Source organism: Catellatospora sp. KI3, from assembly GCF_029948125.1.
GTDB lineage: Bacteria > Actinomycetota > Actinomycetes > Mycobacteriales > Micromonosporaceae > Catellatospora.
In genome coordinates this window covers 1-114134 of record NZ_JASAMB010000017.1, presented here as the reverse complement: position 1 = coordinate 114134, position 114134 = coordinate 1, and the positions used below count along the sequence as shown (strand labels likewise).

Sequence of the window (114134 nt, the reverse complement as noted above, 5' to 3'; positions counted from 1 at the left end):
TGTGCAGCCACGTGGCGGTGATGGCCGCGGGCCGCATCCGCACCGTGGGCACGCTCGACGAGGTGCGCGGCGAGCGCACGCTCGAGGAGGCCTTCGTCGAGATCGTCGGCGGGCGTACGGCGACCGGCTCGGAGCTGTCATGGCTCTGACCTTCGCCAAGCTCAAGCTGCGTACGCTGCGCAACGGCTTCCGCGGCCGACCCGCGAAGATCCTCATGTTCGTGCTCGGCCTGCTCGGTGCCCTGTTCTACGGCGCGCTGGCGTTCCTGCTGTTCCTGGCCGCGATGACGGCCGGGCACGACGGCCTGGCGCTGGCGCCCGCGTACGGCGGGACGCTGCTGGCGCTGGCCTGGCTGCTCATGCCGCTGGTGTGGTTCGGCGTCGACGAGACCCTGGACCCGGCCCGGTTCGCGCTGCTGCCGATCCCGAAGCTGGTGCTGCTGCGCGGGCTGCTGGTCGGCGCGCTCATCGGCGTGCCCGCCGCCGCGACGCTGCTGGCCACCTCCGGCCTGGCGGTCGGCGCGGCGATCGAGGGCGGCCCGGCGGCCGGTGCGGTCGGTGCCGTCGGCGTGCTGCTCGGGCTGGTGCTGTGCGTGCTGATGAGCCGCGCGGTGACCAGCGGCTTCGCCCGGGCCCTGCGTGCCCGGCGCACCCGTGACCTGGCTGCGGTGGTGCTGGCCGTGCTGGCCGCCTCGCTCGGCCCGATCCAGTACGCGATCAACTCCGGGGCCCAGTCCGTCGGCATGGACCGCCTGGAGTCGATCGCGCGGGTGCTCGGCTGGACGCCCTTCGGCGCGCCGTACGTGGTCGGCCAGGACGCGGTGGCGGGCGACTGGGCCGCGGTCGCGGGGCGGCTGGCGCTGACGGCCGCCGTGATCGTGCTGCTGGCGTGGTGGTGGAGCACGTCGCTGGAGTCGGCCATGGTCGGTTCGGCCGGCGACGGCGGCGGCAGCGGCACCGGTCCGGCACGCGCGGGCAGCCCGACGGCCAGGTTCTTCCGGCGCAGCCGCGCACCGCGCACCGCGTACGGCGCGATGCTGGTGCGGGAACTGCGGTACTGGCTGCGCGACGCGCGCCGCCGGGCCAGCCTGATCACCTTCGCGGTGGTCGGCATCTTCCTGCCGGTGATGCTCAACGTCGGCCCCGCCGCCGGAGACAAGCAGCTGCCGATGGCCGTGCAGCTGCTGACCATGGTCGGCGTCGGCACGCTCGCCTCCGTCGGCATCGCCAACCAGTTCGGGTACGACGGCAGCGCGTACGCGGCGCAGGTGGTCGCCGGCATCCCGGGGCGGCTGGAGCTGCGCGCGCGGGCCATGGCGTATTCGTGGCTGGTGCTGCCGGTGCTGCTCAGCGTCGTCGCGCTGACGGTGGTGCTGCGCGGGCACCCGGCCGAGCTGCCCGCGGTGCTCGGGGTGCCGCTGGCCGCGTACGGCACCGGCCTGGCCTGCTGCCTGCACCTGTCGGTGTGGGGCGCCTACGCGCTGCCGGAGACGCAGAACCCGTTCGCCATCAACACCGGCACCGGCGTGGCCAAGAGCCTGCTCGCCATGGCCGCGATGATCGCCGGTCCGGTGCTGGCCGCGCCGGTGTTCCTGCTGGCGGCGTTCGGCGGCCCGGTCGGCTCGGCGCTGGCGCTGCCCGTCGGGCTGGCGTACGGCCTGGGCGCGGCCTGGCTCGGTGCGCTCACCGCCGGTGACGCCCTGGACCGGCGGCAGCCGGAGCTGCTCGCCATGGTGACCCCGAAACGGTGACCGACCGTGCAGCGGTGACTGACGGTAAGTGGTGGATGAGCGAAGCTCTGTCGGGCAGTTGACTTTAGATTCTTCGGAATGTGTCTGAGCACACCGAATAATCGGTGGAACTGATGGGGACGATGCGATGTAATAGTCGGCATGAGCATCATGGACAAGATGCGGAAGACCCGCAGCGCCGAGCAGATCCACCTCGAGCGCGCCCACCGCGAGCGTGCGCAGCGCAGCCGCGCCGCCGGTGCGATGCGCGACCCCATCACCAGCGTCTTCATGCGCTGAGCGACTTTCTCCTCCTCCAAAACCGTTGCAGCCCCGCCGGCCCCGAGCCGCGCGGGGCTGCAGCGCGTTCGGGGCCCGTCCATACCGGTAGCGGGCGATCGGCCATAGGGACCGGTCACATCGGCGGCGGGGCCACCCGTATTCCGGTCGGGCGGCGGGACCGGTACGGTGGGCACGGCCGCCACCCCTCGGCCGCGTGACGCTGCGCAACTCCCGCGCTGTCGCCTGGAGGGGTGGCATCGGAGAGGGAGGCGTGCGCATATGACGTCCGAGGGATCGCAGCAGTCCGGCTGGCCGCCGGCTGACGCGAACGAACGGCAGGGTGGATACGGGCTGTTCGAGGCGCCGCCGGCACCCGAGGAGTTCCCGGTCTTCACCCCGTACGGCAGCCAGGCCCAGTCGGACTTCCCGCCGGACTCGGCCGCCCCGTCCTCGTTCGCCGGATTCCCGGCCGACCCGGCCGCCTCCGCGCCCGCCGCCGAGGAGCCCCAGCCGTACGTGCCCGCCCCGGCCGTGGTCCCGATCCCCGGCGTACGCCACGAGATGTCCTCGGCGTTCGCCGCACACGAGCCGTTCGTGGCGCCCCCGGCCGAACCCGCGGAGCCGTCCTGGCAGTCCGCGCCCGCCGAGCCGCAGTGGACCCCGGCCCCGGCCGAGCCCGCGTGGCAGACCCCGCAGGCCGAGCAGCCGTCCTGGCAGACCCCGGCAGCCGAGCAGTCGTGGCAGACGCCCGCCGAGACCCCGTCCTGGCAGACCCCGGCCGAGCCCGCGTGGAACGCCGCCCCCGCCGAGCCGCAGTGGGCCCCCGCCCCGGCCGAGCCGCAGTGGACGCCCGCTCCGGCCGAGCCCGCCTGGAACGCCGCCCCCGCGGAACCGGCCTGGAACGCCGCCCCGGCCGCGCCCGCCGCCGAGCCCGCCTGGCAGGCCCCGGCCGAGCCGTCGTGGCAGACGCCGTCGGCCGACCAGTGGCAGGCCGCCGCCGCACCCGCCGAACCCGCGTGGAACGCCGCGCCCGCCGAGCGGCCGTGGAGCGCGCCGCCGGCCGAGCCCGCCCGCGCCGAGCAGCAGTGGCCCGACTACTCCGACTTCTCGCAGCCCGAGCCGAGCGCCGTCGCGCAGCCCGAGCCGGCGGCACCGGAGCCGACGGGCTCGGCCTCGTGGGCCGCGTTCGCGGCCGGGGACAGCCCGAAGCCCGCCGCGCCGAGCGGCCCGTGGACCCCGCCGCCCGCGGTCGCCGCGCTGATGGACCCCGAGCCCGCGTACGAGGCCCGCCCGGCGAGCACCCCGCCCGCGTACGAGGCCCGCCCCGCCAGCACCCCGCCCGCCTACGAGTCGCGGCCAGCCAGTGCTCCGCCGTCGTACGAGGCCCGTCCGGCGAGCACCCCGCCCGCGTACTCGACGCCGGTGAGCACCCCGCCCGCCGCGTCCACTCCGGTCAGCACGCCGCCGGCGGCCGCCATCCCGGTCACGCCGCCCCCGTCGGTGGCCCGGGCCAGCGTCGGCACGGCCAGCGTCGGCTCCGCGAGTGTCGGCTCCGCGAGTGTCGGCTCCGCGAGTGTCGGTTCGGCCGGCGTCGGTTCGGCCAGCGTGGGGACCGCGAGCGCCGCGGTGCCCGTGAGCAGCCGCATCGCGCCCGAGGAGAACGTGTCGCTGCCCAAGCCGCCGCCGCGCGTGTACGGCTCGGCTTCGGTGACGCCGCCCGTCGAGGCCGAACCGGCTCCGGCTCCGGCCGCAGCACCCCCGACCGCGGCCGCCCCGGTGCCGCCACAGGCCGCGAGCGGTGCCGCCGCCGTGCCCGCGCAGGGCGCCGCCCGGGCCACCGCCCGCGCGTCGGTCTCCGCCCCCCAGGTCGCCCCGGCCGAGCCGCACGCGGCACCGCCGATCGCGCGCTCCTCCACCGTCTACGGCGCCCGTCCGGCGCAGCCCGCCGAGCAGGCGCCGCCCGTGCAGACCGCGCCGCAGTCGCCGCCGCCGCCCGCCCCGGTGCCGCCGCAGGCCGCTGAGGCCGCGCCGGTCGCACCGGCCCGCGGCGGACGTCAGCCCGCCTACGGCGACCTGCTGCAGCCGCCGGTGGCCGCGCCGCCCGCGCCGCCGCCGGGTCCGCAGTACTACCCCGGTGGTCCGGCCCCCGCCCAGACGTCCGCGCCGGTCGCCCAGGCCAAGCCGCAGCAGCAGTGGCCGCAGCCCAGCAACCAGGGCCCGGTCGGCCTGGTGCCCGGGCAGCGCCCGCCGGTGGACTCGCCGCCGCCGCCCGGTGGCGACCAGGCCAAGTTCGACAAGTTCAAGCCGGACGAGACCGGGGCGATCGAGCCGAAGCCGGTGCGCAGCGGCCGACTGATCATCGGTGTCGTCATCGGCTGCGTACTGCTGCTGACTGTCGCGTTCGGGCTGCTCATCGGCGTACAGAAGCTGATGTCGGACGACGGCTCGGACACCTTCGGCGTCGGCGACTGCCTCAAGCAGAGCGGCAACGCCGCGGTCGCCGCCGCGTGCGGGGACGAGGGCGCGTTCTCGGTGGTGTCGGTGACCGACGCCGTCGACCAGTGCCCCGACAAGCAGCAGCCGCACGTGACCGTGGGTAGCAAGGTCCTCTGCCTCGCACCCGGCACGGCGGGCACCGGCACCGCGCCCTCCGCCGCCCCGTCGACGGAGCCCACGCCCTAGTCACAGCACTGCTTCGTAAGCACCGAAACGGCCCAGTGATCCTGACCACTGGGCCGTTTTTATCGGTCGCGCAACGTCACACCGGGCGACCAGACTGGCCCCATGTTGCGCGATGCCCTGCCAGCCCGCCCGGAGGCCCGGCGCCAGCTCGTCGGCACCCTCTTCTCCTCGCTCGGCCGAGGGCTGACGCTGCCGTTCCTCTACATCTACCTGACCGAGGTACGGCACCTGCCCGGCGCCACCGCCGGCCTTGCCATCGGCTGGTTCGGACTGCTCACCCTGCTGCTGGCGCCGCTGGGCGGCACCCTGATCGACCGGTACGGCGCCCGCCGCGTGGTGCTGCCCGCGCTGGCCCTGTCCTCCCTCGGCTCCGGTTCGCTGGCCCTGGTCGGCACCGTCTGGCAGGCATTCGCCTCGCTTACGGTGTGCGGCCTCGGCGGCGCCGCCATCTGGGCCGGACAGAACACGATCATGACCACGCTGACCGGCGACCAGGAGCGCCAGCGGGTCTTCGGGCTGCAGTTCGCGCTGCTCAACCTGGGCATCGGCATCGGCTCGGCGGTGGCCGGCACGGTCGTGGACGTGACCCGGCCGGGCACGTTCCAGTTCATCTACGTCGCCGACATGCTCTGCTACGCGGGCCCGTTCCTGATCCTGCTGACCATGCCCAAGGTCGGGCGGCGCCTGGTCGCGACCGAACGCGCGGCCACGGGGCCCAAGGAGCGCCGGGGGTACGCCGAAGTGCTGCGGCACCGCCCGTTCCGCCGCCTGATGCTGTTCAGCGTGCTGCTGACGGTCTCCGGATACGCGCAGCTGGAGGTGGGCTTCACCGGCTTCGCGACCAAGGTCGCCGGGGCCAGTACGCAGATCGTCGGCTACTCGTTCACCGCCAACACCATCGTGATCGTGGTGGCCCAGCTGCTGGTCATCCGGCTGCTGCAGGGCCGCAGCCGGACCCGGGCGCTGATGACCGTCGGCGCCCTGTTCGCCACCGCCTGGCTGGTCCTCGGCATCGCCGGGTACGTCGACGGCCGCAGCACCGTCGTCAGCGCCGTCGGTGTGATCGCGTTCGGCGGCATCTTCGCCCTCGGCGAGACGCTCCTGTCACCGATCAACCCGGCCCTGGTCAACGAGCTGGCCAGCGACGAACTGCGCGGGCGCTACAACGCGCTGTCGTCGATGGTGTGGGGTGTCTCGGCCGTCATCGCCCCGGTCAGCGCCGGACCGCTGCTGGCGGCTGGGCTGGGCGGGCTGTGGATCATTCTGGTCGCGACCGGCTGCCTGGCCGCCTCCGCCGTCGCCTACTCCCTCCGCACCCTCATCACCCCCGCCCAGGACGGCCTCCCCACCCCCACCCCCGTCCCCGTCCTCTCCCCCGCCTGACGAGACTGCAGTTTCGGGGAAAGTGCTCTAATCGGGTCGCGCATTCCAGCACTTTCCCCGAAACTGCAGCCAGGTCCCCGCGGGGAGAGGACGGGCGGGGGGCTGGCTAGGCTTGCGGTCATGGCGACGATCTCGCGGGTACGCGCACCTGAACTGCGTGGACGGGGCTGGCTGAACACCGGCGGCCGGGAACTCACCCTCAAGGACCTACGCGGCAAGATCGTCTTGATGGATTTCTGGACATTTTGCTGTATCAATTGCCTGCACGTCCTGGACGAGCTGCGTCCGCTGGAGCAGAAGTACGCTGACGTGCTCGTCGTCATCGGGGTGCACTCGCCCAAGTTCGAGCACGAGCGCGACCCGCAGGCCCTCGCCGCCGCCGTCGAGCGCTACGGCGTGGACCACCCGGTCCTCGACGACCCCGAGCTGATCACCTGGCAGCACTACGCCGCCAAGGCCTGGCCGACCCTGGCCGTGGTCGACCCCGAGGGTTACGTGGTCGCCTCGATGGCCGGCGAGGGCCACGCCGAGGGCCTGGTGCGGCTGCTCGACCAGCTCATCGCCGAGCACGAGGCCAAGGGCACGCTGCACCGGGGCGACGGCCCGTTCGTCCCGCCGCCGCCGTCCGACACCCTGCTCCGCTTCCCGGGCAAGGCGCTGCCGCTGCCCGACGGCCGGGTGCTGGTGTCCGACTCCGCCCGGCACAGCCTGGCCCTGCTCGACCCGACCCTGGCGCAGGTCACCCAGCGGATCGGCACCGGCAGCCGGGGCCGCGCCGACGGCACCGCCGACCGGGCCTCGTTCTCCGAGCCGCAGGGCATGTGCGCGCTGCCGCAGTCCGTCGCCGAACTCGTCGGGTACGACATCGTCGTCGCCGACACGGTCAACCACCTGCTGCGCGGGGTGAAGCTCGCCGACTGGAGCGTGACCACGGTCGCGGGCACCGGGCGGCAGCGGCGGTCCAGCGTGGACGACCACGCCCACGACGCCCGCGCCACGGACCTCTCCTCACCCTGGGACGTCGCGTACTACGACGGCAAGGTCATCGTCGCGATGGCGGGCACCCATACCCTGTGGTGGTTCGACCCGGTCAAGCGGACCATCGGGGTGTACGCGGGCACCACGGTCGAGGCCCTGCGCGACGGCCCGCTGCCCGACGTGTGGCTGGCCCAGCCCTCCGGGCTGTCCGTCTCGCCCGACGGCCGCAGACTGTGGCTGGCCGACTCGGAGACCAGCGCGCTGCGCTGGATCGAGGACGGCGTGCTGCACACCGCCGTCGGCCAGGGGCTGTTCGACTTCGGCCACGTCGACGGCTCGGCCGACGAGGCGCTGCTGCAGCACCCGCTCGGCGTGTGCGCGCTGGCGGACGGCTCCGTGCTGATCGCCGACACGTACAACGGGGCGGTCCGGCGGTATGCCGACGGCGTGGTCTCCACGGTCGAGCGGAACCTGGCCGAACCGAGCGACATCGTGGCGACCGCCGACGGGAACGTGCTCGTGGTCGAGTCGGCCGCGCACCGGCTGGTCGCGCTGGCCCAGACCCTCACCGCGTACGTCGACGGCGTCCGGCACAAGGTCGAGCGCCCGCCGGCGCTGCTGGCCCCCGGCGAGGTGACCCTGGACGTCATCTTCACGCCCGCGCCGGGCCAGAAGCTCGACAACAGCTTCGGTGACCCGACCCGGCTGGAGGTGTCCGCGTCCCCGGCCGAGCTGCTGCTCGACGGCGGCGGCGTCACGACCGGCCTGAGCCGGCGGCTGGTGCTGAACCCGGCGGTGTCGCGCGGGGTGCTGCAGGTCGTGGCTCAGGCGGCGACGTGCGACGCCGACGCCGAGCACGCGGCGTGCCACCTCACCCGGCAGGACTGGGGCGTCCCGATCGTGATCGACGCTGAGGGCACCACCCGCCTCCCCCTGATCCTCCGCGGCCTCGACACCGACTGACCGCACCTCTGCGCTGTTCGCGCCCCGCTTAGCACCTGTTCGCGCCCCGCTTAGCATTGACGCTGGCCTATCTAGAGCACGGTTTCCCCGAAAGCGTCCTCTGGATAGGCCAGCGTCGATTCAAGGCGAGGCGGGGGCCACCGCTCCGGAGTCGGGTCAGCGGATGAACGGGGTCAGCGGGACGTCCGCCTCCTCCAGCGCCGCGCGGACGGCGCGGGCCAGCACCACCGCCCCCGGCGTGTCCCCGTGCAGGCAGATCGAGTCGACCGCGTGCGGCAGCACGGTACCGTCCAGCGCGATCACCCGCTGGTCGACCACCATCAGCAGCGCTCGGGCCACCACCTCCTCCTGGTCCACGATCACCGCCCCCGCCTTGTCCCGCGGCAGCAGCGTCCCGTCGGCCCGGTATGCCCGATCCGCGAACCCCTCGGCGTATGTCGGCACGAGGGCGTCGCCGGCGGCGGTGGCCAGCGGCGAGCCCGGGGCGCACAGCACCGGCAGGCCGGTGGCCTGGGCGGCCTCGACGATCGCGTCGACGTGCGCGACAGCGTGGTACAGCGCGCCGTGCGGCTTGAGGTAGCGGACGCGGGCGCCTTCGGCGTCGGCCAGCGCCCGCAGCGCGCCGACCTGGTAGATGAGCTCGTCCCGCAGCTGGTTCAGGTCGTACTCGATGAAGCGGCGCCCGAATCCGGCCAGGTCGCGGTAGCCGACCTGGGCACCGACGGCGACGTCCCGCCGGGCGGCGAGCGCGCAGCTGCGCCGCATCGTCTCGGCGTCCCCGGCGTGGAAGCCGCATGCGACGTTGGCACTGGTCACGACGTCGAGGAGGGCCTCGTCGTCGCCGAGCTGCCAGCGGCCGAAGCCTTCCCCGAGATCAGCGTTGAGATCCATGGAAGGTCACGATAGTGCTTAGCCGGGCGGGGCGGCGGTTTCAGTCGGTCCAGTGCGCCGGGCGGTCGAGCGTGGCGGGGAGCCGGGTGGCCCGGTCGCCGCGCGCCGCGTTGACCTGGAACTGGGTGAGGTAGACGGCCTCGCTGAGGTCGGCGCCGCGCAGGTCGGCGCCGCGCAGGTCCGCCCCGATCAGCTCGGCCCGGCGCAGGTCGGCGCCGCGCAGGTCGGCGCCGATGAGGTAGGCGCCGCGCAGGTTCACCCCGCGCAGGTCCGCGTCGCGCAGGCGGGCGCCGATCAGATCCGCGCCGCGGCGGTCCTTAGGCTTCGGGCGTACGGCCGCACGGGCGAGTTCCCCGGCCCGGGTCAGCAGCACGTTGACCTTCGCCCGGTGGGCTGCGACGTCCAGCGCCCGCAGCGCCGGGGCGTCCAGCCCGGTCAGCGCCTCGGTCTCGGCGTAGGCCTGGGCGAGTTCGGTACGCAGCGGCTCGCCGACGGCCGGCGTCTGCGCGTCGGCGAGGTACCACAGCAGCTCGTGCAGCTGGCGCTGGACGGGGAAGGCGGCGAACATGGCGCTGGCGGTGGCCGGATCGGCGCGCCAGTCCCGCCCGCCGAAGGTGACCTGGGAGGTCTTCTGCCCGGCGCCGAAGCAGTCGTACACGGTGCAGCCGGTGAAGCCGCGCTCGCGCAGCCGCGAGTGGATGCCGCAGCGGAAGTCCTGGCTCAGGTTGGGGCAGGGCTGGCCGGCGTCCTTGGTCAGTGCGAAGTCGGACGAGGCGGCGAACGGCAGCGCGACGCAGCACAGGCCGAAGCAGTTCGCGCAGTCGGCGCGCAGGTCCGCCCGCTCCATCCTGGGTCCCTTCGTCCGGTCCGGCAGCGCGTCAAGTCTAGGTGTCATGGAGTTCACGCCCTTACTTACTGATTAGTAACCTACGGTGTCGTAACCTGAGACCATGAACGGCACCGCCGAACGCGCCCCCCGTCTGCGCCCCGTCGACATCGGCAAGCCCCGCATGCGCGGCTGGCTCCACGCGTACGCCTTCTTCGTCGCCCTGGTCTGCGGCGTCGTCCTGGTGGCCATCGCCGCGTTCCGGCCCGGCGCCGGGCCGGTGACCAGCGTCGCGATCTACAGCCTGACCGTGTGCGGGCTGTTCGGCATCAGCGGGCTCTACCACCGCCGGGTGTGGAGCGAGCGCGGCTACCAGACGATGCGGCGGCTCGACCACGCGATGATCTTCATCTTCATCGCCGGCACGTACACCCCGTTCTGCGTGCTCCTGCTCGACCACGACAAGGCGGTGCTGCTGCTGGCCCTGGTCTGGGGCGGCGCGGTCGGCGGCGCGGCGGTGTCGCTGATCTGGCCGCACGCGCCTCGCTGGGTCTCCGCCCCGCTCTACCTGGCGCTGGGCTGGGTCGCGGTCGCCGTGCTGCCCGACATCCTGCACCGTGGCGGCGTCACCGCCCTGGTCCTGCTGCTGGTCGGCGGCGCCGCGTACAGCGTCGGCGCGGTCTTCTACGCGCTGCGGCGACCCAACCCGTGGCCGGAGGTCTTCGGCCACCACGAGTTCTTCCACGCCTGCACCCTGGTCGCGGCGATCTGCCACCACATCGCCATCTACTTCGCCCTCTTCGCCTGACCCCGCACCCTTCCGGGCGCCCCGCGCCCCCCGCGCACGCTCCAAGATCGCAGCAGTTTCGGGGAAACTGCGCGAATCTTGGTGTCCTTTCCTGCAGTTTCCCCGAAACTGCACCAACCGCGGCGCGGGTCAGGCGCGAGGGGTGTGGGCGACGGCCAGTTTCGCGGTGGTCAACGCGGCCCAGTCGGAGTCGACCACGTGTACGGCCACCCCGCAGGTGCGCAGCCCGTCGGAGTCCTCGCCCCCGCCCGCGTCGAGCTGGGCGGACAGTTGGGAGATCGACGGGTTGTGGCCGATCAGCAGGACGGTCCGGCACTCGGGGCCGGTGGCGCGGACGACGTCGAGCAGCTCCTCGGGCGACCCTTCGTAGAGCGGCCGCTCGTAGCGGACCGTGGGCGAGCCCGCCCCGGACAGCGCCACGGCGACGGAGTGCCAGGTCTGGCGGGTGCGCCGGGACGGGGAGCAGAGGACCAGGTCGGGCACGTACTCCTGGCTCACCAGCCAGGCGCCGGCGGCCGCCGCGTCGGCGTGCCCCCGGTCGGTCAGCGGCCGGTCGGTGTCGGGGATCCCGACGGGCCGGTCGGCTTTGGCATGGCGCAGAAGCACCAGGGTGCGCGGGCGCTCGGCGGCGCCGGACAGCGGAGCCATGTGCTCAGCTTGCCGCACCGGGCCGCCGCGCGCATCCCAACCACTGCGAACCCGAGCGCGGCAGGCCCCTGAACGGGGGAAGCGCGGGCGGCGTCGGAGGACGCCGCCCGCGCTCTGCGGGATGGGTGAAGCGGGTCAGAAGGCGGCTTCGTCCAGGTCCATCGGGTCGAGCGTGGCCAGTTCGACGATGCGGCGGTCGGAGCCCAGGCGCGGCAGCACCTCGCGGGAGAAGAACCGCGCGGTGGCCACCACGCCGCTGTAGAACGCGGTGTCGGCCGTGTTCGGCTCGGCGGACAGGGCCGCCAGCGCCACGTCGGCGCGGCGCAGCAGCAGCCAGCCGACGACCAGGTCGCCGAGGGCGAGCAGCAGGCGGCGGGAGTGCAGGCCGACCTTGTACAGCGAGCGCGGGTCGTCGCTCTGCGACTCGGCGAGCCAGCCGGTGAACGTGCCGAGCATCGCCTGTACGTCGCCGAGCGCGGCGGCCAGGCTGGCGCGCTCCTCCTTGAGCTGGCCGTTGCCGGTCTCGTTGCTCAGGAACTCCTGGATCTCGCCGGCGACGGCCATCAGCGAGCGGCCGTTGTCCCGCACGATCTTGCGGAAGACCAGGTCGAGGCTCTGGATCGCGGTGGTGCCCTCGTACAGCGAGTCGATCTTCGCGTCGCGGACGTACTGCTCCAGCGGGTAGTCCTGGAGGAAGCCGGAGCCGCCGTAGGTCTGCAGCGACTCGCTGCCCAGGATCTCGAACGCCCGCTCGGAGCCGCAGCCCTTGACCAGCGGCAGCAGCAGGTCGTTGATCTTCGCGGCGCGGCCGGCGGCCTTCTCGTCCCCGGCGAACTCGGCCAGCTTCACCCGGTCCTGCCAGTACGCGGTGTAGGCGACCAGCGCGCGCAGGCCCTCGGCGTACGCCTTCTGCAGCAGCAGCGAGCGGCGCACGTCCGGGTGGTGCGTGATGGTGACGCGCGGGGCGGACTTGTCGGCCATCTGCAGCAGGTCGGCGCCCTGCACCCGCTCCTTGGCGTACGACAGCGCGTTCAGGTAGCCGGTCGACAGGGTGGCGATGGCCTTGGTGCCGACCATCATGCGGGCGTTCTCGATGATGAGGAACATCTGCCGGATGCCCTCGTGCACCTCGCCGACGAGCCAGCCCTTGGCCGGTACGCCGTGCCCGCCGAAGGTGGTCTCGCAGGTGGTGGAGACCTTGATGCCCATCTTGTGCTCGACGTTGGTGACGAAGACGCCGTTGCGCTCGCCCAGCTCACCGGTCTGCGCGTCGAAGTGGAACTTCGGCACGACGAACAGCGACAGGCCCTTGGTGCCGACCGCGTGGCCCTCCGGCCGCGCCAGCACGTAGTGGATGATGTTGTCGGACATGTCGTGCTCACCCGAGGTGATGAAGCGCTTCACGCCCTCGATGTGCCAGGAGCCGTCCTCCTGCTTGACCGCCTTGGTCCGGCCGGCGCCGACGTCGGAGCCCGCGTCGGGCTCGGTCAGCACCATGGTGGAGCCCCACTTCTTCTCGACGAAGAGCTTGGCCCACTCCTTCTGCTCCTCGGTGCCCTCGACGAACAGCACGTGAGCGAAGGACGGGCCGGAGCCGAACATCCAGACGGGCGCGTTCGAACCGAGCACCAGCTCGGCGAAGGCCCAGGTCAGGGTGCGGGGGGCGTTGCTGCCGCCGAGGTCGCCGGGCATGTCCAGGCGCCAGAACTCCGCGTCCATCCAGGTCTTGAACGAGCGCTTGAAGCTCTCCGGCATCTGCACGGTGAACGTGGCCGGGTCGTACACCGGCGGGTTACGGTCGGCGTCGGCGTAGCTGGCGGCCAGGTCGACGCGCGCCATGCGGTCGATCTCGCTCAGCACGCTGCGCGCGGTGTCGCTGTCGACCTCCGCGAACGGCCCTTCGCCGAACGGCGTCTTGAACACCTCGAACAGGTTGAACTCAAGATCCCGCAGGTTGCTCTGGTAGTGGCTCATTCTTACCGCCCTCAGCGCATTCGTTACCGACCAGTAAGGACGACTCTATTACTCGCGGGTAACAACCGGCAACCCGAATCGTGCGCCTGTCACGTCACATCTGCGTGAACTTCGGCGGGGTAGACCAGGCGGGCGATGTACATAGAGTGTCAAAACGGACAAATGCAAGGCGCCACGCCGGGCCGCGTCACCGGAACCGAGCGGGGTCGTTCATCCGGGTGACGCGGGCGCCCCCGCCCGCCGGACCAGGGGAGTCAACCATGATCGAGACGCTGCAGAAGATGCTGTTCGAGCCGCGCTACCCGGTGCGCTACGTCGGCCGCCACCGCATGGCCGCGCAGCCGTTCTCGCTGCCCCAGCTCTCGATCTCGCTGCGCCGCTCGCGCTCGACCGCGGCCTGACGCTCAGTTCGCCGCGCCCAGCTCCCAGCTGGGCACCGGTGCCGGCGCCTGCATCGGTCCGCTGTACTCCATCAGGATCAGCGCGATGTCGTCGTCGAGGCGGTCCTGCACCCACTCCATCAGCGCGGACTCCACCGAGGCCAGCCCGTCGGCGACGGTGCCGTGGCCGAGCAGCTTCCAGGCGCGGTCGGTGATCGGGAAGAACTCGCCGTCGCGCCGGGCCTCGGCCAGCCCGTCGGTGAGCATCAGCAGCCGGTCCCCCGGCTCCAGCCGCTCCACCCGGCTGCGCACCACCGGCATGAACCCCAGCGGCGGCGCGGGTGCGGGCGGATCCAGGGTGATGACCTCGCCGCGCCGGATCAGGATCGGCGCCGGGTGGCCGCAGTTGACGATCGTCAGCGTGCCACCGCGCTCCTCGACCAGGCACGCGGTCACGAAGTCCTCGTCGCCGACGCTGCGGGCCACGGCCCGGTCCAGGTCCGCGACGATCGCGCGCAGGTCGGCCCGCTCAAAGGCAACATGGCGGTACGAGCCGAGCACGATGCTCGCCGTGCGCACCGCGTCCAGGCCCTTCCCGCGCACATCTCCGATGATCATGCGGACGCCGTACGGCGTGTCCAGGGCTTCGTAGAGGTCGCCGCCGATGTCGGCGGCCGCGGTGGCGGAGATGTAGCGGCCGGCCACGGCCAGCGTGCCGACCTTCGGGCCGAGCGTACGCAGCACCGCCTGCTGCGCGATGGTCGCGAGCTTGGCCAGCTCGGCGATGCGCTCGGCCTGCCGCTGCCGCACCACCGCCACCACGGCGGCGATCCCGGTGGCCAGGCCGACCCCGATGACGTTGATGAACGACGGGACGTCGTCCACATCGCTGAAGAACGCGAACACCATGCCCACCGCGGTGGCCACGCCACCCGCGAACAGCACCGCCTGCCAGGGCGCGAACACCGCCGCCAGGAAGGGGACGGTCGCCATCAGGCCCACGTACCGCGCGGCGCTGCCGTCGGCGAGCTCCACCGCGCAGATCAATATGAGCAGCACGAAGGCCGCGCCGAGACCGGCGCGGAAACCGGGACTGAACGGGCGTCCGCCCGACAGGGCAACTGGTATGCGTACGGCAACCAGCATGCCTGATCAACTCCGCGCCAACGCTCAGATTGTCCCCTCGGTGGATCACATTCTGTCCGGTCGGACAGGTTTTCCAAGGGACATAGTCGAGTAAGGCAAACCGTCATCACCAGCACTGCGGCCGGGATGACGGGTGGATTGAGCCTTATTGGTGGCGAAATGTCGGAAGGAGTTACTCCGCCGCGCCGGAGTCGGTCGGCCAGGTGCGCCAGTTGAGCCAGGAGCGGGACGCGGTCGGGCCGCGCTGCCCCTGGTAGCGCGAACCGTTCACGCTCGACCCGTACGGGTGCTCCGCCTCCGAGGACAGGCGCAGCACGCACAGCTGCCCGATCTTCATGCCCGGCCAGAGCCGGATCGGGAGGGTGGCCACGTTCGACAGCTCCAGCGTCACGTGCCCGGAGAAGCCCGGGTCGATGAAGCCCGCGGTCGAGTGGGTCAGCAGGCCGAGGCGGCCCAGGCTGGACTTGCCCTCCAGGCGCGCCGCGAGCTGGTTGCCCAGGGTCACGACCTCCAGCGTCGAGGCGAGCACGAACTCGCCCGGGTGCAGCACGAACGGCTCCCCGTCGCGCACCTCGACCAGCGTGGTCAGGTCGTCCTGGCGCTCGGCCGGGTCGATGTGCGTGTACAGGTGGTTGTTGAAGACCCGGAACAGGCCGTCCAGCCGCACGTCGATGCTCGACGGCTGGATCAGGCTCGGCTCGAACGGATCGAGCTGGAGTTGGCCCGACTTGATCTCCGCAACCAGATCGCGGTCCGAAAGCAGCACGACCGCCAGCCTAGTGCCAGCTGCCCTTATCGCCGCCATTCAGCAGGTCAGCCGGGTGGTTTAGGCCCGTGTGGGGCGGGGTATCCGATCACTGTCCGACCCCCGGGCACGGCCCCGGACCCCGAACACGGGGTCCGGGGCCAAGATGTGCGTCGGCCCGGGTGCCAAGATCACCGCTTGTGGTCGTACCCCCATGTTGGAGTTGACGTTGCGCCACGAAGTCGCGATCTCCGCATCCGACTATCCCCACAAATCACCCGATGGGGGACGGCAGGCGTGTCTCGATGGCGCAGTCGAACATTTGTTCGATAAAGTCCCGGGCATGGCTACCTGGTCCGAGTTCGCCGCCGCCACACCGTGGCTGGCCTCGTCGATCCGCGCCCTGCTGCACCAGTACGGGCCCGGCGCGGGCTACCTGGCGACCGTCCGCGCGGACGGCAGTCCGCGCCTGCACCCGGTGTCCCCGATCGTCACCGACGAGGGGCTCTACTGCTTCATCCTCGACACCCCCAAGCGTCGCGACCTCGATCGCGACGGCCGCTACGCGCTGCACGCCTACCCTGCCGAGGACAGCGACGTCGAAGCCTGCCTCACCGGGCGCGCCCACCCCGTGACCAGCCCCGTCACCGTGGACCACCTCGCCCGCACGCACCGGGCCGCCCCGCTCGCCGACTGGCGGCTGTACGAGTTCGCCATCGAGACCGCGCTGCTGCACCGGCACGAGCCGGACACGCTGCCGGTGCTGTGGCGGGACCGGCGCGCGGTGCGCCCCGAACCCGCACCGGCCGTGGAACGCCGCGCACTGCGGCCCTACCTGCAGTTACTCGCGGCCTGACCGGCGGGCACCGACTTGCGGCAGTTACCTGCGTGCGTTGCGGCTGTGGCGTCAGGTACAGTGGGACCGCTCGCGGGTGTAGTTCAATGGCAGAACATCAGCTTCCCAAGCTGACAGTGAGGGTTCGATTCCCTTCACCCGCTCCACAACGAAAAGCCTGGTAGGACGTGAGTCCTGACCAGGCTTCTCTTTTCCCGCGATCCCTCCGGCCGTCGTGCCCGTCGCGTGCCCGTCGTCGCCCGGCAGTTTCGGGGAAAGTGCTGGAATCGGGGCCAAGATTCGCGCAGTTTCCCCGAAACTGTGCGTCAGGCCCGCTCGGCGGGCGGCGGGGGCGGGGCGGGCAGGGCGGCTGACACCGTGGCGGCGCTGACCGGGATCGGCCCGGCGGTCGTGGTCGGGCAGTCGTTGGGCTGCCATACCGCGATGCTGACGGCGGCGGCCCGACCCGACCTGGTGACCAGGCTGGTGCTGGTGGAGGCTGGCCCGCAGGGCGGCGACGGCACGGCCGACTCGATCGACCGGTGGTTGGCCTCCTGGCCGGTCCCGTTCCCGGACCTGGCGGCGGCGGCCGAGTTCCTCGGCGGCGGGCTGGTCGGCCCAGCCTGGGCGGGCGGCCTGCGGGAGCACCCGGACGGCTGGCGCCCGGTGTTCGAGCACGACGTCATGGTCGCCACGGTCGCGGGTGTGCACGCGCCGCGGTGGGCCGAGTTCACCCGGATCGACAGAGACATTCTGCTGGTACGCGGCACGGCCGGTTTCATGGCCGCCGACGAGTTCGCCCGGATGGCCGAGCATCCGAGGCTCACCGCGGTCGAGGTCGAGGGTGCGGGCCACGACGTGCACCTGGACAGCCCGCAGCAGTGGCGTGACGCGTTGACGCGGTTCCTGAGCCGCTGAGCCTCAGCTGCTCAGCACGGTGGCGGCCACGGCCGCGAACCCGGCGCCGGAGACGAGCCCGAGCGCGATCGTGCAGACCCGGGGCAGCGTGCGTACCTCGCCGACGGTTCGCTCGGCGCGGACGACGTCCAGCAGCGCCCGTACGTGTGCCGCCGCGCGCAGCTGGGCCGGCCGCCGGTTGAGCGCGTGGCGCCACACGGCCCCGGCGCCCATCGGCATGGTCAGGTGGCGCTGTCCGGCGACGGCGACCCGGATGTGGTCGTCGTCGGCCAGGTCGACGCCGCCGACCAGGTGCCGGGGCACGTGGCGGACGGTGAAGGCGGTGTGCAGGCTGAGCCGCCGGGGCGTGATGACGATCTTGCCAGCCGGTCCGAGCAGGTAGAACGCGACGGCGACCGGGACATGCACGCCGACGATGATCAGTGCGGTTCCGGGCGGGTTGGTGAGGATCGCAAACGGCAGCGCTGCCGTGACGATACCGATCATGATCCAGGCGATGGTGTCCTGGCGGCGGACGACGCCGCGTCGGCGGCGGCCCTTGAGGGGGGTCGACGGCAGGTCGTCCAGGCGCGCCTCGGTCCAGCGGCGGCGGCGCAGGGTGCTGACGCGCCCGCTGATCGCGACGAACGCGGTGACCGCGGCGACCAGTGCCAGCACCGGCGGCAGCCAGTGCCCGGGGCGGCTGGCGAGCCCGTCGGCGGTGACCACCAGGTCCGGATCGGCGGGATCCAGGTAGACCGTCGGGTGCTCGCCGACCGACAGGGTCGTGCCGATGGGGCCGGTGAGCTCGGCGGTGTAGGTGCGGCCCTGGTAGTCGTACTGGACGACAAAGGTGTCGATCTTGCCGTCGCGTACCGAGAACACGGTGGCGCGCGCCGGCACGCCCTCGTCGACCAGGTGTTCGACCTCGGCCCGGCCGGTCAGGTAGGACACCAGCGCGGCCAGCCCGAACAGCAGCGCCAGCGCCAGCCCCAGGCCGGTCGCCCGGCGGCTCCACCCCATGCCGTACGACGCCGAATCGGCCACGCGAACCTCCCCGTCCCCACTGGGCTGCCTGGTCGTGGCGCCCACCCTAGCGATCGACGGCAACCTCAGCGAACCAGCAGCTCAGCCGGGGTGCCCGCCGCGCGGACGCTTCGGACGAGGCTGCAGTTTCAGGGAAAGTGCGGCAATCCGGCGTCGTGAAGGGACAGTTTCCCTGAAACTGCAGCCACCGAGCGGGCGGAGTGCGCGGCGCGGCGGCACCGCCGTCAGCGGAGAAGGGCGGCGGCGATGGTGCGGGCCTCGGGGGACCAGGGGGCGGGGCGGCCCTTGGCGTCCATCTTGACCATGACGCGGCGGCCGTCGGCGTACACGGTGGCGCCGTCCTCGGACAGGAAGCGGAAGCCGTAGACGGCGCTGGTCTCCCCCATGCTGTCCAGCCAGAACTGCACGCTGACGGGGCCGGTGCCGCGGATCGGCGCGTGGTAGGTGATGGTGAACTCGCGTACGGCCGCGATCAGGTCGGGGCTGCTCGGCCTGCCGTCACGGAAGCCGTAGCCGTGCTCGCCCCAGAACTCCGACATCGCGCGCTCCAGCACCAGCGCGTACCGGGCGTTGTGCATGATGCCGACGATGTCCAGGTCGTCGATGTGGATCATCGCGGTGCGGATGGTGCCCGTGGACGTGTCGAGCAGTGCGGTGGTCATATCCAGGGCCTCTCAGCTTGCGGGTAGCAGGTCGGGGTCGGGGGTCAGTTCGCGCAGCCGGCCGAGCACGGCCATCCGCGCGTCGTCGCAGCTGCGGGTGAGCAGCCGGGAGTGCAGCAGGGCGGCGACGCCGGCCGCGTCGACCTCGAAGGCGAGGCGGCGGACGTCCGTGGCGGGTGGCAGCTCACCCAGTTCGACGGCTTCGGCGACGAGCCGCTCCAGCAGCTCGATCCACTCGCCCAGGATCACGACGAGCCGGTCGGGTATGGCACCCGCGCGGCCGGTGAACTCGAACTCGGCGTTGGCGAAGAAGCAGCCTCCGGGCAGGGTACGCGCGGTGTAGAAGGCGAGCCGGGCCTCGTGCAGGGCGAACAGGCGGCGTACGCCGCGGGGCTGCTCCAGCGCGGGCAGCACGATCAGGCGGCGCCACTGCTCGCGGGCGTGCTCGATCGCAGCGAGCTGCAGCTCCTCCTTGGAGGCCCAGTGCGCGAACAGGCCGGACTTGCTGACGTGCAGCCGTTCGGCGAGCTGGCCGAGCGAGAGCCCGTCCAGGCCCGCCTCGCTGGCCAGCGCCACGGCGGTGTCCAGCACCGCGGTGCGGGTGCGCTCACCGCGGGCCAGGCGTCCGTCTACCTCGGTCACCTGGCCACCATACAAAACGACCGAACGGTCGTTCGCTTACCGGTGAGCGAACTCACCCGCCCCGGCGGCCGGAACGCGACGGTTTCCGGGAAATCGAGGGGTGCCCGGTCACCAGGTGGAGGTGGCGCGGGGAGGGGCCGATGTCGACGCGCTGCCCCCAGGTGAGCACCAGGTGGTCGGACTCGACGCCGTCGGCGAAGACCACCAGGCGCTCGCTCTCGCTGGTCAGCGACAGGTGCTGCCCGGGGGCGATCCGGCCGGCCGTGAACCGTACCCCCGTGGCCTGGGACGGCCAGGCCTCCCGGACGAACCAGCAGAGCTCGCCGGCCTCCGGGCCGGGCAGGGTCTCGTTCATGCCGCGCTCCAGCGCGACCGAGGCGCACCAGCCGGTGGCCCCGGTGCCGGTGCCGACCAGCACCCCGGAGGACGAGTGCCGCTCGCGCCCGCCCTCCGGCGTGGTCACCAGGTACCGCGACGACTGGTGCGACTGGTGCCCGACGTAGACCTCGTTCAACCCGGCGAGCTGCTGCCCGTCGTCGAGGGTCGCCACCACCATGGCCCGCCGCCGCACCTCAACCCGGCCGTCCGGGACGTCGCGCAGCAGGACGGCGGCCTGCTCGGCGGAGAAGCGGGCCAGCACCCCGGGGAACCGCGCGGGCTCCGGGTTGACCCCGACCACCGGCTGCCCGTCGAGGTACTTGGCCACGTTCGCGACCAGGCCGTCCTGGCCCACCGTGATCACGACGTCCTCGGGGCCGAACAGGAACCGGGCCAGGTCGTCGCGGTCGACCTGGCCGCGGCGCCAGTCGGGGGGCAGGCCGGCGCTGACCGCGGCCAGCGCCGCCTGCTGCGCCGCGTGCCGCTCCTCCACCTCGGCGATCAGCCTGCCGCGCTGCTTGAGGAAGTACTCCGCGGCGGCCCGGGTGCCGTGGCGTCCCAGCAGCTCGTCGAGCTCGCTGCGGCGGGACACCACGACCGCCCGGGGAGCCAGCGTCGCGCTCATCGGTCGCCGCCGCCCGCGCCGAAACGGGCCAGCAGGCCGGTGATGACATCCGGGGTGACGGTGAGCTGCCCGATCTCCGGCAGCTGCCCGGCGAACTCGCGCAGCGCCAGGCTCTGCAGCACCTCGGCGGGCAGGTCCCGGTACGCGGCCAGCTTCGCCGCCTCCGCCTCGCCCTGGGCGACGCCGAGCGCCCGTACGCCCGCCGCCCTGGCCTCGGCCAGCGTGCGCTCCTTCTCCGCCTCGGCCGCGCTGAGCAGCCGGTCGCGCTCGGCCCGGCCCTGCGCGTCGGCGAGCTGCGCCGCGGCGTCCAGTTCGGCCTTGCGGCGCGCGTTGGCACCGTGCTGCTCCACCAGCTGCTGCTCCCGGCGCGCCAGCTCGATCTTGTTCTTCAGCTCGTTCTCCGCGATGCCGCGCTCCTGCTCGACCGCCTGCGCCCGGCGGGCGAAGGTGGCCCGGTCCGCCTCGACCTGCACCGCTTCGCGGGTCGGCGTCTGCAGCGCCCGCTCCAGCTCCGGCTCCGGCCGGATGGCGACCACGCGGGCGCTGACCACCTGCACGCCGAGGTCGGCCAGGCGCGGCTCGCTGCCCAGCGCGACCGACACCGCCTCGCGGACCGAGGCCACCTCGGTCAGCGCCTCGGCCAGCGGCAGGCGGGTGAGCAGGTCCAGGGCGGGCTGCTGGGCCAGCTCGGCCAGCAGCGTCGCGATCTGCTCCAGCGGCCGGCCCACGCTCTTGCCCTGGTTGGGGTCGATCGAGAAGTCCAGCCGGGTGACGGCGACCGCCGGCTCCGCCACCCGGTAGGTCACCGTGGCCTGCACGGTGACGTCGGTGAAGTCGCTGGTGCGCGCGTGGAACAGCAGCGGCAGCTCGCGGTCGTCGATCGGCACCTCGCTGAGGACCGCGGTCAGCGGCCGGTACCAGAACGCCAGCCCCACGCCCTCGCGCTTGGCGCGGCCGCGCACGCTGTGGCGTACCCAGCTGGTGGGAGTGCTGCGCAGGTGCCGCAGGAAGAACCGTCTCGACACGTCGGCCATGGTGAGTCTCCTTCGGAATGAACCCAGGTCCCTTTTTCGTCATGATGACGATAAGACTCGTGCTACATTCTCGTCAAGGTGGTGATAATTCATGGCGGTGGTCCCCGAGGCCGGTCCGGCGACCGGCTACCCCGTGTTCGCCGTGACGGCGGACCTGGTCGTGCTGACCGTGCGCGAGGGCGCGCTGCAGGTGCTGCTGATCCGGCGCGGGCTGGAGCCGTACCTCGGGGCGTGGGCGCTGCCGGGCGGCTTCGTGCGGGGCGCCGAGGACCTGGACGCCGCGGCGCGGCGCGAACTGGTCGAGGAGACCGGGCTCACCGCGCCGCTGGGCCACCTGGAGCAGCTGGCGAGCTACGGCGCGCCCGGCCGGGACCCGCGCGGGCGGGTCGTGACGGTGGCGTACCTGGCGCTGGTGCCGGACCTGCCCGCCCCGGTCGCGGGCGGCGACGCCGCGGGCGCCGACTGGGTCGCCCTGCCCGCCGTCGGCGAGCTCGCCTTCGACCACGCCCGCATCCTGGCCGACGGGGTCGAACGGGCGCGGGCGAAACTGGAGTACACCGCGCTGGCGACGGCGTTCTGCCCGCCCGAGTTCACCATCACCGAACTGCGCGAGGTGTACGAGGCCGTCTGGGGCGCCCGGCTGGACCCGCGCAACTTCCACCGCAAGGTGACCGGCACGCCCGGCTTCGTGGAGCCCGTGGGGCGCTCAGTCGCCGCCGAACGCGGCCGCCCCGCCCAGCTCTTCCGCCGCGGCGCCGCCCAGCTCCTCCACCCGCCGATGCTGCGTCCGGCCCCCTGAGCGGGCGGGTGCGGTTTCGGGGAAAGTGCTGCATACGAACCCAAGATTCGTGCACTTTCCCCGAAACCGCACCGGGGGTGCCTAGGCCGGGCGGCCGAAGCTGTGGATGTTGCCGTCGTCCATTTTGCGCATGGCGATGGGTTTGCCGGGGCGGGAGGCGTGGACGATCCAGCCGCCGCCGACGTACATGCCGACGTGGTGCAGGTCGCTGTAGTAGAAGACCAGGTCACCGGGGCGCAGGTTCGCCCTGCTGACCGAGGCGACCTTCGAGCGCTGCGCCTTCGCGTTGTGCGGCAGGCCCACGCCGACGCTGTTCCAGGCCGCCATCACCAGGCCGGAGCAGTCGAAGGTGTTCGGGCCGGCCGAACCCCAGACGTAGTCCTTGCCGATCTGGCGGCAGGCGAACTGCGCGGCCTTCGCCGCGGCTCCGCCCGGGTACGACGCCGGGCACGCCGCGGGCCGCAGATCACCCAGCCCGCTGCCGCTGGCGTACGCCTGCATCCGCAGCCTGTTCAGCTTGGCGATCTCGGACTCGATCTTCCTCGCCCGGCCCGCCTGCTCGGCCTCTTCCTTGCTGAGCTGCGCGACCAGCGCGTCCAGCGGCTCCTTGACCTTGTCCAGCTCCGCTTTGGCGACGAGCACGTCGGCGATGCGGGCCTGCTTCTCCCGCGCCATCTGGCCGACCATGTTCAGCCGCCGGGCCGTCTCGCGACCGTCGCCGCGGGACAGGAACAGGCTGAACTGTGCCAGCTGGCCGCCGCGGTAGAGATGGTCGGCGAAGGTGCCGATCCGGGCCCGGGTCACTTCCGCCTGCAGCTTCAGCGGAGCGAGCTGCGCGTCCAGCGCCCGGGCCTTGTCCCGCTGCTTGGCGAGCTTGGCCTTCGTGGCGTTGTGCTCCTCGACGATCGGCTCGAGCTTGTTCCACTGCTCGTCGATCTGCTTCTCGACCTCCGCCGGGGACGGCGCGGCGTGCGCCATGGCGGGGGTGAGCAGCAGCGCCGCGGTGGCTACCGCCAGCGCCGCGAGGAGGCGGGGGGTCCGTGGTCCACTGGTGAGCCCCGGCTGGGGCCTGTTATGGCTACACACGAGGATCCACGTTAGGCATGGCCGTTACCGTTTCGCAACTTCGGCCGCGTTCGATGGCTCTTCGTGTGCGGGGGCCTACCGGATGTCGATGAAAACGTCGTCGATCATGCCGTGGAATTGGTCGTTGTTGGTCGCCGCGCCCTTGCCGCCGATCCGCACCGGCGCCTCGTTGTCGATGGCCAGGTCCGCGGGCAGCTCGGCCTCGCCCGACGCGACGCCGTCGACGAGGACGGTCAGCTTGGCGCCGGCGCGGGCGCACTCGACCCGGTGCCAGCCGCCGTCGGCGACACCCTTGGCGGCCACGGCCACGAAGATGCGGTTCTGGCCCTCGACCGGGCCGGAGATGACGCAGCTGGGCTTGCCCTCGTACCCGTCGACCTGGAGCTTGAACTGGGTGCCCTGCATCGAGTAGCCCTTCTGGACCACGTTGGCGCCCTTGCTGGTCTCGCCGGGCGCCATCAGCAGCGCCGCGCCCCAGTGCAGCGGCCGCAACCCCGGGTTGAACCCGGTGCTGTCGGCCACCTCCAGGATCGCCCGCGGGCAGCTGTCCTCGGCCGCCTCGTGGCAGCTCTCCGGGAAGCGCACCGCCAGGCCCGCGTCATGGGCGACGAACGTCAGCTCACCGCCCTGCTGCGCCTTCTTCGTCAGGGTGAGGCCCGCGCCGCTGCGGTCCAGGCCGCCGTCGAAGTCGAGCCGCAGGCCCGTGCCGGTGCCGGTGCTCGGCTGCGGCGAGGCGACCGGTCCGGTCGAGCGGCTCGGCGCGCCGGTCGGCACCGGGGTGGCCTGCGGCTCGTCGCCGAACCGGATCAGCACGAACGCGAGCGCACCCCCGGCCCCGACCAGCACGAGCACGAGGACGACCTGCCACCACTTGATCTGCCGCACCCGGACAGGTCTACCACAGGGCCGCGACGCCCAGACACCGGCCGAGCGGGGCGTGCACCTGCCCGCACGGGCGCAGACGACGACCGCCGGGCCACAGTGGCCCGGCGGTCGGTGTGAATCGTCGGATAGGCGTCAGCTCGGCCGGAAGAAGCCCGCGATCGGCATCGTGTCGATGTACGCCATGCGCACCACGTCGCCGGTGTGCGGCGCGTGCACCATGACGCCGCGCCCGTTCACCTTGCCGACGTAGATGCCGACGTGGTGCCAGCCGTCGTTCGGGAAGAAGAAGACCAGGTCGCCGGTCTGCGGGGTGCTGACCTGCTTGCCTTCGTGCCGCTGGTCGCCGGTGAAGTGGCTGAGTCTGACCCCGACCTGGTACCAGGCCCACTGGGTCAGGCCGGAGCAGTCGTAGTGCGGCTGCGGGGCCTTGGACAGCTCCTCGGGCGAGCCGTAGACGTAGCTCTTGCCGATCTGCTTGCACGCGGCGACGGCGACCTTCTGGCCGTTGCCGCCGATCGCGGTGGCCGGGCAGAGCGAGCCGATCTTGTAGCTGCCGCCGGGCGCGCCGCTGCCGTACGCCTTGAGGCGCAGCGCCTGCAGCCGGGCCACCTCGGCTTCGATGATCTTCTTGCGCGCCCCGACCTCGGCGTCCTTCTTGACCTGCTCCGCGATGAGCGCGTCGAGCTGCGTCTTCTGCTTGTCGTACTCGGCCTTCGCCTCGATGGTCGAGGCGATCTGCTCCTGCTTCGAGTGCGCCAGGTACTCCAGGATCGACAGCTGCTCGGCGAACTGCTTCGGCGAGCCGGTGGACAGCAGCGCGTTGATCTCCTGGTTGCGCCCGCCCATGTAGTACTCGGCGGCGATGGCGCCGACCCGGGTCTTGGTCACCTCGACGGTGAGCCGCAGCGGCTGCAGCTTGGCGTCGATCGCGGCGGCCTTCTTCTTCGTCTTGAGCAGCTCGCCGTGCGCCTTGTTGTAGCTCTCGATGATCGGCTCGAGCTGGTTCCACTTCGCGGCGATCTCCGCCTCGATCTCGGCCAGCGTCGGCTCGGCGTGCGCGGGCACCGCCGGGAGCAGGCCGGCGAGCAGGCTCACGACCATCGCCGCCGCGATATGGAGCAGCCGCGGACGTCTGCGCGCGGTACGGAGGGGGGACACCGGATCTCCTTTGCCGCCGACCGCAGCCGGTGGGTTGAGGAGACCCGGCCGCGGTGACCGCCACGGGGTTGCAGGGGGTAACAACCAGGCGTACGCGGCAGTCGGTCACCAACCCTAGGAAACAAGGTGAGCCGGTTTCAAGCCGCCGATGGGACAACTTCGCTGAGCTGCGCCGATGTCACGCAGCGTCAGACCAGATCAGACCACCGCCGGCGCCATGATCGCGGTCAGCACGTCGTCGAGCGTCACCACACCGACCGGCACCGGACCATCGCTGACCAGCACGATGTGCCGCCGCTCCCGGCGCATCGCCAGCAGCAGCTCGGCCAGCGAGCGCTCCGGCGGCACCACCGCCAGGGTGCGCACCAGCCGCTGCGGGATCGGCTCGCGCCGGGCCGCCCCGTCGAGTCCGATGATGTCCTTGACGTGCACGAACCCGAGCACCCGCCGGGTGCCGCGGGCCACCACCGGGAACCGGGACCGCCCGGTGCGGGTCGCCAGCACCTCCAGCGTCGCCGGAGACGTGTCGTCGGTGACGATGGTCACCGACGACCACGGGCGCAGCGCGTCGGCGGCGGTACGCTGGTGCAGCGCCAGCGCCCCCGCGATCCGGGCGTGCTGCTCCGGGTCGAGCAGCCCCTCGGTCCGCGCCTGCGCCACCAGCCCCGCCAGCTCCTCGGCCGTGAACACGGTCTTCACCGCGTCGGCCGCCGGGATCCGCCACAACCGCAGCACCTGCCGCGACGCCCACTTCATCGCCAGCAGCAGCGGCTTGGTCGCCAGGCAGAACGCCAGCATCGGCGGGCCCAGCCAGAGCACGCTCGCCTCCGGCCCGGCCAGCGTGATGTTCTTCGGCACCATCTCGCCGATCACCGTGTGCAGGAAGACCACGATGAGCAGGCCGAGCAGGAACGCGATCGGGTGCAGCAGGTCCGCGGGCACACCGAGCGCGTGCAGCGGCGCCTGGATCACGTGCGCCAGGGCCGGCTCGGCGATCGCGCCCAGCGCCAGCGAGCAGATGGTGATGCCGAGCTGGGCGCCCGCGATCATCAACGGGATCTGGTTCATCGCCGACAGCGCCCAGGCCGCCGGGCGCGAGGTCTGCGCCTTCGGCTCGATGACGGTACGGCGGGAGGCGATCAGCGCGAACTCCGCGCCGACGAAGAAGGCGTTGCCCAGCAGCAGGCCGATGGTGATCAGGATGTTGGTCATTCGTCGTCCCCCGCCAGCTGGGCCAGCCGGACCAGCTCCACCCGGTGCCGGTCCATCTCCACCACGGTGAACTCCCAGCCGTGCACCTCGACCGCGTCGCCGATCGCCGGGATGCGGCCGAGTTCGGCCATCAGGAAGCCGCCCAGCGTCTCGTACGGGCCCTCGGGCAGGCGGAAGCCCGTCTGCTCGTCCAGTTCGTCCTCGCGCAGCATGCCGTCGACCAGCCAGGTCCGGACGCCGCCGGGGACGGTCACCTCCACCGAGCCCGACTCCTCCTCCTCGGCGGTGTCGTGCTCGTCGGCGATCTCGCCGACCAGCTCCTCGACCAGGTCCTCGATGGTGACCACGCCGTCGGTGCCGCCGTACTCGTCGACCACGATGGCGAGGTCGGCCCGGCCCACGCGCAGGGCGGCGAGCACCTTGTCCAGGTCAAGCGAGCCGGGCACCAGGACGGGCTCCCGGGACACCGAGGCCACCGAGGTGGCCTCGCGGCGGTGCAGCGGCACGGCCAGCGCGTCGTTGACCGAGACGACCCCGGTGACGGTGTCGAGGGTCTGCTCGTAGACGGGGAAGCGGCTGTGGCCGGTCTCGCGTACCACCTCGAAGAGCTCGGCGACGGTGGCCGCCGCCGACAGGCCGACCACGTCGATGCGCGGCGTCATCGCCTCGGCCGCGTGCTTGTCGCCGAACCTGACCGTACGCTGCAGCAGCAGCGCGGTGTCCCCCGGCAGCGCGCCCGCCTGCGCGGAGATCGCCGCGAGCAGCCCCAGCTCCTCGGGCGAGCGGGCGCTGGCCAGCTCCTCCTGCGGCTCGATGCCCATCCGGCGGACCAGCCAGTTCGCCGAGCCGTTGAGCGCCTGGATCAGCGGCTTGAGCGTCCGCGAGAACACCCGCATCGGCCCCGCCGTACGCAGCGCCAGCGGCATCGGCCGCGACAGCGCCGCGTTCTTGGGCACCAGCTCGCCGAACAGCATCGAGAACAGGGTGGCGATGCCCAGCGCGAGGGCGTGGTTCCAGCCCGGCGACAGGCTCAGCGGCGCCAGCAGCTTCGCCAGCGCGTCCTCGGCCAGGTAGCCGGTGAGCAGCGCGGTGAGCGTGATGCCGAGCTGGGCGCCGGACAGCTGGAACGACAGCTCGCGCAGCGCCCGGCGGACGGTGCGCGCGGCCCGGTCGCCGCGGTCGGCGCGGATGTCGATGTCGGCGCGGTCGACGGTGACGAGGGCGAACTCGGCCGCCACGAAAAACGCGTTGCCGGCGGTCAGCAGCACGAACAGAAGTAGGGGCAGGATCGTCAACAGCGTGTCGATGGCGAGATCACCTCGCGCCCGATTCTGCCAGATCGACACACATCATCGGAAACACTGCTCGCGCCACCCACCGGGCTGCCACGTCTTACGGGCTGCCACGTCCGGTCCAGATCCGACCGCAGGTCCGTCGGCGTCAGGCCGGGTGATCCAGAATCGTGGACGCTGGATGTCGCTATAGCAGCATCCAGCGTCCACGATTTCGGATCATGGCGTCGGGACCCCGGCGTGATCGCCACTTGCGGTCCGATTCCCGGCTTGGTGCCGCATTCGGTCGGTCGCACCGGGCGTGTGGCGAGCGCGTGCTCGCGGAAACGGCCCGCTGGCGCAGATCATGGCGGATCAGCCACCGATGATCGCGTGTTGTGGTCTTTACCAGGCCCAAGACCGCCCCTCCTGACCGTAGAAGCTGATCACCAGGGGTATGCGCGGCATGATCGCCATCTCGGGTCCGTCTACGCGACGCGGGTCGGGGCGTGCGCAGATCGGCGCGGGTCGGGACGTGCGCAGATCAGCGCAGATCGGGACGTGCGCAGATCAGCGCAGATCGGGACGTGCGCAGATCAGCGCGGATCGGGACGTGCGCAGATCAGCGCGGATCGGGACGTGCGCAGATCAGCGCGGATCGGGACGTGCGCAGATCAGCGCGGATCGGGACGTGCGCAGGTCGGCGCGGATCGGGTGCGTGACCGGGTCGGGCGAGCTGGTCGGACGCCGGGCCGGACGGGCGGGCCGGGTAACAAGGCGGGCCGGGCCGGGTGACACGGCGGGCCGGGCCGGGTGACAAGGCGGGCCGGGCGGGACGGTGACAGGGCGGGCCGGGCGCGGATGGTGTCCGCGCCCGGCCCGGCTGATCGGTGAGCTCTACCGGCTGGTCCGTGGGCCGTGTCGAGTGGTCCGTGGGTCCTGTCGGGTTCGTGGGCTCGGTCGGGAGGTCGGTCGGGTCAGCCCTTGACGGACTTGAGCAGGACCGTGGCGACGTCGATGACCTCGACTTCTTCCTGGCCCTTGGACCGGACGCCGTCGGTGATCATCGTCGAGCAGAACGGGCAGCCCACCGCGATGGTCTTGGCGCCGGTGGCCAGGGCCTCCTCGGTGCGCTCGACGTTGATGCGCTTGCCGATCCGCTCCTCCATCCACATCCGGGCGCCGCCGGCGCCGCAGCAGAAGGAGCGCTCCTCGCGGCGGCCCATCTCCAGGATCGCGGGGGCCGACGAGCCGCCCAGGGCGGCGCCGAGGACCTCGCGCGGCGGGGTGAACACCCGGTTGTGGCGGCCCAGGTAGCACGGGTCGTGGTAGGTCAGCCCGCCCTCGACCGGCGTCACCGGGGTGAGCTTGCCGGTCTTGACCAGGTGCGCGAGCAGCTCGGTATGGTGCACGACCTCGACCTCCAGCCCGAGCTCCTTGTACTCGTTGCCGATGGTGTTGAAGCAGTGCGGGCAGGTCGCCACGATCTTCAGTGCGCCGGATTCTTTGATCGTCTCGACGTTCTGCTGGGCGAGCATCTGGTAGACGAACTCGTTGCCGATGCGGCGGGCGGGGTCGCCGGTGCAGGTCTCGTTGTTGCCGAGGATCGCGAACGACACCCCGGCCTCGTTGAGCAGCGTCGCGACCGCGCGGGTGGTCTTCTTGGCCTTGTCCTCGAACGCCCCGGCGCAGCCGACCCAGAACAGGTACTCGAACGACTCGGCCTCGCCGACGCGCGGGACGGCGAAGTCCAGGCCCTTGGTCCAGTCCTCGCGGGTGTTGGGCGGGGCGCCCCACGGGTTGCCCTTGTTCTCCAGGTTGCGCAGCATCGCCCCGGCCTCGGCCGGGAAGCTCGACTCGATCATGACCTGGTACCGGCGCATGTCGACGATGTGGTCGACGTGCTCGATGTCGACCGGGCACTGCTCCACGCATGCCCCGCAGGTGGTGCACGCCCAGAGCGCGTCGGGGTCGATGACGCCGAGCTCGGCGGCGCCGCCGATCAGCGGCCGCTCGGCCTCGGCCAGGGCCAGGACGTTGACGCCCGCGAGCTGCTCCGCGGTGCCTTTCTCCTCGCCCGACAGGTCCTTGCCGCCACCGGCGAGCAGGTACGGGGCCTTGGCGTAGGCGTGGTCGCGCAGCGACAGCACGACCAGCTTCGGCGACAGCGGCTTGCCGGTGTTCCAGGCCGGGCACTGCGACTGGCAGCGGCCGCACTCGGTGCAGGTCGAGAAGTCCAGCAGGCCCTTCCACCCGAAGTGCTCGACCTGGGACACGCCGAAGGTGTCCTTCTCCGGGTCGGCCTCCTCCAGGTCGATGGGGGCGCCGTTGGAGGTCATCGGCTTGAGCGCGCCCAGCGCGGGGGCGCCGTCGGCGTTGCGCTTGAAGTAGATGTTGAAGAAGGCCAGGAACCGGTGCCAGGCCACACCCATGGTCACGTTCAGGCCGATGGTGATGGCCCAGGCCATCGACACGCCGATCTTCACCAGCGCGGTGATCGTGATCGCGTTCGGCCACGCGGGCAGCACCGCGCCGAGGGCGTGGGTGAGCGGGGTGGCCCAGGCGGGGGCGTGGAACCAGCCGTTGGCGTCCTTGAAGCCCCGGATCAGGAAGCCCAGGACCAGCACCGCGAGGATCACGTACTCGACGAAGTAGGCCTGCCACATGGTGGAGCCCGCGAACCGCGACCGGGACTTGCGCGAGGGCAGGTTCGCCAGGCGGATGCCGATCAGGGTAAGGATCGAGGCGATGCCGAGGATGCCCAGCCACTCGGTCACGAACAGGAACGGCGCCCAGCCGCCGATCAGCGGCAGCTCCCACTCCGGGTTGACGACCTCGACGTAGGCGCCCGCGACCAGCAGCGACAGCACGATGAAGCCGATCATCACGAACCAGTGGGCGGCGCCCACCCAGGTCCACGTCAGCATCTTCGTGTGGCCGAAGGTCTCGCGCAGCATCGTCACCGTGCGCGTGCCCCGGTCGTTCGAGCGCGTCGGGTCGGGCTGACCCAGCCTGATCACGGCCAGTATCTGCTTGACCGCACGCACGACCAGCACGACGGCGAGCGCGGTCACCGCGACCGCCAAGACCGTGCTGACGATCTGCACCACGCCCATACCCACGCCTCCCTGCGCCCCGGTATCAGCCCTGTTCAACCAAACGTCTATCCGACACTGTCCGACCAAGCAGAGCCTACGCCCTAGTTACCGTTCAGTAATGTGAGGGTGGGCACAACCAGCCGCGCCCCGCTCGCCTGTTGCGGGCGAGCGGGGCGGGGTTCAGCGGATGGACGTCCGTCGGTGCGTCAGCGCCACTTGGACAGCAGGCCGAGGGCGGTCACCATGGCGCCGAAGCCGACGGCCAGGTTCCAGTAGCCCCAGCCCTGAACCGGGTACTCGGTGCTGGACAGGTAGTAAATGACCAGCCACGCGATGCCGAAGACGATCAGTGAGACCGCTGTGATCGGCAGCCAGATCGGGCTCGGGCGCTTCTCCGCGGCAGTCGCGGTCGGCATCACGTCAGTAGGCGGCGTGTAGATCTTCTTCTTGCGGACCTGCGACTTCGGCACGTTGGTCTCCTGGAGGGGCCCTGCCCACACCGGTCTGGGTGACCTTGGGCATGGGCCTGAATAATGTTCGACAGATAGCGTAGTCAGGTCATCGCAGTTTGGCACGAAGGGGGAGTGTTGGAATACACATCTGGCACCTCGTCGTGGCGAAAAGCCGTGTTCAGGGCCCTGCGCGCGTTCCGGCCCGGCCGCCGCCCCGGGCACGCGCGCACCGGCTGGACCCTCGGCGTGCCGCTGATCGCGATGCTGGCCGGCCTGCTGTTCACGCTGAGCGCCACCACCTCCAACGGCTTCGTGCTGCGCGAGGACCGGCGGGTGGAGCTCTCCGAGCTGATCGACAAGAGGCAGGCCGAGGCCGACCGGGCCAAGACCCGGGCCGAGGAGCTGCGCAACGAGATCGACGCGATCACGCGTACGCAGGCGGGCGGCGACGGGGCGATCACCGACCAGCAGGCCCGCGGCGCCGGGTACCTGCCCGCCGCCGGGCTCTCCGGGGTGCACGGGCCGGGGCTGACGGTGCGGCTCAACGACGCGCCCAAGAGCGCGCAGACGCCGGACGCGGCCAGCCAGGACGACCTCGTGGTGCACCAGCAGGACGTGCAGGCCGTCGTCAACGCCCTCTGGGCGGGCGGCGCCGAGGCCATGACCATCATGGGACAGCGGGTCATCACCACCACCGCCGTCCAGTGCGTCGGCAACACGCTGCTGCTCGACGGCCGCCGCTACTCCCCCGAGTTCGTCATCTCCGCGATCGGCGACCCGGCCCGGCTGCGCGCGGCGCTCGACGCCGCCCCCGGCGTGCAGGCGTTCCGCGCCGCTGTACGGGACTACGGTCTGGGTTATAGCGTCAGCACCGACACGAACATCGTCGCGCCCCCATATCAGGGGTCGGTTGAGCTGCGGCACGCCTCCGTCCCGCACCAGCGCTGAGGCAGACAGACATGAGCAGGCACCGCGCCCCGGACCCCCAGGACGACGAGACCACCACGTTCCCCCGCGTGGTGGCCGACGCCCTGCCCGCCGACGCGAGCATCACCAGCGTGCTGCCGATCGTGCCCAGCGACGCCACGACGGTGCTGCCGGTGGTGCCGGCGGACGCGACGACGGCGCTTCCGGTCGTACGCCCGCAGACGCCGCTGTCCTGGTCCTCGGCGACGGAGCAGGCGCCGCCCCGGCCGGTCGACGCCGACGCCACCACGCAGCTGCCCCGGATCGGCGGCTCGGGCATCGCCCGGCCCGCCCCGGTCTCGGCCACCGGCCGGGCCGTGGCCACCGACGAGACCGGCCTGCTGGGCGCGGTGCCGCCCGCTCCCCCGCCGGACGAGGCGCCCGCGAAGCCGTCGCCGCGGCCGCGCTGGGGCGCCGAGCCGCAGGTGCCGGTCAAGGCGGTCCGCGCCGGGGAGAAGAACTACCGCAGCGCCCACTCGGAGTACACCCGGACCACGGTCGGCTCGGTGATCCGGTCGACGCTGCGCGGCACCGGCGAGCTGATGATCACGTTCGGCCTGGTCATCCTGCTGTTCGCGGCGTACGAGGTGTGGGGCAAGACGGCCATCGTCGACGCCCACCAGAGCGAGCTGGAGCAGGGCCTGGCCTGGGACAACCCCACCGTGGCCCCGTCGGCCGCGCCGAGCCCGAAGCCGCTGGCCCCGCCCGCGGCGGGCAAGGCCGTGGCGCGGCTCTACCTGCCCAAGCTGAAGAAGCACTGGGTGGTGGTGCAGGGCGTGACCCAGAAGGACATCCGCTACGCCCCCGGCCACTACCCGAACAGCGCCATGCCCGGCCAGCCGGGCAACTTCTCGGTGGCGGGCCACCGCAACCGGGCCACGTTCTGGGACCTCGACAAGATCCAGACCGGCGACCGCATCGTCGTGGAGACCGCCGACATGTGGTACGTCTACGAGGTCGTCAAGCAGCGGATCGTGCTGCCCACCGCCGTCGAGGTGGTGCGCCCGACGCCGCCCGGCCTCACCTCCGGCAAGCTGATCACGCTCACCACCTGCAACCCGAAGTTCGACAACTACCAGCGGCTGATCATCCACGGCACGCTCGTCTCCGAGCAGTCCCGTGCCGACGGCCAGCCCGCCGAGCTCGGAGGCGGCGCCTGATGTACGCGTGGATCTGGCGCCGGCTCCCGTTCGGCCTGCCCGGCAAGCTCGGCGGCACGGTGGTGCTGCTCGGCCTCGTCGGCGCCCTGCTCTGGTACGTGGTCTTTCCCTGGGCCGAGCCGCTGCTGCCCTTCGACGACGTGCAGGTCGGCGACCCGGACAGCGGATATTCGCAGGTGGAGGACCCGACTCCGGGCCCCACGGCCGTCCCGCCGTCCGGCACGCCGACCGTGACACCGGACCTGTCGGCGACCGCGGTACTGCCCGCCGGGTGATCGCCATGCGCGTGCTCGTGATCGACAACTACGACTCGTTCGTCTACAACCTGGTGCAGTACCTGGATCAGCTCGGGGCCGACTGCGAGGTCCGCCGCAACGACGGCATCAGCCTCGACGAGGTAGGCAAGCTGGACGCCCCGGTGCTGCTGTCGCCTGGGCCGGGCACCCCGGACAACGCCGGGATCTGCCTGGACCTGATCCGGGCGTACGGCGGCACGCTGCCGATCCTCGGCGTCTGCCTGGGCCACCAGGCCATCGGGCAGGCGTTCGGCGGTGCCGTGGTCCGCGCCCCCGAGCTCCTGCACGGCAAGACGTCCCTGGTGCGCCACGGCGGCGCGGGGGTGCTGGCGGGGCTGCCCGACCCGTTCACCGCCACCCGGTACCACTCGCTGGCCGTCGCCGAGCAGACGCTGCCCCCGGAGCTCGAGGTGACCGCACGGACGGAATCCGGCGTGGTGATGGCGGTGCGGCACCGGGAGCTGGCCGTCGAGGGGGTGCAGTTCCATCCGGAGGCGGTGCTGACCCAGGGCGGGCACCTGCTGCTGGCGAACTGGCTGGCCGCGTGCGGCCTGCCCGGGGCCCTGGACCTCGCCCCGGCGCTGGCCGACGAGGTGGAGCAGCGGCGGCTGGCCGCGTTCGCGGACTGAGCCGTCATGTGAAACGGCGCCCTCCCGAGCGGAAGGGCGCCGTCATGCGTCGAACGACCGTCAGGCGGGCGGCGAGGCGGAGGCCGACGGGCTCGGCGGCGGCGCCTCCTCGAGCTTCCACACCACGATCGTGACGGTCGAGTTCTTCGGCTTCAGGATGCCCGGGCCCGGGTCCTGGTTCTTCACCGTGCCCGCGTGCCCGGCGTCCGTGGTGGTGGCGTAGACGGTCCTCGGCTTGAAGCCGGCCAGCTCCAGGGCCGCGACCGCCTGGTCGACCGGCTTCTCCAGCACGTTGGGGATCTGGACCAGGTCGCCCTTGGAGATGTATACGGTGACCGTCGAGTCGACCTCCAGCGACGTCCCGGTGGCCGGATCCGACCTGGTCACGGTGTTGGCGGGCAGGCTGCTCGCCTCCTCCTGGAAGTTCGCCACCAGGTTCGCGCTCTGCAGCTGCCGCATCGCGTCCTCCTTGGTGAGGCCCACCAGGGCCGGCACCGTGGTGGTCGGCTTGCCGCCGCAGATGCTGAACGTGACCTCGGCGTTCTGCTGGACCGTCTGGCCCTGCTCCGGGCTCTGCTGCGCCACGGTGCCCTTGGCACAGGTCGAGTTGGAGACCGGGTTGCTCAGGTTCCACCGCAGACCCTGGCCGGTGATCAGTGCCTTCGCCTCCGCCTCGGTCTTGCCGACCACGTTGGGCACGTTCACCTCCTTGGGCCGGTTGGCCAGGATCAGCCCCGCGGTCAGCGCCACCACGGCCAGCACACCCAGCGCGGTCAGCGTCGCGATGACCCAGCCGGAGGCGCGGCGGCGGCGGGCGTCGCCGACCCGGGCCGGGGGCGTGCTGCGGTTGCCGGTGCGCGCGGGTGCCGTCATCGGCACCGTCTGGTCCTCGCGCAGCACCGGGGTCGCCAGCACCGGGCGGCCCGCGGCGGCGCGCAGCAGGTCGGCGCGCATCTCGCCGGCCGACTGGTAGCGGTTGGCCGGGTTCTTCGACAGCGCCTTGAGCACGACCGCGTCGACGTCCGGGGTGACGTCGCGGTTGCTCTGGCTCGGCGCGGGCGGCTCCTCCCGTACGTGCTGGTAGGCGACCGCCACCGGCGAGTCGCCCACGAACGGCGGGTGGCCGCAGAGCAGCTCGAACAGCACGCAGCCGGCCGCGTACACGTCCGAGCGGGCGTCGACCTGCTCGCCGCGCGCCTGCTCCGGGGAGAGGTACTGCGCGGTGCCGATCACGGCCGAGGTCTGCGTCATGGTCGTCGCGCCGGAGGCCAGCGCCCGCGCGATGCCGAAGTCCATGACCTTGACCTGGGCGTTCGGTGTGAACATGACGTTGCCGGGCTTGATGTCGCGGTGGATGATGCCGTGGCGGTGGCTGAAGTCCAGCGCCGCGCAGATGTCCGCGGTGATCTCCAGGGCGCGGCGCGGCACCATCCGGCCCTCGGCGGCCAGCACCTCCTTGAGGGTGTGCCCGGCCACGAACTCCATGACGATGTAGGGCAGCACCTCGCCCGTGGGCGCGCGCTCCTCGCCGGTGTCGTACACGGCCACGATGGCCGGGTGGTTCAGCGCGGCGGCGTTCTGCGCCTCGCGCCGGAAGCGCATCTGGAACGTCGCGTCCCGGGCCAGGTCGGTACGCAGCATCTTGATCGCCACGTCGCGCCCGAGCCGCAGGTCGCGGCCCCGGTGCACCTCCGCCATGCCGCCGTAGCCGAGCAGCTCGCCGACCTGGTACCTGCCGCCAAGCAGGCGCGCCTGCGCGTTCATCGCGTACGTCGTCCTTCGATCATCTGGTCCATGCTCACCTGGTCGGCTCGGTTCAGCCAACCCGCAGCTGAAAGTGTGACCTGCTCCGAGTACGCGGAGCCAGCCCGCGACCCGCTGCCCTGGTTCTGCGCCTTCCTCGCCTTGTAGCCGAGGTAGCCGGCGCAGGCCAGCACACCCAGCATGCCCAGCACCACGAGGATGACGATCAGAGCGGTCTTCCCGCCACTGCGCTCAACGACGGGAGGGGGCGACGAGATCGGCCGCTGCGCGGGTGATTTCGGCGTGGCCGACGGCGGGACCTGCGCGGACCCCGGCCGGTACCCGCCGGGGGCGGCGGGCTGGGCCGGGCTGACCGGGCGGCCGCCGGGGCTGACCGGGCGCGCCCCGACCGGAGTCGCCGCCACGGGCTGCATCGGCAGCGTGGGGCCGCTCTGGTTGAGCGCGTTGCCCGCCTGCCGGGCCGCCTCGGCGAAGGAGGCCGCGGACGGCCAGCGCTTGGCCGGCTCCTTGGCCATCGCCCGCTGCACGATCTGGCGCACCACCGGCGGGATCTCGTTCGGCAGCGGCGGCGGGGTGCCGTTGACGTGCTTCATCGCGATCTCGATGGGGGTGTCGCCGTCGTACGGGCGGTTGCCGGTGAGGCACTGGTACGCCACGACGCCGAGGGAGTAGATGTCGGAGGAGGCCGAGGCGCCCACCCCCGAGGCCTGCTCGGGTGCCAGGTAGGAGGCGGTGCCCATCACCGCGCCGGTGGCGGTGAGCTGCCCGGCCGCGGCCGAGCGGGCGATGCCGAAGTCGGTGAGCACCAGCGTGCCGTTCGGGCGTACCAGCAGGTTGCCCGGCTTGACGTCGCGGTGCACGATGCCCTTCTCGTGCGCGGCCTGCAGCGCGTCGGCGGCCTGCGCCACCAGCAGCATCGTGCGGGCCGCGGTGAGCCGGCCGAACTTGTTGAGGGTACGGCCCAGCGGGTCGCCCTCGATGTACTCCATGATCAGGTACGCGACCTGGTCCATGCCGAAGTCGTACACCCGGACCACGCCGGGGTGGTTGACCGTGGCCATCGTGCGCGCCTCAGCCTTGAAGCGCTCGACGAAGTTCGGCTCCTCCAGCAGAGCCGTCAGCATCACCTTGATGGCGACCTCGCGGTCGAGCACCGTGTCGGTGCCGCGCCACACATCGCCCATGCCGCCCGACGCGATCCGCTCGTCGATGCGGTAACGGCCGCTAAGGAGCGTGCCCGGGGAGACCATCACTTGCCACCCTTGTCCGCGATCACACCACGCATGACCTGTCCCGCAATACGAGCGGCCTCGCCGCTGCCACCCTTGCCGGCATTCTCCAGGAACACCGCCACCGCCGCGACCGGCCGACCGTCCTTCATCGCGAATCCGATGAACCAGCCGTGCGACTTCGCATCCTCGTCGTTCTCCGCCGTACCGGTCTTGCCGCCGACGACGTAGTCGTCGATCTGCGCCTTCCGGCCGGTGCCGTTCTCCACGACACTGGTCATCATCTCCCGCAGCTGACCGGCGACGGTCGGGCTGCAGGTCCGCCGGAGCTCCTTGGGCGAGGCCACGTAGAGCTTCGAGGTCAGGTCCGGCCCGACCAGCTGGTCGACCAGGTACGGCCGCATCTGCGAGCAGTCGTTCGCGATCGACGAGGCGATCAGCGCCCCCTGCATCGGCGTCATCTTGACCTCGGCCTGGCCGATGGACGAGATGGCGATGGTCGGCTTGTCGTCCCCGCCCGACGAGGTGGTCAGCGGGCCGGTCACGCTCTCGGCCACCCGCGGCGCCTTGTCCAGCGTCGACAGGTTGCCCACCCGCAGCTCGTCGTCGTAGAAGCCGAACGCCTTCACCGTGTCGGTGAGCTGCTGCGCGCCCAGCTCGACGCCCAGCCGCGCGAACGCGGTGTTGCACGAGACGGTCAGCGCCTGCTTCAGCGTGATCTTGTCATCGGGGCACACGTCGGCGTGCGAGTTCTTGATGATGTGCGAGGTGCCGGGGGCCTGGTACGTCGGGCCCGCGTCCACCACCGTCTCCGGGTTCGCGCCGTTGCCCAGCGCCGCCGCGGAGACCAGCACCTTGAACGTCGAGGCCGGGGGCCAGCGCTCCTGGGTGGCCCGGTTCAGCAGCGGCTTGTCGGCCCGGCTGTTGAGCGCGTCGTACGCCGTCGCGGCCTTGCCGGTGTTGTGCTGCACCAGCGGGTTCGGGTCGAAGCTCGGCATGGAGACCATCGCCAGCACCGCGCCGCTGGTCGGGTCGAGCGCGACGACCGCACCCACCTTCGCGCCGTTGCGGTTGTTGACCAGCTCCTTGTACGCCGTCTCCTGCGCCGTGCGCGACAGCGTCAGCACCACGTTGCCGCCCGCGGTGTGCTCACCGGTGATCATGTCCCGCACCCGGTCGGCGAACAGCTTGTCCGAGGTGCCGGCGAGGAAGTCGTTCTCCATCTGCTCGACCCCGGTGGCCAGGCCGTTGACCGGCTTGAACCCCAGCACGTGCGCGTACGCCGCCCCGTTGGGGTAGGTGCGCAGGTACTTGAGGTTGTCCTCGGTCTCCTTGCTGAGCGCGACCTCCTTGGCGCCGGCCATGATGAAGCCGCGCTGGCGGTCGTACTCGTCGATCTGCACGCGGCCGTTGTACTGGCTGGTCCGGTAGTCGTTGCCCTTGTACGCCTGGACCCAGTTCAGGTTGGCGAAGAGCAGGCCGAACAGCACCATCACGACGACACCGACACGACGCAGAGGGGCGTTCACCGGCGGGCACCTCCAGTCACGGCGGGGGTACGGGCCGCATCAGAGATGCGCAGGATGAGCGCCACCAGCAACCAGTTGGCCATCAGTGACGAGCCGCCCGCGGACAGGAACGGCGTGGTCTGACCCGTCAGCGGGATCAGCTTGCTGATACCTCCGATGATCACGAAGACCTGCAGGCCGAGCGTGAACGCCAGGCCGCCGGCGAGCAGCTTGCCGAAGGAGTCGCGCACCGCCAGGCCCGCGCGGATGCCGCGCTCGACCACGAGCAGGTACATGACCAGCAGGGCGGTGAGGCCGAACAGGCCGATCTCCTCACCCATGCCCGCGAAGATGAAGTCGTTGCGCACCTCGGGCACCTGCAGCGGGTTGCCCGCGCCGGGGCCGGTGCCGAACAGGCCGCCGGTGCCCAGGCCGAGCAGCGACTGCACCAGCTGGTAGCCGCGCTCGTACGGGTCGGCGAAGGGGTCCAGCCAGATGTCGACGCGCTGCCCGAAGTTGGTGAACGGGCCGCCCACGATCCCGGCCAGCACGTACGCCAGCACGGCGCCGCCGAAGAAGAGCAGCAGACCGATGATCAGCCAGCTGACCCGCTCGGTGGCGACGTAGAGCGTCACCACGAACATGCCGAAGTACAGCAGCGAGGTGCCCAGGTCCTTCTCGAAGACGAGAACGAGCAGACTCATCGCCCACACCACGATGACCGGGCCCAGGTCGCGCCCGCGCGGGAAGTCGATGCCCAGGATGCGGCGGCTGGCCAGCGCCAGCACCTCCCGCTTGCGCACCAGGTAGTACGCGAAGAAGGACAGCAGGGCCAGCTTGGCGAACTCACCCGGCTGGATCGCGAAGAAGCCGCCGAACCGGATCCACAGCTTGGCGTTGTTGACCTCGGAGATGCTGGCGGGCAGCACCGCGGGCAGCATGACCAGGACGATGCCGCCCAGGCCCAGCGTGAACGCGTACTTCGAGATCGAGCGGTGGTCGCGGACGAACCACAGCAGCACGGCCGCCCCGGTCACCGCGATCAGCGTCCAGAGCAGCTGCTTGCCGCCGTCACCGGCGAAGACCGCCAGGTCGGCGCGGGCCGAGGCCTTCGCCCGGCCCAGGTCCAGCCGGCGCAGGAAGCCCACGCCGAGGCCGTTGAGCAGGGCCACGGCCGGGACCAGCACCGGATCGGCGTACGGCGCGCGCAGGCGGATGACCACGTGCAGGGCCAGGAAGACCGCCGTCAGCACTCCGGCCGGGAACCAGAAGTCCATGGTGACCCGGTCGAGCATGTTCGCCTCGACCATCGCCAGGTACGCGGCGACCAGCGCCATGCCCAGCAGCAGCAGCCACAGCTCGGTGCGGCGGGCACGGGCGGCCGCCGCGTCCAGGCGCGGGAAGCGCGGCGCGGTCTCGACCGGGGACTCGGGCGCGGTCGTGGGAGGAGCGGTGTGAGGGGTGGTCACTGTGTCCTCAGGCTCAATTCGACCGGCACGGGACCGGGCTGGGCACCACGGGTTCGTTGGGCGTGGCGGCACTGGCCGTCGGCGCGGGGGTCACCGACGCCGAGACGGAGGGCGACGGCGACGGGCTCGCCGACGGTGGGCAGGTGGGCAGGATGTTCATGTTCGACGGGTCGTCGCGGATCAGGTCGTCCAGGCGGGCCCGGGCGTCGGCCTCATCGTCGGCCTGGATGCCCTTGCGCACCTGCTCCTGGGCCACCGCGGTGAGATCGTCGAGGCTGGTCTGGCTGACCTCGCGCACCTCGGACAGGTCGAACCCGGCGATCTGGCCCGGGACGCCGCGGAAGATCGCGATCTGGCCGTCCGAGGTCGCGCCGATGTAGAAGCGCGTCTGGGTGTACTGCCAAGCCATCCACAGTCCGCCGCCGAGCAGCCCCAGCAGCACCACGACCAGCAGGGTGGTCCGGACCGGGTGCCGGGCGGCGCGCGGGCTCGGCTCGGCCGCCGAGGCCGGCGGCTCGGGCACCGACGGGCGCGGCGAGGCGGTCAGGGCGGAGGCCCGCGCGGCCGGAGTCGACTCGACCTGGCCCTCGGAGCTGTTGCCGCGGTCGCGGGCCGCCGCACCGCCCACCACCGGCGCCTGCTCGACGATGTCCTCGTCGGTGGCGTCAGCGATGATCACGGTGATGTTGTCCGGGCCGCCGCCGCGCAGGGCGAGGGCGATCAGGCGCTCGACGCAGGCCTGCGGGTCGACGTACTCCCGCATGGACTGGGCGATCGTCTCCGCGCTCACCACGCCGGACAGGCCGTCGGAGCAGATCAGGTAGCGGTCCCCGTTGAGCACGGGGCGCACCGAGTACTCCGGCTCGATGTCGCGGCCGTCCATGGCCCGGGTGAGCAGCGACCGCTGCGGGTGGCTGCTCGCCTCCTCGGCGCTGATCCGGCCCTCGTCCACCAGCATCTGGACGTACGTGTCGTCCTTGGTGATCTGGGTGAACTCGCCGTCGCGGAGCATGTACGCCCGCGAGTCGCCGATGTGGGCCATCCCCAGCTTCGAGCCGGTGAACAGCATCGCGGTCAGCGTGGTGCCCATACCCTCCAGATGGGGGTTGGCCTCCACGGTGTCGCGCAGCTGCTGGTTGGCCAGGTTGACCGCCGACCGCAGCGAGTCGACGATCGCGTCGCCGGGGACGTCCTCGTCGAGCGGGGCCATGGCCCCGATGACGATGTTGCTGGCGACGTCGCCGGCGGCCATGCCACCCATGCCGTCCGCGACGGCAAGCAGCCGCGGTCCGGCGTAGACGGAGTCTTGGTTTCCGTCCCGGATGAGACCGCGGTCGCTGCGAGCCGCGTAACGCAGGATGATTGTCATGGCCGTAATTCGAGGGAAGTGCGGCCGATGCGAATCGGCACGCCGAGGGGTACGGGAGTAGGTCCGCTCACCTTGGTGCGGTCCAGGTAGGTGCCATTGGTCGAGCCGAGGTCCTCCACCATCCACTGGCCGTCGCGCGGCACCAGGCGGGCATGCCGCGCCGATGCGTAGTCGTCGGTGATGACCAGCGTGGAGTCCTCGGCGCGGCCGATCGTGATGGGAGCCTCGCCCAGCGTGATCTTGGTGCCGGCCAGCGAGCCGGCGGTGACCACGAGCGTGTGCGCGGCCCGGCCCTTCTTGACCTTGGCCGGGCGCGCACCTCCCGCCGCCGCCGTGCCGGTGATCCCGCGTGGAGCGGCCACCAGCCGGCCCGTACGGGAGCCGGCGAACAGGTCGCGGCGGATCACCCCGACCACCGTGAACACGAAGATCCACAGGAGGACGAGGAATCCGAACCTGGCGGCAGTGAGAACGATCTCGGGCAAGCCGATCAGCCGTCCACGCGGAACGTCAGGGTCGTGGTGCCGATCTGGATCATGTCGCCCGGATTGAGGGCGACCGCCGAGACCCGCTGGCCGTTGACCATCGTGCCGTTCGTCGAGCCGAGGTCCGTCAGCACCACCTGGGCGCCGTCGAAGTCCAGGCGGGCGTGCCGGCGCGAGATGCCGACGTCCGGCAGGCGCAGGTTGGCCTGGTCGCCGCGGCCGATCGTGGTCGAACCGATCGCCAGCGGGAACGTCCGCCCGTCACCCGACACCAGCCGCACGTTGCGCGTGCCGGGAGCGCCGCCGCCGTGCGGTGCGCCACCACCCTGCTGCTGGTACGACGGGTACGCCGGGGGCGCCTCGTACGTAGCCTGCGGGGCCTGGTCGGCCGTGTAGACCTCGGCCGAGACCCGGAACATGCCCGTGTCCAGGCCGTCGCCGCGCTCGATCTCGACGATGACGTCGCCGTACACCGTCCAGGCCTGCTCGCCGATGAACTCGGCCTGCGACTGCGCCAGCTCCTGCGCCAGCGCCGCCGCGTACGGCGCCAGCCGGCTGTGGTCGTAAGGCGAGAGGTCGATCACATAGCGGTTCGGCACGAGCGTGCGCCCACCGACCAGGATCGCCTTGTGGGCCTCTGCCTCCCGCTGCATGGCGTTCAGGATCTCCACAGGGTGGACGACCCCCTTGAACACCTTCGCAAAGGCGCCCTCTACCAGGCCTTCCAGCCGTTTCTCGAAGCGTTGCAACACGCTCACCGGTCCTCCTCGGGTTCCGAGGACATGATGTTATCTGCCCTCCACTCCCGCGTCTTCGCCCAATACGTTCGCCGTTGCCGACGCCACGCCCGCCCGACCACCCATCCTCGCTTCCGATTTCACACTTGGCCAGGTGGTCGTGTTACTGTTCTGACCGCACCGCCCGCCGGGTAACCGGTTGGCGAAGCGGAGCAGGCATAGCGTAAGCTGTGCCAGCACGCTTCGGGAGGTCACTCCGGGTGAGTGTCCGGGACATGCCATAATGGTCCGGCCGCAAGAGTAAGACCAGCTTTACCAGTAAGTCTGCCGGGGAAGTGGCGGAATGGCAGACGCGCACGGTTCAGGTCCGTGTGCCCGAAAGGGCGTGGGGGTTCAACTCCCCCCTTCCCCACCAGCAAGTGAGGGGCTCCGACAGGAGCCCCTCACTTTTTGTCGGTCACCCGATTGTCGGCTCGGCGCCGCGCACCCCGCGCCGAGTGACCGCCGTCATGATCAGCGTTTCGGGTCCAAACCCTCCCCAGAAACCCGCCGTTTCGACACCAACTCGTGATCAAGCAACGCCGCCCCGCCCCGCTTGACGTCGACGCTGGCCTATCTAGAGGACAGATTTCCGCGATTCGTCCTCTAGATAGGCCAGCGTTTATAGAAGTGCACTGGATAGGCCAGTGTTTATGGAAGGGCGGGGGCGGGGCGGGGCGGGGCGGGGTGAGATTGTTTGGGCAGGTCAGGGGGTGGCGAGAGCCTCTGTGGGGGACAGGCGGGCGGCGCGGACGGCCGGGTACAGGCCGGCCAGCGCCCCGATCACCAGCGTCGCCCCCACCCCGCCGAGCATCGCCCAGGCCGGCACCACCGTCGGCCACCGCTGGTACGCCGCGTACCCGCCGGTCACCGCGATGCCCAGCAGCACCCCGCCCCCGCCGCCGAGCGCCGACAGCAGCAGCGACTCGGACAGGAACTGCACCCGGACGTGTCCGCGTGTCGCCCCCAGCGAGCGCCGCAGCCCGATCTCGGCCCGGCGCTCCAGCACCGAGATGACCATGGTGTTGGCCACACCGACCCCGCCGACCAGCAGCGCGACCGCCCCCAGCCCCAGCAGCAGGCCGGTGAAGGCCTGGTCGGCGGCCTGCCGGGCCGCCAGCGCGTCGGACGGGCGGGACACGTCCACCTCGTTCGGGGCCTGCGGGTTGGCGGTGGCGGCGAGCACGCCGCGTACCGCCTCGACGGCGCTCTCCCGGACCCGGGTGTAGACGACGGTCGGGTACCGGTCGAAGCCGAGCCGCTGCTCGGCCGCGGCCCAGCCGACCAGCGCCGCCGCGTCGAGTTCGGGCGCGAGCGCGACCGGGTCGAGGATGCCGACCACGGTGAACCACTCTCCGCCGAGGAACACGCGCGTGTCGGGCGAGGCGTGGCCGATGCCGAGCCGCTGCGCGGCGGTGGCCCCGAGGACCGTGGCCGGGTAGCCCGCGGTGGCCTCGTTGAGCCAGGTGCCGCTGCGCAGGTCGGCGCCGACCACGGCGGGCAGGTCGGTGCGGGCGGCGTACACGGACAGGCCGTTGGTCTGCACCTTCGGGATCAGGTCGGACCGGTAGAGCTTCACGTCGGAGACCTTGCCGACCGCCGACACCCGCTCGACCGGGCCGATCCGGCCGATCATCGGCACCGACTCCTCGGGCAGGTGCGCGTCCTCGCCGAACATGGTGCGTCCGGGGGCGACGGTGAGCAGGTTGGTGCCGAGCGCGGCCAGGGTGCGGTCGAGTTCGGCCCGGGACGAGGAGGAGATGCCCACCACGGCGGTCATCGCGGCGATGCCGATGGCGATGCCGAGCGCGGACAGGAACGCCCGTACCGGCCGGGTGCGCAGCCCGACGCCGCCGACCCGCAGCACGTCGCCGGGCCCGAGCCGGGCCGGCGCGAGTCGGGGGCGGATGCCCGGGTCGAGGCTGGTCCAGGTCGTCATGGCGTCACCTCGTCGGCCACTATCCGACCGTCGCGCATGTGCACCTGCCGGGGCAGCCCGGCGGCGATCTCGCGGTCGTGCGTGATGATCACCACGGTGGTACCGCCGCGGTGCAGGTCGTGCAGCAGCTCCATCACCCCGGCGCCGGAGGCGGAGTCCAGGTTGCCGGTGGGCTCGTCGGCCAGCAGCAGCGGCGGGTCGCCGACGACCGCGCGGGCGATGGCGACGCGCTGGCGCTCGCCGCCGGACAGCTCGTGCGGTTCGTGGTCGAGCCGGTGGGACAGGCCGACGCGGGCCAGGGCCGCCGCGGCCCGGCGGCGGCGCTCGGTCCGGGCGACGCCGCGGTACAGCAGCCCGTCGGCGACGTTGTCCAGCGCCGGTACGCCCGCGGCCAGGTGGAACTGCTGGAACACGAAGCCGATGCGGGCGGCCCGCAGGGCGGACAGTCCCCGGTCGGACAGGCCGGCCACGTCGTACCCGTCGACGGCGACCCGGCCCGCGCTGGGCCGGTCCAGGGTGCCGACCACGTGCAGCATGGTCGACTTGCCGGAGCCGGACGGGCCCACGATCGCGGCCAGCTCCCCGGGCGCGACGGTCAGGCACACCCCGTCCAGCGCGGTGACCCCGCCCGGGTACGTCTTGCGCACGTCCTCCAGCACGATCATCGGGGGATCCCCACGCTCATGCCCTCGCGCAGCCCGTCGCCGCTGACCTCGACCCGGCCGTCGGAGAACAGCCCCGCCTCGACGGCGACGTACCGGCTGGCCGAGCCCTCGACGACCTCGACGCCGTAGCCGCCCTCGCGCAGTGCCACCAGCGCCGCGACCGGCACGGTGAGCACGTTCTCGCGCTGCGAGGCGGTGAAGACCACGTCGACCGCGGCCTGGGTCAGGGTGCCCAGCGCCTTCTGGTCGGTCGGTGCCACCACCATCTCGATCCTCGTCTCGGCCGAGGAGCCCGGCGTGCCGTCACCCGCCTCGATCACGGTGTACGACCTGCTGATCTTCCCGGCGACCGTCGCCCCGCCCGGCAGCTCCACCGTCACCGCCGCGCCCTTGCGGGCCAGCCGCTCGTCGGCCACGTCGAGCTGCACGACGACCACCCTGGTGGTGCCCGTGTACGCCAGCACCGCCTGCCCGGCGGGCTCGCCGACCTCGGCGCTGAGGCTGTCCACCCGGATCTCGCCCGGCGCGAACACCACCCGGCCCAGCTCGACCACGCCCGTCTCGGGCAGCCCGAGCTTCTCCTGCCACCTGCGTACGGCCGAGGCGGTCGCCGCGTTGTAGGTGTCGTCGACCGTGAACCCGGTGTACCCGAGCGCCCGCAGGTTCTGCTCCAGCTGGCGCACGTCGGCGCCCTCGGTCCCCGGCCGCAGCGGCCGGTACGCCGGGACGGTGCCGTACAGCAGCACCACCGGCGTGTCGTCGAGGCGGTAGACGGCCTGGCCGCGGCGCAGCACCGCGCCCGCCTCGGGCAGCCGGGTCACCGTGCCCCGCAGGCGGCCGACCAGCGTGCTGGTGGTGCCGTAGCCGAGTTCGCCGTCGGCGGTCTGCGTGTCCAGCAGCGTCTGGCGGGTGACCGGGGCGGTGGCCGGGGGCAGCGCCCCGGTGGCGGCCGGGCGCTGCGGCGTACCCCCGAATCCGGTGGCGGCCGCGACCGCGGCGCCGAGCGCGACCACCGCGCCCGCTGCCAGCGCGACCGTGCGGCCGGAGCGGCGGCGCCGCCGGCGACCGGGCGGGATCTGCGGGTCGGTCACGATCCGCTCCCCGGGCCGCCCTTGACGATGCCGGGCAGGAACTCGGCCTCGCACTTCTTCTGCGCGGCGGGGAAGTCGGGGTCGCTGCCCACGGACTGGTCGATCATCATGCGGCCGCCGTCGGGGTCCGGGAAGTCCGGCACCCCGTTGTCGCGCATGCACTGGGCGAACTTGCGCATGTTCTCGGCCAGCTGCGGGTCCGGCCCGGGGCCGCCGCGGTCGCCGAACGGGGCGTACTGCTCGCACGCCTTGTTCGCGGCCTCCATCCTGTCCCGGTCGCCCGGACCGCCCTTGACGGTGATCCGGCCGTCGGGGTCCGGGTCGGGCATGTCGATGCCGTGCTCGCGCATGCACTGGGCGAACTTGAGCCCCTTCTCCTGGCGGCTCAGGCTCGGCGCGGTGCTCGGCGTGGCGGTGGCCGTGCCGCCGCCGACCGAGGCGATGCCGTCCTCCTCGGGCGTCTGCGCGCACCCGGCCAAAGCCAGCGTGCCCGCCAGGGGCAGCGCGAGCAGCGCGCCCCACCGCCGTTTCGTGGTCATCAGGTGTCTCCCTCGTGCGGACCGGCCGTCGGCACAGCGCCGCGGCCCGCTCCGCACTCTTCGCCCGGTTCGGTTTCGCGACCGTTTCCACCAGGGCTAACAGCGAGGAAACAGCACGTCGGGCGACTATTGGCGGGCGGAAGACGGCGATGCGGGAGGGGAACCGGAGATGCGGGTGCTCGTGGTCGAGGACGAGGCGCTGCTCGCCGACGCCATCGCCGAGTGGCTGCGCGACGACGCGCACGCCGTCGACGTGGCCTACGACGGCGACGCGGCGCTGCAGCGGATCGCGGTCAACGACTACGACGTGGTGCTGCTGGACCGGGACCTGCCCCGGGTGCACGGCGACGACGTGTGCCGGGCGCTGGTCGGGTCGGAGTCGATCGCGCGGGTGCTGATGCTGACGGCCGCCGCCGAGATCGGCGACCGGGTGGCCGGGCTGTCGCTGGGCGCCGACGACTACCTGTCCAAGCCGTTCGCCTTCCCCGAGCTGGCCGCGCGGGTGCACGCGCTGGGGCGCCGCAGCCGGGCCGCCGCCGCGCCGACGCTGCAGCGGGCGGGCATCCGGCTCGACCCGGCCCGCCGCGAGGTGTTCCGCGACGGCCGGTACGTGCCGCTGTCGCGCAAGGAGTTCGGCCTGCTCGCCGAGCTGCTGCGGGCCGACGGGGCGGTGGTCCCGGCGGAGGTGCTGCTGGAGAAGGTGTGGGACGAGCACGCCGACCCGTTCACCTCGGCGGTGCGGCTGACCGTCCTCAAGCTGCGCCGCAAGCTGGGCGAGCCTGCCGTCGTGCACACCGTGGCCGGAGTGGGGTACCAGATTCCATGATCAAGATGTTCGCGCCGGGGCGGCTGACCATCCGGGCCCGGCTCACCCTCGTCTACGGCGCGCTGTTCCTGGTCGCCGGCCTGGCCCTGCTGGCGGTGACCTACTTCCTGCTGGACCAGAGGCTGCTGCAGCCGTTCTCGTTCGAGCTGCCCGACCCGGCCAAGATCGCGGGCGTCGCCGGGCGCCGCGAGCAGCGGCTGCTGATCCAGGGCAGCCCCGACACCATGCTGTACCTCAGCACGCAGGCCGACGACCTGCGCAAGGCCACCCGGGCGTCGCTGCTGACCCAGGGCGCGGTGGCGCTGGCGGTGGTCGGCGCGTTCTCGATCGCCATGGGCTGGGTGATCGCCGGGCGGCTGCTGTCGCCGCTGCACCGCATCACCGAGACGGCCCGCCGCATCGGCACCGCCCCGGCCGCCGACCGCGGGCTGCACGAGCGCATCGCGCTGACCGGACCGCGCGACGAGCTCCGCGAGCTGGCCGACACCTTCGACGCCATGCTGGCCCGGCTCGACCAGGCCTTCGACGGGCAGCGGAGGTTCGTCGCCAACGCCTCGCACGAGCTGCGTACGCCGCTGACGCTGAACCGGTCACTGGTCGAGCTGGCCATGCACCGGCGTACCGCCGGCGACGACGTGAAGCGGCTGGGCGAGACGCTGCTGGAGATCAACACCCGGCACGAGCGGCTCATCAACGGGCTGCTGCTGCTCGCCCGCTCCGAGAACGAGCTGGCCGACCGGTCGCCGGTGGACCTCGCCGACGTGGTGGAGCACGTGGTGGCCCAGTCCGCGGGCGAGGCGGCCGCCGCCGAGGTCCAGGTGCGCGCCGAGGCCGCCGAGGCCGAGCTCGACGGGGACCCGGTGCTGCTGGAGCGGCTGGTGCAGAACCTGGTCGACAACGGCATCCGGCACAACGCGGCCGGGGGCTGGGTGCGGGTGTCCAGCCGGACGCTGCCCGACGGCCGCCGCGAGCTGACCGTGGCCAACACCGGGCCGGTGGTGCCCCGGTACGAGATCCCGGTGATCTTCGAGCCGTTCCGGCGGCTCGGCCGCGACCGGGTCACCGGCCAGGGCGCGGGGCTGGGCCTGTCCATCGTCGCCGCGATTACCAGGGCGCACGGCGGCGAGGTGGTGGCCGTGCCGCGCGAAGGCGGCGGCCTCACCGTGACCGTAGCCCTCCCCCGGGGCTGACCGAAAACGGCTGCAACATCCCCCGACGGCAGGGCGTGTCAGTGGGGAGCCGCCACCCCGGCGGCCGACCTTCGGGGGAGCAGAGCATGCCACCACCCGCGCCACCCGCCGCCCCACGCGGCGACCCGGCGTTCGCGGACCTCTACCGCAGCCACTTCCAGCGCCTCGCGACACAGCTCTACGCGTACCTCGGCGACCACGCCGAGGCGCAGGACCTGACCCAGGAGGCGTTCTGCCGCGCGCTGGACCGATGGCGGCGGATCAGCGCGTACGACGACCCCGCCGCCTGGGTGCGCCGGGTCGCCTGGAACCTCGCCACCAGCCGGCTGCGCCGCCGGCTGACCGCCCTTCGCCACCTGTCCCGCCAGCGCGAGGAGCACTCGCCCGGCCCCGGACCAGACCGGGTCGCCCTGGTCCGCGCGCTCGCCGCGCTGCCGGCGCGCCAGCGCCGCGCGGTCGTGCTGCACCACCTCGGCCACCTGACCACCGCCGAGATCGCCGAGCAGGAGGGCGTCGCCGAGGGCACGGTGCGGTCCTGGCTGTCGCGGGGCCGCGCCGCGCTCGCCGTCTCGCTCACCGACCCCCGAGAGGAGAACAGCCGTGTCCGAGCCGCTCGTTGAGGAGACGTTCGCCGAGTTCGAGACCGCGGCCGCGGGCACCTTCCGGCCCGCCGGGCTGGAGCTGGTCGAGCACGCGGTACGCCGCCGACGCCGCACCCGCCGCGGCGGCCTCGGGGCGCTCGCCCTGCTGGTGGTGGCCACTCCTGTCCTGCTGGCGGGGGTGTCGGGCGGGGGCGGTAGGGCACCGGCGCTCGGCCCGACCCCGGCCACCGTCGTGACGCCGTCACCGGCCCACCCGACCCGGCCGATCCGGGTGCCCGGGTTCGAGAGCAGCTCCGCGCCCGGGGTGGTCTTCACCGACGCCGAGCACGGCTGGGCCGTGGTCGACCGCTGCGAGGGCCGGCTGCCCTGCCCGGTGGCGCTGGCCGTCACCGGCGACGGTGGCCGCACCTGGCGGCGGGCGGCCACCCCCGACCTGGCCGGCAAGGGGATCGGCATGTACCCCCTGGACGGGCAGACGATGGTCCTGCGGGTGAGCGGCGAGGGCTTCCTGCTCACCACCGACGGCGGGGCGCACTTCGCGTCGTACCCGCCGGACCAGCCGCCGCCGCAGGCGCAGCTGGCGCAGTCCCGGCGCGACGGCCGGGAAGGCTACGCGGTGCGCTGCCCGGGGGCTGCCGGCTTCGACGAGGAGACCAACGGCCTGAACTGCGCCACGATGGAGCTGGTGCGGCTCGGGTCGGGCCCGGTCCCGGTGCAGCCCGAACTGCGCGGCCCCACGACCGGGGCGCCCATCGTGCACCGGGGCGGCGACGGCAGGCTCTGGGTGGTCTCGCAGACGGCCCCCGGCGGCAGGATCCGAGTCCAGGTCAGCGAGGACGGCGCCCGGTCCTGGCGGTGGCTGCCCGAGGTGTACAGCACGGTGGCCGGGAGCCTGCCCGACCTGGTGCTCTCCCCCGACGGCCGCGACGTCTGGCTGGTCGCCGACCCCGGCGCGGTCCTCCACCTGGAGAACGGCGACTGGCGCCGCGTCCACCTCGGCCTTGACGGGCAGGACCCGCACCTGGTGCGCTCCCTGGGCGCGCGGGGCGGCCTGGTCCTGAGCGACACCCGGCGCACCTGGTACCTGACCGAGCGCGGTGTGCTCACCGAGGTGCCCGGCCTGCCAGGCTTCACCGACATCGACCAGCTGCCGGACGGGACCCTGTTCGCGTACGGCTCCGAGCTGTGGCTGAGCCCCGGCGCCGGGCCGGCCCGCGAGTGGATCAAGCTGTACTGACGCCGCGCCCCCACCCTCACGCAGCACGATCATCACGCTGCGTGAGGGTGGGTGTTCTCTCCCCACGCGCTCCCCGTTTCGGCCAGCAGGCCAGGTAAGCTCTCGGCTGGTCGCGTCCGTCGATGGTGACAGGGAGTATGTGGTGAGCGTTGCGCTGGTGACCGGCTCGGCCGGCCTGATCGGTTCCGAGGCGGCCCGTCACTTCGCCGGCCTGGGCATGCACGTGGTCGGCATCGACAACGACATGCGCAAGTACTTCTTCGGCGAGGACGGCTCGACCGCGTGGAGCCTGGTGAACCTCACCAGCAAGCTGGGCGAGGCGTACACCCACTACGACGTCGACATCCGCGACCGCGACGTGCTCTCCAAGATCTTCGAGCGGTACGGCCGGGACATCTCGCTCGTGATCCACACGGCCGCGCAGCCCAGCCACGACTGGGCCGCCAAGGAGCCGTTCACCGACTTCGACGTCAACGCGGGCGGCACCCTCAACGTGCTGGAGTACACCCGGCAGTTCGCCCCCGACGCGGCGTTCATCTTCTGCTCGACGAACAAGGTCTACGGCGACACCCCGAACCGCCTGCCGCTGGTCGAGCAGGAGACGCGGTACGAGATCGACCCGTCGCACCAGTTCGCCAACGGCATCACCGAAGACATGACGATCGACAACAGCCTGCACTCGATCTTCGGCGTCTCCAAGGTCGCCGCGGACGTGGCGGTGCAGGAGTACGGCCGCTACTTCGGCCTGCGGACCGCCTCCTTCCGCGGCGGCACGCTGACCGGCCCGGCCCACTCCGCCGCCGAGCTGCACGGCTTCCTGGCGTACCTGATGCGATGCGTCATGGAGGGCCGCACCTACAACCTGTACGGCTACAAGGGCAAGATGGTGCGCGACGCCATCCACTCCCACGACGTGCTGACCGCGTTCGAGGCGTTCTACCGCAACCCGCGCGCCGGCGAGGTCTACAACCTGGGCGGCGGCCGCTTCTCCAACACCTCCCACCTGGAGGCGTTCGCGATCGCCGAGCAGATCACCGGCAAGCAGGCCAGCGTGAACTACGTCGAGCAGAACCGCATCGGCGACCACCAGTGGTACGTCAGCGACATGGCCAAGTTCCAGGCCCACTACCCGGACTGGCAGATGACCTACGACGTGCCCGCGATCCTGCGCGAGATCTACGAGGCCAACGCGGACAAGTGGGTGTAGGGGCCTGATGACCACCACCGTGAACGGCAGCAGCAAGCGCAACGTGCTCGGCGTCTTCGTCGACGCCACCGACTACGCCGACGCCACCGAGCGGATCGTCCGCGCCGCGGCCGAGGGGCGGCCGTTCGCGGTCACCGCCCTGGCGGTGCACGGCGTGATGGAGGGCGTGGCCGACCGCACGCTCGGCGCGCAGCTCAACAGCTTCGACCTGATCACCCCGGACGGCCAGCCGGTGCGCTGGGCGCTGAACGTGCTGCACGGCGCCGGACTGCGCGACCGGGTGTACGGCCCCGAGCTGACCCTGCGCGTGCTGGCCCGCGCCGCCGAGCAGGGCCTGCCGGTGTACCTCTACGGCTCCACCCAGCCCGTGCTGGACCGGCTGATCCCGGCCCTGGTCGCCAAGTACCCCGCGCTGAGGATCGCGGGCTCCGAGCCGTCGAAGTTCCGCGGCGTGGAGCCGGGCGAGGCGCCGCAGATCGCCGCCCGCATCGCCGCGTCCGGGGCGCGGATCGTGCTGGTAGGGCTGGGCTGCCCGCGGCAGGAGAAGTTCACCTACGCGATGCGGCCGTACCTGGACATGCCGCTGCTGGCCGTGGGCGCCGCCTTCGACTACCACGCGGGCGGGCTGCGCAAGCCGCCGGCGTGGATGCAGAAGTACGCGCTGGAGTGGCTGTGGCGGCTGGGGCTGGAGCCGAAGCGGCTTTGGCGGCGGTATCTGATCCTCAACCCGAAGTATCTGGCGCGGCTGGGGGCGCAGAAGGTGCGGCTGTGGCGGGCCACCCCCACCACCCCCGCAACCGAACCCCCCCACTCCTTCGCCGTCTGACCCGGACGTAAGGAAGGGCCCCTTCGTCGGCACGCGAAGCGGGACGAGCAGCAGCTCGGCTCGCAATGCGATGTAGCAGGGGCCCTTCTTAACGCACAGGCACGCAGGCGGTCAGCGGCGGTTGTAGACGAGGTCCAGGACGGCGCGGGTGGCGTCGAACCAGCGGCTCAGCCATTCGGGGGACGGGTTGGCGCCCCGCGGCGGCAGCTCCATCAGCAGGCCGCGCAGCAGCGGGTGGTCCACCATCGACTCGGCCGGCATGTCGAGCCAGTTCGGCGCGGTGAACGACGGCTCGCCGAAGCCCTCCAGGCTGAGCGACGGCATGGACGGGTTGGCGGGCTCGAGCATGGTGTCTCCGGGCAGCTGGGGGCGATCGGGTTCGCGCAGCGACCGCTCGCGACCGCCGTTGATGGCGTTGTGGCTGGGCACGTGCTCGGGGATCGTCATCTTCCTACCGCTCCGGCGAGTTGGCGGGGTGTCAGGGGGTGCTGTCTGGTACAACGAGCGCAGCGGAGGGCAGGCCACGGTCAACCCGCAACCGTTACCGGCCGTAACACTTGCGTCACTATGCGCAGGGTCCGCTAGTTGTCCAAACGTGCGGGGGAACCACCATGGCCGCTGATCCTGCGTCCACACCACTGCCGTCGCAGGTGACGCCGGCACAGCTCATCGGAGAGATCTCGCGGCTGGTCCGCGAGCTACCGCCCTGTGCCCACTGCGGCCAGGGCGCCCGGTCGGGGTTCCCGAGCGGCCCGCCGCCGATCCCGGCCGCGCGCGAGCCGTTCGACGACGTCGGCGTCGCGGACCCGCTGGAGCTGGTCGACGACGACGAGCGGTGGCTGTGGCGGCTGGTCGACGAGGCCGAGCGGGTCGCCGCCGCGGCCCCGCCGGGTCCGGACCCGGCCCAGGTCGCGCTGGTCGAGCAGCGGTACCAGGAGGCGTACGAGGCGGAGCACAGGGTCGCCGCCCGGATCCAGGCGACCGTGGCCGCCCTGTCGCGCCCGTCCTCCTGGCTGCGCCCCGGGCACCGCGCCGCGCTGGCCCGGCACCTGCGCGACGACCGGGCCGCGGCGGTCCTGGCGGCGATCCAGCGGGGCCGGTTCGAGGAGATGCGCAACCGGCAGCGTACGGTGGCCACCCGCCGGGCCGACTACCTGCGCGTCCACCACGACACGATCTCGGCCGGGCACAACGCGCGCGAGGAGCTGACCCGCATCCTCGACGGCCTGATCGACGCGTACGCCCGGATGCCGCAGCCCCCGGCCTGGTTCAAGTTCGGCCTGGACTTCCCGCCGGAGCCCGGCACCCGCCGCGAGTGGCTGCAGTCGGCCCGCCGGGCGATGGTCGAGCGCCGCCGCGCCGCGCTCGACCGCGTGCCGCTCTGAGGCGACCGGTGCCCTCCCACCTGGACAGGCGGAAGGGCACCGGTACGGCTGAGATACGGGTCGGGCGGTCGACTCAGAGGTCGAACTCGCCGTCCTTGGCCCCCTCGACGAAGGCGTCCCACTCGGCAGGCGTGAAGATCAGTGCCGGGCCGGTCGGGTTCTTCGAGTCACGCAGGGCGATGGCGCCACCGACGAACGCGACTTCCACGCAGTTGTCGCAGTTCGGCCCGCTTCGCGTGCTCTTGTACCACTGTGCTTGGCTCAGATCGACTCGAAACCCCTTGGTCTCGATTTCCATAGTGGCTCCTCCGCCAGTTGTGCGATCAGCGCGGCGGACTCCGAAGGGCTCAGGGCTGCTTCTTGGAGGTGTTTGAAGATCAGGAGGTACTTCTCCAAGTCGTCGGACTTCTCCAGGAAGAGTCCGCCTGTCGCATTCTCCGCGTAAACCACGGCTGAGTCACCTGGTTCGGCGAATTCGAGGATGGTAAAAGTTCCGTCCATGCCGGCATGTGCGCCGCGCTCGAAGGGCAGGACCTGCAAGGTCACGTTCGGCTTCGACGCCGCTTCGGCGAGTAGTCGCAACTGCTGCCGCATGACCGTGTCGCCGCCCACCGGACGGCTTAGTACCGACTCATCGAGCACCGCCGAGAACCTGATCGGATCGTCCTGGATGAGTAACGAGCCACGCTTCAACCGGACACGCACCCGTTGCATCACCTGTTCGTCGGACCAGTCCGGACAGGCCGCCCGCAGCATCGCCTCCGCGTACTCAGCGGACTGCAGCAGGCCGGGCACCACCTGCTGCTCGTAGGCGCTGATCGAGTTCGCGGCAGTCTCCATGCCGACATAGGCGCCGACGAGCACGTTGGTGTACGGATGCCACCAGCCCTTCTGCCGGGCCTGCTTGGCGATCTCCACCAGCTCGTCGACGTCACCCGGCTCCGCGCCGTAGATGTTGAGCATGTCACGCACGTCCCGGGACGTGACCGAGTTGTGCCCGGTCTCGATCCGGGACACCTTGGACTGGGAGCACTCGAGCTTCTCAGCCACATGTTCCAGTGTGATGCCGGCCTGTTCCCGCCGTCGACGCAGCTCGGCACCTAGCCGTTTGCGACGCACGGTGGGGCTCTGTCGGGCTGTCACGGCGCACCTCCGCGACGTAGTCGGCGAGGGGGCCCGACACGAAGCCGTCCCCGCCGGCAGATCGAATGGTCTGTCGTGTTGCGAGTTTGCTCCGACGATCGGCGAATCTTCAAGCAGCCGAACGCACAGACAGTGCGACACAGCACGCCGAGACGGCATTCTCGTCACCTAGTCATATACCAGACGAAGGACACCGGTGCGCATACGCATCTTGCAACTTGCATTGAGCAAGGTCTTCCGGCACAGTGTCTGTTATGGCACTGGAAAGTCCGATCTTGCCGATTCAGTGATCACGCTGAGTCGACAGTGCCCTCTCTCTGAGCGTTCAACGAGCGACAACCGAATCCGTGTTGCGTACACGGCCCTGTCCGACGACGAGCAGGAGACATGGTGACTCCCCAGGCCGGCGACATCCTCCAGGTGACCCGAGAAGCCAGCGTGCAGTTTCTGCGCCCGATGATGTTCCGGGTGATCCGCGTACACGACTGGCCGACGTACGACGGCTGGGTCTGGCTCGACGGCTACCAGCTCAACGCCGCCGGGGACGCGGTCGAGCGCCGCTCCATCTTCGTGCAGCGCGCGGGCCTGCGGTTCGTCCCGGAGCAGGGTGCCGCCCGGCCGCGCAACACCACTGCCGTCCAGCGGCCGGCCGGGCACAACTCGCGGCCCACCCTGCACGGCCGCCCGGCCGTCGCGGCCGCCCGCTGACTTTCGCGCTCCGCGCCCCCACCGGTCGTACCGGTGCCGGGGCGCGTTCGCGTTCCCGGGTGGATTCCGAGGCGGACTCACGATTCGCGCTCCGCCGGCCGCCGACCGGATTACGATCGAATAACCCTAGTGAATGACGGTAGCGACTCGCCTGGTCGACTGCGCTGCGACTCGGGCACGGACGCCGCGGCCTCACCCGTCGCCGGCTTCCCGCGCCCGGTCCGGCGGCAGGCGGCCGTGACGAATCACTATCGTCGACCCTCGCGTGGCACGGCACCCGCTCACCCGGGAGACGGCGCCATGGACAACCGAAGGATCGCGCCTGGCCCCAGCGCCAGAGCGACCGTTCCACATCGACACCGGCTGGCCGCCCTGTGCGGCGCGGCCCTGGCGGCGGCGCTGTTCACGCCGGTCCAGGCCACAGCCGGATCCGGCCAAGCGCGACCGGCGGCTCAGTACGTCGCGCAGGCGTCGGCACCAGAGCAGGCACCGGCGCCTGCCGCTATGAACACCACGCACACCCTGCCGCCTGACCTGATGGCGCGGTCGCTCATCTCCACCGGGATGATCGGCATCGGCCTGGCCGTCGGCGGTATCGCGATCGTGTCGTACCGCCGACGGCAGTGGTGAGGTCAGCCGTTCGGACTGGGCTCCGGCGACGGTGACGGCGACGGGCTGGGCTCCGGCGACGGGCTCGGCATCGGCACCGCCACGACGATCTTCACCGTGGCGCCGGGCTCCAGCAGGGAGCCCGGCTCCGGCTCGGTCGCCACGACCGTGCCGGGAGCGGCCTCGTCGGTCTCGCGCAGGTCCACGTCCGGGTTGAGCCCGGCCGCCACCAGGGCGGCGATCGCCTGCTCCTGGGTCATGCCGACCAGGTTCTCCGGCACCGCGACCGGGGCGGCGGCGGCCGACGGGGACGGCGACGGGCTCGGGGCCGCGCTGCTCGGCGCGGCCGGGCTCGGCGCCGCGGTGGGCGACTGGCTCGGCAGCGGCGCCGGGGTCTCGTCGCGCAGCGCGAACCAGAGCGCGACGCCGATGACCGCCAGCAGCAGCACCCCGACCACGCCGATCAGCACCGGACCGAGCGCACTGGGCCGGCTGGGGGTGTACTCGGGCGGGAGGGTGTCCTCCTGCAGGGGCTGCGGTTCGCGTACGCCCGCCCGGCCGGTCCACACGTCCTGCGCGGGCGGCAGCACCGAGGTGCGGTCGAGCGGCGGCACGTCGGACGCGCCGATCACCTCGGTCCGGTCGGCGTCGACCGGCGGCACCGCCCCGGCGGGCAGCACCGTGGTCGCCTCGTCGCCCGGCTCCGGCCTGCTCGGCGGAGTGCCCTTCTCGGCCTCGTCGCCGTCGTCGTGCTGCTGCGCCTCAGACATGCTGCCGTCCTACCATGTCGATCAGATAAATCACTGTTATCGGACGTCCGGGCGTGCCGGGCTCAGGCGGCCGGGGCCGGCGAGTAGTCCGGCGACGGCTCGACCACGACTTTCTCGCAGGTCAGCGTGATCCGGTCACCCCACGACACCTCCGTGCCCGGGGCCACCGACGCCTCCTTGAACGGGTCCTGCTTGCCGCCGATGTACTCCTTGACCTGCAGACCGTTCTCCAGCAGCACGTTCTTGGCGTGCTCGCAGCTGCCGCCGGCGAGGTCCGGCATCGGGAACCTGAAGACGGGCCCGGCCACGAACAGCTTGATCGCCTTGCCCTTGGCGGGGAGCGGCGACCCGACCGCGGGATCGGTTCGCACCACGTTGCCGTCGGTGGTCTCACCAGCCTCGTCGAAGGCCACGTTCACGGTGAGCCCGAGGGCCCGCAGCTGCTTGTACGCCTCGCGGAACTCGATCCCCTCGACGTTCGGAACCATGGCACCGCCGTAGGACGGGCTGGCCGCCGCGGACGGCGAGGGCAGCTCGGACGGGGACGCGGTCGGCGCGACGGACTCGACCACGGCGGTCGGGGATGGACTGCCGTTGGCCTGCGGCGTACCGTCGTCACCCGCGGCGAACCAGCCGATCGCCAGGCCCGCCACCGCCATCACGACAGTGCCGGTCGCCACGGCGGCGATCGCGCCGGGGCTCAACCCGCGGCGGCGCTGCTGCGGCTCGCCGACGGCCGTCTGCCACGGATCGGTCATCATGCTCTCCTCTGTCGCGACGCCTGCCTCGGACGTCGCAACGAGAGTAAACCGTTCACACGAAGCCGCCTCGCGTTGCTATACCCTCGGCATCATGTCGTTATACGGCCAGGGCACGCGATCGGGATGGGGGGCGCTCGTCGCCGCCGCGGGCGTCTCCGCAAGCGCCGGAGCTGCGCAGCTGGGCATCGGGTATGGCCTGGGTGTCTTCTCCTGGCTGCCCGCGTTGCCCGATGCGGGGCAGGCCGCGTGGCTCGCCAGTCTTGCCTGGACGGTGTGGATTTCCGCCTTCTCGGTGGTCCTCGGCGCCGTCGTCGCCGACCGCCTGTCCGCCCAGAGTGTCCAAAGCTCGACAGTCGTCCGGGTGCTGTGGCGAATCGCACTCGCGATCTCCGCCTCACTCGGCGGCCTGATCGTGGTGGCACTCACCGCCATCCCGGCGCGCGGCGCCCACCGGGCCGACACGTTCGCCCCGCACCTGCTCGTCGGCGGGTACGCGGTGGCCGGCGTGCTGCTCGGGCTGCTGATCGCCATCGCCGCGCTGTCCGCACGCGCCATCGCCGCGAACCTGTTCGCCACCGGCGGCTGGCTGTGGCTGCTCACGGTCACCGCCGCCGTCGACGGCCTCGCCGCGGGCCGCGAGCCCGGCGTCTCCCAGCTGGGGGTATGGCCGGTGACCGCCGACGGCCCGTGGTTCCGCAGCCTGTACCTGCCCGGCGCCGCCATCGCCGCCGCGTCCACCCTGCTCATCGGCCTGCTCGCCGCCTGGCCCGCCGTCCGCCGCCGCGATGCCCAGGCCGGGATCGTGCTGTCGGGCGCCGCCGGACCGGCCCTGGTGGCGGCCGCGTACCTGCTCGCCGCGCCGACCCTCACCGGCGTCGCCCCCGAGCAGCTCTCCGCTCACCTGATCGCGCCGTACTCCGTGGTCACCGGCCTCGTCGGGGCGGTGCTGGCCATCGTCATCGGCTGGCCCCGCCGCCCGAAGCCCGCCGTCCCGGCCCAGGGCCGCGCCAAGCCCCGCCCCGCCGGCACGCCCACCACGCCGCCGCCCACTCCCCCGGTCGCCATCGCCGCCGCCCCGGCACCCGCGAGCACCGCGAGCACCGCGAGCGACAAGGGAAGCACCAGCGACACCGGCAGCACCTCTGCGACCAGCGGAACCGCAGCGGCTGCCGTCGGCACCGACCCGGCGGAGCAAACCACCGCGATCCCGGCCCCGACGGCGCCCGGCGACCCCACCGCCACCGGCCCGGCGACCCCCACCCGCCGCAAGCCCAAGAAGTAACCCCTCCCCCCGCAGTGATCGCCCTTCCAGGACCACTCCCACCCCCAAACCCCGCACTCCGACCCGGCACGCCGATCACGCCGCGTTTTCAGTAGACGCTGGCCTTTACATCGACCGACACTCGATCAAAGTCGACGTGATAGGCCAACGTCTATGCCAAACCGGGGCCCGGGGCCGGGGCGCGGCCGGACGTGGGCGGCCGGGTGGGCGGTGGGGGTCAGCGGAGGATGGTGAGGAGGGCGGGGTCGGCACCGCGGGAGCGGAGCACCCGCGTCGACCGGTCGCCGCTGGCCCGGCAGGCCCGCGCCGACCGGGCCGGGCACGCCGACACCAGCAGCAGCCGCGCCGCCCCGTCGTTGAGCCGCATGTACGTAGGCAGCGCCTCCGCCTTCACCACCCGGAACCGCCCCGCCCCCACCTCGGCGAAGGTGAACCGGCTGAGCACCCCGTCCCGGGTGTCCTCGGAGAACCCCTGGTACGAGATGTGGTTGCCCATGCCGTAGGCCACCCACCGCTCCCCGATCCGCTCGAACGGCTGCACCACGTGGGCGTGGTGGCCCAGGATCAGGTCGATCGACCCGTCGCTCAGCAGCCGCTTGGCGACGTCGCGCTGCTGGCTGTTCGGGTCGTGCTCGTACTCGGTGCCCCAGTGGATGGAGGCGATGACCACCTCGGCGCCGGCCTGCCGGGCCCGTCTGGCCGCCGCCCGCACCCGGTCCGGTTCCAGCAGGTTGACCAGCCACTCCTTGCCCTTGGGGCGGCGGAGTCCATTGAAGCTGAAGCTGTACGACAGCAGCCCGACCCGCACCCCGCGCACCGTCACGATGGTCGGGGTGTCCTGCTCGGCCCGGCTGCGGGCCATTCCGGCGTGCGCGATCCCGGCCCGGTCGAGCGCGTCGAGGGTGCGCCGCACACCCGCCTCACCGCCGTCGATCGAGTGGTTGGACGCGGTGGAGCAGGCGTCGTAGCCGGTGTCGCGCAGCGCCGGGACGATCTGCGGCGGCACCTTGAAGACCGGGTAGCCGGTGAACGGGCCGCCGGGGCTGCCCAGCGGGGTCTCCAGGTGGCAGATGGCCAGGTCGGCGGCGGAGACGACCGGCTGCACCCCGGCCAGGATCGGCCGGAAGTCGTACCCGCTGCCGCCGTTGTCCCGCTGCGCCTGGGCCCACAGGCCGTTGTGCAGCAGCACGTCGCCGGAGCCGACGACGGTGAAGCCGCGCGGGGCGAAGCCCGGGGTGGGCGAGGGCGCCGGGGCCGGTTCGGGCAGTGGCACGCTGCGGCTGGGCAGTACGGACGGCGGCGGGGGTGCGGCGGCGCTGGAGGGTCCGGGGGTGGGCGGGCCGGCGGGGGCGCCGCAGGTGTTCAGCGCGAGCACCAGCACCCCGACCAGCACGCCCCCTACCCGCGAGGCGCGTAGCCGCAGCAGCCGTCCGATCCCGTCCCCGACCACGAGCGCATCCCTCCCGAACATGGCTCGTCGTGGCGCGCCGAGGCGTGCCAGGTGATTCATCACCCTCGAGGACACCGGACCACCCCGCCATCCGCTGTTCAGCCATCAGACCGGCCAGGTGTGCACCGGTTCGTTGCTCTGCTGGAGCTCCGCGTACCGCCCGACCATGCGGCGCAGGGCCTCGGGGCGGCTCAGGCCCTGCTGCTCCAGGGCGCGCACGGTCTGGATCTGCCAGGTGGCGCCGTTGCGGCCGAGCAGGCAGCGCTGCGCGATGATGCCGAGCAGCCGGTCGCGCTCGGCCGGGTCGACGCCGTACTGGTCGAGCCCCGCGGCCGCGCGGGGCAGCAGCTCCAGCACCAGGTCGGTGATCCGGATCTCGCCGCGGCGGGGCCACCACGCGGGTGCGGCGATGCCCCGGCGGGCGGCGGCGTGGAAGTTGTCCTGCGCGACGCTGAACGGCAGCTGCGTCCATATCGGACGGTCGTCCTCGGCGAACGAGCGCACGAGGCCGTAGTAGAAGGCGCCGTTGGCCAGCATGTCGACCACGGTCGGGCCGGCGGGCAGCACCCGGTTCTCGACCCGCAGGTGCGGGCGCCCGGCCATGATGTCGTAGACCGGCCGGTTCCAGCGGTAGATGGTGCCGTTGTGCAGCCGCAGCTCCGCGAGTCGGGGCACCCCGCCGTCGCGGACGACCGCCAGCGGGTCCTCGTCGTCCATGATCGGCAGCAGCGGGGGGAAGTAGCGGACGTTCTCCTCGAACAGGTCGAAGATCGAGGTGACCCAGCGTTCGCCGAACCAGACCCGCGGGCGTACCCCCTGGGCTTTGAGCTCGTCGGGGCGGGTGTCGGTGGCCTGCTCGAACAGCGCGATCCGGGTCTCGTCCCAAAGGTGGTGTCCGAACAGGAACGGCGAGTTGGCGCCGACCGCGACCTGCAGCGCGGAGATGACCTGCGAGGCGTTCCAGTACGCCGCGAAGTCCGCCGGCGAGACCTGGAGGTGGAATTGCAGGCTGGTGCAGGCGGCCTCGGGCGCGATCGAGTCGGTGTGCACCTTGAGGCGCTCGACGCCGCGGATGTCCAGTCCGATCTGCTCCCCGCGCGCGGCCAGGATCTCCTCGTTGAGAATCCGGTAGCGGCCGCTGGTGGAGAGGTTGTTGGCCACGGTGTGCTCGGTGGTCAGCGTCGGCAGGATCCCGATGGTCAGCACCGAGGCGTCGTGGTTGCGGGCGTGCGTGCCCGCGTTGCGCAGGCTGGCGGCGATCTGCTGCTCGTACTGCGCCAGGCCGTCGCCGGCGATGAGGCGCGGCGGCACGTTGAGTTCGAGGTTGAACCGGCCGAGTTCGAGCTGGAAGTACGGATCGCCCAGGTCCTCGAGCACCTCGTCGTTGCACATGGTCGGCCGATGGTCCGGGTCGACCAGGTTGAGCTCGATCTCCAGCCCCGTCATCGGATAGTCGGAGTCGAAGGTGAAGTCGTTGAGCATCATGGCGAACACGTCGAGGCAGCGCCGCACCTTCTGGCGGTAGCGTTCCCGCTCCGGCCGGGTGAAGCTCTGCTGCGATACTTCCTGGCCCATCAAGCCCTCCCGACGCACGGTAAGCACGCGAACTCTCAGAGTACTTGTGTTGGGCGACAACAGGATCGGGCGGTCGTCCCGTTCGGACCCGTTAACATCCCAGTCCTTGGGACACGAAGGGCAACATATGTGCCATCCCGCCCGATACGATACTGAAATGGAACTCCTCGATGATTCGAGGCTCACCACGATGCGCCTCCTCACGGAGGCCTACACCAGCCTCAACAGCCTCTGCGCCGAGCATTTCGCGGCGCACGGCCTGGCGGCGATCGAGTTCGAGGTGCTGCTCCGACTCGCACGCGCGCCGGGCCGGCAGTTGCGCATGACCGACCTGTCCCGACACACGGCAATGAGCACCAGCGGGGTGACCCGCATGGTCGACCGGCTGGAGCGCGAGGGCCTGGTGGCCCGCGTGCCCTGCGACACCGATCGCCGCAGTTCCTTCGCCGTGCTCACGGCGCGAGGGCTGGGCCGCCTGGCCGACACCGTCCCCGGCCACCTGGAGATCCTCGACGAATGGCTCATCGGCCCGCTGACGCAGCGCCAGCTGCAGGGCCTGGTCGCCGGCCTGCGTGTGGTACGCGACGCGGTCCGGCCCGACGAAGCACCGGCCATCGAAGTGCGGGCGCCCCGGCGCCCTTCGGCGGCTCCGGTGCGGCACTGAACGATCCGGGCAAGGCGTCCCGCCAGGCGATCTGCCGCAGGACTGCCGCACTGCGGCAGAAGCGGCGGCAGAAATGGCAGGGGCAGCACGTGAAGAAGACCGAAACGGGCATAACGGTTGGTGCCTGTTGCTAGCGTCATGGCCCTGTGGGAGGAGCGGCTCAGCCGACTCTGAGCACGGGGGCTGATTCGGCGCGGGCGGAGACGGCGGGGGGCGCGACACTTCGGTGTCGCCGGGTTGCTGAGGCACCGACCGTCGGGGGGCCGCCCGCGCCGGGCGCAGCGCCACGGCGGACGCCGGGCCCGTGACCGGTCAGCCGATCTGGGCGCGCTGCCACTCGGTGAGCACGATGCCCGAACTCTCGCACAGCCGCCACAGCCGCGACAGCGCCTCCTCCTGGTCGGCGCCGGTGCGCACCAGCCCCACCAGTGCCTCCGCCACGTCCCGCAGGTCGGGCCCGCCGTCGCGGCGCGCGGCCGCGGCATACCAGGCAGCGGCCAGCGTACGGTGGCCCCGCTGCTCGGCCAGGGTCGCCTCGATCATCGCGCAGTGCCAGTCCTCGCCCGGCTCGGCACTGTCCGATTCGGCCACCGGCGGACCGCCGAGCTGCGCACGGATCTCCGCCAGCAGCTTCTCCGCCTCGGGCAGCCGCTTGTCCAGCGCGTACGACAGCCCGACCACGCCCAGCACCCGGCGCCGGTGGATGCTCGGATCGCCCGCCTCGGCCAGCATCTCCACCGCCTGCAGCCCGGCGCGCGCGGACTCGTCGAACCGGCCCTCCAGGCGCAGCACCTCGGCCAGGTTGGCCCGGGCCAGCGCCCGCAGCTCGTGCTCGCCCGACCGGGCCGCCAGCCGCTCGACCGCCGCCAGCCGCCGCTGAGCCGCGGCCAGGTCGGCGTTGCGCAGGTCGTGCCAGATCAGGTTGTTCTGGGCGATGGCCATGTCCCGGACCCGGCCGGTGCGGGTGGCCAGCGCCAGGGTCGCCTCGCCGTGGCGGCGGGCCTCGTCGAACGCGCCGACGGCCTGCTGCACCGCCTGCAGCACGCCCCGGGCGGCCAGCTCCCCGGCGATGTCACCGACCAGCACGAAGCTGGCCAGCGCCTGCTCGCCGCGCGGCAGCTCGGCCTGGCCGGCGCCGTGCTCGGCGGCCAGCTGCATGACGCCCAGATCGGCCCAGGCCCGCAGCTGCGGATCGGCGTCGGCGGTACGCGGATCGTCCAGCAGCCGCCGCAGCCACTGCCGCCCCTGCTGATCGCGGCCGCGGAAGCGCCACCAGCGGGGCAGCTTCGCGGCCAGCCGCAGCGCGGTGACCGGATCGTGCTCGGCGGCGTACGACAGCGCGCTCCACAGGTCGCTGGCGACGTCGTCGAAGCGCGCCACCGCGGCGGCCAGCGTCGCCCCCGCCATGGCCGGGGCGTTGCGGTCGGCGAAGTCGGCGAACACCTCGGCGTGGCGGTCGCGGATCTGCTCCGTCTCCCCCGCCGCCGCGGCCTGCTCCGCGGCGAACTCCCGCACCACGTCGAGCAGCACGAACCGCAGCGCGCCCGAGCCGCGCACCTGCACCAGGCCCAGGTCCACCAGCCGCTCCAGTGCCGGGACCACGTCGACGCGCTGCCCGATCAACTCCTCGGCCAGCTCGATGGACCAGCGGTAGCCGAAGACGGACAGGCTGCGCAGCGCCATCCGCTGCCGCGGCTCCAGCAGCCGGTAGCTCGCGGTGACCACGTCGCGCAGGGTGACCAGGTCGTCGGCCCCGCCCAGCTCCAGCAGGCGGTGGCCGTAGCGGGCCAGCATCTCGGCCGGGTCCAGCACCCGGCCGCGCGCGGCGGCCAGCTCGATCGCCAGCGGCAGCCCGCCGAGTCGGCGTACCAGGGCGACCAGCGCGCTCACCTCGACGTCGGCCGAGGGCCGGCGCACCTGCCGCCAGCGCGCCAGGAACAGGGCACTGGCCGGATGCTCCTCCGCCTCGGCGAGAGTGGCGATACCGGCGGGCGGCAGCGCGAGCGGGCCCACCGGCCACACCCGCTCCCCCGGCAGCCCCAGCGGGGCCCGCGCGGACGCCAGCACGCGCAGCGTCGGCGCCGTGGCCAGCAGGTCCGCCAGCACCTCGGTGAACGCCTCCGGCGAGCGGTCGGCGGCATCCATCATCAGCAGCACCGGCTCGCGCAGCCGGACCGGCAGGTCGGCGGGGCGGGCCACGTCCAGCACCGCGCACAGCACCTCGCGGATGTCGGCCGCCGCGTCCCCGGCGGCGACGCTTATCGCCACGGCGCCGCCCGGGAACCGGGGCCGCGCCGCGTGCGCGGCAGTCAGCGCCAGCGCGCTCTTGCCGACCCCGGCCAGGCCCACCAGCGTGGTCAGCCCCGGCTGCGTGCCCAGGTGCGTCAGCAGCGCGGCCACCTCCTCCTCCCGGCCGAACAGCTCGGGCGGTGTGGGCAGCGCGTACCCGTCGGGGCGGCCCGGGGCGGGCGGCTGCGGCAGGTGCCCGCGGGCGGCGGCGTAGAAGTCGGTGACGGCCCGGCCGGTCAGGCCGAGCGCGGTGGCGAGCAGCTCGATCGTGGTCCGCTGGGGGCGTGCGGCCCGGCCGTGCTCCAGGTCCCGCACCGTACGCACGCCCAGCCCCGACCGCGCGGCCAGCTCCGACTGGGTCAGCCGGGCCGCGTGCCGGTGCGCGCGCAGCAGCACGCCGAACGTGGCTGCGGCGTCGGCGGCGTCGGGCTCGGCGCCGACCGACTCGGCTGGGCCCGGGTGACCTGGGGTCATGGCCGCAAAGACTACGCACTGGAAGCCGAACGTGGGAGTCCCACGTCTGGTTTCCGCACCACCTGTGCTGCTGCTCACCACTGTCCTGACTGTACGGAAGCCGCCTTCGCGAACCTGCAACCGATCGCCCGCCTCAGCCGTCGTCCATGCGATGCCGGGCTGCACCCGGTCATCGTCCGGCTACGGGGAGGCCCACCGCGCGTGGGCCGGGACAGGAGTCGCCATGACCGCACCATCCAGATCCGACAGCCGCCTGCGGGCCGTGCTGCTGACCGTCGCGGGGGCGGTGATCGCGTCGGGCACCCTGGCCGCGTGCTCCCCGACGCCTGCCACGCCCACACCGAGCGCCGCACCGTCGACCGCGGCGCCCTCCACCGCACCGTCCACCGCACCGTCGGCGAGCCCGGCCGAGAGCCCGGCAACCGGGTGCCGGGACCGGTACCCGGGCAAGCTCGACCTCGGGCTGTTCGCCCGTACCCCCAACCCGGAGCAGGCGATCTGCTTCAATCCGCCACCGCCCACGCCGGATGAGCCGACCAGCGACCCGATCGTCCTGCCGAGCCCGTGCCTCAAGGCCGCCCACTCCAGCAACGACCTGATCGCCGACCGGCGGGGCTTCGTCTTCCTGTTCGACGCCGACCCGGCCCCGGACGCCACCGACACCTCGGCGGCGGCGCAGACCGTCACCCGCTACTCCGGCAGCGGCGCGGCCGACTACCTGAAGGAGCTCCGGGCCGCGGTGGCCGCCTGCGGCCCGTACCACCGCGACCACTTCACCTACGACTACCGGCTCGCCGACGCGCCCAAGGTCGGGGACGAGTCACTGCGGCTGCTGGTGACCGCCGTCGCCGACGGCCCTCTGGAGGGCGGCCAGCCGGCCAAGGCCACCTTCCCCGTCTCCGTGGTGCGCAAGGGCGACCTGGTCTCGGTCGTCTTCGACCTCGGCTGGGAGGGCTACCCCACCCGGACCAAGCACATCGAGGGCTTCTTCGCCGACGCCGCCCACCTGCGCTGAGCGGCCACCGCGCAGCAGGGTTGGGAAGGGCCCCTTCTTATACGGAATGCGATAAGAAGGGGCCCTTCCTTACCTGCTCGGTCAGGCGAGGCCGAGGTCGCGGGCGATGATCATGCGCTGGACCTCCGAGGTGCCCTCGCCGATCTCCAGGATCTTGCTGTCCCGCCACATGCGCGACACCGGGAACTCGTTCATGAAGCCGTAGCCGCCGTGGATCTGGGTGCCCGCGCGGGCGTTGTCGACCGCGACCGTGCTGGCGTGCAGCTTGGCGATGGCGGCCTGCCGCTTGAACGGCTCGCCCGCGACCAGCCGCTGCGCGGCGTCGCGCCAGGCCAGCCGCGCGGTGTGGGCGCGCGTCTCCATGTCCGCGATCATGAACTGGATCGCCTGGTACGACCCGATCGTGTGCCCGAACGCCTCACGCTGCGTCGCGTACTTCAGCGACTCGTCCACGCACCCCTGCGCCAGGCCGGTGGCCAGCGCGGCGATCGCGATCCGGCCCTCGTCCAGGATGTGCAGGAACTGCGCGAAGCCGCGCCCGCGCTTGCCGAGCAGGTTGTCCACCGGCACCCGGCAGTCGACGAAGGTCAGCTCGTGGGTGTCCGAGGCGCACCAGCCGACCTTGGAGTAGCCCGGCGCCACCGTGAAGCCCGGCGTACCCGACGGGACGATGATCGAGGAGATCTCGTCCGGCCCGGTCAGCGCGGTGACGGTGACCAGGCACGTCATGGTCGTGCCCGAGTTGGTGATGAAGGACTTCGTCCCGTTGATGATCCACTCGGTGCCGTCCTCGGACAGCCGCGCCGTGGTACGGGTGCCGCCCGCGTCCGACCCCGCGCCCGGCTCGGTCAGCCCGAATCCGGCCAGCGCCTCGCCCCGCAGCAGCCGCGGCAGCCAGCGGCGCTTCTGCTCGTCGGTGCCGTACTTGTAGATGGGCATGGCGCCGAGCGAGATCGCCGCCTCCAGCGTGATGGACAGGGACGAGTCGACCCGGGCCAGCTCCTCCAGCACCAGGCACAGGGCCAGGTAGTCGCCGTCCATGCCGCCGATCTCGAGGTCGCCGTCGGCGCCCGGGACGGTGGCCGGGAACGGCAGGCCGAACAGGCCCATCGCGCCCATCTGCCGGACCAGGTCGTACGGGAACTCGTGCTTCTCGTACAGCTCGCCGATCACCGGCGCGACCTTGTCCTGCGCGAAGCGGCGCACGGTGTCGCGCAGCTCCCGGTGCTCCTCGGACAGCCCGAAGTCGGTCATCTCGCCCTCTCTTAAACCGGGGTCACGCCGTGTCGGCGGCGCGAGAAGTGACGGTCCTTGCCCTGTGCGGCGCGGTACCGCTGGATGAGTTCGTCGCGCAGCCGGTCGGGCTCCACGATCGAGTCGATGACCAGCTCGCTGGCGAGCCGGACCAGATCGATGTCGGTCTCGTACTCGGCCCGCTTGGCGGCGACGAACGCTTCGCGCTCGGCCTCGTCCGCGATGGCCGCGATCTTGTTGGCGTAGACGGCGTTGACGGCCGCCTCCGCCCCCATCACCGCGATCTTCGCGGTGGGCAGCGCGATGGTCGCCTCGGGCATGAAGCCGGGCCCGGCCATGGCGTACAGGCCGGCGCCGTAAGCCTTGCGCACCACCACACAGATCTTGGGCACGGTCGCCTCGCTGATGGCGGAGACCATCTTGGCGCCGTGCCGGATGATGCCCTGCCGCTCCACCGCGCTGCCGACCATGAAGCCCGGCACGTCGGTGAGGAACAGCAGCGGCACGTTGAACGCGTCGCACAGCTGCACGAACCGGCTCGCCTTGTCGGCCGAGTCGACGAACAGCACCCCGCCCTTGTGCAGCGAGTTGTTGGCGACCACGCCGACGACCTGGCCGTCGAGGCGGCCGAAGCCGACCGTCAGCTCCTTGGCCCAGCGCGCCTGGATCTCGAAGTACTCCCCGCCGTCGAGCAGGCCCTTGACCAGCTTGCGCATGTCGAACGCGCGCCGCTCGCTGTCCGGGATGATCTCGGCCAGCTCCGTCGTGGGCGCGGGCGCGGACTCCGCCGCCGGCGGCTGCTGGGTCCAGTTCGACGGGAGGTACGACAGGTAGCGCCGCACCACGCCCAGCGCCTCGTCCTCGTCCTTGCACAGGAAGTGGCCGACGCCGGACTGCTCGGTGTGCACCTTGGCGCCGCCCATCGCCTCCAGCGTGGTCTTCTCGCCGGTGACCATCTCGACCATGCGGTCCGACCCCAGGTACATCGAGGCGTTGCCGTCCACCATGGCCACCACGTCGCAGAACGCCGGGATGTACGCGCCGCCGGCCGCGCTCGGCCCGAACAGCGCGCACACCTGCGGAATGCTGCCCGACGACTTCACCTGCTGGTAGAAGATGTGCCCGGCCCCGCGCCGCCCCGGGAACAGGTCGACCTGGTCGGTGATCCGGGCGCCCGCCGAGTCCACGAGGTAGACCATCGGCACGCCCTGCGCGTACGCCCGCTCGATGATCCTGATGATCTTCTCCACGGTACGGGCGCCCCAGCTGCCCGCCTTCACCGTCGAGTCGTTGGCCATCAGGCAGACCGGCCGCCCGTCGATGGTGGCGTTGCCGGTGACGACGCCGTCGGCGGGCAGGTCGCCCGCGAGCGCGTTGGCGAACATCCCGTCCTCGACGAACGAGCCCTTGTCGACCAGCCGGGCGATGCGCTCACGCGCGAAGAGCTTGCCCTTGACCGCGTTGGCCTGGTGGTACTTCTCCGCACCACCGGCTGCCGCCCTGGCCCGCAGCCCGTCCAGCTCCTCTTTCATCGCGCTTCCCTCCCCGGCCGACCACACCTGAACGATCGTGCACCTAAACGATCGTTAGGCTACCACTCCATGGGACGGAAACCACCCACCCGCCCACGCCGTCCACGGATCGCGCAGTTCCGCAAGCACCCGCTCCCGCGCCGTGGATCGTGCAGTTTCGGGGAAAGTGCAGGAAAGGCTGCCAAGATTCCGACACTTTCCCCGAAACCGCACGCTCACACATGGCGCCCGCAACGCGATGGGGGCTGGCGCGCGGCGCCAGCCCCCATCAGTGCGCGGTGATTCAGCAGTAGGCGGCGCTCACGCCGCCGACGCTGCTCGCCGACGCGTCGCCACCGGCGCCCACCGCGACGCCGGAGATGTCGATCGGCAGCTGAACCGGGGCGTACACCTGGTTGCCGGAGCCGATGCCGCTGTTGAACGAGGTGTTCCAGTTCAGCTCGCAGCTGCCCTGCTGCTGGTGCTGGTACCGCTTGCGCATCGCCGCCGGCTCGGCGTCCAGGGCGAGCCCGGCGTCGGTGCCCACCGGCATCGCCTGCGCGCCGCCACCGAACAGCGCGCCCAGCGACAGCAGGTCGGTGACCTTGTCCAGCGGCGAGCTCTCCGTCTGGGCGCTCCACCGGTGCTTGTTCTTGTGGGCGCGGTACGGGTCGTGCCGCTGCGGGCCCTCGGCCTGCGGGCCCTCGGCCTGCGCGCCATCGCCGAACACGGCCGACGAGCCGCCCTGGCAGGACGCCGACGCGTCACCGAGCACGCCGACACCGACGCCGCAGGCGTTGATCGGGGCCTGGACGGGGGCGAAGACCTGGTTGCCGCTCAGGACGCCGGAGTTGCCCTGGCTGTTCCAGTTGGTGGGCAGCGCGTCGGCCGCGTACTGCGCCTGCGCACCGCCGGTGCAGCCGGCGGTCGCGTCGCCCAGGATGCCGATGGCGATGCCGCAGATGTTGATCGGGGCCTGAACGGGCAGCTTCAGCTGGTTGCCGGAGCCGATGCCGCTGTTGAACGAGGTGTTCCAGTTGTCGGCCGCGTGCGCGGCCGAGGTGCCCATCAGCAGGATCCCGGCGGAGAGCACGCCGACCTTGACCGAGTTACGGGTCAGCGAGCCCAGCGAGTTTCCAGTCATGAGAGTCGCAGTGCCTTTCGGTCTGTTTTGCCACGGGGAGTTCCACGTGACGCCACTGCTACTTCGGTAGCGACCCAGGTGCGGAAAGCGCGCCGAAGGCATGGGACCCCCGGCTGTCGACGTGCGCTCGCCTCGGCCTTTCGGCCATGCACAAATAGGGCATTTGTGGCATCGCATCGGTCAACGAACCGACCCATCCCCGGACACGCGCCGATCGCCCCGCCCAGCGCTCACTCCGCGCTGGCCAAGCACGATTTACAGCCTATTCCGTTCCACTCTGTCCGATTTACGACATCCCGGTGCGCCGCGCAGTGCTCATGATCGGAATTGGCGGTCGGAATGCGCTGCTAAAGCCTGTATTGAGACCGTCGATAGCGATCACGCAATAGAACGACTGCCGCCGTCGCCAGGAGACTGGCGCGCTCGGCGACTAGGCGATGGTGCGGTGGCGCGGGCCGGCGCGGAGCACGCCCGAGGGCAGCTCCCGGCCCACGATCTTCTCCGCCAGCCGGGCCGCCTCGATCATCGCGTCCAGGTCGATGCCGGTGTCCACGCCCATGTCGTGCAGCATGTGCACGACCTCCTCGGTCGCCACGTTGCCGGACGCACCCGGCGCGTACGGGCAGCCGCCCAGCCCGCCGACGCTGGCGTCGAACTCGGTGATGCCCAGCTCCAGTGCGGTCAGGATGTTGGCCAGGCCGGTGCCCCGGGTGTTGTGGAAGTGCAGCAGCACCGGGATGTCCGGCTGTCGCTCGCGGACGGCGGTGAGCAGCTCGCGCACCCTCCGGGGCGTGCCCATGCCCGTCGTGTCGCCGAACGCGACCCGGTCCGCCCCGTCGGCGACCACCCGGTCGACGATCGCGGCCACCCGCGCCGGGTCCACGTCCCCCTCGTACGGGCAGCCGAAGCTCGTCGCGATGATCACTTCGGCGGTCGCCCCGCCCGCGTGCAGCCGCTCGATCAGCGGCGCGATCTCGTCCAGCGACTCGGCGGTGGACCGGTTGATGTTGCGGCGGTTGTGCGTGTCACTGGCCGACACCACCACCTCGACCTCGGTGAACCCGCCCGCGAGCGCCCGCTCGGCCCCGCGCAGGTTGGGCACGAGGGCGCTGTAGCGCAGCCCCGGCTCGCGGGCGATGCCCGCCCACACGTCGTCGGCGTCGGCCATCTGCGGGATCGCCTTCGGGTGGACGTACGACACCGCTTCGATCCGCTGTACGCCGGTGCTCCCCAGCGCCTCGACCAGCCGAATCTTGTCCGCGGTCGGCACCGGGCTCTCGTTCTGCAGCCCGTCCCGCGGCCCGACCTCACGAATCGACACCCTGCTCGGCAGCACACCACCCATGCCGCCACCTTAGCGCTCGTTAAGGCAATCCGCCCACGCCCCCACCCACACCCGCCTTAGCATTGACGCTGGCCTATCTAGAGCACAGATTCTCCATGATCCTGCTCTAGATAGGCCAGCGTCGATCGCAAGGCGGGGCGGCGGGTGCGAATGCCGAGTTCAGCGCATGCGGGAGACGATTCCCGTGTCGTAGTCCCCGGACACGAACTCCGCGTTGTCCAGGAGCTCCGCGAAAAACGGCAGGTTGTTCTTCGGCCCGGCCAGCTCGAACCCGCCGACCGCCGCCCTGGCCCGCGCGATCGCCTCGTCCCGGTCCACCCCGTACACGATGACCTTGGCCATCAGCGAGTCGTAGTGCGGCGTGACGGTGTTGCCCTGCACGTACCCGGCGTCGACCCGCACGCCCTCCCCCGTCGGCTCCACCCATGTGGCGATCGCGCCGGGCCCGGGCAGGAACCGCTTCGGGTCCTCCGCGTTGACCCGCAGCTCGATCGCGTGCCCCCGCGACACCAGCGCGTCCGGGTCGAACTGCACCGGCAGCCCGGCCGCGACGCGCAGCTGCGCCTCGACCAGGTCGACGCCGAACACCGCCTCGGTGACCGGGTGCTCGACCTGCAGCCGGGTGTTCATCTCCAGGAAGAAGAAGTCACCGGTGGTCGGGTCGAACAGGCACTCGACCGTGCCGGCGTTGCGGTAGCCGACGGCCTCACCGGCGCGTACGGCCGCCGCCAGCAGCTGGGCGCGCTGCTCCCGGGACAGGGCCGGGGACGGCGACTCCTCGACGAGCTTCTGGTTGCGCCGCTGCACCGAGCACTCGCGCTCGCCGAGGGCGACGACCCGGCCGTCGGCCAGGCCGAGGATCTGCACCTCGATGTGGCGTACCCGGGGGAAGTAGCGCTCGAGCAGCACCGAGCCGTCGCCGAACATGCGCTCGGCGAAGGCCCGCACCTTGCCGTACTGCTCGGTGAGCTCGGCCTCGTCGTTCGCGACGGCCATGCCCATGCCGCCGCCGCCCGCGGCGGCCTTGACCATGACCGGGTAGCCGATCTCCACCGCGGCGGCGAGCGCGGCCTCGGCCGACTCGGCCGGGTCGGCAGTGCCGGGCGCGACGGGCACGCCTGCGGCGGCCATCAGGTTGCGGGCATTGATCTTGTCGCCCATCGCGGTGATCGCGTCGGCGCCGGGCCCGACCCAGATCAGGCCGTTGGCCTCGACGGTACGGGCGAAGTCCGCGTTCTCCGACAGGAAGCCGTAGCCGGGGTGGACCGCCTGGGCCCCGGTCTGCTTGGCGGCCGCCAGGATCGCCTCGGCGTTGCGGTAGGACTGGGCCGGATTGGCGGGCCCGACGCACACGGCCTCGGTGGCCTCGCGCACGAACGGCAGCTCCGCGTCGGCCTCGGAGTACACCGCGACGGTGCGGACACCGAGGCTGTTGGCGGTGCGGATGATCCGCCGAGCGATCTCTCCGCGGTTCGCGACGAGCAGCGACTCGATCATTTAGGTCCCCTCCCGATGCTCAGACAACCATCGCTGAGGCTAGACGGTCGGCCGAACACGGAAGGAGGCGGGCCTTAACGATGGTTCAGCCGAGCAGTGCCGCCAGGGCGGCAGCGCGCAGCAGCGTCGCCCGGCGGTGCCGGTCGACCTCTCCGCCGAGGAACGGGGTGGAGTTCATCAGACCGAACGCGGCGTGCGCGAGCACCCGTGCCTCGCCCGGGTTGAGCGCGGCGCGCAGGGCGGTGAGCACCTGCACCCACTCCTCGACGTACTGGCGCTGCAGGCGGCGGATCTCCCGGCGCGGCTCCTCGGGCAGGCGGTCCAGCTCGTGCAGGTGCAGGGCGATGACGGCCGGGTGGGCCAGGGCGAAGTCGACGTGGAAGTCGACCAGCGCCTCCAGCGCGGCCCTCGGGTCGGCGCCGTGGTCGGCGACGCGGCCCCGGCCGCCCGCGAGCAGGCCCTCGCTGACCGGCATCAGCGCGGCGACCAGCATCGCCTCCTTGCCGGCGAAGTGGTGGTAGAGCGCTGGTCCGGTGACGCCGGCGGCGGTGCCGATGTCGTCCATGGAAACACCGTGGTAGCCGCGAGCCGCGAACAGGCCGACCGCGATCTCGAGGATCTCCTCGCGACGTGACCGGCGGGGCGCCTTGGTGGGGGTCGCCGCTGCTGGGGGTGCTGCTACGTCTTGCTCAACTGCCGTCACCCGAGACATGCTACCCGCCGGTCAAGTGCCGACTTAACGTCCGTTTAGTCCAGTTCGAACCCATATTCCCCTGCCAACCGGCGGGCCTCGTCGCCCTGGCCGGTGAGCAGGAGCGCGTGCGCGAGCACGTACGCGGCGCGGGGCAGGGTCGCCGAATCGCGGGGCAGGTGGTTCACCACCGCGCGGAGCACCGGCTCGGCCGCCTCGGCCCGGCCCACCGCCAGCAGCACCTCGCCCTGGGTCAGCTCGGCCAGCAGCGCCTCCCCGAACGACTCCAGCTCCTCGAACCGCTGCGCCACCCCGGCCAGCCGGGACAGCGCCGCCTCGGGCTCGCCGATCCCGGCCAGCGCCCGGGCCCCGTCCAGGGCGACCCAGGCCAGCTCGTACCCGGCCTCGGGCTCGGCGGCCAGGCCCGGCGGCACCGCCCGCGCGGCGGCATCCACCGTGGCCAGCGCGATCCGGGTCTGCTCGGTGTCATCGGCGAACATCGCCGCGACCGTCTGCCGCCGCAGCGCCCGGATCTCGTCCAGCGGCAGCCGCGCCACCGCGTACGCCGCCGCGGCCGCGGCCAGCCGCACCGCCGCCAGATCGTCGCGGTCGAGGTCGAACAGCAGCTCACCGGCCTGCTCCAGCACCCTGGCCCGCGCCGCGGCGTTGTCGAAGCCGTCCAGGTTGCCGGCCAGCTGGTCGAGGTAGGAGACGGCCCGGTCCGGGTCGCCCAGCCGCTGGTACACCGCGGCGAGCAGGTGCCGCCCCTGGTCGGCCAGGTTCTGGTTGCCGACCTCGTCGGCGTCGGCCACCGCCTCCTCGGCCTCCTCGGCCGCCTCCTCCGTCCGCCCCGCGTTGAACAGCGCCACCGCGAGATGGAACCGGATGTGGTCGGTGTCGTCGTCCTCCTCCGCCTCCTCGGCCAGCCGCTCGACCATCGCGAACAGGTCGTCGACCACCTCGGCCGCGCGCGGCGTCCCGGCCAGCAGCACCGCCCGCCGCTCCCGCACCTCCCGCTCCAGCGGTTCGGGCAGCGTGTGCGTCAGGGCCCGGTCGTAGGCGCGGACCGCCCCGGCCGAGTCCTCCAGCATGGTCAGGCCCTGGCCCAGGAAGAACTCGCCCAGGCCGATCAGCTCGCGCTCGCCGTCGGCGGTCGCCTGGTCGACCAGCTCCTGCGCCGCGTCGGCGGCATCGCGCACCCGGCCGTCGGCGCCCAGCGCCTGCGCCCGCAGCAGCATCACCTGCAGCCGGACGCGGGCGCCCGGATCGGGCTCGGCGATGCCGGCCGCCCGGTCCAGCACGGTCAGCGCCTCGGCGGGCTCCTGCGCGTGCAGCAGCGCCACGGCCAGCCGCCGCAGCGCGCCCGCGCGGTCGCGGTCGTCGGCGTGCGCGAGCAGGTAGTCGGTGGTGGCGCGGACCTCGGCCAGCCCCTCCTCGACCTGGCCCTGGCGGCAGCGGTGCAGCCCCAGCCGGCCCCGGATGCGGTGCTGGCGCACCAGGTCACCGGCCTGGACGTACCACTCCAGTGCCTCGGCCCAGGCGCGCTCGGTCTCCTCGGCGGCCTCGCTGTGCAGGCGCATCCCGGCCAGGTCGGCCAGGCGGCCGTGCTGCAGCGCGGTCAGCGGGTCGCGCTCGCTCAGCGGCCGGATGCGCAGCCACAGCGCCTCCACCCGGGGCTCGAGGTCGCGCCGCAGCGACTCCTCGACCAGATCCAGCAGCGCGTCGAGGTCCGCGTCGGCGGGCACGTCCGGCAGCGGGTCGGGGGCGGCCTCCGCCGCGGCGCGCTGCGGCGGCACCCGCCACCCCGCGGGCGGCGGCGCCGCCGCGACGACCGGCTCGGCCTGCAGCAGCGCCGCGATCCGGGCGCTCTGCGCGCCGGTGCCGTTGCGCGCGTCGAACCGGGCCGCCAAACCCGTCGCCCGCGCGGCCAGCTCGTCGGCGAGCACGGCGACGGTGCGGCGGGCACCGCGTACCGCCAGCTCGCCGTGGCCCAGCGCGGCCAGCAGCCGCAGCAGCAGGGCGGACGCGGCGGCGAACTCCATCTCCGCCGCGGGCGACGGCGCGTCCTCCAGCCACGGCAGATGCCGCTCCACCACCTGCAGTCCCCGGGTGACGTCACCGCCCAGGGCCAGGAAGCGGACGTGCTCGGCGATGCTCGCGAGCTTGGCGGGCTGGGTACGCAGCATCCGGTACGCCCGCTGGTGCGCTCGCCGCGCCTCCTCCTCCCGCCCGGTCCGCAGGTACGGCAGCAGCAGCGCGGTCAGGATCTCCTGCGGCTGCTCGGCACAGGACAGCCGCTCCCCCAGCACCGGGTCGGTCAGCGCGATCGCGTCCTCGTCCCGACCCAGGCGGCCCAGGTGCTGCGCCATCGCGGTCGGGTCGCAGCCGTCGCAGTCGGAGTTCTCGTCCCGGGCCGCCGCCTGCCACCGCTCGTAGTGGTATCCGGCCGTGTCCAGGTCGCCCAGGTGGGCCGCGACCAGCCAGCGGAGCTTGTGGACAGCCTGCAGGCTGTGCCCGCCCGACTGGTAGCGCCGCTGCATGTCCGCCAGCACCGTGTAGGCGCGCTCCAGCGGGACCTCAGGGAACCGGGGCAGCGCGTGGACCTGGTACTTGAAGTGCCACAGCAGCAGGCTCGCGCTGTCGGCGTACCGGTCGGGCCGCTCGTCGTAGCGGGCCAGGCACCACGAGAAGGCGGCGAAGCACCGGTCCGGCGACCCGGCCCGGTAGTACGCCTCGGTCGCCGCCATCCGCGCCTGGAACCGGAGCTCGTCGTCGCCGACCGCGTCGGCCTGGGCGATCGCCTCCTCGGCCAGCGCCACCTGGCCGGAGCCGCGCGGCGCCTGCCAGCACTGGTCGATCAGTTCCCGCACATGCTCAGGCCCGGTCATGACGCGCGGCTCTGCGCGTCGGCGGTGCGGCACGGCCCGGTCCGGTCGAGGCCGGGACTACCGCCCGGATCGACCTGACATGAGAGGTTCACGCGGGACACCGTACCCGGCGGCGGCGACGGGTGCCGAGCCCGCGGTCCTGACATCGCATGCGGCACCGGCCGGGTCGGGTATTCGTCGCTTGAAATGTCACAGGGCTTCGGAGAGGCTGCCGGAATGTCATCGTTGGAACGCGCGGCGAACGCCTGCCGCCACACCCTCGACGCGCTGGTCGCGTTGGGCGCCGAACTCACCGACGCGCAGTGGGGCGCGGCCACGGACCTGCCGCTGTGGACGGTCGGTGACGTGTACGCCCACGTCGTCGCCGGTGAGAAGTGGATGGCCGAGGGCGGCCTGCCCCTGCCGCCCGGCCCGCCGCAGGCCTGGATCGACCAGGGCGTGCTCCAGCGGCGCGGCGCCGGGCGGGAGGCGGTCCTGGCCGAGCTGGCCGAGGTACGCGCCCAGCGCGAACTCCAGCTCACCTCGGGCCTGCCGCCCGCCGACGCGATCGGCTGGTGGATCTGGTCGCAGTCGCCGGTGCCGTTCGCGGTGCAGCTCACCGCCCGCGCCTTCGACCTGTGGGTGCACGAGCAGGACGTGCGCCGGGCGCTCCGGCGGCCGGGCGGGCTGGGTTCGGCGGGCGCGCACGTCGCGCGCGAGCTGATCCTGGGGGCGCTGCCGAAGGCGGTGGCCAAGGGCGCCGGGGTGCCGCCGGGCGCGACGGTCCGCTTCACCGTGCTGGGCGAGGTGCCCGGCGACTTCGCGATCCACGTCGACGACGGCGGCCGGGCCGCGCTCGCCGCGCCGGACGCACACCGCAGTACGGTGCACGCCACGCTGACCTGGCACGCGTTCATGCTGCTCTGCACCGGGCGGGCCGACCGGACCCGGGAGCAGGTGTGGCTGGGCGGCGACGCCGAGCTGGGTGAGCGGGTGCTCGCCCACCTCAACGTCGCGCCCTGACAGCAGAGGGCGGCCCGCCCCGGAGTTCGTCCGAAGCGGGCCGCCGTCTGTCGGAGCTCAGCTGTTCACGCCGAAGCTGTAGTACGCGTACTCCGACCAGGTGCCGTCGGTCAGGTGGGCCCGCAGGTACCAGGTGTAGTAGCCGCCCGAGGGGGGTGCCCAGGTGACCGTGGCGGTGCCGTCGGCGGCGGCGGGCACGAGCACCGGGTCGGCGTAGCCGGCCTGGTACTCGTACTCGACCACGTCCGGGCTGCCGGGCAGGAAGTGGAACTGCCCGGCGACACCGGGACCGCCGCGGTACTCCCCGATGGGGTACTCGGTCGAGCTGAGGCGGGGCTGGACGCCGACCAGGAACGGGTAGTCGGTCTGCGGCGTGATGACGCCGCCGGCGTCGCGGCCGCGCACCGACAGCACGTTCTCCCCGTTGCGGTCCATGGTCAGTTCGATGCGCGTGGCGTAGCCGTCGCGGGCGACGGTCTGCCACGCACCGCCGTTGACCTGGTACTCGTAGGCGGTGACCTCGCTCAGCTCGGAGTAGAGGTCGAACCAGCCCTTGACACCCAGGCCGCCGCGTGGGCTGTACGAGTTGTAGTAGCTGCTCACGCTGGGGTACGGGTTGCGCACCACCACCTGGTACCGCCGCTCGGCGGTGAGGGTGCCGTCCGCGGCCACGCCGACCACGATGAGCGTCTCGTAGCCGGAGTACTGCGGGGCGATCCGCACCGTCGCCAGCCCGTCCGCCCCGGCGGCGACCGTCTGGGTCTCGTCGCCGTAGCCCAGCGAGTACCGGTAGGCCACGGTGTCGGTGCGCCCGGGGTGGAAGGTGAACTCACCCTCCTGGCCGGGCCGGCCCGCCGGGTTGTGCTCCGGGTAGTCGCTCGACGTCACCACCGGCGCGTCGCTGACCTGGAACACGTGGTCCCGCACCGGCGAGAACGTGCCGTCGGCGAAGCGGGTCTTCACCGACAGGGTGTTCGCGCCGGAGTGGTCCGGAGTGAGGGTGACCCGGGCCGAGGTGTACGGCCACTCGATCTCGACGACCTGCTCCGGCCCGCCGTTGAAGCGGTACACGTAGGCGGACGCGTTCGGCATCGCGGTGTCGAACTCGAACTCACCGGGCACGCCCACGCCGCCGCCGGCCCAGTAGTCCGGGTAGGTGTCGGACCGCACGGCCGGCTTGGTGTCGATGACGCTGAACTGGAACTGGTTGACCTCGGAGACCGTCCCGTCCGCGCTGATGCTGCGGACGTTGAGCACGTACCAGTTCGGCTCGGTGGGGGTCCAGGTCAGGGTGGCGGTGCCGTCGGGCGCGGCGTCGATGCGCTGCATGTCGTCGTAGAGGAACGCCCACTCGTACGCCACCACGTCCGGCCGGGCCGGACGGAACGTGAACGTGCCCGGCCGGTCGACCTGGCCCTCGACGTCGGGCCAGTTGAAGTCGGCCGACTCGATGCGCGGCAGGTCGCGCACCATGACGTCCTCGCTGTGCGCGCCGATCAGCTCCGTCCCGGCGTACGCCTTGACGGTGACGTTCACGTAGCCGAGCACCGGGAAGACCACGTCGACGTGCGTCGGGCCCTCCGCGGTCACCGGCACGCGGGTCTCCGCGCCGCCGCCGATGCTGTAGCCGAACTCCGTGGTCTCCGGGTCGCTGTGGTAGATGTCCAGCGTGCTGCCGGGCACGTTGACGCCGACGGCGTTCACCTGCACGTAGGGGGCGCTGGAACGTACGTAGAACTCGTACTCGGTCGCGGGCGACCGGTTGCCGGCCTTGTCGACCGACTGGACCGTCAGCCGCTCCATGAACGACGTCGGCGTGAACTGCATCGTGGCGTCGGCCCCCGGGGTGGGTGCCGCGACGTAGTTGTAGGCGCTGCCGAACCGGCCCCAGTAGTACCCCACCACGTCCTTGGTGGTGCGGGACGAGAAGGTGAACGTGCCGGGCAGGCCCTCACCGGTGTGCGGCTGCCCGTCGGCCGGGTACTGCGCCGAGGTCACCTTCGGCGCCGGGGGCGCCTTGGAGTCGATCTTGACGAAGCACGGCTTGGCCCAGGCCGAGTAGTCGTGCCCGTCCCAGGCCCGCGCCGTCCAGGCCACCACGGTGCCGTGCGGGTAGCGGGACATGTCCCAGGAGACCTTGCTGAGGTCGCGCGCGTAGCCGGTACCCGCCGCCTCGATCCGCTGGTCCTCGTGTCCGACCGGCCACGCCGCGAACTCGCCGCGCGGATAGTCGTTCGGGTCCGGGTCGGTGAGCCGCTGCGTCAGCGTGACCTGGCGCCCGGGCACCACGAGCGGGTCCTGCCGCGTGGTGCAGCCCCCGACGGGGTACTCGACCGCGAGGCTGCCGTTGGTCGGCGCCGTGTTCCACTCGACGTTGAGTCCCGCGTACCGCTTCAGCTTGCGGCCGTGGCCGAGGTCGCCCTCGAACTCGCGCGGCACCCTGATCTCGACCGTGAGCGTGGTGTCGCCCCGCTTGGCCGCGCGCTGCATCGCCGCCGTCGCGTCCCAGACCAGGTAGCCGGGGCAGGTCGCGTCCGGGCCGCCCGCGTTGGCGGTGCCGAGCAGCTCACGTTGACGCGGCGCGTCGTCCCAGCTCGTGGTGCTGGTGATGGCGTCGGTGCGCCAGATCTCGACCGGCTGCGCGGTGCCGCAGTCGGCTGCCGAGACCTCCTGGACGTAAACGTCCGTCTTGCTGATGACCTTGCCCGCGTAGCGGGTGACGTCGAACGTGTAGTAAGCCCGCGACCGGTGCTTCACCCCGGCGCCGTCGGACCAGGCGCCGAGCGGGACGTCGCCCGCGACGTTCACGAACGACTGCGTCGGCAGCTTCGAGTCGGTGTAGGCGCGCCCGTTGGCACCGACGTTGTCGAGCCAGAAGGCCTGGGCGGGTGGTGCGATGACCGTGACGAACCCTGCCGCCAGCAGAGTCCCGATTGACGCGGCAAGCAACTTGCGTGCGCGCATGCCGAGTAACTCCTCCCCGTTGCGACGGCGGTTGTCGCCGCCGGCAGCCGGGAGCCTATCGGCGTGCCGCCACTGGCGCAGACCCGTTTTCCGTTGCTTCACAACGTCTGCACAGGCCGCCGCACACCTCAGAGCGGGCCGAGGGTCGGCCGCTTCGCGGTGATCAGGTCGCCGGAGGAGCGGCCCGTCAGCCGCCGCTTGATCCACGGTGCGAGGTAGCGGCCCGCCCAGGCCAGGTCCTCGCCCTTGGTGACCAGCCACGACCTGCGCTCGGGCCACGAGGGCAGGTCCCACCAGGTCGGGTCGGCGGGGACGTCGAGCGCGGCGAGCACGTGCGCGGCCGTACGGCGGTGACCGGCCGGGGACAGGTGCAGGCGGTCGATGCTCCACAGCGCGGGATTGGCGTACTCGTGGTCGTTCCACAGGTCGACCAGGCGGGCGCCGTTGCGGTCGGCGACGTCGCCGACCGCCTGGTTGAGGTAGCGGATGCGCGGGGCGACCAGGTTGTTGCCCGGCAGCCGCGACATCACGTCGGCGAACCGGAACAGCAGCACGTCCGCGCCGGTGGCACGCAGCCGGGCCACGGTCGCGTCGAACCGGGCCATCAGCGCGGGCGGGTCGCAGCGGCGGCGCAGCACATCGTTGGCGCCCGCCGCGAAACTGACCAGGTCCGGCTTCATCGCCAGGGCGGGCTCCAGCTGCTCGCCGACGATGGCGTCGTAGAGGCGGCCGCGGATGGCGAGGTTGGCGTAGCCGAAGTCACCGCCGGACAGCTCGTTCAGCCGGCCCGCGACCAGGTCGGCCCAGCCGCGGAAGACACCGTCGGCGTACGGGTCGTCCATGCCTTCGGTGAAGCTGTCCCCCAGCGCCACATACCTGCTCCAACTCACCGCGCCATCTTGCCACCGCGGCCCGTACCCCCGGGTAGTGCTCTTCCTAACAGCGGGAATCGCCCGCGCCGGGGCGTTGTTGCAGACCGCGTGCAGATCGAGATCTACTCCGACGTGGTGTGCCCCTGGTGCTGGATCGGCGAGCAGCGGCTCTACCGCGCGCTCGCGGACAGTCCGGACGTCTCCGTGCGCTGGCGCGCGTTCCAGCTCGACCCGTCCGCCCAGTCGACCGGCACCCCGCTGGTGGAGTGGCTCGGCCGCCGCTACGGCGGCGAGGCCAACGCCCGCCGAATGTTCGCCCAGGTCAGCTCGGTGGCCGCCGAGGAGGGCCTGGCGATGGACTTCGACCGGGCGATCGGCGCGAACACCTTCGACGCGCACCGGCTCATCTGGTGGGCCGGCGAGCAGGGCCGCGACCAGCGGCCGATGGTGGAGGCGCTGCACCGCGCCCACTTCACCGACGGCCTCGACCTGGGCGACCGCGACGACCTGGTACGCACCGCGGTCAGCCTGAAGCACGACGAGCGGGCAGTACGCGAGTTCCTCGACTCGACCGAGGGCGCCGACGAGGTCCTCGACGAGCTGGCCATGGGCCGCGAACTCGGCGTGACCGGCGTGCCGATGTTCGTCTTCGCCGGCAAGTACGCCATCAGCGGCGCCCAGGACCCGTCCACCCTGCGCGAGGTCCTCGACGAGGTGCGCCGCCGCGAGGGGGCCGCCCCGCTGCTCACCGACCTCGCTCCGCGCGGCGAAGCCTGCGACGACGACTCCTGCGCGGTATGACCGTTTAGGTCGCCCGAGTCTTGTTTCACGTGAAACAAGATCGTCGTACGCCGATCCCGTCCGGTGCCGCCCGGTGAAGGCGCCGCCGCGGCTGCCGGCAGACGTGTGTCTGTTGTGAAGGATCCCGAAAGACCATGGCGCCAAGCTGATCGGCGGTCCTACGATTCCGGCTGCCCGTAGATCGTCTGCGGGCAGCACGGGGAGGATCCAACGACGTGACCATCACGTCCGCACACCGGCGCGTACTGGCCGGACTGGTCGCGGCAGCCGCGGCCACCGCCGGTCTCACCCTCGCCGCGGCGGCGCCCGCGCAGGCGAGCACCTACTACGAGAGCGCCCCGACGCTGTCCTGGCGCTACACCGACTCCCGGGACGGCGCGACCAGCTTCGACGCCACCTCGGACGTCCCGCTGGGCGCCTGGCGGGACGAGAACGGCAAGCACCACATGTCCCGGTCGTACGTCACGTTCGACCTGACCCCGTTCGCGGGTGAGCACCGCAAGCTCTACTCGGCGCACCTGTTCATCTCCGAGAAGTCGGTGAACGAGTGCGGCAAGCGGGCCATCGAGATCTGGACGACGTCCGGCTCGCCGGCCGAACCGACCTGGCGCAGCCCCCGGTCGGAGGTGTCCCGGATCGCCGAGGAGACCGACACCCGGTTCTGCCCGGGCCTGCTCGACGAGGACCTGACCACCGCGGTCCGGGACGCCCTCGCCCAGGGCAGCACCCAGCTCTCGATCGAACTCCGGGTCCCGGAGGCGTACGAGGGCGACGTCACCTACGGCCGCAAGCTCAAGTGGTCGTACGGCATGCGCCTGACCGTCGGCTCGAACACGCCGCCCACGGTCGACGGGAACAAGCTGTTCAGCGGCGCGCTGCCCTGCGCCGACCAGGGGTCGGAGACGCTGCTGCCCGGCTCGGGTCAGAAGCCGCTGTGGGCGCTCGTGCGCGACGCCGACGCCAACGACGACTCGCGCCTGTCGGCCGAGTGGGCGATGTGGCCGGTCGACCACCCGGAGCAGCGCACGGTGCTGACCGGCTACGCCCGCAACGGGCTCGGCACCAGCATCATGACGCCCCAGGGCTTCACCGCCCACGGCGGCCACTACGCCTGGCAGGTGCGGGCACTCGACGGTACGGACACCTCCGAGTGGTCCAGGACCTGCTACTTCACCGTCGACGCGCAGGCTCCGGCGAACGCGCCGGGGGTCTCGTCGCCGCAGTTCCCGCCGAACCCGCAGGAGTGGACCCCGGGCGGCACGCCCGGCGTCTTCACCTTCACCGCGAGCGGCGCCACCGACGTGGCCGGATACCAGTACTCCTGGTCCTCGGGCCTGAACGTGATCGGGGTGTACTCGATCGGCCCGGACGGCCTGCCGGTCTGGAAGGACCCGTTCGACGGCCCGGGCATGGTGCGGGCCGGGGCCGACGGCACCGCGACGGTGACGCTGTCCCCGCCGCGCCAGCTCAACACGCTGTACGTGCGCACCGTCGACCGGGCCGGCAACGCCGGGCCGACCACCCAGTACGACGTGAGGGTCACCGACACCGCGCCGACGCTGTCGGTCAACGGCGCGACGAGCTGGGGCTACTACGAGGTCGGCTACGGCGAGGACGTCCACGTCCACGCCACCCCGCACGCCGGCCTCACCGGCGTGGTCGAGTACGGCTACAGCTTCAACGGCGGCGACCCGCAGTACGTGACCGCCGCCGCGGACGGCTCGGCGGACTTCACCGTCGCCCTGCCCGCCCAAGCCGGCAGCTCCAACCTCGATGTGTGGACCGTCAGCGCCAACGGCTGGGTCAGCCCGCGGACCAACGCCTACCTGGTGCTGGTCACCGGCCCGAAGGTCACCTCGGACGTCTACCCGAACGACCCCGAGGGCGACCCGCTGGGCGGTGCCGGAGTGACCGGCACGTTCACCTTCGAACCGCGCCTGCCGAACGTCGAGGAGTACCTGTACTCGTTCGACTGGGCGGAGGCGGGCAGCGTGGCGGCCGACGCCGACGGCAAGGCGACGATCACGTGGACCCCGGCCGAGTCCGGTTTCCACGCCATCACCGTCGTGTCCCGGTCGGCTGACGGCACCTACTCCGACCCCACCGAGTACTACATCTACGTGGCCTGACCCGTAGCGACCTGAGCCCCCGGCCACCCCGGCCGGGGGCTCAGCCGTCCCCGGCGTCTGATGCGCCACTGTCCCTGGTGGAAGCGGTAAGGACTGGGCTACTGTGCGCCCGTGACCGAGGCTGTGACGACGGAGAAAGAGCCGGCGCAGGCACCGCCCCGGCGCCGGTTCCTCCTGGACACCCGACCGCTGCGGCACCGGCCGTACCGGCGCCTGTGGAGCAGCACCATCGTGACGGCCGTGGGCAGCCAGCTCACCGCGGTCGCCGTGCCCAAGCAGATCTACGACATGACCGGCTCCTCGGCCTGGGTCGGCGTCGCCAGCGCCGCGGGCCTGATCCCGCTGATCGTGTTCGCGCTGTGGGGCGGCGCGATCGCCGACACCGTCGACCGGCGCAAGATGCTGCTCTGCACCAACTCCGGCATCGCCCTGCTGTGCACGGTGTTCTGGGTGCAGTCCGCGTTCGACCTCGGCTCGATCCCGCTGCTGCTGATCCTGGTCGCGGTGCAGCAGGCGCTGTTCGGCATGAACATGCCCGCGCGTACGGCGTCGGTGGCCCGGCTGGTGCCCGCCGCCGAACTGCCCGCCGCGGGCGCGCTCAACTCCACCGTCATGCAGGGCGGCCAGATCTTCGGGCCGATGCTGGCCGCGGCCCTGATCCCGGTGCTCGGCCTGCCGCTGCTGTACCTGCTGGACGCGGTGGCGCTGTGCGCGGCGCTGTGGGCGGTGTGGCGGCTGCCGTCCATACCCCCGCTGAACGGCACGGCCCGGCGGGCCGGGCTGCGCGACATCATCAACGGCTTCCGCTACCTGGCCACCCACCGCCTGCTGCTGATCTCCATGGCCGCCGACGTCATCGCGATGGTCTTCGGCATGCCGCGCGCGCTGTTCCCGGAGCTGGCCCACACCGCCTACCCCGGCGTCGACGAGAACTTCGCCCTCGGCCTGCTCTACGCCGCGGTGCCGATCGGCGCGCTGCTCGGCGGTCTGCTCTCCGGCACGTTCTCGCACCTGCGCCGGCACGGGCTGATGGTGACCATCGCGGTCTGCGGCTGGGGTGCGGCGATCATCGGCTTCGGCCTGAGCCGCTCGATCTGGGTGGCCGTGTTCTTCCTCGGCCTCGCGGGCGTCGCCGACATGATGTCGATGGTGTTCCGGGGCGCGATCCTGCAGGCGGCGGCCACCGACGAGATGCGCGGCCGGATGCAGGGCGTGCAGACGGTCGTGGTCGCGGGCGGCCCGCGCCTGGCCGACCTGATCCACGGCGTGGCCGCCCCGGCCGCCGGCGTCACCCTGGCCGTCTCCGGCGGCGGCGTGCTCGTCATGGTCGCGATGGCAGCGATGGCCCTGGCCGTCCCCGCCTTCCTCCGCTACACCGGCCCCCAGCGCTGACGCGCTAGCCGTAGGCGCACTTTCGGGGAAACTGCTGGAATCAAGGCTCGAATTCCAGCAGTTTCCCCGAAAGTGCTGCTCCACAGCGGATGGCGGGCGAGCGGTGGAGGCCATGCCGGGAGTCGAACCCGACGTCATCCGTTTTGCAGACGGAGCGCCCCACCCGGAACGCCACATGGCCGTGCGTGCGGACGGAGGGATTCGAACCCCCTCAGACAAGCACCTGGTTTACAGCCAGGCCCGACTCTCCGACGTCGGCGCGTCCGCGTGTCCTTCTCCGTACGTCGGGATGGCCGGACTCGAACCGGCGACCTCTCGCCCCCCAGACGAGCGCGCTACCAAACTGCGCCACATCCCGTTCCCGGGCGCGGCCCGACCCCCGTCGACCGCCCCCGTGGCGCCCTGAGCAGGATTCGAACCTGCAACCCCCGGCTTCGTAGACCGGTACGCTGTCCCGTTGCGCCATCAGGGCATGGACTTGCGTGGACCCGACCGGACTCGAACCGGCCACCTCCGCTTTGCAAGAGCGGCGCTCTTCCTGATGAGCTACAGGCCCTGGTGGTACCGCTCGCGGGCAAGGATTCGAACCTCGATTCCCTGATCCAGAATCAGGTGTCCTACCGTTGGACGACCCGCGATCGGATCGACCGCGGGTCCCCGTGGACCCCGCGGCCGATCTCAGCGCCGGGCCAGCGCCGCCCAGGACGGAGCCGTCGGGGTGACCCGCAGCGGCATCCGTGCCTCGACCGGCGTCCGGTCCCCCTTGCGCTGGTTGCAGCCGCCACAGGCGGCCACCGTGTTGAGCCAGGTGTTGCGGCCGCCGCGCGAGCTCGGCAGCACGTGGTCGACGGTGCTCGCCGACCCGCCGCAGTACGCGCACCGGTGCCCGTCCCGCACCAGCACGCCGCGCCGCGACCAGGTCGGGCCGCCGCTGAACCGCCAGCGGGTAACCACGTAGCTGACCAGCCGGACCACCCGCGGCATCGGGTACACCCCGACCGCCTGGTCCGGCTCGGCCTCGTGCACCACGGCCACCTGCCGCCACAGCATCCGCAGTGCGTGGCGCAGGCTGACCCGGTGCAGCGGGCCGAGGTCGGCGTTGAGTACCAGTACCCCGTTCATCGGGTCACCTCCTGAATCGAGTCGTGATGTCGAATGGAGCGGTAGCCGGGAGTCGAACCCGGATCCCTGCCATGGCGAGGCAGTGCACTGCCGTTGTGCGACGACCGCCTGTCTTCCCTGAAATTGCTGTATCGCGTAGCCGATGCGGGGCTCGAACCCGCTTTTCCGGGCTGAGAACCCGGGGGCCTACCCATAGCCGAATCGGCCTTGGCGCCGCCTCTTGCGACGCATCACTCATTGCCATCCGCTGTAGAGTTTTCAAACGCCCGCGCCACCGGTGGACCGGAGCAGTCTGTGCTGGTCGTGCGCGTTCGGGAACGGAAAAGCCGCCCGCTCCCGAGGTTCGGGTGCGGGCGGCTGAAGCCGCTTCTGCGACGCTTCAACAGCGTCGTGCACCCTGTTCCCGGAAGCTTTCACAACCGGGTCGACCGGCGTATCGCACGGCGCCGGGCAGGACCGCGTCACCGCAGGGCGTCAGCCACAGCGGCGCGTTGTTCTGTCGGCGGCACATGAGCTTTACTCCGGTCTGTTTCGGATGGTGTCGTTCTTGGTGGGCATACCGTATTGCGATCGCCTCGGACCCGGCAACCCTATTTACGCGAGCATCGTTCGCGCTGCTGGAGGCTCGGAAACGGGACGAGCCCGCGGCACGGGGCCACGGGCTCGTCCGGTACTGCGATCAGCCTTCGGTCACCGTCACGACCAGCGGCCCACCGGGCATCGGCAGGGCACCGGCGAACCCGTAGCCGTACGCGGCCCGGTTGCCCGCCTCGTCGTTGAGCTCGAAGCCGCCCGTGTACACACCCGGGCTCTGAGTGCCCAGCCACGTCTCGACGGTGATGGTGCCATCGTCGTTCTGCTGCGCCCAGCTCGAGTTGCCGCCGACACCCACGCCCTGAGCGTTGAAGAACTGGAAGTTGTACAGCCCGATGCGGGACTGCTCGGAGGGCGCCAGGGTCACCGTTGCGCGGATGTTGGTCATCTCGTTCGGCGTACCCGAAGTACGACTCAACACCACGCTGACCACCACCGGAGCGGTGGTGTCCGCCACCTGGCTCACCCGCAGACCCAGGTCGGAGTTGCCGAACTCAGTGCCGTACAGCGCAAGGTTGCCCGCCGCGTCCTGCACCTCGATTCCGCTGACATTGCAGCCCGAGTACGAGGCGGGCACGGTCAGCTCCACCGAGACGATCCCGTCGGCCGCCACCATCGGGGTGGTGTCCAACTGCCAGCACTCTGAGTGCACCCGCACCGAGGTGACGGCACCCTGCGCACCAGCGGGCAGCAGGCTGAGCCGCACCGGCTTGTCCTCGCGCCAGTTGTCGACCTCGGTGGCGCTGAGCGCGAAGCCGCTCGCGCTCAGCGGCGAGTTGCTGGTGGTGTGCACATCGCTGGTCTCGGCATCGACCTCACGAGTCGCGCTGTTGCCCGCAAGGTCGGTCAACTCCACGCCCGTCACGTGCCACACCCCGGCAGGCGACCCCTGCGGCAGCGTGAACGACAGCTCGCACCACACCATGCTGTCGTCCGAATTCGGGAAGTCTCCGCACAACGACGTGGACGAGTCGACCTTCACCAGCTGGATCGGCCACACGACCCGGGTGTCCCCGGGACCGCGCAGCTTCACCTTGCCCTTCCAGAAACCGGACTGCTGGTCCAGGAAGTACGCGGTGTACTTGAAGGTCAGCTGACGGCCATCGGTGTAGAGCTCGGGCCGCTGCTCCCAGCTGCGGCCGAACAGCTGCAGCACCGGCGCCTCGGTGTCCACGAGCTCAGTCACGGCCACCGTGCTGTCGAAAGCCGCGAGCTTGTCCGTGCCGTAGGAGCGGGTGTTGCCGAGGTCGTCAGCCGCCGTCACCTTGACGACCCGCCAGGTCACCTGCGCCGCCGGCCCGTACTGCGGCACCACGAAGTGCAGGGTGTACGACGACAGCTGCGCGGTCGCCGGGCTGTCGGCGACCACGTCCGCCGTGCCGCCGGGCTGCGACCGCCAGTTGTAGCTCCGCGCCGGGCCCACGGCGACATCGCCGTTGAACAGCCTCAGCTCAACCGTGCCGTGCACGTCGGTCGCGGCCGCGTCCGGGTCGGACACGGTCCACGTCAGGTCGACGGTACGACCGGACGGTGACTCGGCGGTCGCGTCGACGGAGTCCGCCGAGAACGCGAGCGCGGTCAGGCCCAACTTGGCCCGCTCAGCCGTGACGGCGGCGGCCGAAGCCGGTCCGGCGGCCGCGAACACGGCCAGAGATGCGATCGCAGCCGTGCTCAGGATGCGCTTTCGCAGGGGTGTCAACAGATCCTCCCGTGATGAGTGCCCCGCTGCGGCGGGACGCTCGACACGCTAGCGATCGCGTGCATCCCCCGCTGCCCCGTCACGTTTCCCAGCTCCAGCTGCCGGGGCCCCTCGACACTGGAGACGGCTACTGCCCCATGCGGCAAGCCGCGGTGGTAGATCGGGGTGGACCGAGGAGGCGGACGGCGACTCTGAGCAGGCGCCCGCCGGAGCTCGATCGCGGTTCGCGCAGGTGTAGCTCGGGTTCGCCGGCGGCATCGTCGGGTACCTGTTCGGCCCCGGGCCTCCCGCTACCTGGGTCTGCTCACCGGCGGGCCGACCCGAGGGGATCAGATGGGGTCCGGTATCGCCGCCGCCCTGGTCACCGGGGGCCGGCGCGAGGCTCCTAGCTCCGCACCGAAAGGTCGGATCGGTCGGTGCGATGGGTTCGGTCTCCCGGGCACTCGCGGAGGTCCTAGTTCGACTGCGTGTTGTCCCGGCGTTTGCTCTACTGGAGATGAATGCCCAAGCAGACGACCTGGGGGTGCGTCATGAGCGTTCGAGATCGGGCGCGCACGCTGACGATTGCTCTTGCCTGTATGGCCCTGCTCGCCTGGGGCTCCGTCGACCCGCCCGCCGCATTCTCGGCGCAGGCCGAAACGTCTACAGCTACTTCAGCGGTGGCGACTTCGGTCGTGCTTACAGCGCAGACGACTGATTTCGAGCCCAGTGTGCTGTACAACGGTGGAGACTTCACGTCCGTAGAAGTGACGGTTAAGAACAATGGTCCGGATAACGTTAGCGTCAACCCTTTGTCCTTTACGATCACCGCTTCCGATGGCGCCAAGCACAGCACCGAACTCGGTGAGGACGCGAACCAGATCGACACGCTCACCTTGGCTGCCGGAGAGCACGTAACGGGCGCGATAACCGCCGAAGGCAAGTTCAAACCCGCTCGGGTCACGTTCTCCCCGAAGTACAACGTCACCGTCGTTGCCGACGTCAGCAAGTGATCCAGGTCAGGCGCGTAGGCGCTCCGAGCCGCGTAACGTCAACCGAAGATTCGAGATCGTAGGAAAGGCTGCTGGCCTGGAGGGGCTTCGGATGCATGACCTCTCGCGACGCGGCCGACGGCATCGACCGGATCATGAACGATCCTGACGCTGAAAACTCGGCCAGGTAGCTAGATCAAAAATCTCTAGGCTTTACCGGTGGCTTCATCTGGCCATCGGTAAAGCCTAGTTTCATGAACGTTTTACCTGGTGGAGCCTAGGAGAATCGAACTCCTAACCCCCGCCTTGCAAAGGCGGTGCTCTGCCAATTGAGCTAAGGCCCCGGGGGACGGGTCAGCAGGCCCGTCAGATTAGCGGAGATCGGGGGCGGTCGTGGCCTCGTGCCACAGTTCCCGCTCGTCGCTGGCCGCCTTAAGCTTCTTGGCGACCAGTGCGATCGCCACGCCGACACCGGCGACGATCAGCAACTTCTTCCACATGATGAGCACCTTACGCTCGGGAGTGGGGCTAGCTGGAATCGAACCAGCGACCTCAGAGTTATCAGCTCTGCGCTCTAACCGACTGAGCTATAGCCCCGTGCGCGACAACGAACCTTACCGCACTGATCCGGCCTCTTCCAAACCGGTATCCCCCTCCGCGCGTCGCGCCGCCCGCCAAGCCCATCCCACAGCCACCCAGCAGGCCACACCACCTGCCAAGATCACCAAACGAGTCCCGAGGACGCCGCCCGCGCGCCTGAGCCACTGCCACCCTCGCGGCGGCCATGCCACCGAGTGGCGACCTCGGCGACACGAGGTCACCCGCCCGACCCGGCTGCCATCGACCCCAACTGGAACCTGGCCCGCTACGGACCCTGACCCGCTGCAGGACCTTGACCTGCTGCAGGACCTTGACCTGCTGCAGGACCTTGACCCGCCGCAGGACCCGGCCCGCCGCAGAGACCTGGCCCGCCGCAGCATCCTGCCGCTGGGCCGAGGTGACGTCGAGGAGGCAGACCTGGGCGCCACTGGACCGCGCCGAGCCCGCGGTCGCCTCGATGATCGGCTTTTCGGGTCGCGATGTGCCGTTCAACTGCCTCAGGCGACACAAACCAACGATCAAGCGGGGTCTGGCGCCAGAAGATCGCCGTTTCCGGGCGATATCCAGCCGTCCAGCACACAGCCAGCCACGAACATGACCGCAGACACCGATCACCGGCCCTACTCCATAAACGCTGGCCCATGACGGGGAAACCGCCAAGGTCATCTTCGACTGGATAGGCCAACGTATATAGAAGGGCACGCGCGGCCCGCCCAGCGAGCGACCGAAGCGCGCGACCCAAGCGGGACCGAACCGCGCGACGGGATCGAGGACGGGGCGGAACGCGGCTCGCCCAGCGCACGACCGGAGCGGGCACGGGCCGCAGTGGGCTGGGACAGCAAAGATCGCGGGCTGCGGTCGTACCCACGGCGAAGTCCGTGTGGAACGACCGCGACCCGCGATCTCAGAGCTCGACCCACCCAGGCCAGGTACCGACGTCCGGGCCGCGGCACGACCGCGGCCCGGTGACCGTCAGTCCCGCTCGGCCAGCGTGATCTCGATGCCGCCGACCAGGTCGGCGCAGACGTTGTAGATGAAGGCGGACAGGGTGGCCAGCGCGGTGAACAGCACCACGTTGATCGCGCCCAGAATGGCCGAGGTGCCGATCACGCCGCCGGCGCTGATGCGGAACGCGCCGCCGCCGCCGTTGGACGTGAACAGGTCGGCCAGGGTGCCGTTCAGCGAGTTGAACACACCCATCGCGTCCAGCGCGAGGTAAAGCACCGACGTCGCCACCACGATGACGACGAGCAGCACGAACGACACCGCGAAGGAGAACTTCATCACCGACCACGGGTCGATGCGCTTGATGCTCAGCCGGGCCCGGCGCGGTCCGCGCGAGGCGGACGTGCCGGCGCTGGAGCGCGCGGCCCGGACCGCTTCGGTGACGCGTACGGCGCCCGCGCTGGCGCTGCTGACCACCGAGCGCAGCGCCGATGAGCCGGCTGCCGCCCGACCGGTCGCGGCGGCGGGTCTCTCGGCGCTGGTGGCGGTCTCGCCCTCCGGCACCGGCATGCCCGCCGGTCGCGTGTACGTGGCAGCACCGCTGCTACCAGCCTGGTCCTGGGCCGGGGTCGGCTCGGACTGATCTGCGGGGACTGTCGCGCGGCCCACGGCCGCCCGGCCGGTCGCCGCGCCGGCCTCGCCGCCGTCCTTCTCGACCGGGTTAGCCGGTGCCCCCGCGGCACCCGACATCGCCTGTGTCTCCGTCATGCACTAGTCCTGTTCGTCCGGCTCATCGGCATTGCGGGCAATGGCGACGAGGGTTACGCCTTCTGGGAGGTCCATCAGCTTGACACCCATTGTGTTCCGATCGCGCGTCCGCCGCACGGGCTTCACCGGAGTTCGGATAACTCCGCCGTTGCTCGTGATAGCGAAGAGCTCGTCTTCCGGGCTGATAACGACCGCACCCACCAGTCCGCCACGGCGTTCGGTGATCTTTGCGGTCAGTACGCCCTTACCGCCCCGGCCCTGGACCGGGTACTCGTCGATCGGGGTGCGCTTGGCGTAGCCGCCGTTGGTGGCCACGAGTACGTCCAGCACGTCCATGCCGTCGCGGACCACCTCCATCGCCAGCAGCTCGTCGCCGTCGCCGAAGCGCATGCCGATGACACCCGAGGTGGCCCGGCCCATCGGCCGCAGCGCCTCGTCGGTCGCGTTGAACCGGATCGCCTGCGCCTGCTTGCTCACCAGGAGCAGGTCGTCCTCGGCCGCGATCAGGGCCGCGCCGACGAGCTCGTCGTCGTCACGCAGGTTGATCGCGATGATGCCCCCGCTGCGGTTGGAGTCGAACTCCGCCAGCGCGGTCTTCTTGACCAGGCCGTTCTTGGTGGCGAGCACCAGGTACGGCGCGACCTCGTAGTCGGCGATCTCGATCACCTGGGCGATCGACTCGTCCGGCTGGAAGGCGAGCAGGTTGGCCACGTGCTGGCCCTTGGCCACGCGCGAGGCCTCCGGGAACTCGTACGCCTTGGCGCGGTAGACCCGGCCCTTGTTCGTGAAGAACAGGATCCAGTCGTGCGTGGAGCAGACGAAGAAGTGGCTGACGATGTCGTCCTGCCGCAGCGTCGCCCCGGAGACGCCCTTGCCGCCGCGCTTCTGCGAACGGTAGAGGTCAACCTTTGTCCGTTTGGCGTACCCGGTTCGGGTGATGGTGACGACGACGTCCTCGCGGGCGATGAGGTCCTCCATGGAGACCTCGCCGTCGAACGGGATGATCTTCGTCCGGCGCTCGTCGCCCCACTTGGCCACGACGTCGCCGAGCTCCTCGGAGATGATGCGGCGCTGGCGCTCCGGCTTGGCCAGGATGTCCTTGAGGTCGGCGATCTCGAGCTCGATCTTGGCGAGCTCGTCGATGATCTTCTGACGCTCCAGCGCGGCCAGGCGGCGCAGCTGCATGTCGAGGATCGCGGTCGCCTGGATCTCGTCGACGTCGAGCAGCTGCATGAGGCCGGTCTTGGACTCCTCCGCGCTCGGCGCGCGGCGGATGAGGGCGATGACCTCGTCCAGCATGTCCAGCGCCTTGACCAGACCGCGCAGGATGTGGGCCCGCTCCTCGGCCTTGCGCAGGCGGTACGCGGTCCGGCGCTGGATGACCTCGATCTGGTGCGTGACGTAGTGCAGCAGGAACTGGGCCAGGTTCAGCGTGCGCGGCACGCCGTCGACCAGGGCCAGCATGTTGGCGCCGAAGGTCTCCTGCAGCTGGGTGTGCTTGTAGAGGTTGTTCAGCACCACCTTGGCGACGGCGTCGCGCTTGAGCACGAGCACCAGCCGCATGCCCGTACGGCCCGAGGACTCGTCGCGGATGTCGGCGATGCCGCCGAGCTTGCCCTCCTTGACCAGGTCGGCGACGCGCTCGGCGAGGTTGTCCGGGTTGACCTGGTAGGGCAGCTCGGTGACGACCAGGCAGGCACGGCCCTTCTTGTCCTCCTCGACCTCCACCACGGCGCGCATGCGGATGGAGCCGCGGCCGGTGCGGTAGGCCTCCTCGATCGCGGAGGTGCCCACGATCAGGCCGCGGGTCGGGAAGTCCGGGCCCTTGACGATGCGGATGGCCTCGTCCAGGACGGTCGCCTCGTCGGCCTCCGGGTTCTCCAGGCACCACTGCACGGCCTTGGCGATCTCGCGCAGGTTGTGCGGCGGGATCTTCGTGGCCATCCCGACGGCGATGCCCTCGGAGCCGTTGACCAGTAGGTTCGGGAAGCGCGACGGCAGGATCGTCGGCTCCTGGTTGCGGCCGTCGTAGTTCGGGACGAACTCGACCGTGTCCTCGTCGATGTCGCGCAGCAGCTCCATCGCGAGCGGGAACAGGCGGCACTCGGTGTACCGCATGGCCGCGGCGGGGTCGTTGCCCGGCGAGCCGAAGTTGCCGTTGCCGTCGATCAGCGGGTAGCGCAGCGACCAGGGCTGGGCCATGCGGACCAGCGAGTCGTAGATCGCGGTGTCGCCGTGCGGGTGGTAGTTGCCCATCACCTCGCCGACGACGCGGGCGCACTTGAAGTAGCCGCGGTCGGGGCGGAAGCCGCCGTCGTACATCGCGTAGAGGATCTTGCGGTGCACGGGCTTGAGGCCGTCGCGCACGTCCGGCAGGGCGCGGCCGACGATGACGCTCATCGCGTAGTCGAGGTACGACCGCTGCATCTCCACCTCGAGCCCGACGGGCTCGATGCGCCCGTGGACGCCGAAGTCCTCTTCCGGCCTTGGGTCGGGAGTCTCGCTCACTGTTTAAAACTCTTTCCCACGTCTATAGCTGAGAAGCTGTGGATAACGCTGTGGATCAGGGGCCGTCCTGTGGATAAACGTGCTGTTTACCCACAGGACGGCATACGGCGTATCAGATGTCCAAGAACCGGACATCTTTCGCGTTGCGCTGGATGAACGAACGGCGCGCCTCCACGTCCTCACCCATCAGCACGCTGAAGAGCTCGTCGGCGGTTGCCGCGTCGTCCAAGGTCACCTGGCGCAGGGTGCGGGTACCCGGGTTCATCGTGGTCTCCCACAGCTCCGGGTAGTTCATCTCGCCCAGACCCTTGAACCGCTGGATGTCGTCCGGCTTGGCGTTGGGCTTGGTCTCCTGGCGCAGGCGGATCAGGCCGTCGCGCTCGCGGTCGGAGTACGCGTACTGCGCGTCGTCGCCCTTCTTGTTCCACTTGATCTTGAACAGCGGCGGCGAGGCGAGGTACACGTGGCCGAGTTCCACCAGCGGCCGCATGAACCGGAACAGCAGCGTGAGCAGCAGCGTCTGGATGTGCTGGCCGTCGACGTCCGCGTCGGCCATCAGCACGATCTTGTGGTACCGCAGCTTCTCGATGTCGAACTCGTCGTGGATGCCCGTGCCCAGCGCCGTGATCAGCGCCTGGACCTCGTTGTTCTTGAGCACCTTGTCGATGCGGGCCTTCTCGACGTTCAGGATCTTGCCGCGGATCGGCAGGATCGCCTGTACCCGCGGGTCGCGGCCCTGCTTGGCCGAGCCGCCGGCCGAGTCGCCCTCGACGATGAACAGCTCGCACATCTTCGGGTCGGTCGACTGGCAGTCGGCCAGCTTGCCCGGCATCGAGCCCGACTCCAGCAGCGACTTGCGCCGGGCCAGCTTGCGCGCCTGGGCGGCGGCGATGCGGGCACGGGCCGCCTGGGAGGCCTTACCGATGATCATCTTGGCCTCGGCCGGGTTGCGCTCCAGCCAGTCCGCCAGCCACTCGTTGCAGACCTTCTGCACGAAGCTCTTGACCTCGGTGTTGCCGAGCTTGGTCTTCGTCTGGCCCTCGAACTGGGGGTTGCGCAGCTTCACCGAGATGATGGCGGCCAGACCCTCGCGGATGTCCTCGCCCGAGAGCTTCTCGTCGCTCTTGAGGATCTTCTTGTCCGCGCCGTACTTGTTGACGATGGTCGTCAGCGCCGCACGGAAACCCTCTTCGTGCGTGCCGCCCTCGTGCGTGTTGATGGTGTTCGCGAACGTGTAGACGCTCTCACCGTACGACTCGTTCCACTGCATCGCGATCTCGAGCGCCATGCCGTCGGCCTCGGCGTCGAACTCGACGACCGACTTGTGGATGGGGCTCTTGGTGTTGTTGAGGTGACGCACGAAGTCGGAGATGCCGCCCTTGTAGCAGAAGGTCACCTCGCGGATCTCGACCTCCTCGTCACCAGCGCCGGCCAGCGGGCGCTCGTCGCGCAGCGCGATGGTCAGGCCCCGGTTGAGGAACGCCATCTCCTGCACCCGGCGGTAGATGGTCTCGAAGTTGAACTCGACCGTCTCGAAGATCGTCGGGTCCGGGTAGAACGTCACGCTCGTGCCGGTCTTGGTGGTGGGTTCACCCTTCACCAGCGGCTCGGGCTTGGTGTTGTTGTAGCGCTGGGTCCAGACGAACCCGTCCTTCTTGATCTCCAGGTCGATCCGGGTGGACAGCGCGTTCACCACCGAGATGCCGACACCGTGCAGACCACCGGAGACCGCGTACGCCTCGCCGTCGAACTTGCCGCCGGCGTGCAGCACGGTCAGCACGACCTCGACGGTCGGCCGCTTCTCCTTCGGGTGCATGTCGACCGGGATGCCACGGCCGTTGTCCACCACGCGCACGCCGCCGTCGGCCGTCAGCGTGATCAGGATCGTGTCGCAGGCTCCCGCGAGCGCCTCGTCGACGGCGTTGTCGACCACCTCCCAGATCAGGTGGTGCAGACCGCGCTCACCGGTCGAGCCGATGTACATGCCCGGGCGCTTGCGAACCGCCTCCAGGCCCTCCAGAACGGTGATCGACGATGCGTTGTAGTCCTTCTGCGCTGCCACTCTCAATCCCTCCTCCGCCGCCACAGGCGGCGGGGACAAACGTTCCGGCCTGCACGCCCCGCTTCGGCGGGGCCGGGGTCCGTCAGACCTGGTCATGAGCGTCACGGGGCGTGCGTCGCACACCTGCCGGCCAGCGGCGGACGCGACGACCCACCCGGTGTCGCGCACGACGGTCCACCCAGTGTTCCTACTCTGGCAGCGATCCTACTTGGTCGAGCCGACAATCGCCGCACGGGAGCACCCCCAGTACGCCGTTTCGCACCCCTCAGGGCCACGTAGCCGCCCGAACGGCTCCGGTCGCAACTCCCCCCACGGCTGAGTGGGCATGCTCCCCGCCTCGACGGCCGGAGCGCCGATCCGCGCGACCTGAGCGCCGTTCGGGCGAGAAGCACCGGTTCAGAGGGTCGCGCCGGGGCACCAATATGCCGTAAGTTGCGCTCGCCCCCTGTGCTCGCCATGACCGGCAGAGCCGGGACGCAAACCCCTACGCGAGAGGCTGAGATGGGGCTGGACAACGTCGCCGTGCAGTGGCCACGCACCGGGCGCTTCTACGACCCGGTCGCACCCGCGGAATTCGTCGACTTCGCCGAGCTGGCCGAGCAGCCGTCCACGGCGGCGCCGACGGCGGCGCTGGCCGGGCACATCGCCCGCACCGGCACGGTGCGGGCGACGGCCTACACCGAGGTGATCGACCTGCTGCTCGGCCTCAAGGGTGTGCTCTACGCCACCGAGGCCGCCGAGGAGGACGAGGACCCGGTCATCGACCCGGACGGGTGCGCCTGGATCGCCGGCGGGCTGGAGAAGTTCGTGGCTGGCCACCGGCCCCACGGCGAGACCGTCACCTTCGACAGCGTCGCCGCCGTGCTGCGGGCCGCCCTGTCCGACTCGCGCCTGCCCGAGCAGCAGCTGCGCTGGCTCGAGCAGCGCCTGGACGCGCTGCGCGAGGAGACCGACGGCGACCCGCAGTGGAGCTTCCCGCTCTCGGAGTTCGGCGTGCTCGCCCACTTCTACCGCCGCTGCGCCGACCGCGGCTTCGCGGTCTACGCCGAAAGTTGATCCACCCGTGCCCCGCGTCGACGGGGCACGGGATCAGATCCGGAGTATCAGGACTGCTCGTCGCCGGGCCCGGCCTGCGCGCCCGGGCGGCGGCGGCGCAGCAGGAGCCAGCCGCCCAGGGCCACGATGACGACGGCGGCGCCGGTGGCGACCAGTACGCCGTACGACAGGTCGCCGTTGACCGGCACCTCAGGTGCCGCGCCGAGCGACTTGTTGCCGATGCACAGGTCCGTCCGGCCCTCGCGGCTGTAGACGAAGTAGCGGTTGCCCTCGACGAAGTCGAAGCCGCAGCTCGGCCCCTCCACCGCAGTCTTGATCTCCACCTCGCCCACGGCCTGGCCCTTGACCACCGACTCGACCTTGAGGGTGGCGGTGAGGTCGCCGGAGCCGCCGTTCAGGAGCGGACGGTCGGTGTCCACCACCACCCCGGTGAAGGCCAGATCCGCCCATTCCAGGGACTCGGCCGGTTTCGACTCGGCGCAGCTGCACGCACACGCCGTCGTGGTCGGGCCGAGCACCAGTAGAGATGCCGTCGACAGCACGACGGCCAGAGTCGCCCACAGTTTCCGCATGGCACTCAGACAGCCGGGTCGGCCGCCGGGTTCCCGCTCAGCCGTAGGTGTCGCCGGGGCCGGAGCCGCGCACCCGCTTGCGGCCGTGCGACCACGAGGGCGCGGCCGGGCCGTGGATGTGCAGCTTGGTGACGACGTTGTGGCCGACCACCCCGGCGATCCGGCCCAGGATGGTGCGCGCCAGCAGCCGCAGCTGGGTGGCCCAGGCGGTCGACTCGGCCTCGACGGTCAGCTCGCCGTTCTCCAGCTTCACCGGGCGGCTGTGCGCGGCGATGTCCGGGCCGACGACCTTCTCCCACTCCCCGAAGACGGTCGCCTCGGCGGTGGGCCGCTGCCAGCCCCGCTGCTTCATCAGCTTGGCCAGCACGTCGCCGAGCTTGGCCGGGTCGCGCGGGTCCGGCCCAGGGCCGGAGTAGCCGCGCGGACGGTAGCGCCGGTTGGTGTCGGTCTGCGCGGCCGCCGCCTCGATGCGGGCGGCGCGCTTCTTGAGCGCCGCGTCGAGCGCGGCCCGGGCCAGCTGCGGGCCGTTCGACTCCGGCTTCGGCGTCGGTACGGACTCAGACACGCGCCACCTCCCCCGGCTCCACCCGGAATCTTGCCCCGCGCAGCGACGCGGGCACATCAGCCTCCACGGCACAGGTCACGATCACCTGGGCCGCGTCGGCGATCAGCCCGGCCAGCCGCTCCCGGCGCCCCGTGTCCAGCTCCGCGAAGACGTCGTCGAGCACCAGCACCGGCTCGATCCCGTCCGCCCGCAGCAGGCTGTACCCGGCCAGCCGCAGCGCCAGCGCGTACGACCAGGACTCGCCGTGGCTGGCGTAGCCCTTCACCGGCAGGTCGCCCAGGCGCAGCACCAGGTCGTCGCGGTGCGGCCCGGCCAGTGTCGTGCCCCGGGCCACCTCGTCGGCGCGCACCTCGGCCAGCGCCGCCAGGATCGCCTCCGCAGTCGGCTCGGCCACCGACCCGCGGTACTCGGCCACCGCCTTGCCCGTCCCGGCGCTCACCTGCTGGTAGGCGTCCTCCAGGTACGGCGAGAGCTGCTCGACCAGGGCAAGCCGGGCCCGCAGCAGCTGCGCCCCGTGCTCGGCGAGGTGGGTGTCCCACACCTCCAGGGTGCTCAGGTCGCCGCCCTGCCGGGTCACCTTGCGCGTCAGGTACGCGGTGCGCAGCAGGGCGTTGCGCTGCTTGAGCACCCGCTCGTAGTCGGCCCGCACCGCGGCGAACCGGGGCTGCCGGGCCGTCAGCAGGTCGTCGAGGTAGCGGCGGCGCTGGTCCGGGTCGCCGCGCACCAGGGACAGGTCCTCGGGGGCGAACAGCACCAGCCGCAGCGCGCCGAGGATGTCGCGGGGGCGGCGCGCCGGGGAGCGGCCCAGCCGGGCACGGTTGGCCCGGCCGGGGACGATCTCCAGCTCCACCAGCAGCTCGCGCTGCTCGTGCACGATCGCGCACCGGATCACGCCGGTGCTCGCGCCGACCCGGACCAGCGGCGCGTCGGTGGAGACGCGGTGGCTGGCCAGGGTGGCGACGTAGCCCATCGCCTCGACGAGGTTGGTCTTGCCGACCCCGTTCGGGCCGATCAGCACGTTCGGTCCGGGCTCGAGGTCGACGCCCACCCGCGCGTACGAGCGGACGTCGACGAGTTCGAGCCTGCGGACGTACACGCCAGACTCAGCCGGCGGGCTTGGTGTCGACGGCGCGCACAGCGTGCCCGCCGAACTGGTTGCGCAGCGCGGCGATCGCCTTCATCGCGGGCGAGTCGTCCTGGCGGGACTCGAACCGGGTGAACAGCGCCGCCGAGATCACGTGCAGCGGCACGGCGAGGCGGATCGCCTCCTCGACGGTCCAGCGGCCCTCGCCGGTGTCGTCGGCCCAGCCCTTGATCTTGTCCAGGTGCGGGTCGGCCTCCAGCGCGGCGTCCATGAGGTCGAGCAGCCACGACTTGACCACGGTGCCCTCGCGCCACGACTTGAAGACGCCGGGCACGTTGGTGACGAGCTCGGACGCCTCCAGCAGCTCGTAGCCCTCGGCGTAGGCGTGCATCAGGCCGTACTCGATGCCGTTGTGGACCATCTTGGCGTAGTGGCCGGCGCCGACCGGGCCCGCGTGCACGAAGCCGAACTCGCCCGCGGGCTTGAGCGCCTCGAAGACCGGCATCAGCCGGGCGATGTGCTCGTCGGAGCCGCCGGCCATCAGACCGTAGCCGTACTCCTTGCCCCAGACGCCGCCGGAGACGCCGACGTCGACGTAGCCGATGCCCTTGGGCGACAGCCGCTCGGCGCGGGGGCCGTCAGAGCTGAACCGCGAGTTGCCGCCGTCGATGATGACGTCGCCGGGGCTGAGCAGCCCCGCCAGCTCGTCGATCACCGGCTCGGTGACCGCGACGGGCACCATCACCCACACCGCGCGCGGGGCGTCGAGCTTGGCGACGAGGTCGGCCAGGCTTTCGGCGTCCGAGATCTGCGGGTTGTGGTCGTACCCGACGACGTCGTGACCGGCCTCGGTGAGGCGGTCCCGCATGTTGCCGCCCATCCGACCCAGTCCGACCAGTCCGAGCTGCATGTCTTCCCCCTTGGTGCGGTTGTGCTGTGTTGGTGCCCTGGTGCTACCCGTCTGGGTCAGCGGCCGACCCGGATCGGCATGATCAGGTAGCGGAAGCCCGGGATGGCCGCGCCCTCGGCGTCGGCGGGGGTGATCACGGCCGGCTTGAAGGGGTCGTTGAACGAGAACACGGCGGTCGGCGCGCCCAGCGCCGCCAGCCCCTCGATGAGGTACTGCGGGTTGAACGCGATCGTCATCGCCTCGCCGGTGAACGTGGCGTCCATCGCCTCGCTCGCCCGGGCCTCCTCGGTGCCGCCGGCCTCGACCACGAGACCATCCTCACTGAAGCTCAGCCGCACCGGAGTCGCTTTCTCGGCGACGAGCGAGACGCGCTTGACGACCTCGACCAGCGACGAGACGGCCACCCGGGCCTCGGAGGCGTAGCTGGGCGCGAACAGCGACCGCACCGGCGGGTACGACTGCCCGTCGAGCAGGCGGCTGGTGGTGCGCCGGGTGCCGCCGACCTTGGCGCCGCCCACGAAACCGATCATGCCCTCACCGGCGCCGCCGCCGGCGAGGGCGATGGTCACGTCGCCGCCGGTCGGGCCGAGGGTCTTGGCCGTGTCGGCCAGGGTGCGCGCGGGCACCAGGGCGTTGACGCTGATGGAGTCGTCGTCCGGGGTCCAGGTGATCTCCCGGATGGCCAGCCGGTACCGGTCGGTGGCGAGCAGGGCCAGGGAGTCCCCGGTCAGCTCCAGCCGCACGCCGGTCATCATCGGCAGCGTCTCGTCGCGCCCGGCCGCGATGGCGACCTGCGCCACCGCCGAGGCGAACACGGCCGCGTCCACGCGACCGGCGCTGGCGGGCAGCTCCGGCAGGGTCGGGTAGTCCTCGACCGGCATCGTCGGCAGGGTGAACCGGGCGCTGCCGCAGACCAGCTCCAGGTGCGCGCCGACGGCGGCGATCTCGACCGGCTTGGCCGGCAGCGCCTTGGTGATCTCGGCGAGCAGGCGGCCGGAGACCAGCGTGGCCCCGTCCGCGTCGGCCTGGACCTCGACGTCCACCTGGTTGGAGACCTCGTAGTCGAAGCCCGAGACGTGCAGGCGGCCGTCGGCCACGCGCAGCATCACTCCGGCGAGCACCGGCACCGACGGGCGGCTGGGCAGGCTCTTGGCCGTCCAGGCCACGGCGTCGGCGAGCGCATCACGCTCCACTCGGAACTTCATCTTCAGCCTCCATGGTCACGTTGATGCTGCCTTGCTGACCGGTAAAACCTTAGGACCCTGCGGGCGATCTCTTCTCGGGGACCCCTGTGCACAGTGAGGCCGTACGGCATCCACACCTGCCCGCTCCCCGGTGATTGTTTGTTTTCTCTCTTAGAGATAACTGACGTCTTCATCATCGGTGCTGTGGAAACTGTGGATTACGCCTGTCTTCGCAGCTCAGGGCACTTGTGGGCCTGTGGAGGGGCGGTGGACAGCGCGTGGATAACCGGCCGGTTTCTCCACAGGCCCGGCTTCGTCCACCGGTTGTCCACCGGCGTCCACAGGTTATCCACCGTCAATCCCCAGGGTTTCTCCCCAATCTGTGGACACCGGGGCCGTACGTCCTCCACAGCGATATCCACCGATCTTGCGCCGCTGTCCACGGATCATGGCCCTGCGTCCACAGCCCGTCCACACCCTTTCCACAGCAAGATTTTTTGGCCGTTCTTCGTCCACATGCGTCCACAGCCCGTCCACAAGAAATCCACCGGGTTATCCACGGGGTTTTCCACCGTCGCTGTGGACAACGAGGCAGTGGTTCGACAGGTCTCGATGGCCCCGCGATCATCCCCAGCCTGTGCACAACGGGTGGGGAAACATCCTTACCCGGGGGTACGACAGCCCTGGTCCACCGATGCGAACGCCCCGCGCGGCGGTGTGCCGGGCGGGGCGTTCGAGCTGGCTGCGGAGAGCTGTGGAGAAAGAGGTCAGATCTGCTTGATGCGGTTGGTCAGCTCGGCGATCTGGTTGTAGAGCGAGCGGCGCTCGGCCATCTGCTGCCGGATCTTCCGGTCGGCGTGCATGACCGTGGTGTGGTCGCGGCCGCCGAAGGCCTGCCCGATCCGGGGCAGCGACAGGTCGGTCAGCTCGCGGCACAGGTACATGGCCACCTGGCGGGCGTTGACCAGCACCCGCGAGCGCGAGTGCCCGCGCAGGTCCTCCAGGCTCACCCCGAAGTACTCCGAGGTCGACATCATGATCTGGTCGGCGGTGATCTCCGGGGCCGCGTCGTCGGGGATGAAGTCGCGCAGCACCTCCTCGGCGATGGACAGCTTCACCTGCTCCCGGCTGAGGTTGGCGTACGCGGTGACCCGGATCAGCGCGCCCTCGAGTTCGCGGATCGAGTTCGACACCCGGGAGGCGATGAACTCCAGCACGTCCGGCGGCGCCAGCAGCCGCTCCTGCGCCGCCTTCTTCTGCAGGATCGCGATGCGCGTCTCCAGGTCCGGCGGCTGGATGTCGGCGAGCAGGCCCCACTCGAAGCGGGTCCGCAGCCGGTCCTCCAGCGTCGACAGCGCCTTGGGCGAGCGGTCGGAGGTGATGACGATCTGCTTGTTGGCGTTGTGCAGGGTGTTGAAGGTGTGGAAGAACTCCTCCTGCGTCCGGTCCCGCTTCTCCAGGAACTGGATGTCGTCGATCAGGAGGATGTCCACATCCCGGTAGCGGCGCTGGAAGGCACTGGCCTTGTCGTCGCGGATCGAGTTGATGAAGTCGTTGGTGAACTCCTCGGTCGACACGTACCGGACGCTGCGGGCGTGGCCGAGCTCCTGCGCGTAGTGGCCGATGGCGTGCAGCAGGTGGGTCTTGCCGAGGCCGGAGCCGCCGTAGATGAACAGCGGGTTGTAGGCCTTGGCCGGCGATTCGGCCACGGCTACCGAGGCGGCGTGGGCGAACCGGTTGGACGCGCCGATGACGAAGGTCTCGAACCGGTACTTCGGGTTGAGCTTGTTGCCGCCCGACTCCCACTGCGAGCCGGGGGTGGCGCCGGGGCGCCGCTCGTCGCGCATGGCACCGAGCCCGGCCCGCGGGTCGACCGGGCCGGTGCCCCGGCCGGGGCCCGAATCAGGCGGGCCGTCGCGGTCGGCTGCGCGCATCGGCGCGGTGCGGGCGGGCACCGGCGGCTCGGGATGGCGCGGCGCGGGTACTCCGAACAGCGCGTCCTCGCCGTCCGCGGGCGGCGCGACCGCGGGGTGCTCGACGGGCGCGGCAGGGAACGGAGTGGGTGTAGAGAAAGAGGAGACAGGTGGGGCGGCCGAGTACTCCGGCGCCGCCGTCGTGGGCGGGGCGGCCGGGCGGGCGCCGGACTCGTCGGGCGGCCGGATCTTCACGGCGACCTGGACGGGGCGGCCCATGATGCGCGACAGCGTGTCGGTGATCGCGGTCCGCAGCTTGATCTCGATGACCTCGCGGATGAACGCGTCCGGGACGCTGAGCAGGACCAGGTCGTCCACCACGGCCAGCGCCTGGGTCAGCCGCAGGTACGCCCGGTGCTGCGCCGAGACGATCTCGTCGGCGAGCTCCTCGGTGGCCGCCAGCCAGACGGCGTTGAGGTCGCTCACCGGTTCGCCTCGTTCATGCGCTGACCCTTCGGTTGCCGTGTGCGTCTGGTCCAGTCCGGGGCACCGGTGCGGTCAGCACCGCCATACCGCTGCGATCAATGACGGGTTGGTCACAGACCGTGGTTTTCCCCCGGGTTATCCCCCGAAAGCGCGGGGTTCTCCACAAGTTATCCACAGGCTGTGTGTCGATCGGTATCCGGGGTCCGGCTACATCAGTCGTCCGCGCGCACCGAGACGGCGCATGGCAGACGGCCCACCGTGCCGAACGAGCCACCGTATTGCCCGGTTTTGCGAAAACCGCCACAATTAGCGGTCAGTCCTCCCGGCCAGGCACCACGGCACGCTAACAGGGTTATCCACAGGCGTCCACTCGTTGTCCACAGCTTCACTCTCGGTGAGTGTTGATGACAACACCCTCGGTGGCCGTCGAGCGGACGCTGTTGACACGACGAGTGAGCTGCGCAGATTTCTTGGCGGGCATCGACGGCACGTGTACCCTGGGGCGGTTGCTCCATCACCCTCTGCTAGGGTGTCGGTTGCGGCCTATGCCCCCGGTCAGAACGGTGTCGAGTTCCTTCTCGGTGCGTCAGCGGCCGGGTGCCCACCCGCGAATAGCTAGTACTTCCCCGCATCGAAACGTGCGGGGCGATCCCCAGGAGACCTGACGTGAGCAAGCGCACGTACCAGCCGAACAACCGTCGGCGCGCGAAGACCCACGGCTTCCGGCTGCGTATGCGGACCCGTGCCGGTCGCGCGGTGCTGTCCTCGCGCCGTGCCAAGGGCCGCGCCCAGCTGGCGGTCTAGAGCCCTCCGGGCCTGACGCGATGCTGCCAGCGGCGCACCGGTTGAGGCGGAGCAGTGACTTCGCCACCGCCGTGCGCGCCGGCCGCCGAGCAGGACGCGGTGCCGTCGTGGTGCACCTGATGGTGCCCACCGGTGTCGAAGCACAGACCACGGCGTGGTCGGAGCGGGAAACCGTTCCCGACCACGCCGTTGTCATGCCCGGGAACGGTCCGGCCGAACCGGCCCGGGTCGGCTTCGTGGTCTCCAAGGCGGTGGGTAAGGCCGTGACCCGCAACACGGTCAAGCGGCGGCTGCGCCACCTGGCCGCCGAGCGGGTGGCCCTGCTGCCCGCCGGAGCGCTGCTGGTGGTGCGTGCCCAGCCGTCGGCGGCCACTACGCCGTACGCCCAACTCGGCCGCGATCTCGACGCCGCGCTCACCGCGGCGGCCCGCGGCCGCGCGGACCGGGCTCCGCGCCCCGCCCCGACGGGAAACAGGACATGAGCCCGAGCGAGGTCCCGCGACCTACGACACTGCCCGGTCGCGTGCTGGCACTCCCCATCATCGCGTACCGTCGTTGGGTGAGTCCGGGCCTGCCGGCCCGCTGTCGGTTCTACCCGTCCTGCAGCGCATACGCGCTGGAGGCGATCGCACGCCACGGCGCGCTGCGGGGGTTCTGGCTCGGGGTCCGGCGGATCGGGCGCTGTCACCCCTTTCACCCGGGCGGATACGACCCAGTGCCACCCGCACGCGAAAGCCGCCGCAGTACTGATGTGACTGGAGCAACACCCTCATGATGGGACTGATCTACTCGGTCATCTCCTGGCTCTTGTTGGCCTGGCACAGCGTGTGGGACAAGGTCCTGCCGGGAGTGGACTTCCTCAAGACGAACTGGGACTGGATCCTCGCGATCATCTTCCTGGTGCTGACGGTCCGCGCCGTCCTGTTCCCCCTGTTCGTGAAGCAGATCCGCTCGCAGCGGGCCATGCAGGCGCTCCAGCCGCAGCTCAAGGCGCTGCAGGAGAAGCACAAGGGTGACAAGGAGACGCTCCAGCGCGAGATGATGGAGCTGTACCGGCGCGAGAAGGCCAACCCGCTCATGGGCTGCCTCCCGCTGCTGCTGCAGATGCCGGTCTTCATCGGCGTCTTCCACATCCTCAAGCGCCTGGGCACCGGCACCAGCGACAAGACCCTGTACGGCTGGACGGTCGCGCAGTTCGACAGCGGCGCCGCGGCGAAGCTGTTCGGCGTCTCGATCGGCGCGACCTTCCGCGACGGCGGGTCGGCCGCGGTGCTCTGCGGCATCCTGGGCATCGTCATGATCGCCACCACCTACATGACCAGCCGCCAGATGATCCTCAAGACCGGCTGGTCCGAGGACCCCACCCAGAAGACCATGCAGAAGCTGATGCTGTACGGCATCCCGGCGACGCTGATCATCTCCGCGGTGGCGTTCCCCCTGGGTCTGATCATCTACTGGACCACCACCAACCTGTTCTCGCTCGGCCAGCAGATGTGGGTGCTGAAGAAGTACCCGCCGCCGAAGATGGGCGGCAAGGCCGAGCCGAAGGTGCCCGTGGACCCCGAGGTGGCCAAGGCGCTCGCGCCGAAGGTCGGCGCCAAGCCGTCCAACAACCCGAAGCGCAAGTCGGTGAAGAAGAACGTCGGCTGAGGCCGACCGCCACCCCCCGCAGACCTGCCCGCGACCGGCGCGCTTCGGCGCGCCGGGCACGGGATTTGATGGATCGAATACCACGGAGAAGAACGTGACGGACCAGACTGAGCTGGACGACGTGGCAGTCGAGCGCCTTGGAGCTGCCGAGGACGGCGTGGCGGAGGAGATCGACGACGTCGACGACGTCGCCGCCGAGGGCGACGAAGAAGACGACGCTGAAGGCGACGCTGAAGGCGACGAGGAAGACGACGCCGAGGACGAGGAAGACGACGAGGACGCTGAGGGCGAGGACGCCACGGCGGCCCCGAAGCGCAAGGCGGCGACCGACGCGGACCTGTTCCGGCAGAGCGAGATCGCGGCGGACTACATTGAGGGCCTGCTCGACATCCTCGACGCCGACGGCGACATCGACGAGCTGGTCTCGGCGGGGCGCCCGGTCGTCGAGGTGGTCGGCAGCAAGCTGCAGTCGCTGGTCGGCCCACGCGGTGCGACCCTGGAGGCGCTGCAGGAGCTGACCCGCCTGGCCATCTTCAAGCAGACCGGCGAGCCGAGCCGACTGCTGCTGGACGTGGGCGGCTACCGGGACCAGCGCCGCAAGGAGCTGGGTGCGCTGGCCAAGAACGCGGTCGAGAAGGTCAAGCAGCACGGCGAGGCCGTCAAGCTGGAGCCGATGTCGGCCTTCGAGCGCAAGTGCGTGCACGACGTGGTGAACGCGTCGGCGGGCGTGCAGAGCGAGTCGGAGGGCGTCGAGCCCAACCGCCGGATCGTGGTCCGTCCCGCGTGACTTCCGACGACTTCACGGAGCCGGTCATCCCCGCTGGGGTGGCCGGCTCCTCTCTCTCCGCCGAACTGCTGCCCGCCGCCCAGGCCCTGTTCGGGCCGCGGCTGCCGCTGGCTTCCCGGTACGTCGAACTGCTGGCCACCGACGGGGTGGTCCGCGGTCTGATCGGCCCGCGCGAGGCCCCCCGCCTGTGGGACCGCCACCTGCTGAACTGCGCCGCCGTGGCGGAGCTCATTTCCCCGGCCGCCACGGTGGTCGACGTGGGCTCTGGCGCCGGATTGCCAGGTATCGTGCTGGCAGTGGCTAGACCGGATATTTCCGTCATCTTGGTCGAGACACTGGCACGTCGGACATCATTCCTGGAAGAAGTCGTCTCCGAACTCGGCCTGGCCGAGCAGGTCAGCGTCGTACGCGGGCGAGCCGAGGAGCAGGTGGGCCTGATCACCGCGGACGTGGTCACCGCCCGCGCCGTCGCCCCGCTGGACCGGCTCGCGGGCTGGTGCCTGCCGCTCGCCGCGGTCGGCGGTCGCCTGCTGGCGCTCAAGGGCGCCTCGGCGGCCGAGGAGATCGCGGAGCACGGGGCGGCGGTGGCCCGGCTCGGTGGCGGCACCCCCGTCGTCCGTCAGTGCGGGGTGGGCCTGATCGAGCCCGCGACCACGGTCGTGGAGATCGTCCGGGAGCGCGAGGCCGTGCCGAAGACAGCCAGGCCGTCCAAGCGGGCGAGCCGCGGAGGGCGCCGGCGCTAGCGCGACGCTAGCTCGACCCGCGGGCACCCTCCACTCACGGGAGGGGTGCAGCGGTGGCGAAGCAGCGAGCGGGCAGGTCCGGGATGCCGGTGCGGATACAGCTGCCGTCTGCTCTCTCGGTCGCCCTCGCCCCTCCCCTGCCCCGGTACCTTGCGACCACCCTTCCCTACGCCATGCGCCGAGCGGTTGCGGCGCATGGCGACGGCTGCACCTCATGGACGCCGGGTTTATTCGTCTATGTCCTTCCACTCGGCGGTGCTGCGACTGCCCGAGTGGACGACCGCGGTAGCGTCGGCCGCCCGACCGCCGTAGGCTGGCCGCGCGTCGATAATGTGGATCCGACTGTCGCGGGTGCGGATGCACCGCCGGCAGAGACGCCAGCGCGCGCCGGACCCGCCGGCGCCGCCATCCGATCCGATGCGGGCAGGGATGACACGGTGCAGGAATACGGCATGAGCCTCCCCCGGGGCTCCTACGGCGTTGTTTCACGTGAAACATCAACCCCGGCGCAGCGCGGCGCCGCCGACCGAGTGGTCGGTGCGCGGCCAACCGCCTCGAACGTCTACATGTCGAGCACGACCACCCCGGGCGCGGTTCCTGGCGGCTCTGGTGGTCCGGACGCGACGGGCTTCCGGGCGACGGCGTCGGTGCCGCCGCCCAGTGGCGTACCAGCGGTGGAGGCCTCGTCCCCGCCGCACGGCGCCACCGGCTATGTGCCGGCGTCGGCTCCCCCGGCGACCCGGCCCGCACCATCCCCACGCCCTCAGCCCAGTTCTGCGCATGTCGGGGCTGAGGATCAGAACGCCACCGCGTACGGTGCTTCTGACGTGAACGCGACACCTGGCGATTCGGAGGACCCACCGTTGGCAATGGAAGCGATGCGCGCCGTGCAGATCCTGAACCCGAGCGGCGAGGTGACAATGCCTCGGCCGACCCGGCAGCGCGTCATGTGCGTCGCGAACCAGAAGGGTGGCGTCGGTAAGACCACCACCACCGTGAACCTCGCGGTGGCGCTGGCCCTCTACGGCAACCGGGTGCTCGTGGTCGACCTCGACCCGCAGGGCAACGCCTCTACCGGACTGAACGTCCCGCACCACGCGGGCGTGCCCGACGTCTACGACTGTCTGATCGACCAGGTGCCGATGCAGGAGGTGGCGCAGGCGGTCGAGGGCATCCCGAACCTGTACTGCGTACCGGCGACCATCGACCTGGCCGGTGCGGAGATCGAACTCGTCTCGGTGGTCGCCCGCGAATCCCGGCTCGGCCGCGCGATCCAGTCGTTCCCCATGGAGTTCGACTACGTCTTCATCGACTGCCCGCCCTCGCTCGGCCTGCTCACGGTCAACGCGCTGTGCGCCGCGCAGGAGGTGCTGATCCCGATCCAGTGCGAGTACTACGCGCTGGAGGGTCTGAACCAGCTGCTGAACAACATCAACCTGGTGAAGGCGCACCTCAACCCGAGCCTGGACGTCTCCACCATCCTGCTCACCATGTACGACCGCCGCACCCGGCTGGCCGACGCGGTGGAGCAGGACGTGCGCAACCACTTCGGCGAGAAGGTGCTCACCTCCGTGATCCCCCGCAACGTGCGGGTTTCGGAGGCGCCGAGCTACGGGCAGTCGGTCATGACCTATGATCCCGGTTCGCGCGGAGCCACCAGCTACTTCGAGGCCGCGCAGGAGATCGCCGAGCGCGGCGCGAAGATCGGAGTCGTGGCATGACCGAGTGGAGTGACGTCGAGGGCGAGGTGCGGGCATGACCGCCCCCAACCGACCCAAGGGAGGTCTCGGGCGCGGCCTAGGTGCCCTCATCCCGACCACCCCGGCCGCGGGCGTTCCCGCCCCGGCGCCGGTGGCACCCGCCCCAGCCGCCCCCGCTCCCCCGGCTGAGACCGCCGCCCCCGCCGCGGCGGCGGTGCCGGTCGAGGCGGTGCCGGCGCCGGTCGTACCCGTACAGCCGAGCGGTTCGGAGCTCGCGCCGGTCCCCGGCGCCCGCTTCGCCGAGGTGCCGGTCGACTCGATCGTGCCCAACCCGAAGCAGCCCCGCCAGGTCTTCGACGACGAGATGCTGGACGAGCTGAAGATCTCCATCCAGGAGGTCGGCTTCCTGCAGCCGATCGTGGTGCGCGAGATCGGGCCCGACAAGTACGAGCTCGTCATGGGCGAGCGCCGCTGGCGGGCGGCGCAGGCGGTCGGCAAGGAGATGATCCCCGCGATCGTGCGGGACACCCGCGACGACGCCATGCTGCGCGACGCGCTGCTGGAGAACATCCACCGGGCGCAGCTGAACCCGCTCGAGGAGGCTGCCGCCTACCAGCAGCTGCTGGAGGAGTTCGGGGCCACGCACGACGAGCTCGCCAGGAAGATCGGCCGCAGCCGGCCGCAGATCTCGAACACGATCCGCCTGCTGAGCCTGCCGCCGCAGGTACAGCGGCGGGTGGCGGCCGGGATCCTGTCGGCGGGGCACGCACGGGCGCTGCTGAGCCTGGACAAGCCTGAAGCTCAGGAGCAGCTGGCCGCGAAGATCGTGGCCGAGGGGCACTCGGTGCGCGCCACCGAGGAACTGGTGAAGCTCGCGAACATGGACGACGACCAGGGCAAGGAGCCGGCCGCGGCGCGACGTCCGAAGCCGCACGCTCCGGCGCTGGTCGACCTGGCGGATCGCCTGTCGGACCGGTTCGACACCCGGGTGAAGGTCGACATCGGCCGGAGCAAAGGAAAGATCACCATAGAGTTCGCCACGGTGGACGACCTGGAGCGGATCGTCGGGATCATCGGAGTCGAGAAGTAATCTATTAGGTCAATGAAGCGGGTCGCCTGAGGGCGGCCCGCTTCATTTTGTCTGGCCGACAGGCTGCGCACCGCATCTGCCAGCACTTGCTCGCAGCATGTCGTCGAGGCGATGGCTGCGTCTGTTCCCGTAGACCAGGCTGCTCGTGAGCACGCTCTGGACGGTCGGCCGGTACCCACGGTCCCCCGGCACCTGACTCGGTCTGCTGGCGGTTGCCCGCAGGGGTCCGGGCCGGGTAGCCGTTGCCAAGATCAGATCGCTTCGGAGACAGGCACTGGAGAGGCACCCGCGGCCCACCGAGTCCTTTCTCCGCACCCGAAGCCAGACCTGTGAAGCTCACCCGCCCCGCCACAGTCGTCGACGCCGGAAGGTCGTGTTGCGATGGCGGGTCAGTAGTGGCTCATGCGTCCCCGGAGTTTCTGTCCCCATGACGAGGGTGGTCGTGCAGATGCCGTCAGGGGCACCCGGCGACGTGTGGACGCCGAGTGCCCCTGTACGCGACCTGGGTGGATGGTCGGTGCGAAGGACGTCTGTCAGGCCGCGGTACGGGACAGGTCCATGATCCAGTTGGTGGTCCAGGTGTGGCCCTCGTCGAAGGAGAACGCCTGCTGCCATCGGGCAGAGTCGGCACCGTCCGTGGTCCACTCGAACCGGACCTTGACGGGTCGCCCGCCCAGGACGTCGTCGCAGTCGAAGACCCCTCTGCCGTCTTGCCACCGGCCTACGACCGGCGGGTCGAGGTGACCGGGGCGCCGACTGGAGGCCCACCAGATCCGCCACAGCTTCGCCTCAGGGTCGAACTGGCGCAGGGTGAAGCCCTCGAACGGGTCCTCGTCAGGCGGGGCGTCCGTCCAGATCCGGTCGACGTGGCCGAGGCCGCCCAGGATCGGTTCGGCGTGGGCGGTCGCGTCGAATCCGATCCACTCGGTGCAGGCTGGGTCGGTGACGGCGCGGAGCTTGCGGTTGCGTACCCGCCATCGGCCGAAGATGAAGTCGAAGTCGGCACGGCCGTCGTCCATGGTGTTCTCCTCTTGCATGCCCAGGTGTCTCCGTCGGCCTGATCATGCCTGCCGCCTCTGACATGGCCAGCCGACCGATGGTGTCAGGCGGGGGCGTCCGCATCACTGGGTGGTTGTCCCTGCCGCCCGATGGCGTTGATCGGCTAGACGTGCCGACGGAGGGCGAGTTCTGGTCCGAGCGAAGAGGCGGGTAGGGGTGGGCACTGGGCACGGGTGGGTGTGGGCATCGGCCGGCCAGGCCGATAGCGACACGGGTGGTCGAAAAAGGGCACCTGCGGTTGGAGGGCCAACCCTGCCGAGGTCCCCGGCTTGCCGGCTGGGGTGGTACGCCCACACAATCCGGTGCCGGGGTGCCGGGGTGCCGGGGTGCCGGGGTGCCGGGGTGCCGGGGTGCCGGG

General features: G+C 71.5%; 100 protein-coding genes and 12 tRNA genes (1 of these 112 running past the window's edge). 43 read left to right on the top strand and 69 right to left on the bottom strand.

Annotated elements, in window-relative coordinates; all coding sequences use genetic code 11:
• From QEZ54_RS24990 to QEZ54_RS24965, 6 genes are all read left to right on the top strand, one after another.
• A protein-coding gene (locus QEZ54_RS24990; protein WP_281307144.1) for an ABC transporter ATP-binding protein crosses the window boundary here: on the top strand, positions 1–149 show its end. Its footprint begins 607 nt before the window's first position; only the last 149 of its 756 coding nucleotides appear in the window; the start codon falls outside the window, past its left edge; the stop codon is at positions 147–149.
• A complete protein-coding gene (locus QEZ54_RS24985) occupies positions 140–1750 on the top strand; it encodes an ABC transporter permease (RefSeq protein WP_281307143.1) in 1611 nt (536 codons plus the stop codon). The genes QEZ54_RS24990 and QEZ54_RS24985 overlap by 10 nt, the downstream gene beginning before the upstream one ends.
• Positions 1751–1891: 141 nt before the next feature.
• Positions 1892–2029: a hypothetical protein gene (locus QEZ54_RS24980; protein ID WP_281307142.1), complete on the top strand. Its 138-nt coding sequence runs from the start codon at positions 1892–1894 to the stop codon at positions 2027–2029.
• A 261-nt stretch (positions 2030–2290) separates the two neighbouring features.
• A complete protein-coding gene (locus tag QEZ54_RS24975) occupies positions 2291–4693 on the top strand; it encodes a hypothetical protein (protein WP_281307141.1) in 2403 nt (800 codons plus the stop codon).
• Between the two features lie 102 nt (positions 4694–4795).
• Positions 4796–6076 (top strand): MFS transporter, encoded by a 1281-nt coding sequence (locus QEZ54_RS24970; RefSeq protein WP_281307140.1) that lies wholly within the window; start codon positions 4796–4798, stop codon positions 6074–6076.
• 120 nt (positions 6077–6196) lie between these two features.
• The gene (locus QEZ54_RS24965; protein WP_281307139.1) at positions 6197–8017 is read left to right on the top strand and encodes an NHL domain-containing thioredoxin family protein; all 1821 of its coding nucleotides are present in this window, start codon (positions 6197–6199) and stop codon (positions 8015–8017) included.
• A 156-nt stretch (positions 8018–8173) separates the two neighbouring features.
• Here QEZ54_RS24965 and QEZ54_RS24960 read toward each other — a convergent pair whose 3' ends face one another.
• Together QEZ54_RS24960 and QEZ54_RS24955 are read right to left on the bottom strand one after the other, a co-directional pair.
• Positions 8174–8908 carry a 5-oxoprolinase subunit PxpA gene (locus QEZ54_RS24960; RefSeq protein WP_281307138.1) on the bottom strand — a complete coding sequence of 245 codons (735 nt, stop codon included), beginning with the start codon at positions 8906–8908 and terminating at the stop codon, positions 8174–8176.
• A 40-nt stretch (positions 8909–8948) separates the two neighbouring features.
• A complete protein-coding gene (locus QEZ54_RS24955) occupies positions 8949–9755 on the bottom strand; it encodes a pentapeptide repeat-containing protein (protein WP_281307137.1) in 807 nt (268 codons plus the stop codon).
• Between the two features lie 103 nt (positions 9756–9858).
• Between QEZ54_RS24955 and QEZ54_RS24950 the strand changes: the two genes are divergently transcribed.
• Positions 9859–10542, top strand: a complete 684-nt coding sequence (locus tag QEZ54_RS24950; protein WP_281307136.1) for a hemolysin III family protein — start codon at positions 9859–9861, stop codon at positions 10540–10542.
• A 129-nt stretch (positions 10543–10671) separates the two neighbouring features.
• Here the strand turns inward: QEZ54_RS24950 and QEZ54_RS24945 are convergent, their stop codons facing one another.
• Both QEZ54_RS24945 and QEZ54_RS24940 read right to left on the bottom strand, forming a co-directional pair.
• Positions 10672–11190 (bottom strand): histidine phosphatase family protein, encoded by a 519-nt coding sequence (locus QEZ54_RS24945; protein WP_281307135.1) that lies wholly within the window; start codon positions 11188–11190, stop codon positions 10672–10674.
• Positions 11191–11325: 135 nt separating this feature from the next.
• Positions 11326–13164: an acyl-CoA dehydrogenase gene (locus QEZ54_RS24940; RefSeq protein WP_281307134.1), complete on the bottom strand. Its 1839-nt coding sequence runs from the start codon at positions 13162–13164 to the stop codon at positions 11326–11328.
• Positions 13165–13424: 260 nt separating this feature from the next.
• Between QEZ54_RS24940 and QEZ54_RS24935 the strand changes: the two genes are divergently transcribed.
• Positions 13425–13565 (top strand): hypothetical protein, encoded by a 141-nt coding sequence (locus QEZ54_RS24935; RefSeq protein ID WP_281307133.1) that lies wholly within the window; start codon positions 13425–13427, stop codon positions 13563–13565.
• A gap of 3 nt (positions 13566–13568) precedes the next feature.
• Here the strand turns inward: QEZ54_RS24935 and QEZ54_RS24930 are convergent, their stop codons facing one another.
• Both QEZ54_RS24930 and dcd read right to left on the bottom strand, forming a co-directional pair.
• Positions 13569–14690: a PP2C family protein-serine/threonine phosphatase gene (locus QEZ54_RS24930; protein ID WP_281307132.1), complete on the bottom strand. Its 1122-nt coding sequence runs from the start codon at positions 14688–14690 to the stop codon at positions 13569–13571.
• A 172-nt stretch (positions 14691–14862) separates the two neighbouring features.
• Positions 14863–15456 carry a dCTP deaminase gene (gene dcd / locus QEZ54_RS24925; protein ID WP_281307131.1) on the bottom strand — a complete coding sequence of 198 codons (594 nt, stop codon included), beginning with the start codon at positions 15454–15456 and terminating at the stop codon, positions 14863–14865.
• Between the two features lie 322 nt (positions 15457–15778).
• Here dcd and QEZ54_RS24920 point away from each other — a divergent pair, with 322 nt between their 5' ends.
• The 3 genes from QEZ54_RS24920 (at position 15779) to QEZ54_RS24910 (ending at position 17188) form a co-directional block, all read left to right on the top strand.
• Entirely contained in the window at positions 15779–16291 is a 513-nt protein-coding gene (locus tag QEZ54_RS24920; RefSeq protein ID WP_281307130.1) for a pyridoxamine 5'-phosphate oxidase, read from the top strand.
• Positions 16292–16363: 72 nt separating this feature from the next.
• Positions 16364–16437, top strand: a tRNA-Gly gene (locus QEZ54_RS24915).
• 154 nt (positions 16438–16591) lie between these two features.
• Positions 16592–17188, top strand: coding sequence for an alpha/beta hydrolase (locus QEZ54_RS24910; RefSeq protein ID WP_281307129.1), 597 nt, complete (start codon positions 16592–16594; stop codon positions 17186–17188).
• Between the two features lie 3 nt (positions 17189–17191).
• On the opposite strand, the gene QEZ54_RS24905 is transcribed toward QEZ54_RS24910, so the two are convergent.
• The 5 genes from QEZ54_RS24905 to QEZ54_RS24885 form a co-directional block, all read right to left on the bottom strand.
• Positions 17192–18214, bottom strand: coding sequence for a DUF3592 domain-containing protein (locus QEZ54_RS24905; RefSeq protein WP_281307128.1), 1023 nt, complete (start codon positions 18212–18214; stop codon positions 17192–17194).
• Between the two features lie 224 nt (positions 18215–18438).
• Complete coding sequence (locus tag QEZ54_RS24900; RefSeq protein ID WP_281307127.1) at positions 18439–18876, bottom strand: thioesterase family protein; 438 nt, start codon at positions 18874–18876, stop codon at positions 18439–18441.
• A gap of 12 nt (positions 18877–18888) precedes the next feature.
• On the bottom strand, positions 18889–19518 hold the full coding sequence (locus QEZ54_RS24895; protein ID WP_281307126.1) for a TetR/AcrR family transcriptional regulator: 630 nt from the start codon (positions 19516–19518) through the stop codon (positions 18889–18891).
• A gap of 52 nt (positions 19519–19570) precedes the next feature.
• Positions 19571–20521 (bottom strand): hypothetical protein, encoded by a 951-nt coding sequence (locus QEZ54_RS24890; RefSeq protein ID WP_281307125.1) that lies wholly within the window; start codon positions 20519–20521, stop codon positions 19571–19573.
• Entirely contained in the window at positions 20518–21555 is a 1038-nt protein-coding gene (locus QEZ54_RS24885) for an SPFH domain-containing protein (RefSeq protein ID WP_281307124.1), read from the bottom strand. Before QEZ54_RS24885 ends, QEZ54_RS24890 begins: the two co-directional genes overlap by 4 nt.
• A 91-nt stretch (positions 21556–21646) precedes the next feature.
• Here QEZ54_RS24885 and QEZ54_RS24880 point away from each other — a divergent pair, with 91 nt between their 5' ends.
• Positions 21647–22354, top strand: coding sequence for an NUDIX domain-containing protein (locus QEZ54_RS24880; protein WP_281307123.1), 708 nt, complete (start codon positions 21647–21649; stop codon positions 22352–22354).
• Positions 22355–22435: 81 nt separating this feature from the next.
• Here the strand turns inward: QEZ54_RS24880 and QEZ54_RS24875 are convergent, their stop codons facing one another.
• The 7 genes from QEZ54_RS24875 to QEZ54_RS24845 form a co-directional block, all read right to left on the bottom strand.
• Entirely contained in the window at positions 22436–23440 is a 1005-nt protein-coding gene (locus tag QEZ54_RS24875; RefSeq protein WP_281307122.1) for a C40 family peptidase, read from the bottom strand.
• Between the two features lie 75 nt (positions 23441–23515).
• Positions 23516–24325 carry a LamG-like jellyroll fold domain-containing protein gene (locus QEZ54_RS24870; RefSeq protein ID WP_281307121.1) on the bottom strand — a complete coding sequence of 270 codons (810 nt, stop codon included), beginning with the start codon at positions 24323–24325 and terminating at the stop codon, positions 23516–23518.
• A 132-nt stretch (positions 24326–24457) separates the two neighbouring features.
• A complete protein-coding gene (locus QEZ54_RS24865; protein WP_281307120.1) occupies positions 24458–25483 on the bottom strand; it encodes a C40 family peptidase in 1026 nt (341 codons plus the stop codon).
• Between the two features lie 198 nt (positions 25484–25681).
• The gene (locus QEZ54_RS24860; protein WP_281307119.1) at positions 25682–26695 is read right to left on the bottom strand and encodes a hemolysin family protein; all 1014 of its coding nucleotides are present in this window, start codon (positions 26693–26695) and stop codon (positions 25682–25684) included.
• Positions 26692–27981 (bottom strand): hemolysin family protein, encoded by a 1290-nt coding sequence (locus QEZ54_RS24855; protein ID WP_281307220.1) that lies wholly within the window; start codon positions 27979–27981, stop codon positions 26692–26694. Before QEZ54_RS24855 ends, QEZ54_RS24860 begins: the two co-directional genes overlap by 4 nt.
• Before the next feature lie 962 nt (positions 27982–28943).
• Positions 28944–31082, bottom strand: a complete 2139-nt coding sequence (locus QEZ54_RS24850) for a (Fe-S)-binding protein (RefSeq protein ID WP_281307118.1) — start codon at positions 31080–31082, stop codon at positions 28944–28946.
• A gap of 188 nt (positions 31083–31270) precedes the next feature.
• Positions 31271–31534, bottom strand: a complete 264-nt coding sequence (locus tag QEZ54_RS24845; protein WP_281307117.1) for a cell division protein CrgA — start codon at positions 31532–31534, stop codon at positions 31271–31273.
• A gap of 117 nt (positions 31535–31651) precedes the next feature.
• On the opposite strand from QEZ54_RS24845, the gene QEZ54_RS24840 reads away from it, so the two are divergent.
• Genes QEZ54_RS24840 through QEZ54_RS24825 form a run of 4 tightly spaced genes read left to right on the top strand, consistent with a single transcriptional unit; the run spans position 31652 to position 34567 of the window.
• Positions 31652–32464: a DUF881 domain-containing protein gene (locus tag QEZ54_RS24840; protein WP_281307116.1), complete on the top strand. Its 813-nt coding sequence runs from the start codon at positions 31652–31654 to the stop codon at positions 32462–32464.
• A gap of 11 nt (positions 32465–32475) precedes the next feature.
• Positions 32476–33642 carry a class E sortase gene (locus tag QEZ54_RS24835; RefSeq protein ID WP_281307115.1) on the top strand — a complete coding sequence of 389 codons (1167 nt, stop codon included), beginning with the start codon at positions 32476–32478 and terminating at the stop codon, positions 33640–33642.
• Positions 33642–33917, top strand: coding sequence for a hypothetical protein (locus tag QEZ54_RS24830; RefSeq protein WP_281307229.1), 276 nt, complete (start codon positions 33642–33644; stop codon positions 33915–33917). Before QEZ54_RS24835 ends, QEZ54_RS24830 begins: the two co-directional genes overlap by 1 nt.
• 5 nt (positions 33918–33922) lie before the next feature.
• Positions 33923–34567, top strand: a complete 645-nt coding sequence (locus tag QEZ54_RS24825; RefSeq protein ID WP_281307114.1) for an aminodeoxychorismate/anthranilate synthase component II — start codon at positions 33923–33925, stop codon at positions 34565–34567.
• Between the two features lie 60 nt (positions 34568–34627).
• On the opposite strand, the gene pknB is transcribed toward QEZ54_RS24825, so the two are convergent.
• The 7 genes from pknB to QEZ54_RS24790 form a co-directional block, all read right to left on the bottom strand.
• On the bottom strand, positions 34628–36331 hold the full coding sequence (gene pknB / locus QEZ54_RS24820; RefSeq protein WP_281307113.1) for a Stk1 family PASTA domain-containing Ser/Thr kinase: 1704 nt from the start codon (positions 36329–36331) through the stop codon (positions 34628–34630).
• Complete coding sequence (locus QEZ54_RS24815) at positions 36328–37581, bottom strand: serine/threonine protein kinase (RefSeq protein WP_281307112.1); 1254 nt, start codon at positions 37579–37581, stop codon at positions 36328–36330. Before QEZ54_RS24815 ends, pknB begins: the two co-directional genes overlap by 4 nt.
• Positions 37581–39089: a penicillin-binding transpeptidase domain-containing protein gene (locus QEZ54_RS24810; RefSeq protein ID WP_281307111.1), complete on the bottom strand. Its 1509-nt coding sequence runs from the start codon at positions 39087–39089 to the stop codon at positions 37581–37583. The genes QEZ54_RS24815 and QEZ54_RS24810 overlap by 1 nt, the downstream gene beginning before the upstream one ends.
• Positions 39086–40405 (bottom strand): FtsW/RodA/SpoVE family cell cycle protein, encoded by a 1320-nt coding sequence (locus QEZ54_RS24805; protein ID WP_348650568.1) that lies wholly within the window; start codon positions 40403–40405, stop codon positions 39086–39088. Before QEZ54_RS24805 ends, QEZ54_RS24810 begins: the two co-directional genes overlap by 4 nt.
• Before the next feature lie 145 nt (positions 40406–40550).
• On the bottom strand, positions 40551–41906 hold the full coding sequence (locus QEZ54_RS24800; RefSeq protein ID WP_281307110.1) for a BofC C-terminal domain-containing protein: 1356 nt from the start codon (positions 41904–41906) through the stop codon (positions 40551–40553).
• On the bottom strand, positions 41903–42391 hold the full coding sequence (locus tag QEZ54_RS24795; RefSeq protein WP_217399371.1) for an FHA domain-containing protein: 489 nt from the start codon (positions 42389–42391) through the stop codon (positions 41903–41905). The genes QEZ54_RS24800 and QEZ54_RS24795 overlap by 4 nt, the downstream gene beginning before the upstream one ends.
• A 5-nt stretch (positions 42392–42396) precedes the next feature.
• Positions 42397–43149, bottom strand: coding sequence for a DUF3662 and FHA domain-containing protein (locus tag QEZ54_RS24790; protein WP_348650566.1), 753 nt, complete (start codon positions 43147–43149; stop codon positions 42397–42399).
• A 308-nt stretch (positions 43150–43457) separates the two neighbouring features.
• On the opposite strand from QEZ54_RS24790, the gene QEZ54_RS24785 reads away from it, so the two are divergent.
• Positions 43458–43543: transfer RNA gene (locus QEZ54_RS24785), tRNA-Leu, on the top strand.
• A gap of 330 nt (positions 43544–43873) precedes the next feature.
• Here the strand turns inward: QEZ54_RS24785 and QEZ54_RS24780 are convergent.
• The 4 genes from QEZ54_RS24780 to QEZ54_RS24765 are packed head-to-tail and all read right to left on the bottom strand — an operon-like array spanning position 43874 to position 47401.
• Positions 43874–45106 (bottom strand): ABC transporter permease, encoded by a 1233-nt coding sequence (locus tag QEZ54_RS24780; RefSeq protein WP_281307109.1) that lies wholly within the window; start codon positions 45104–45106, stop codon positions 43874–43876.
• On the bottom strand, positions 45103–45771 hold the full coding sequence (locus QEZ54_RS24775) for an ABC transporter ATP-binding protein (protein WP_281307108.1): 669 nt from the start codon (positions 45769–45771) through the stop codon (positions 45103–45105). Before QEZ54_RS24775 ends, QEZ54_RS24780 begins: the two co-directional genes overlap by 4 nt.
• Positions 45768–46862, bottom strand: a complete 1095-nt coding sequence (locus QEZ54_RS24770; protein WP_281307107.1) for a peptidoglycan-binding domain-containing protein — start codon at positions 46860–46862, stop codon at positions 45768–45770. The genes QEZ54_RS24775 and QEZ54_RS24770 overlap by 4 nt, the downstream gene beginning before the upstream one ends.
• On the bottom strand, positions 46859–47401 hold the full coding sequence (locus QEZ54_RS24765) for a hypothetical protein (protein ID WP_281307106.1): 543 nt from the start codon (positions 47399–47401) through the stop codon (positions 46859–46861). Before QEZ54_RS24765 ends, QEZ54_RS24770 begins: the two co-directional genes overlap by 4 nt.
• Positions 47402–47570: 169 nt before the next feature.
• Here QEZ54_RS24765 and QEZ54_RS24760 point away from each other — a divergent pair, with 169 nt between their 5' ends.
• From QEZ54_RS24760 to QEZ54_RS24735, 6 genes are all read left to right on the top strand, one after another.
• Positions 47571–48227 (top strand): response regulator transcription factor, encoded by a 657-nt coding sequence (locus QEZ54_RS24760; protein ID WP_281307105.1) that lies wholly within the window; start codon positions 47571–47573, stop codon positions 48225–48227.
• Positions 48224–49417 (top strand): HAMP domain-containing sensor histidine kinase, encoded by a 1194-nt coding sequence (locus tag QEZ54_RS24755; RefSeq protein ID WP_281307104.1) that lies wholly within the window; start codon positions 48224–48226, stop codon positions 49415–49417. The genes QEZ54_RS24760 and QEZ54_RS24755 overlap by 4 nt, the downstream gene beginning before the upstream one ends.
• A gap of 86 nt (positions 49418–49503) precedes the next feature.
• The gene (locus tag QEZ54_RS24750) at positions 49504–50037 is read left to right on the top strand and encodes a sigma-70 family RNA polymerase sigma factor (protein ID WP_281307103.1); all 534 of its coding nucleotides are present in this window, start codon (positions 49504–49506) and stop codon (positions 50035–50037) included.
• Positions 50018–51256 (top strand): sialidase family protein, encoded by a 1239-nt coding sequence (locus QEZ54_RS24745; protein ID WP_281307102.1) that lies wholly within the window; start codon positions 50018–50020, stop codon positions 51254–51256. The genes QEZ54_RS24750 and QEZ54_RS24745 overlap by 20 nt, the downstream gene beginning before the upstream one ends.
• 142 nt (positions 51257–51398) lie before the next feature.
• On the top strand, positions 51399–52463 hold the full coding sequence (locus QEZ54_RS24740) for an NAD-dependent epimerase/dehydratase family protein (protein ID WP_281307101.1): 1065 nt from the start codon (positions 51399–51401) through the stop codon (positions 52461–52463).
• Positions 52464–52470: 7 nt separating this feature from the next.
• A complete protein-coding gene (locus QEZ54_RS24735; protein ID WP_281307100.1) occupies positions 52471–53289 on the top strand; it encodes a WecB/TagA/CpsF family glycosyltransferase in 819 nt (272 codons plus the stop codon).
• A gap of 111 nt (positions 53290–53400) precedes the next feature.
• On the opposite strand, the gene QEZ54_RS24730 is transcribed toward QEZ54_RS24735, so the two are convergent.
• A complete protein-coding gene (locus QEZ54_RS24730) occupies positions 53401–53736 on the bottom strand; it encodes a hypothetical protein (protein ID WP_281307228.1) in 336 nt (111 codons plus the stop codon).
• A gap of 164 nt (positions 53737–53900) precedes the next feature.
• Here QEZ54_RS24730 and QEZ54_RS24725 point away from each other — a divergent pair, with 164 nt between their 5' ends.
• On the top strand, positions 53901–54674 hold the full coding sequence (locus tag QEZ54_RS24725) for a hypothetical protein (RefSeq protein ID WP_281307099.1): 774 nt from the start codon (positions 53901–53903) through the stop codon (positions 54672–54674).
• A gap of 73 nt (positions 54675–54747) precedes the next feature.
• On the opposite strand, the gene QEZ54_RS24720 is transcribed toward QEZ54_RS24725, so the two are convergent.
• Positions 54748–54966 (bottom strand): DUF397 domain-containing protein, encoded by a 219-nt coding sequence (locus tag QEZ54_RS24720; RefSeq protein ID WP_212829282.1) that lies wholly within the window; start codon positions 54964–54966, stop codon positions 54748–54750.
• Entirely contained in the window at positions 54936–55817 is an 882-nt protein-coding gene (locus tag QEZ54_RS24715; protein ID WP_281307098.1) for a helix-turn-helix transcriptional regulator, read from the bottom strand. Before QEZ54_RS24715 ends, QEZ54_RS24720 begins: the two co-directional genes overlap by 31 nt.
• 390 nt (positions 55818–56207) lie before the next feature.
• Here QEZ54_RS24715 and QEZ54_RS24710 point away from each other — a divergent pair, with 390 nt between their 5' ends.
• The gene (locus QEZ54_RS24710; RefSeq protein WP_281307219.1) at positions 56208–56525 is read left to right on the top strand and encodes a hypothetical protein; all 318 of its coding nucleotides are present in this window, start codon (positions 56208–56210) and stop codon (positions 56523–56525) included.
• A 504-nt stretch (positions 56526–57029) separates the two neighbouring features.
• Positions 57030–57155: a hypothetical protein gene (locus tag QEZ54_RS24705; RefSeq protein WP_281307097.1), complete on the top strand. Its 126-nt coding sequence runs from the start codon at positions 57030–57032 to the stop codon at positions 57153–57155.
• A gap of 2 nt (positions 57156–57157) precedes the next feature.
• On the opposite strand, the gene QEZ54_RS24700 is transcribed toward QEZ54_RS24705, so the two are convergent.
• Complete coding sequence (locus tag QEZ54_RS24700) at positions 57158–57904, bottom strand: PASTA domain-containing protein (protein ID WP_281307096.1); 747 nt, start codon at positions 57902–57904, stop codon at positions 57158–57160.
• A gap of 62 nt (positions 57905–57966) precedes the next feature.
• A complete protein-coding gene (locus QEZ54_RS24695) occupies positions 57967–58662 on the bottom strand; it encodes a PASTA domain-containing protein (protein ID WP_281307095.1) in 696 nt (231 codons plus the stop codon).
• A 94-nt stretch (positions 58663–58756) separates the two neighbouring features.
• On the opposite strand from QEZ54_RS24695, the gene QEZ54_RS24690 reads away from it, so the two are divergent.
• Positions 58757–59947 (top strand): hypothetical protein, encoded by a 1191-nt coding sequence (locus QEZ54_RS24690; RefSeq protein WP_281307094.1) that lies wholly within the window; start codon positions 58757–58759, stop codon positions 59945–59947.
• A 217-nt stretch (positions 59948–60164) separates the two neighbouring features.
• Here QEZ54_RS24690 and QEZ54_RS24685 read toward each other — a convergent pair whose 3' ends face one another.
• Together QEZ54_RS24685 and QEZ54_RS24680 are read right to left on the bottom strand one after the other, a co-directional pair.
• The gene (locus QEZ54_RS24685; RefSeq protein ID WP_281307093.1) at positions 60165–61397 is read right to left on the bottom strand and encodes a CapA family protein; all 1233 of its coding nucleotides are present in this window, start codon (positions 61395–61397) and stop codon (positions 60165–60167) included.
• 105 nt (positions 61398–61502) lie between these two features.
• Positions 61503–62972 (bottom strand): glutamate--cysteine ligase, encoded by a 1470-nt coding sequence (locus QEZ54_RS24680; RefSeq protein WP_281307092.1) that lies wholly within the window; start codon positions 62970–62972, stop codon positions 61503–61505.
• Positions 62973–63129: 157 nt separating this feature from the next.
• Here QEZ54_RS24680 and QEZ54_RS24675 point away from each other — a divergent pair, with 157 nt between their 5' ends.
• Positions 63130–63636, top strand: coding sequence for a MarR family transcriptional regulator (locus QEZ54_RS24675; protein ID WP_281307091.1), 507 nt, complete (start codon positions 63130–63132; stop codon positions 63634–63636).
• A gap of 312 nt (positions 63637–63948) precedes the next feature.
• Here QEZ54_RS24675 and QEZ54_RS24670 read toward each other — a convergent pair whose 3' ends face one another.
• A complete protein-coding gene (locus QEZ54_RS24670; RefSeq protein WP_281307090.1) occupies positions 63949–66399 on the bottom strand; it encodes a helix-turn-helix domain-containing protein in 2451 nt (816 codons plus the stop codon).
• Between the two features lie 223 nt (positions 66400–66622).
• Between QEZ54_RS24670 and QEZ54_RS24665 the strand changes: the two genes are divergently transcribed.
• Entirely contained in the window at positions 66623–67414 is a 792-nt protein-coding gene (locus QEZ54_RS24665) for a hypothetical protein (RefSeq protein WP_281307089.1), read from the top strand.
• An 81-nt stretch (positions 67415–67495) separates the two neighbouring features.
• Here the strand turns inward: QEZ54_RS24665 and QEZ54_RS24660 are convergent, their stop codons facing one another.
• From QEZ54_RS24660 to QEZ54_RS24630, 7 genes are all read right to left on the bottom strand, one after another.
• On the bottom strand, positions 67496–68668 hold the full coding sequence (locus QEZ54_RS24660; RefSeq protein ID WP_281307088.1) for an acyl-CoA dehydrogenase family protein: 1173 nt from the start codon (positions 68666–68668) through the stop codon (positions 67496–67498).
• Positions 68669–68679: 11 nt separating this feature from the next.
• Positions 68680–70200: an acyl-CoA carboxylase subunit beta gene (locus tag QEZ54_RS24655; protein ID WP_281307087.1), complete on the bottom strand. Its 1521-nt coding sequence runs from the start codon at positions 70198–70200 to the stop codon at positions 68680–68682.
• A gap of 283 nt (positions 70201–70483) precedes the next feature.
• Positions 70484–71323, bottom strand: coding sequence for a chaplin (locus QEZ54_RS24650; RefSeq protein WP_281307086.1), 840 nt, complete (start codon positions 71321–71323; stop codon positions 70484–70486).
• Between the two features lie 430 nt (positions 71324–71753).
• Positions 71754–72656: a hydroxymethylglutaryl-CoA lyase gene (locus QEZ54_RS24645; RefSeq protein ID WP_281307218.1), complete on the bottom strand. Its 903-nt coding sequence runs from the start codon at positions 72654–72656 to the stop codon at positions 71754–71756.
• A gap of 171 nt (positions 72657–72827) precedes the next feature.
• Complete coding sequence (locus QEZ54_RS24640; protein ID WP_281307085.1) at positions 72828–74165, bottom strand: biotin carboxylase N-terminal domain-containing protein; 1338 nt, start codon at positions 74163–74165, stop codon at positions 72828–72830.
• Between the two features lie 85 nt (positions 74166–74250).
• A complete protein-coding gene (locus QEZ54_RS24635; protein ID WP_281307217.1) occupies positions 74251–74784 on the bottom strand; it encodes a TetR/AcrR family transcriptional regulator in 534 nt (177 codons plus the stop codon).
• Between the two features lie 128 nt (positions 74785–74912).
• Positions 74913–77744, bottom strand: a complete 2832-nt coding sequence (locus QEZ54_RS24630; protein ID WP_281307084.1) for a hypothetical protein — start codon at positions 77742–77744, stop codon at positions 74913–74915.
• Between the two features lie 216 nt (positions 77745–77960).
• Between QEZ54_RS24630 and QEZ54_RS24625 the strand changes: the two genes are divergently transcribed.
• The gene (locus QEZ54_RS24625; protein ID WP_281307083.1) at positions 77961–78746 is read left to right on the top strand and encodes a maleylpyruvate isomerase family mycothiol-dependent enzyme; all 786 of its coding nucleotides are present in this window, start codon (positions 77961–77963) and stop codon (positions 78744–78746) included.
• Positions 78747–78803: 57 nt separating this feature from the next.
• Here QEZ54_RS24625 and QEZ54_RS24620 read toward each other — a convergent pair whose 3' ends face one another.
• Positions 78804–81710, bottom strand: coding sequence for a hypothetical protein (locus QEZ54_RS24620; protein ID WP_281307082.1), 2907 nt, complete (start codon positions 81708–81710; stop codon positions 78804–78806).
• 128 nt (positions 81711–81838) lie between these two features.
• A complete protein-coding gene (locus QEZ54_RS24615) occupies positions 81839–82600 on the bottom strand; it encodes an SGNH/GDSL hydrolase family protein (RefSeq protein WP_281307081.1) in 762 nt (253 codons plus the stop codon).
• 90 nt (positions 82601–82690) lie between these two features.
• On the opposite strand from QEZ54_RS24615, the gene QEZ54_RS24610 reads away from it, so the two are divergent.
• The 3 genes from QEZ54_RS24610 to QEZ54_RS24600 all read left to right on the top strand — a co-directional run bounded on the left by QEZ54_RS24610 (position 82691) and on the right by QEZ54_RS24600 (position 86904).
• Positions 82691–83383, top strand: coding sequence for a DsbA family oxidoreductase (locus tag QEZ54_RS24610; protein ID WP_281307080.1), 693 nt, complete (start codon positions 82691–82693; stop codon positions 83381–83383).
• 215 nt (positions 83384–83598) lie between these two features.
• A complete protein-coding gene (locus QEZ54_RS24605) occupies positions 83599–85512 on the top strand; it encodes a hypothetical protein (protein ID WP_281307079.1) in 1914 nt (637 codons plus the stop codon).
• A gap of 111 nt (positions 85513–85623) precedes the next feature.
• Positions 85624–86904: an MFS transporter gene (locus QEZ54_RS24600; protein WP_281307078.1), complete on the top strand. Its 1281-nt coding sequence runs from the start codon at positions 85624–85626 to the stop codon at positions 86902–86904.
• A gap of 104 nt (positions 86905–87008) precedes the next feature.
• Here QEZ54_RS24600 and QEZ54_RS24595 read toward each other — a convergent pair.
• The 10 genes from QEZ54_RS24595 to QEZ54_RS24550 all read right to left on the bottom strand — a co-directional run bounded on the left by QEZ54_RS24595 (position 87009) and on the right by QEZ54_RS24550 (position 90319).
• A tRNA-Cys gene (locus QEZ54_RS24595) sits at positions 87009–87085 on the bottom strand.
• A 5-nt stretch (positions 87086–87090) separates the two neighbouring features.
• Positions 87091–87171, bottom strand: a tRNA-Tyr gene (locus QEZ54_RS24590).
• A gap of 17 nt (positions 87172–87188) precedes the next feature.
• Positions 87189–87262, bottom strand: a tRNA-Pro gene (locus tag QEZ54_RS24585).
• A 37-nt stretch (positions 87263–87299) separates the two neighbouring features.
• Positions 87300–87376, bottom strand: a tRNA-Arg gene (locus QEZ54_RS24580).
• Positions 87377–87387: 11 nt separating this feature from the next.
• Positions 87388–87460 (bottom strand) — tRNA-Ala (locus QEZ54_RS24575).
• A gap of 11 nt (positions 87461–87471) precedes the next feature.
• A tRNA-Gln gene (locus QEZ54_RS24570) sits at positions 87472–87542 on the bottom strand.
• Between the two features lie 40 nt (positions 87543–87582).
• On the bottom strand, positions 87583–88026 hold the full coding sequence (locus QEZ54_RS24565; RefSeq protein ID WP_281307077.1) for an HNH endonuclease: 444 nt from the start codon (positions 88024–88026) through the stop codon (positions 87583–87585).
• Positions 88027–88060: 34 nt separating this feature from the next.
• Positions 88061–88134: transfer RNA gene (locus QEZ54_RS24560), tRNA-Gly, on the bottom strand.
• Positions 88135–88162: 28 nt separating this feature from the next.
• Positions 88163–88233, bottom strand: a tRNA-Glu gene (locus QEZ54_RS24555).
• Between the two features lie 472 nt (positions 88234–88705).
• Positions 88706–90319 carry a hypothetical protein gene (locus tag QEZ54_RS24550; RefSeq protein ID WP_281307076.1) on the bottom strand — a complete coding sequence of 538 codons (1614 nt, stop codon included), beginning with the start codon at positions 90317–90319 and terminating at the stop codon, positions 88706–88708.
• 500 nt (positions 90320–90819) lie between these two features.
• Between QEZ54_RS24550 and QEZ54_RS24545 the strand changes: the two genes are divergently transcribed.
• Positions 90820–91311, top strand: coding sequence for a DUF4352 domain-containing protein (locus tag QEZ54_RS24545; protein WP_281307075.1), 492 nt, complete (start codon positions 90820–90822; stop codon positions 91309–91311).
• Positions 91312–91558: 247 nt separating this feature from the next.
• Here QEZ54_RS24545 and QEZ54_RS24540 read toward each other — a convergent pair.
• The 6 genes from QEZ54_RS24540 to gyrB form a co-directional block, all read right to left on the bottom strand.
• A tRNA-Ala gene (locus QEZ54_RS24540) sits at positions 91559–91634 on the bottom strand.
• A 27-nt stretch (positions 91635–91661) separates the two neighbouring features.
• Complete coding sequence (locus QEZ54_RS24535) at positions 91662–91790, bottom strand: DLW-39 family protein (RefSeq protein WP_217397331.1); 129 nt, start codon at positions 91788–91790, stop codon at positions 91662–91664.
• Between the two features lie 23 nt (positions 91791–91813).
• Positions 91814–91887 (bottom strand) — tRNA-Ile (locus QEZ54_RS24530).
• 975 nt (positions 91888–92862) lie between these two features.
• Positions 92863–93603: a DUF3566 domain-containing protein gene (locus QEZ54_RS24525; RefSeq protein ID WP_281307074.1), complete on the bottom strand. Its 741-nt coding sequence runs from the start codon at positions 93601–93603 to the stop codon at positions 92863–92865.
• A gap of 3 nt (positions 93604–93606) precedes the next feature.
• Entirely contained in the window at positions 93607–96111 is a 2505-nt protein-coding gene (gyrA, locus tag QEZ54_RS24520) for a DNA gyrase subunit A (protein WP_281307073.1), read from the bottom strand.
• Between the two features lie 112 nt (positions 96112–96223).
• A complete protein-coding gene (gyrB, locus tag QEZ54_RS24515; protein ID WP_348650565.1) occupies positions 96224–98179 on the bottom strand; it encodes a DNA topoisomerase (ATP-hydrolyzing) subunit B in 1956 nt (651 codons plus the stop codon).
• A 495-nt stretch (positions 98180–98674) separates the two neighbouring features.
• Between gyrB and QEZ54_RS24510 the strand changes: the two genes are divergently transcribed.
• Complete coding sequence (locus QEZ54_RS24510; protein ID WP_281307071.1) at positions 98675–99229, top strand: hypothetical protein; 555 nt, start codon at positions 98675–98677, stop codon at positions 99227–99229.
• Positions 99230–99276: 47 nt separating this feature from the next.
• On the opposite strand, the gene QEZ54_RS24505 is transcribed toward QEZ54_RS24510, so the two are convergent.
• The 6 genes from QEZ54_RS24505 to dnaA form a co-directional block, all read right to left on the bottom strand.
• On the bottom strand, positions 99277–99801 hold the full coding sequence (locus tag QEZ54_RS24505) for a hypothetical protein (RefSeq protein ID WP_281307070.1): 525 nt from the start codon (positions 99799–99801) through the stop codon (positions 99277–99279).
• 37 nt (positions 99802–99838) lie between these two features.
• Complete coding sequence (locus QEZ54_RS24500) at positions 99839–100366, bottom strand: DciA family protein (RefSeq protein ID WP_281307069.1); 528 nt, start codon at positions 100364–100366, stop codon at positions 99839–99841.
• Positions 100359–101462, bottom strand: a complete 1104-nt coding sequence (recF, locus tag QEZ54_RS24495) for a DNA replication/repair protein RecF (RefSeq protein ID WP_281307068.1) — start codon at positions 101460–101462, stop codon at positions 100359–100361. Before recF ends, QEZ54_RS24500 begins: the two co-directional genes overlap by 8 nt.
• Positions 101463–101469: 7 nt before the next feature.
• On the bottom strand, positions 101470–102360 hold the full coding sequence (gnd, locus tag QEZ54_RS24490) for a phosphogluconate dehydrogenase (NAD(+)-dependent, decarboxylating) (protein ID WP_281307067.1): 891 nt from the start codon (positions 102358–102360) through the stop codon (positions 101470–101472).
• A gap of 56 nt (positions 102361–102416) precedes the next feature.
• On the bottom strand, positions 102417–103565 hold the full coding sequence (dnaN, locus tag QEZ54_RS24485; protein ID WP_281307066.1) for a DNA polymerase III subunit beta: 1149 nt from the start codon (positions 103563–103565) through the stop codon (positions 102417–102419).
• Between the two features lie 746 nt (positions 103566–104311).
• On the bottom strand, positions 104312–105943 hold the full coding sequence (dnaA, locus tag QEZ54_RS24480) for a chromosomal replication initiator protein DnaA (RefSeq protein ID WP_281307065.1): 1632 nt from the start codon (positions 105941–105943) through the stop codon (positions 104312–104314).
• Between the two features lie 666 nt (positions 105944–106609).
• Here dnaA and rpmH point away from each other — a divergent pair.
• The 8 genes from rpmH (at position 106610) to QEZ54_RS24440 (ending at position 112717) form a co-directional block, all read left to right on the top strand.
• On the top strand, positions 106610–106747 hold the full coding sequence (gene rpmH / locus QEZ54_RS24475; protein ID WP_212828526.1) for a 50S ribosomal protein L34: 138 nt from the start codon (positions 106610–106612) through the stop codon (positions 106745–106747).
• Between the two features lie 20 nt (positions 106748–106767).
• Entirely contained in the window at positions 106768–107229 is a 462-nt protein-coding gene (gene rnpA / locus QEZ54_RS24470; protein WP_281307064.1) for a ribonuclease P protein component, read from the top strand.
• Positions 107226–107522: a membrane protein insertion efficiency factor YidD gene (yidD, locus tag QEZ54_RS24465; RefSeq protein WP_281307063.1), complete on the top strand. Its 297-nt coding sequence runs from the start codon at positions 107226–107228 to the stop codon at positions 107520–107522. Before rnpA ends, yidD begins: the two co-directional genes overlap by 4 nt.
• A complete protein-coding gene (gene yidC, locus QEZ54_RS24460) occupies positions 107519–108397 on the top strand; it encodes a membrane protein insertase YidC (protein WP_281307062.1) in 879 nt (292 codons plus the stop codon). The genes yidD and yidC overlap by 4 nt, the downstream gene beginning before the upstream one ends.
• A gap of 94 nt (positions 108398–108491) precedes the next feature.
• On the top strand, positions 108492–109184 hold the full coding sequence (locus tag QEZ54_RS24455; protein ID WP_281307061.1) for a R3H domain-containing nucleic acid-binding protein: 693 nt from the start codon (positions 108492–108494) through the stop codon (positions 109182–109184).
• A gap of 38 nt (positions 109185–109222) precedes the next feature.
• Positions 109223–109927 (top strand): 16S rRNA (guanine(527)-N(7))-methyltransferase RsmG, encoded by a 705-nt coding sequence (gene rsmG / locus QEZ54_RS24450; protein WP_281307216.1) that lies wholly within the window; start codon positions 109223–109225, stop codon positions 109925–109927.
• A gap of 452 nt (positions 109928–110379) precedes the next feature.
• The gene (locus tag QEZ54_RS24445; protein WP_281307215.1) at positions 110380–111648 is read left to right on the top strand and encodes an AAA family ATPase; all 1269 of its coding nucleotides are present in this window, start codon (positions 110380–110382) and stop codon (positions 111646–111648) included.
• A 34-nt stretch (positions 111649–111682) separates the two neighbouring features.
• Positions 111683–112717, top strand: a complete 1035-nt coding sequence (locus QEZ54_RS24440) for a ParB/RepB/Spo0J family partition protein (protein WP_281307060.1) — start codon at positions 111683–111685, stop codon at positions 112715–112717.
• A gap of 533 nt (positions 112718–113250) precedes the next feature.
• Here the strand turns inward: QEZ54_RS24440 and QEZ54_RS24435 are convergent.
• Positions 113251–113736 carry a hypothetical protein gene (locus QEZ54_RS24435; protein ID WP_281307059.1) on the bottom strand — a complete coding sequence of 162 codons (486 nt, stop codon included), beginning with the start codon at positions 113734–113736 and terminating at the stop codon, positions 113251–113253.
• Positions 113737–114134: the final 398 nt, after the last annotated feature.

Excerpts from the sequence above, each read along its gene's own strand:
- QEZ54_RS24985 (WP_281307143.1), top strand. The coding sequence starts at position 140 with ATGGCTCTGACCTTCGCCAAGCTCAAGCTGCGTACGCTGCGCAACGGC.
- QEZ54_RS24980 (WP_281307142.1), top strand. The coding sequence starts at position 1,892 with ATGAGCATCATGGACAAGATGCGGAAGACCCGCAGCGCCGAGCAGATC.
- QEZ54_RS24975 (WP_281307141.1), top strand. The coding sequence starts at position 2,291 with ATGACGTCCGAGGGATCGCAGCAGTCCGGCTGGCCGCCGGCTGACGCG.
- QEZ54_RS24970 (WP_281307140.1), top strand. The coding sequence starts at position 4,796 with ATGTTGCGCGATGCCCTGCCAGCCCGCCCGGAGGCCCGGCGCCAGCTC.
- QEZ54_RS24965 (WP_281307139.1), top strand. The coding sequence starts at position 6,197 with ATGGCGACGATCTCGCGGGTACGCGCACCTGAACTGCGTGGACGGGGC.
- QEZ54_RS24960 (WP_281307138.1), bottom strand. The coding sequence starts at position 8,908 with ATGGATCTCAACGCTGATCTCGGGGAAGGCTTCGGCCGCTGGCAGCTC.
- QEZ54_RS24955 (WP_281307137.1), bottom strand. The coding sequence starts at position 9,755 with ATGGAGCGGGCGGACCTGCGCGCCGACTGCGCGAACTGCTTCGGCCTG.
- QEZ54_RS24950 (WP_281307136.1), top strand. The coding sequence starts at position 9,859 with ATGAACGGCACCGCCGAACGCGCCCCCCGTCTGCGCCCCGTCGACATC.
- QEZ54_RS24945 (WP_281307135.1), bottom strand. The coding sequence starts at position 11,190 with ATGGCTCCGCTGTCCGGCGCCGCCGAGCGCCCGCGCACCCTGGTGCTT.
- QEZ54_RS24940 (WP_281307134.1), bottom strand. The coding sequence starts at position 13,164 with ATGAGCCACTACCAGAGCAACCTGCGGGATCTTGAGTTCAACCTGTTC.
- QEZ54_RS24935 (WP_281307133.1), top strand. The coding sequence starts at position 13,425 with ATGATCGAGACGCTGCAGAAGATGCTGTTCGAGCCGCGCTACCCGGTG.
- QEZ54_RS24930 (WP_281307132.1), bottom strand. The coding sequence starts at position 14,690 with ATGCTGGTTGCCGTACGCATACCAGTTGCCCTGTCGGGCGGACGCCCG.
- QEZ54_RS24920 (WP_281307130.1), top strand. The coding sequence starts at position 15,779 with ATGGCTACCTGGTCCGAGTTCGCCGCCGCCACACCGTGGCTGGCCTCG.
- QEZ54_RS24900 (WP_281307127.1), bottom strand. The coding sequence starts at position 18,876 with ATGACCACCGCACTGCTCGACACGTCCACGGGCACCATCCGCACCGCG.
- QEZ54_RS24890 (WP_281307125.1), bottom strand. The coding sequence starts at position 20,521 with ATGAGCGCGACGCTGGCTCCCCGGGCGGTCGTGGTGTCCCGCCGCAGC.
- QEZ54_RS24885 (WP_281307124.1), bottom strand. The coding sequence starts at position 21,555 with ATGGCCGACGTGTCGAGACGGTTCTTCCTGCGGCACCTGCGCAGCACT.
- QEZ54_RS24880 (WP_281307123.1), top strand. The coding sequence starts at position 21,647 with ATGGCGGTGGTCCCCGAGGCCGGTCCGGCGACCGGCTACCCCGTGTTC.
- QEZ54_RS24860 (WP_281307119.1), bottom strand. The coding sequence starts at position 26,695 with ATGACCAACATCCTGATCACCATCGGCCTGCTGCTGGGCAACGCCTTC.
- QEZ54_RS24850 (WP_281307118.1), bottom strand. The coding sequence starts at position 31,082 with ATGGGCGTGGTGCAGATCGTCAGCACGGTCTTGGCGGTCGCGGTGACC.
- QEZ54_RS24835 (WP_281307115.1), top strand. The coding sequence starts at position 32,476 with ATGAGCAGGCACCGCGCCCCGGACCCCCAGGACGACGAGACCACCACG.
- QEZ54_RS24830 (WP_281307229.1), top strand. The coding sequence starts at position 33,642 with ATGTACGCGTGGATCTGGCGCCGGCTCCCGTTCGGCCTGCCCGGCAAG.
- QEZ54_RS24825 (WP_281307114.1), top strand. The coding sequence starts at position 33,923 with ATGCGCGTGCTCGTGATCGACAACTACGACTCGTTCGTCTACAACCTG.
- pknB (WP_281307113.1), bottom strand. The coding sequence starts at position 36,331 with ATGAACGCGCAGGCGCGCCTGCTTGGCGGCAGGTACCAGGTCGGCGAG.
- QEZ54_RS24815 (WP_281307112.1), bottom strand. The coding sequence starts at position 37,581 with ATGGTCTCCCCGGGCACGCTCCTTAGCGGCCGTTACCGCATCGACGAG.
- QEZ54_RS24805 (WP_348650568.1), bottom strand. The coding sequence starts at position 40,405 with ATGGCGCTGGTCGCCGCGTACCTGGCGATGGTCGAGGCGAACATGCTC.
- QEZ54_RS24800 (WP_281307110.1), bottom strand. The coding sequence starts at position 41,906 with ATGACAATCATCCTGCGTTACGCGGCTCGCAGCGACCGCGGTCTCATC.
- QEZ54_RS24780 (WP_281307109.1), bottom strand. The coding sequence starts at position 45,106 with ATGACGACCTGGACCAGCCTCGACCCGGGCATCCGCCCCCGACTCGCG.
- QEZ54_RS24775 (WP_281307108.1), bottom strand. The coding sequence starts at position 45,771 with ATGATCGTGCTGGAGGACGTGCGCAAGACGTACCCGGGCGGGGTCACC.
- QEZ54_RS24765 (WP_281307106.1), bottom strand. The coding sequence starts at position 47,401 with ATGACCACGAAACGGCGGTGGGGCGCGCTGCTCGCGCTGCCCCTGGCG.
- QEZ54_RS24760 (WP_281307105.1), top strand. The coding sequence starts at position 47,571 with ATGCGGGTGCTCGTGGTCGAGGACGAGGCGCTGCTCGCCGACGCCATC.
- QEZ54_RS24755 (WP_281307104.1), top strand. The coding sequence starts at position 48,224 with ATGATCAAGATGTTCGCGCCGGGGCGGCTGACCATCCGGGCCCGGCTC.
- QEZ54_RS24750 (WP_281307103.1), top strand. The coding sequence starts at position 49,504 with ATGCCACCACCCGCGCCACCCGCCGCCCCACGCGGCGACCCGGCGTTC.
- QEZ54_RS24735 (WP_281307100.1), top strand. The coding sequence starts at position 52,471 with ATGACCACCACCGTGAACGGCAGCAGCAAGCGCAACGTGCTCGGCGTC.
- QEZ54_RS24730 (WP_281307228.1), bottom strand. The coding sequence starts at position 53,736 with ATGACGATCCCCGAGCACGTGCCCAGCCACAACGCCATCAACGGCGGT.
- QEZ54_RS24725 (WP_281307099.1), top strand. The coding sequence starts at position 53,901 with ATGGCCGCTGATCCTGCGTCCACACCACTGCCGTCGCAGGTGACGCCG.
- QEZ54_RS24705 (WP_281307097.1), top strand. The coding sequence starts at position 57,030 with ATGAACACCACGCACACCCTGCCGCCTGACCTGATGGCGCGGTCGCTC.
- QEZ54_RS24700 (WP_281307096.1), bottom strand. The coding sequence starts at position 57,904 with ATGTCTGAGGCGCAGCAGCACGACGACGGCGACGAGGCCGAGAAGGGC.
- QEZ54_RS24695 (WP_281307095.1), bottom strand. The coding sequence starts at position 58,662 with ATGACCGATCCGTGGCAGACGGCCGTCGGCGAGCCGCAGCAGCGCCGC.
- QEZ54_RS24690 (WP_281307094.1), top strand. The coding sequence starts at position 58,757 with ATGTCGTTATACGGCCAGGGCACGCGATCGGGATGGGGGGCGCTCGTC.
- QEZ54_RS24680 (WP_281307092.1), bottom strand. The coding sequence starts at position 62,972 with ATGGGCCAGGAAGTATCGCAGCAGAGCTTCACCCGGCCGGAGCGGGAA.
- QEZ54_RS24675 (WP_281307091.1), top strand. The coding sequence starts at position 63,130 with ATGGAACTCCTCGATGATTCGAGGCTCACCACGATGCGCCTCCTCACG.
- QEZ54_RS24670 (WP_281307090.1), bottom strand. The coding sequence starts at position 66,399 with ATGACCCCAGGTCACCCGGGCCCAGCCGAGTCGGTCGGCGCCGAGCCC.
- QEZ54_RS24665 (WP_281307089.1), top strand. The coding sequence starts at position 66,623 with ATGACCGCACCATCCAGATCCGACAGCCGCCTGCGGGCCGTGCTGCTG.
- QEZ54_RS24660 (WP_281307088.1), bottom strand. The coding sequence starts at position 68,668 with ATGACCGACTTCGGGCTGTCCGAGGAGCACCGGGAGCTGCGCGACACC.
- QEZ54_RS24655 (WP_281307087.1), bottom strand. The coding sequence starts at position 70,200 with ATGAAAGAGGAGCTGGACGGGCTGCGGGCCAGGGCGGCAGCCGGTGGT.
- QEZ54_RS24650 (WP_281307086.1), bottom strand. The coding sequence starts at position 71,323 with ATGACTGGAAACTCGCTGGGCTCGCTGACCCGTAACTCGGTCAAGGTC.
- QEZ54_RS24640 (WP_281307085.1), bottom strand. The coding sequence starts at position 74,165 with ATGATCGAGTCGCTGCTCGTCGCGAACCGCGGAGAGATCGCTCGGCGG.
- QEZ54_RS24630 (WP_281307084.1), bottom strand. The coding sequence starts at position 77,744 with ATGACCGGGCCTGAGCATGTGCGGGAACTGATCGACCAGTGCTGGCAG.
- QEZ54_RS24625 (WP_281307083.1), top strand. The coding sequence starts at position 77,961 with ATGTCATCGTTGGAACGCGCGGCGAACGCCTGCCGCCACACCCTCGAC.
- QEZ54_RS24620 (WP_281307082.1), bottom strand. The coding sequence starts at position 81,710 with ATGCGCGCACGCAAGTTGCTTGCCGCGTCAATCGGGACTCTGCTGGCG.
- QEZ54_RS24565 (WP_281307077.1), bottom strand. The coding sequence starts at position 88,026 with ATGAACGGGGTACTGGTACTCAACGCCGACCTCGGCCCGCTGCACCGG.
- QEZ54_RS24545 (WP_281307075.1), top strand. The coding sequence starts at position 90,820 with ATGCCCAAGCAGACGACCTGGGGGTGCGTCATGAGCGTTCGAGATCGG.
- QEZ54_RS24535 (WP_217397331.1), bottom strand. The coding sequence starts at position 91,790 with ATGTGGAAGAAGTTGCTGATCGTCGCCGGTGTCGGCGTGGCGATCGCA.
- QEZ54_RS24525 (WP_281307074.1), bottom strand. The coding sequence starts at position 93,603 with ATGACGGAGACACAGGCGATGTCGGGTGCCGCGGGGGCACCGGCTAAC.
- QEZ54_RS24510 (WP_281307071.1), top strand. The coding sequence starts at position 98,675 with ATGGGGCTGGACAACGTCGCCGTGCAGTGGCCACGCACCGGGCGCTTC.
- QEZ54_RS24505 (WP_281307070.1), bottom strand. The coding sequence starts at position 99,801 with ATGCGGAAACTGTGGGCGACTCTGGCCGTCGTGCTGTCGACGGCATCT.
- gnd (WP_281307067.1), bottom strand. The coding sequence starts at position 102,360 with ATGCAGCTCGGACTGGTCGGACTGGGTCGGATGGGCGGCAACATGCGG.
- dnaN (WP_281307066.1), bottom strand. The coding sequence starts at position 103,565 with ATGAAGTTCCGAGTGGAGCGTGATGCGCTCGCCGACGCCGTGGCCTGG.
- rnpA (WP_281307064.1), top strand. The coding sequence starts at position 106,768 with ATGCTGCCAGCGGCGCACCGGTTGAGGCGGAGCAGTGACTTCGCCACC.
- yidD (WP_281307063.1), top strand. The coding sequence starts at position 107,226 with ATGAGCCCGAGCGAGGTCCCGCGACCTACGACACTGCCCGGTCGCGTG.
- yidC (WP_281307062.1), top strand. The coding sequence starts at position 107,519 with ATGATGGGACTGATCTACTCGGTCATCTCCTGGCTCTTGTTGGCCTGG.
- QEZ54_RS24445 (WP_281307215.1), top strand. The coding sequence starts at position 110,380 with ATGAGCCTCCCCCGGGGCTCCTACGGCGTTGTTTCACGTGAAACATCA.
- QEZ54_RS24440 (WP_281307060.1), top strand. The coding sequence starts at position 111,683 with ATGACCGCCCCCAACCGACCCAAGGGAGGTCTCGGGCGCGGCCTAGGT.
- QEZ54_RS24435 (WP_281307059.1), bottom strand. The coding sequence starts at position 113,736 with ATGGACGACGGCCGTGCCGACTTCGACTTCATCTTCGGCCGATGGCGG.